Below are 112025 nucleotides of genomic sequence, written 5' to 3' on the forward strand. Positions count from 1 at the left end.
TCCAGAAGTTCTCGGGAGCGCCTGATGCCGTCTCATAGACTGACACTCATGACCGTTGCGGCCGCCGCCGTCGCGCTGGCGGGCCTGCCTGCCGGTTCGGCCGTCGCGCAGTCGACCGGCTCGGCCGGCGCGGGCCAGTTCCAGGCCGGCTACGGCGCCTCACGCTACACCACCGCCCAGGCCAGCCGCGGCACGACCCGCGACGCCAACGGCAACCGCCTGGTCGTCGACGGCCTCATCCAGCAGAACGGCAGCGCCTATTCGCGAAGCGACAGCAATGCGTCGTCTAGCATTTTCAACGGCGGCGTCGGCTCGAGCGGCGGGACCAACATCGGCGGCTCGACCGCCATAGGCAACAACCTGAATGTGGTGGTCCAGGGCAACCGCAACACGGTCGTCGTCAACTCCAACCAGACCAACACCGGCGACATCAACGCCGGCACCACCCTGAACGGGCCGCGTCCATGAAAATCCCAGCCATCCGCCGCTCGCCTGTGCGCGCCCTCGGCTGCGTCGCCGCCGCCGCCGCCCTGCTGGGCGGTTGCGTCAGCACCTCCGCCGGGCCGTCGGGCCACTACGCCAAGCCGATCGGCAACGCCCCGGTGACGTCGAACCCGACGCCCTATTCGACCGCGCTCTACTGCCTGGCCGACTATGCGCGCCGCTACAACCTGCCCTCGCCGCGCATGGCCGTGGGTCGGATCAGCGACTACACCGGCTCCATCTCTTCGGACGGCGGCCGCCAGATCACCCAGGGCGCGTCCCTGATGGCCAACACCGCCCTGGCCAAGGCCGGCGCCCGCATCGTCGAGCGCTACGACACCTCGGTGTCCGAGCTTGAGCTGCGCTACGCCAACAACAAGCTGATCGGCGACGACGTGCCGAACGGCGGACCGCAGGACGCCGCCTTCCGCCGCATCCTGGCCGGTCAGGTGCCGGGCTCGGACTTCTATGTGGTCGGCGGCATCACCGAGGTGAACTACAACATCCGCTCGGGCGGCTTCGACGTCGCCGGCGGCGAAGTGAAACAGAACGGCAGCTCGGGCCTGATCACCGGCAAGGTGTTCGTGATGAACGTCGCGATCGACCTTCGTCTGGTGCAGACCACCACCCTCGAAGTCGTGGATGTCGTCTCCTATCAGAAGCAAATCGTCGGCCGCGAAGTGTCGGCCGGCGTGTTCGACTTCCTGAACGGCAACGTCTTCGACATTTCCGCCGGGTCCAGCGGCCTGGAGCCGGTTCAACTGGCCGTCCGCGCCCTGGTCGAACGCGCCACGGTCGAGTTCATGGCCAATCTGTACGGCGCCCCCGGCCCGGAAATCTGCCTCAACCCCGCCAACGACCCGCTGGCCGACAGCCCTGTCGGCCCGACGGGCGGCTATTATCCCGCTTACGCAAACACGGACACGAACAATGGCCAGACTCGCGCCGACCCGTCTCGCTGGCACGATCGCCGCGACAGCGCTGTGCGTGGCGGCGGCCGCTGAGGCTTCCGGTCAAGATCGCGGGCTGGTCCTGAATGAGCAGCTCAACCTTGGCGACGTCATCAGCGGTCAGCGCCTGAACGTCGTGAACGTCAGCGACAACGTCGCCGTGTCGAACGCCGCCATGGGCAACGCCCTGTCCGGCGGCGCCGAAGGCCGCGCCGCCGACATCCGCTCGACCCAGGACATGCAAGGCGCCGCGGTCGCGGACACCTCCCTGACCCTGCGCGGCGACACCGGCTACGTGAACAGCGTCACCCAGGCGCGCGGGAACTATCTGGCCGCCACCGCCGTCAACACCGGCATTGACGTCGAGGCTGGCCAGAACCTGAACGGCGACGTCACGGCGCGGACTCGGATCGAAGAAACCGGCGCCCGCCTGAACTACGGCGGCCACGTCTCAGCTGACGCTATCGGCAACACCGTCGCCCTGGGCGCCAGCGGCACGGGCGACCAGCGCGGCGCCATCACCGGCCGCGCCGATCAGAACTCGACCGGCCAGATCTACGCCGAGAACGAGGCCCGCTTCACCTACGCCCCGGCCCCGGCCGTCTTCTCCAGCCACGCTTCGGCCAACGCCGTGCAGGCGACTTCGACCCCGAACTCGCACCAGAACCTGTCAGTCAGCCAGAACGCCTCGGGCGACGGCGTCACCGCCTGGACCGGCGTGTGGGCGGGCAACGCCTGGGACATCGCCGGACGCAGCCGCGCCGCCTCCAACCAGGCCGCCTTCTACAATCTGGGCGGGTCGCTGGTCGTGGACGTGGACCAGCAGAACTCGGCCGAGGTGCTGTCGCGCACCGAGGTCAGCTCCTACGACTTCGGCGCCGCCTATTCGACCGCCGAGGCCGTCGGCAACGAGGTTCATGCCGGCAACAACGACATCTATGTCAGCATCGACAACACCCAGATGAACACCGGCGGCGTCACCGCCAGCGCCGGGTTCACCGGCCAGAACGGCTACGACGCCTATGTCGGGGCCAATGCGGCGGGCAACGCCGTCACCGGCTTCGCCTGCTCGACCTGCGGCGGCGACCTGAACGTGCGCAACAGCCAGACCAACGTCGGCGACGTGCGCGCCACGGCGACCGCCACCGTCAACGGTTGGGGCCGCAATGTCGTCGCCGGCGCCAACGGCGTCGGCAACACGGCGACCTTCTATGTCGCCCGACCGGGAAATTAACTTTCGGTAACTTGAGCTAGTCAAGCTCGTTTGTCACCGTAAACAGGCGCGAGGCTGAAGACGCTTCGCGCCTGTCTTACGTGCAGGGCCGCAATCAGTCCCGGGGGCCGCCCGCTCGCACGTCGCGGAGACCACCGAATGCGATCCCCTCGCCGCCTGCTCCTGCTCGCCGCGTCCAGCCTCGCCCTGATGGGCGGCGCGGCCCTCCCTGCCGTCGCTTTGACGCCGCCTTCGGCCGTCGCGACGCAGAACGCCCAACCCTCCAAGCCCTGGGCCCAGGCGGCCAGCGACATCCCGGCCGACGCGGCCGTGCGCTTCGGCGTCCTGCCCAACGGCATGCGCTACGCCATCATGAAGAACGCCACCCCGCCGGGTCAGGCGTCGCTGCGCCTGCGGATCGCGGCCGGTTCGCTGATGGAGAACGACGACCAGCTGGGTCTGGCCCACTTCAAGGAGCATATGGCCTTCAACGGCACGACGAACGTGCCCGAGAACGAGCTGCTGCGGATTCTGGAGCGTCTCGGCCTGGCCTTCGGCGCAGACACCAACGCCTTCACCAGCTTTGACCAGACCGCCTATACGCTGGAGCTGCCGCGCACCAACGACGAGACCGTCGACACCTCGCTGCGCATCATGCGCGAGCAGGTCTCCGAAGCCCTGATGAAGGCCGAAGACATCGATTCCGAACGCGGCGTGATCGAGGGTGAAGAGCGCCTGCGCAACACCCCGGCCCTACGCTCCCTGAAAGCCCAGATCGCCTTGCTGGCGCCGGGCCAGCGCCTGTCGAACCGCCTGCCGATCGGCGACCTCAGCATCATCCGCAGCGCCCCGCGCGAACGCTTCGTCGAGTTCTACGAGGCCTATTACCGCCCCGAGCGCGCCACCATGATCGCGGTCGGCGACTTCGACGTCGATCAGATGGAAGCCAAGATCAAGGCGACCTTCGGCGACTGGACGCCCAAGGCCGCCGACGGCCCCGAGCCCGATCTAGGACAGGTCGCTCCGCGTCAGCCCGAGACCCGCATCCTGGTCGAGCCGGGCGTGCAGTCGTCGGTTCAGCTGAACTGGATCCGCAACCCCGACCTCGATCCCGATACAGCGTCTGAACGCCGCGACGCCATGCTGCAAGGCCTGGGCATGGCCGTGCTGAACCGCCGTCTGGGCGAACTGGCCCGCGCGGACAACCCGCCCTTCATCGGCGCCGGCGGCGGACAGGGCACCCTGTTCAAGACCCTGGACCTCGCCAGCGTCTCGGCTGCCTTCAATCCCGGCGGCATCCAGCGCGCGCTGGAAACCATCGAGCAGGAACAGCGCCGCCTGGTTCAGTTCGGCGTGTCCCAGATCGAACTGGATCGCGAGATCGCCAACAGCCGCGCCGCGCTCGAAACGGCGGTCCAGGCCGCCGCCACGCGCAGCACACCGGCCCTGGCCAACGCCCTGCTGGGCGCCGCCAACGACGACAAGGTCTTCTCCTCCCCCGCCACCAACCTGGCGCTCTTTGAAGCTACGGTGAAAGACCTTCAAGCGGCTCAGGTCAGCGAAGCCGTCAAGCGCGCCTTCGAAGGCCAGGGTCCGTTGGCTCTGGTGGTCACGCCGGAGCCGATCGAAGGCGGCGAGGCCGGCGTCACGGCCCTGCTGGAAGCCAGCCGCGCCACGCCGGTCGCCGCCCCGGCGGAACAGGCCGCTCTGGACTGGCCCTACGCCGACTTCGGCGCCGCCGCCACGCCCGTCTCGACCACCGAAGTCGCCGCCGTCGGCGCCACCATCGTCACCTTCCCCAACGGCGTGCGCCTGACCGTCAAGCCGACGACCTTCAAGGACCAGCAGATCCTGATCTCGGTCCGCACCGGCATCGGCGAGATGGGCCTGCCGGCCGATCGTTTCACCGCTCAGTCCCTGGCCCCGATGGTCTTCACGGCCGGCGGTCTCGGCAAGCTGACGGCCGACGAGTTGAACCGCGTCCTGACCGGCAAGATCTACGGCGCCGGTTTCAGCATCGACAGCGACGCCTATCAGTTGTCAGGCGCCACCCGTCCGGCCGATCTGCAACTGCAGATGCAGGTGTTGGCCGCCTATCTGACCGATCCGGGCCTGCGCCCGGCGCCGTTCGAGCAGATCAAGGCCGTGCTGCCGCAGGTGATCATGCAGCAGATGGCGACCCCCGGCGGCGCCTTCGGCCTTCAGGCCTCGGGTCTGCTGGCCAGCGGCGACAAGCGCGAATCCATGCCTTCGCCCGCGGAAATCGCCGCCTTCACCCTGGATGAACTGAAGCAGGGCGTGGTTCAGGGTCTGGCGACGGGCCCGATCGACATCGTCATGGTCGGCGACGTCAAGATCGAGGACGCGGTGGCTTCGGTCGCCTCGACCTTCGCCGCCCTGCCCGCCCGCGCCCCGGCCGCCCAGCCTCTTTCCGGGTCGGACCAGCGCCGCTTCCCGGCGCCGACGGCCCAGCCGATCCGCCTGACCCACGCCGGTCCGGCCGAGCAGGGCCTGGCCTACATCGCCTGGCCGACCACAGACGCCGTCAACGACCGCACCGAAGCGCGCAAGGCCTCAATCCTGGCCGAGGTGCTGAAGCTGCGCGTCCTGGACGAGATCCGCGAAAAGCAGGCCTTGGCCTACTCGCCGGGCGTCCGCGCCTCGTCGTCCGACGTGTTCGCGGGCTACGGCTCCATTTCGATCACCGCCGACACGGCTCCGGAAAAGTTCGACGCCTTCTTCGCCGCCGTGGACGCCATCATCGCCGACCTGCGCGACAAGCCGGTCAGCGAGGACGAACTGAACCGCGCGCGCCTGCCGGTGATCGAAAGCCTGCGCCGCAGCCAGGCGGGCAATGAATACTGGCTGGGTCAACTGGAGGATCTGGCCGCCAAGCCCGCCTCTCTGGAACAGATCCAGACGCATATCAGCGATCTGGAATCCTTCACCGCCGCCGACCTTCAGGCGGCCGCGCGCCAGTATCTGAAACCGGATGCGGCGTGGAAGGCCGAAGTCGTCTCGGTCAACGCCCAGTAACAAAGAAGGGGCCCCGTTCCGAAAGGAACGGGGCCCAGTCGTTTGGCCTATCGACGGAGAGTCGATGCCTGACCCTAGACGATCGCGTCTGTCGCCAGGCTGAACAGCGGGTTCAGAAAACCCGGCCGCCGACCCCGCCATCCATCATGATCATGCCGGTGGAGGCGGCGCCCTCGACCATCTCCTCGCGATACTCGGTGTAGGTCTCTTCGCGGATCATGGTCAGAACCTTCACGCCGGCGCCGTAACGGCGCAGCAGCGAACGCTCATTACACTGACGCGCCTGCTTTTCAGGACGGCATTCCAGACGGCCGCCGGCGCCGTGCCACAGGGCGTCGCCCTTGTTGCAGGCCGTGGTTTCGCCGGCCGCGCCTTCCGCTTCGCTGACGGTCCACTGCAGCTTGGTCCCCGCCAGGCAGCGGTAGAGTTCGCCGTCGTAGCTGTCCGCGACGTCGCGGCCGGGAACGACCTGGGACGCCGGGTGCGGGACATTGCGGTCATCGATGCAGACAGCCTGAAGCACGACCTGCTTCTCGATGCGACGCGATGCGGTGAAGGGCACCCGCACCATCTGCATCCCGCCCTGGACGTTCAGGCCCTGAATGGTGGTGGGATAGGGCTGGTCGACGTTGAAATAGGCTCCGCCGCCGCCCGCCACGATCACCGTGGACGCCGCGCGGGATCCGGCCCAGGCGCGCGCCGAGGCGTTGGCGCTGGCGTTCGCATTGACGTTGACGTTGACGTTCACATTGCCCCCGCCCGAGCCGCAGCACGGAGGCGGCGCAGGCGGCAGGCATCCGCCGCCGCCGCAAGGCGGGGTCACCGGCGGGCGCGGCGGCAGACAGCCGCTGGGGCCGCAGCCGCCGCCGGGCGGCGTCACCGGCGGGGTGATCGGCGTCGGCGGAGGCAAGATCGGCGTGGGCGGCGGCGGCGGCAGGCAACTGGACGGCCCGCACTGCGCCGCAGCCGCATCAGCAACCGCCATCAGCCCCACAAAGGCCACAGCGCCGGCCAGCATTTTCGTAATCCCTATCCGCATGGGATCGGACTCCTGCATTGATCGTCGGCAGGACCAATGCAAGCGCCGGGCCGTTTCGACTGTCCGCCAATGGGCTGTTTCGTCCCCTCATGCGCGAGTTTGCGCCGTTCCGGCCCGTCTGTCTCAGCCCCTGTCCCATTGTGACCCGTGCCATTGTGGGGCGACGGATCAGTCGATCCGCTTCAGCTGCGCCACATAGCGCCGCCAGTTCGCGACATAGTGCTGTGCCGACATGCGCAGGCCTTCGATCTGACCCTCTTCCAACTCCCGCACCACCTTGCCCGGCTGGCCCATGACCAGACTGTTGTCGGGAATGACCTTGCCCTCGGTGATCAGGGCGTTGGCGCCGATCAGGCAGTTCTTCCCGATGCGCGCGCCGTTCAGGACGACCGCGCCGATGCCGATCAGGCTGTTGTCGCCGATCTCGCAGCCGTGCAGCATCACCTTGTGCCCCACCGTGACGCCCGCGCCGATCGTCAGGGGCGCGCCCACGTCGGTGTGCAGGATGCTGCCGTCCTGAATATTGCTGTCGGCCCCGATGACGATGGGGTCGTTGTCGCCGCGCACCACGGCGTTGAACCAGACGCTGGCGCCCGGATGCAGAATCACATTTCCTAGGACCGTCGCACTGGGCGCAATCCAGTATTCGCCTTCCGGGGGAAGCTGAGGCTTGCTGTCGCCCAGACTGTAAAAACTCATCCGCACACCGCCTATTCTTATCAAAATGAAGGCTTTAACCCTTCAGAAACCACGTTAGCATCAATCTGTTGATGCGATTCGGTCGGCCCCATTCGCCCCCGGATCCGAAGCCGGATCAAGCCCGGTCCGGTCAGACGCTGGAGAATACGCTTGGCGTGTTCGCGACCAGTTCGGGGACGGCGACGCACCTGCTGCGGCGAAGACCCTGCGACCGTTCGGGACGGCTGCGCGACTTCGGCCCCTACCTCCCCCACCGACGACCAAGGCGAGACCCAGCCGGGCTCGCCTTTTTTCATGCCCTGGAGGCGTCCATGAGCAAACGATCGGCCATCAAGCGTCAGCTGCGCGAAGGCGTGCTGGATTCGCCCGAATTCCTTCAGGACGCCAAAGTCCGGCGATTGCCCGCCCGGGTCGGTGGCTGGTCGCCCCTGCCCTCGAACGACGAGCGCGACCAGGCCTATCTCAAGACGCTGAAGCCCAAGTCGGACGGCCAGGCCGCACTGATGAAGGCCGTCGACCACGCCAACCTGGTGCTGGCGCTGGGCCCGGCGGGCACCGGCAAGACCTATCTGGCCGTCGCCAAGGCGGTCGAGGCGCTGGAGGCGGGCAAGGTCGGCCGCATCGTCCTGAGCCGGCCGGCGGTCGAGGCCGGGGAATCGATCGGCTTCCTGCCTGGCGACATGGAGGACAAGCTGGCCCCCTATCTGCGGCCGCTCTACGACGCCCTGTCGGACCGGCTCAGCATGAAGCGGGTCAAGGCGCTGATGGCCGAGGGTCTGATCGAGATCGCCCCCATCGGCTATATGCGCGGCCGCACGCTGAACAACGCCTTCATCGTCGTGGATGAGGCGCAGAACTGCACCTACGTCCAGTTGAAGATGCTGCTGACCCGGCTGGGCTGGCACTCGACCATGGTGGTGACGGGCGACCCGCACCAGTCGGACCTTCTGCCCGGCGTGTCCGGCCTGTCGGACATCGCCGAGCGGCTGGAGGCCGTGCCCGAGATCGCCGTGGTGCGCCTGGCCGAACGCGACATCGTGCGCCACCCGCTGGTCGCCAGCATGATCGGGGTGCTGTGACCCCTTTCCGCCTCTGGTGAGAGAAGGAAAAAAGAGAGTCCAATTCGTCTGAATCGTCTGAAATCTCCCCTCGGCCCGCGCGCAGTTTAGCACAGGCGCCGAGGGGGGATGGTCGATTGCGTTGCGATCCCTGCCCTTCTCCCCTTGTGGGAGAAGGTGGGCGCCGGAGGCGCTCGGATGAGGGGTGCTTCCGCCCTCATCCACTGTTCGAGCTCCAGTGAAAACGGCAAGTCGCCGCGGCGACACCCCTCATCCGGTCCTGGCGGACCACCTTCTCCCACAAGGGGAGAAGAAAAATCGGTTTACGCCCGCACGGCCCGGCTGGCGTCGACGCCCAACGCCGTAGAGGCGGCGGCGGCGATGTGCTCGGCGTTCAGACCGGCCTGGGCGTACATGATCTCGGGCTTGTCCTGATCCTGGAAGATGTCCGGCAGGTGCAAGGTGCGGACCTTGAGCCCGGCGTCCAGCGCGCCCTTCTCGGCCAGCAGTTGCAACACGAAGGCGCCGAAGCCGCCCATGGCGCCCTCTTCGACTGTGATCAGGGCCTCGTGCTCGCGCGCCAGACCCAGGATCAGGTCGGCGTCCAGCGGCTTGGCGAAGCGGGCGTCGGCGACGGTGGCCGAGACGCCCTTGGCCGCCAGCAGATCGGCCGCCTTCAGCGATTCCTGCAGGCGGGTGCCCAGCGACAGGATGGCGACCGACGTACCTTCGCGGACGATGCGGCCCTTGCCGATCTCCAGCGGGGCGGCCAGTTCGGGGATGTCGACGCCGACGCCCTCGCCGCGCGGATAGCGGAAGGCGCTGGGGCGGTCGTCAATGGCGAGCGAGGTCGAGATCATGGCCGCCAGTTCGGCCTCGTCCGCCGCCGCCATCAGCACCATGCCCGGCAGGGCGCCCATATAGCCGATGTCGAACGACCCGGCGTGGGTCGCGCCGTCCGCGCCCACCAGACCGGCGCGGTCCATGGCGAAGCGCACCGGCAGGGACTGGATCGCCACGTCGTGGACGACCTGGTCGTAGCCGCGCTGCAGGAAGGTCGAATAAATGGCGCAGACCGGCTTCATCCCGTCGGCGGCCAGACCGGCGGCGAAGGTGACGGCGTGCTGCTCGGCGATGCCGACGTCGAAGGTGCGGTCGGGGAAGGCCTGACCGAACAGGTCCAGCCCGGTGCCGGTCGGCATGGCGGCGGTGATGGCCACGATGCTGGGGTCGGTCCGGGCGTGCTTGATCAGCTCGGTCCCGAACACCTTGGTGTAGCTGGGGGCGTTGGAGACGGCCTTGGCCTGCTTGCCCGACACCACGTCGAACTTGACCACGGCATGCAGCTTGTCGGCGCTGCTCTCGGCCGGGGCGTAGCCCTTGCCCTTCTGGGTGACGACGTGGACCAGCACCGGGCGGTCGGTGATGGCGGCGGCGTTCTTCAGGATGGGGACCAGGTTCTCCATGTCGTGGCCGTCGATCGGCCCGATGTAGTAGAAGCCCAGCTCCTCGAAGAAGGTGCCGCCCACGATCATGCCGCGAGCGTATTCCTCGGCCTTGCGCGCGGCGTCGCGGAAGGGGCGCGGCATGTGGTCGACGAACTTCTTCCCGACCTTGCGGATGTTCTGATAGGTCCCGCCCGAGACCTGTTTGGCCAGATAGGCGCTCATGCCGCCGACGGGCGGGGCGATCGACATGTCGTTGTCGTTCAGGATGACCATCAGCTGGCCGCTGGTGGCCTCGGCCGCGTTGTTCATCGCCTCATAGGCCATGCCCGCAGACATGGAGCCGTCGCCGATCACGGCCACGACGCGGTTGTTCCCGCCCTTGGCGTCCCGCGCGGCGGCGAAGCCGAGCGCCGCCGAGATGGAGGTCGAGGCGTGGGCCGCGCCGAAGGGATCGTATTCGCTCTCGGACCGCTTGGTGAAGCCCGACAGGCCGCCGCCCTGTCTCAATGTGCGAATCCGGTCGCGCCGCCCGGTCAGGATCTTGTGGGGATAGCACTGGTGGCCGACGTCCCAGATCAAAATGTCCTGCGGCGTCTCGAAGACGTGGTGCAGGGCGACCGTCAGCTCGACCACGCCCAGACCGGCGCCCAGGTGCCCGCCGGTCACGGACACGGCGTCGATGGTTTCCGCGCGCACCTCGTCCGCCAGCTGTTCCAGCTGGGGAATGTCGAAGCCCCGCGTGTCGGCAGGAAACTTGACGGTGTCGAGAAGCGGGGTGTTGGACATGGGAATCGGGGGCCTTCAGACGACGAGGCGTCAAACAGTAACCCGCTGAGGGCGGGCGCGTTTCCTATCAGGACCGGCGCTTGAGCACAAAGTCCACGCTGGCCTTGAGGATTTCGGCGTCATGGCCGAACAGGTCAAGGTGCGAGCGGGCCTGATCGGCCAGGTGCGCGACCCTCTGTCGCGCCGCCTCGACCCCCAGCAGGGTGACGAAGTTGGTCTTGCCCAAGGCCGCGTCCTTACCGCCCGCGGCCTTGCCCATCTCTTCGGCCGAACCTTCCGCATCCAGAACGTCGTCGACGATCTGATAGGCCAGGCCGATGTCGTGGGCGAAACTGGTCAGGGCGTGCCAGGCGGCTTCATTGGCGTCGGCGACGATCAGCGGGATTTCGAAGGCGTAGGCGAACAGGGCGCCGGTCTTCAGCCGCTGCATCCGGACGACGCCGCCCAGATCGTCGCGGACGCCCATCAGGTCGATCATCTGACCGCCCGCCATGCCGCGCGCGCCAGACGCAAAAGACAGACGACGCGCCAGTTCGCAGCGCACGGCCGCCTCGTCGTGGGTGTCCTCGTCCAGAATGATGTCGAAGGCGGCGGTCTGCAGCGCGTCGCCCGCCAGGATGGCGGTCGCCTCGTCATAGGCGATGTGCAGGGTCGGGCGCCCGCGCCGCACGTCGTCGTCGTCCATCGCCGGCAGATCGTCATGCACCAGCGAATAGGCGTGGACGCACTCCAGCGCGCAGGCGGCGCGCAGGACGGCGCGGTCGTCCGCCTCCAGCATCCGGCCCGCCTCGATGGCGAAGAAGGGACGCAGCCGCTTGCCCGGCCCCAGGGCGGCGTAACGCATGGCCTCGGTCAGGCGCACTTCCGGTCCATCGGCGCGCGGCAACAGTTCATCCAGCGCCACGGTGACGACGTCAGCGACCTCGGCGACGCGGTCGATGACGGCCTGCTCGGGCGAGTTGGCGGCCAGCACCTTCAAAACAGCCTCCCGCCCAGCGGCAGGTCGCGATCGACGCCGACCAGGACGACGTTCCCCTCAGCGTCCGGGAAACCGAGCGTCAGCACTTCGGACATCACCGGGCCGATCTGGCGCGGCGGGAAGTTGACGACGGCGGCGACCTTGCGGCCGTCCAGCTGGTCCAGGGTGTAATGATGGGTGATCTGGGCCGAGGACTTCTTGACGCCGATGGCGTCGCCGAAGTCGATGGTCAGCTTATAGGCGGGCTTGCGGGCCTCGGGAAACGGCTCGGCCTTGATGATCCGGCCGATGCGCACATCGACCTTCATGAAGTCGTCGAAGCCGATCTGCGGCGCCAGGTCGGACGCGGACATCAGCCGAACTCGGCCGGTTCGACGCCCTTGGCCTGGCCGTCGGCGCCGACGACGATCTTCTCGACCCGCAGCTGGGCGGCCTTCAGCCGCGCCTCACAGTGGGCCTTCAGCCGCGCGCCCTCTTCGTACAGGGCGATGGACTCTTCGAGCGGCGCCTGACCCGATTCCAGGCGCGAAACGATGCCCTCCAGACGCGACAGGGCGTCCTCGAAGCTGAGATCGGCGGGCACGGCGGGGGAAACGGATGCGTCGGTCATGATGGGCGCAACCTAGAGAGGCGCGCGCGCCGCTTCAACGGCCTTCCTCAGACCGCGACCTCAGCGCCTCTCGAAACGGCGCTGGGACCAGTATTTGAAGCCCTGATTATGCACCAGGCGCCAGCCGTGCGCCTTCAGCCGCCGGCCGACCATGTGGTTGAAATAGCCGTGCGCCAGAACCAGCACGTCGTGGCCTTCCGAGGCGCGGGCGATCAGCACGCGCGCGGCCTGATCGGCGCGGACCTCGGCCTCGGCGCGGGTTTCCTGGCCTTCGTGGTGATTGAAGGCGTGCCACCAGATGCGCGAGATCACGCCCCAATAGCGCGGCGACAGCTTGATCCAGCTTGGGAAGCGCGGCGGCGGCAGCGGGGCCTCGATGAACAGGGCGTCGACCAGCACGTCGCGATCCGGCGCCACCGCGCGCGCGGTTTCCTGTGCGCGGGGTCGGGTCGAGGCGTAGATGGCCCCGGCGCCCTCGGCGGCCGTCAGAAGGGCCTGAGGCGGCGTCTGGCCCGCGCGCAGGCCGCCGATCTCATAGCGGCCCCACCAGTCGCGATACTGGTCCGAGGTGATCATGCATTTGCGCGACAGGGCCGGCTCGCCGTGGCGCGCCAGCGTAATGGCCCCATAGGCGGCTTCAGCCCCCGCGGAGCGGGCGGCCAAGACCGGCGTCTGAGTTGCAGATTCGGAATGAGTCATGAGTGCAGGAGAAGTCATAGCACGGGGATCGGCCTGTGAAACCAAGGCCTTGGCGTCCCTTAACCTCCCCATCCGAGCATTGACGGGCGCCGCGGGCGGCGCACCTTGGACAAAGGTGGTAGCCCCCGTCGCGCGCCCCTGCAACCACACAAAGATGACGAGGCTGCGATGATGTCGCCACGCCGGTCTCGACACGCCTTCACCCGACGCCCGCCCGGCGCTATGCGTCGGCCATGAGCGCCCCCGTGATCCGCCCCGCCCGTCCTGACGACGCCGCCGCCCTGGCCGTACTGGGGCGCCAGACCTTTATCGACACTTTCGTCACTGGCTTCGGCATTCCTTACCCGGTCGCCGATCTGACGGCCTTCCTGGACGCCAGCTTCAACGCCGAGGCCATCACCACCAAACTGGCCGAGCCGGGCGCCGCCTGGTGGGTGGCCGAGCGCGACGGCGAACTGCTGGCCTTCGCCAACGCCGGGCCGAACACCCTGCCCCACCCCGACGGCCGCGCCAGCCACGCCGAGCTGCGCCGCCTCTATGTCGGCAAGCCAGCGCAGGGCCTGGGACTGGGCACGCAACTGCTGAAGATCGCGCTGGAGTGGATGGAGGCTTACACCGACGGCCCCCTGTGGATCGGCGTCTGGAGCGGCAACGAAAAGGCCCAGAAGCTGTACGCCGCCTATGGGTTCGAGAAGGCTGGCGAGTATCAGTACCCGGTCGGCGCCTGGATGGATGACGAGTTCATCTTGCGGCGGGGATAGCCTATAATCGCGCCATGACCCGCGCTGAACTTCTTCAGAAGCTGCGAGACCTCAAGCCTTGGCTGGCTGAGCAGGGCATCGTCAACGTGCGCCTGTTCGGCAGCTATGCTCGCGACGAAGCCGGGCCGGACAGCGACGTGGACCTGCTGGTGGACATCGCCAAGCCCTTGGGCTTCCGCTTCTTCGGCATCGAGCGCGAACTGGCCGAAAAGCTGGGCGCGAGGGTGGAGATGGGGACGGACGACTCGATGCACCGTCTGGTCCGACGCTCTGCGGCGCAGGACGTCGTCGTTGTCTGAACCGAGAGACCGCCTGTATCTGGAGGAAATGATCGGCGCCGTCGATCAACTGGCCGTAGAGATCGACGACCGACCGATGGACGAGTGGATCGAGGATCGCTCTCGCGTCGCCGCCGCTTCCATGTATCTGATCGTGCTCGGCGAAGGGGCGCAGAACCTGTCCGAGCCCCTCAAACAAGCCGCCGAAGCCGTGCCCTGGGCCGACATCGCCGGTCTTAGGCATCGCCTCGCCCACGGCTATTTTCGAGCGGACCGCCGTATCGTCTGGCAGGCCGCGGCGCTGCATGCGCCTCTGTTGCTGCCACAGCTAAAAGCCCTGCTGGCGTCCTTAGGGCCTGAATCCTGATGCTCCTGCCCTTCTTCACCGCCCTGCGCGAGGCCAAGGTGCCTGTGTCGCTCAAGGAATGGCTCCATCTGATGGAGGCCATGGACAAGGGCGTGGCGGGGCGCGACGTCGAGGCCTTCTACCACCTGTCGCGCGCCGTCCTGGTCAAGGACGAGAAGCATTACGACCGCTTCGATCAGGTCTTCGGCAAGGTGTTCAAAGGGCTGGAGGGCGTCGGCCCCGGCGATGAGATCACCGCCGACATCCCTGAGGACTGGCTGCGGCTGCTGACCGAAAAATACCTGACCGACGAGGAGAAGGCGCAGGTTGAGGCGCTCGGCGGTTTCGACACGCTGATGGAGACGCTGAAGCAGCGTCTGGAGGAGCAGAAGGAGCGCCACCAAGGCGGCAACAAGTGGATCGGCACGGGCGGAACCAGCCCCTTCGGCCACGGCGGCTACAACCCCGAAGGCGTCCGCATTGGCGGCCCCGGCCGTCACGGCCGCGCGGTCAAGGTCTGGGAGAAGCGCGAATACCGCAACCTGGACGACACGGTCGAACTGGGCACGCGCAACATCAAGGTGGCCTTACGCCGCCTGCGCCGCTTCGCCCGCGAAGGCGCGGCCGAGGAGTTGGACATCGACGGCACCATCGACGGCACGGCGCGTCAGGGCTGGCTGGACATCCACATGCGGCCCGAGCGGCGCAACACGATCAAGGTGCTGCTGTTCCTCGACGTCGGCGGCTCGATGGACGGCCATATCCAGCTATGTGAAGAGCTGTTCTCTGCGGCGCGGACCGAGTTCAAGAACCTGGAGTTCTTCTACTTCCACAACTGCCTCTACGAAGGGGTGTGGAAGGACAACCGGCGCCGCCACAGCGAACGCATCCCGACCTGGGACCTGATCCACAAATACCCCGGCGACTGGCGCGCCATCTTCGTCGGCGACGCGACCATGTCGCCCTATGAAGTGACCATGCCCGGCGGCTCGGTCGAGCACTGGAACGAGGAGGCGGGCGCCGTCTGGCTGAAACGCGCCCGCGAACAGTGGGACAAGTCGGTCTGGCTAAACCCCGTGCCCGAACGCCACTGGTCCTACACCCCCTCGGTCAGCCTGATCGGCGAGATGATGGAGCACCGCATGTTCCCCCTGACGCTGGAGGGACTTGAACGGGCGATGCGAACGCTGGCGCGCTAATCTACCCTGAGCGCGCCGAAGGCGGGCTGAATGCCCGCCACCGTCTCCTGGCGGAAGAAGTAACGGCCGGGGTGGAGGAAGAAGGTCGCCTCCGACGCGCCGGGCGGCAGCAGATAATGATCCGAGGGCGGCCCGGCCGTGGTTTCAGCCATCGACAGGGCCTGGATCAGCACCTGCTCGTCCAGCGGCGGAACCTTAATCGTCACGCGCCGCCGCTCGGGATCCGCCGCCAGCCACCCGGGGCGGCCCGCCACGGGCGTCATGCGCGGATGGAAGACCGACAGATCCATCTTTCCGGCATAGTTGGGCGTGGCGATGCTCTCGCCATCCTTTGACACCACGAACGGGGCCTCGGGCGCAAAACGGGCCAGGACGGCCGCCACGTGCGGGGCATCGTTCTCAGGCGCGAGCGCTGGCCAGTTCCTCGACTGCTCAATGGTCAAGGGGTCGATGCCCATCTTAGCCTTGAGACGCGCGGCAAACCATAGCCCGCCCCGTCCCTCAACCTCCATCGCGTGACTGTAGCCGACGTAGATGAAGACGCGCGCCTCGGGGTGGGTCGACAGGATGTTGGCGATCAGGTTGTCGGCCTGCGCCTCTTCACGCGCGGCGATCTGCGCGGCGCTGTCCGCGCCCTCGGGCGTCCTCTGGTCGAAACGCTGCTCATAGTCCGAGAAGCGGTAATCCAGCCGGGCCGCCTCGCGCACCATTTCGGCGAAGACCGGATCGTGGGTGTAGTAGCCGTAGCTGGCTAGGAAGGGCGCGCCCTTCGTATAGGCGCCGATCCGGACAAGCGGCACAGGCTGGGGCTGGGTGAAGGTCTCGGCGGCGAACCAATCGTAGCCCAGTGGGCGCAGCGCCCGCATGACCCGCGCGGCGAACGCCCTGTGCGCGGAAACATTGTGCGCTTCGTTCAGGATTACGATGCGGGTGTCGCGGGCGGCCTCGGTGATGGCCTCGATCGCATCACGGGCCACGGCGCCTTCAAGGTCCGGCGGAACGACGGATGGCCGAGGCGGTCGTTCGTCCAGACCGACAGCGGTCTCCTCATCGCCCAGAAAGGACGCGAATTGGCTCAGCATCTGGCGCGCGGCCTCGTCGCCCGCTTCGGACTTGGCTTTCAGGTCCAGATAGGTCGGTAGATAGCGGCCTTCGCTAAAGAGAAGTTCGTCATTCGACAGCGCCTCCTGCGGCCAAACAGGAGTCGCACGCGCCACGCCCGCCCCGGCGGCCCCTAACAAGATCGAACGACGCGACCACATCCGCTTGCTCCCCCAGCAGCGATTGACATGACGACGATACTTAAAACAGATTTCGGCAGGACTGTGGCCGCGACCGCCGCCTGGGAAGGGCGGCTGTCGTTTGGATGAGGGTAGCCTCCGTCCTTACTTGCCCTTTAGGGCGTCCTTGACGCCGCCAACGGCGTTCTGGACCTTGCCTTCGACCTGATCGGCGCGGCCTTCGGCTTTCAGTTTTTCGTCGCCAGTGACCTTGCCGGCGGCTTCCTTGATCTTGCCGCCCATGTTCTTAGCGGCGCCTTCAATGCGGTCGTGATCGGCCATGTTGGACTCCCTGTACAGCGACCGCCGGAAATGGCGGTCTCTCAGGGAAAACAACCCGCTATCGTCGCTGCGGTTCCGAAGCTGCAGCATGACGGTCCCGCAGCCAGCGGGCGACGGCCCAGCTGTGGGCCTCGTGGCGAAGGCTGAACAAGACGCGCAGCGGCTCCATCCAGACCAGCTCGTGGTCGGCTTCCTGCTTGGTCGAAGGGTCAGCGCCGGTCACGCTGACCACCCAGACGCCGCCGACGTTGTTCACCGCGGCGCCGTCCGATTTGAGGAAATATTGTCCGGCCTCGGTCAGGCGGTCGACCGGCTGGATGATCAGGCCGGTTTCCTCGGCGAACTCGCGGACCAGAGCCTGCTGTTCGGTCTCGTCGCCGTCCAGGGCGCCGCCGGGCAGGTCGTAATAGACGCCGCCTTCGCCGCGATCCACGCGGACGCAGGCCAGACGGCCGTCGCGCTCAGCGATGCCGAAAACAGCAGGGCGGTGGATATAGTCGAGGCCGGGACGCGCCGTGCCGAACTGAAGCTTCATTTCACCGAGCTTAAACCCGCCGGGACGCCCGACGGAAGCCCAAAACGGTCAGAGATCAAAGGCGAGACGGGCGCGCACGCCGTGGTGGGCGGAATCCAGCTCGATCGCCGAGCGCAGGCCGCTGGCCATGGCCGAGATGATCTTGGAGCCCAGGCCGGTGCCTTTGGGCGCGCCGTCGCCCAGACCGGGGCCGTCATCCTCGACCGTCAAGAGGGCCCGACTGCCGTCTTCGGCCTTCTGCAGAAGGATGCGGATCTCGCCGGCGGCGCCGGGTTCATAGGCGTATTTCACGGCGTTGGTGACCAGTTCGGTCACGATCACCCCCAGGGACACGGCCTGATCGGTGGTCACCTGAAGAGGTTCAGCGCACAGGGTCAGGCGCGAGCCGTCGCCATTGGGACCGATCGACTTGCTCAGCTCCTCGACCAAGCCGGCCAGATATTCGTCCATCTGAACCCGTTCGACGTTCGCCGAGGTGTAGAGGCGGCGATGGACATGGGCGACGGCCTCGATGCGGACCTGGGCCTCTCGCAGGGCGGCGCGCGCGCCTTCGTCGGCGAGCTGGCGCAGCTGCAGGGAGATGAAGCTGGAGACCAGTTGCAGCGAGTTTCCGACGCGATGGTTCACCTCGCGCAGCAGGGCCTCGGCGCGGTCGCGCTCTTGACGGACTTCGTCATGCGCGCGCTCGTTCTCGCGCTCCAGCCGGCGACGCAGCAGGGCGTCCTCGATGGCCGAGCGCAACAAGGCGGTGAAGTCCTCGGACACGTCCTTGATGACATAGTCGGCCGCGCCGGCCCTCAGGGCGGCCACGGCGATGCGCCCGTCCTGCGCGCCCGTCACATAGACCACCGGCGGCGGTTCCGGCAGCGCCAAGATGTCGGGCAGAACGTCCAGACCCTCGCGACCCGGCATATAGTGATCCAGGGCGCAGACATCGAAGGTTTCAGCCTTCAGCGCTTCATAGCCCGCATCGGCGTCGGGCGCGCAGACCACCTGATAGCCGTGGCGCTCCAGCTCCTTCTGAACCAGGCGCGACAGGCCGCGATCATCGTCGATGTATAAAAGCCGTATGGGGGGCCGGGCCTGATCCACGCGTCAGATCTCGGGGGCTTGCATGACGGAGAGGAAGAGACCCAGCTGCCGGATCGCGCCTGCGAAGGCTTCATAGTCGACGGGCTTGGTGATGTAGACGTTGCAGCCCAGGTCGTAGCAGCGCTGGATCTCGCCCTTGTCGTCCGTCGTGGTCAGCACCACCACCGGGGCGCGGCGCAGACGCTCGTCCGCCTTGACCCGTTCCAGGATGTCCGTGCCCGACATGTCCGGCAGATTGAGGTCCAGCAGGATCAGCAGCGGCCCGCTGCGGCGAACCTCTTCCTGAAAGAGATAATCCAGCGCCGCATCGCCATGGTCGAAATGGACGATGTCATTGGCGATATTCGCCCGCCGGATGTTCTTCTCAATGAGCTTGGCGTGGCCGTGGTCGTCCTCGACCATGACGATCTTCACCGAGTGGCTCACAGGCGGTCTCCTTGATGGTCACCCAGCATAACGAGACGCTTCGGAAATTTTAGGTAAAAAGTCGAGCCTTCTCCCAATTCGGACTCAACCTCGATCGTGCCACCCATGCGGCGAACGATGTTGCGCACGAACGCCAGCCCCAGCCCCTCGCCGGGCGTGTCCTGTTTGCCAGAGCGCCGGAACAGTTCGAAAATACGCTCGTGATCGCGAGGCGAGACGCCCCGGCCGTTGTCTTGCACCGCATAGGAGACCCAGCCATCCGGCTCCTGCCGGCCGCTGACCTCAATATGGATCGGTCGGCCCGGCTGCTGATACTTGACGGCGTTGTCGATCAGATTGCTGAAGACCTGCTCGATCGACAGACGGTCGTTCTCCATCGCAGGCAGGTCGCTGATCGTGATCTCGCCGCCCGTCTCGGCGACCTGGTGACTGACGGTGTCGGCGATGGCGCGGACCATGGCCGTCATATCGAGCGTCTCGGGCTGCAGGGCGCGGCGCCCCTCGCGCGACAGGCGCAGGATGGCGTTGATCAGCCGGTCCATCTTGGCCGTCGAGGTGCGGATAAAGCCCACCGCTTCGGGCGCATCCTCGCGCACCGAACGCAGCGCCTCGGCGTCCACAAGCTCCGGGTGGGTCGCCTCCAGCGCGGTGAGCTGCTGCTCCAGGGCCTTGCTGACCTGCTCAAGCTCGGAGGTGTAGCCCATGACATTGACAAGGGGCGCGCGCAGATCGTGGCTGACGATATAGGCGAACCGCTGGATTTCCTCATTGGCGCGGGTCAGTTCGGCGGTGCGGTCGCGCACCTCGTTTTCTAGCCCGGCGTTGACGCGGTCGAGCTCGAAATGCGCCTCCTCGATCTCGGCCACATAGCGCCGAACCATCCAGACGCTGATGCCGGCGAGGATCAGCACCAGGATCGCCGCAAGGGCGTTGACCGCGACCGTGACCGTCTGGGCCCGCTCGGACTGACGCGTCCTTTCCGTCAGACGCTGCGCCTCGACCACATCCACTGCAGACAGCTCGACGCGGATCTGGTCCATCAGAGACTTGCCGCGACCGTTGCGGATCAAGGACACCGCTTCGCCGATGCGCCCCGTTCGCGTCAGCTCGATCGTGTCCGCCATCAGTTTCAGGCGCTCGCGATAGAGCCCCTTCACCTTGGCCACCCGGCGGGCCTGATCCTCATCGCCGACGGCCAGTTGCTCCATCCGCTCGACCACGCCCGGCAGCTTGGCCACGGCGTTCTCGTGCAACCCCAGATATTCGGTCCTGGCCGTCAGCATGAAGCCCCTCTGACCCGTCTCGGCCTCGGTCAGCAGCATCAGCATGTCCTTGGCCGCCAGACGCACCTGCTGGCTGTGATCGACGGTGTCGTTATAGGCCGCCGTCCGCTGGATCATGACGAAGGTCGCGGCGTTGACCGCCATCAGCAGCAGAATGGCCAGGGCCAGAAGCGCGATGATGGAGCGACTGAGGGTCGGGGTGCGCAGGAAGGTTCCGAAGGTGCGCAGGGCCGGCCGAATGCGTTTCATGGCCGGAACCATATTCGCCGCCTGCGCGGTGTCCAGCGATTAACCGTGAAGTCGTCTAAACCGAGCCGACGGTGCGCAGGCGGGCCTTGGGGTGAATCTCATTCTGGCTCATCACCACCGTCTGTCCGCGGAAGCGTTCGATGATGGAGCGAACATAGGGGCGCACCTGCGGCCCGGTCAGCAGGACCGGGTTCTCGCCCGTCATGGCGGCGCGCTCGAACACGTCGCGGACGGCGCGGATGAAGTCCTGAAGCTTGCTGGGCGCCATCGCCAGCTGCTTGTCTTCGCCGGGGCCCACCAGGCTGTCGGCGAAGGCCTGCTCCCACTCGGGCGACAGCGTGACGATGGGCAGGGCGCCGTCATCGGCCTTGTGCTGCCAGCACAGCTGACGCGCCAGGCGGCTGCGGACATGCTCGACCAGGGTGGAGACGCTGGTGGTGTGCGGCGCGGCCTCGGCCAGGCCTTCGAGAATGGCGGGCAGGTCGCGGATCGACACCTTCTCGCGCAGCAGGGCCTGCAACACGCGCTGAAGCGTCGTCACGGTGACGACCGAGGGGATCAGCTCCTCGACCAGCTTCTGCTCCTCGCCCTTCAGCTCCTTCAACAGCTTCTGCACCTCGGCGTAGGACAGCAGCTCGGCCATGTTCTCCTTGAGGATTTCGGTCAGGTGCGTGGTCAGCACTGTCGAAGGGTCGACGATGGTGTAGCCGCGGAAGGTCGCCTCTTCCCTCAGCGACTCGTCGATCCAGGTGGCGGGCAGGCCGAAGGCGGGCTCGCGCGTGTGCTCGCCGGGCAGTTCGACCTGACGCCCCGCAGGGTCCATCGCCATCAGGGAGGACAGACGCACCTCGCCCGAGCCGGCGTCCATCTCCTTGATGCGGATGGCGTAGCCCTGATTGGGCAGGCGCATGTTGTCGAGGATGCGCACGCTGGGCATGACGAAGCCGTATTCCTGAGCCAGCGAACGGCGCAGGGCGCGGATCTGGTCCGTCAGGCGCCGCCCCTCCAGGTCGTTGATCAGCGCCAGCAGGGCGTAGCCCAGCTCGATCTTCACCTCGTCGATGGTCAGGGCGGTGGAGATCGGCTCCTCGACATCCTCCCTGGGTTTGAGGTCCACCGGCTCGGCGGGCGGCGGCTTCAGCCGGTCGCGGCCCAGCTTCCACGCCATGAAGCCGGTCCCCAGCGCCAGCGCCGCAAACGGCAGCAGCGGCATGCCGGGGATCAGGCCGATCAGTCCCGCCGTGCCGGACACCACGCCCAGCGACACGGGGTTGGTGGCCAGTTGGCTGACGAACGCTTTGTCGGCCGAACCCTCGACCCCGGCCTTGGTCACGAGGAAGCCGGCCGCCACCGAGATGATGATGGCCGGGATCTGGGTCACCAGACCGTCGCCGACGGTCAGCTGGACATAGGTGTTGGCCGCCTGCATCGCCGGCATGCCATGCTGGACCACCCCGATCAGCAGGCCGCCGATGGCGTTGATGAAGGTGATGATCAGGCCCGCCACGGCGTCGCCGCGCACGAACTTCGAGGCGCCGTCCATGGCCCCGAAGAAGGTCGATTCCTGTTCCAACTCCTTGCGGCGCAGCTTGGCCTGTTCCTCGTTGATCAGCCCGGCCGACAGGTCCGCGTCGATGGCCATCTGCTTGCCCGGCATCGAGTCCAGGGTGAAGCGGGCCGAGACCTCGGCGATGCGGGTCGCGCCCTTGGTGATGACGACGAAGTTCACCACCAGCAGGATGGCGAAGATGATCACCCCGATGATGAAGTTGCCGCCCATCATCAGCTCGCCGAAGGCCTGGATGATCTTGCCGGCGCTGTCGTGACCTTCCTGGCCGTTGCTGAGAATCAACCGCGTCGAGGCCAGATTCAGCCCCAGGCGGAACAGGGTCGAGACCAGCAGCACCGTGGGGAAGATGGCGAAGTCCAGCGGCCGCTTCATCATCACGGCCGTCATCAGGATCAGGACGCTGGAGACGAGCGAGATCGCCAGCAACAGGTCCAGAAGCATCTTCGGGACCGGCAGGATCAGCAGCATGATGACGCCGATGACGCCGACCGCCATGCCGACTTCGCCGCGCATCAACCAGCCGAGCGCATCACGCCCCGTGGGGCGCGCCATGCCGTCCTTCATCAGGTACGGCGCGTCAGCCATGACGACGTGCGAAGGTCATGCCGCCTGATGACAGGATTCGCCAGATCTCATCCATGTCAGCCATGCCCCAGCGCCTTGAGCGCCAGTCGGGCGGCGTCAGCGATGACCGCCTCGCGCTGGGCGTCGGTCGAGTCCGGCGTTGCATGGAAATAGACGGCCATAATGATCGGAGCGCCTTCGATGGGATAGACGACGCCGATGTCGTTCACCGGCCCGCCGCCGCCCGTGCCGGTCTTGTGCGCGACGGTCCAGCCGGAAGGGACGCCCGCCTTCAGGCGCGCCTGCCCGGTCGGCGACGCCACCATCCACTCCAGAAGCAACCGCTTGGAAGCCGACTCGAGCGGCGAGGCCTCTGACAGGATCAGCCGCTCGATGTTGCGGGCCGACTGCGCGGGCTGGATGGTGTCCTTGTCGCCGTCCGCCCGGTTCAGGTCCGGCTCCAGCCGATCCACGCGGGTCGTCTCATCGCCGATGCCGCGATAGAAGGCGCGCAAGGCGTCCAGTCCGCCCATTTCGCGGATCAGGATGTTGGCGGCGGGGTTGTCGCTGACTTCGACCGCGCCCTTCATCAACTGCTCGATGGTCAGGATCGAACCAACCGCCGGCGCCGTCACCGGGGCGTGGGCGATCATGTCGACCTGCGTCACCGGGATCGCCCGGTCCAGCCGCTCCTGCCCCGCCTGAACGCGCAGCAGGGTCGCGGCGGCCAGATACATCTTGAACGTCGAGCAATAAAGGAACCGCTCGTCGCCGCGCCAATCGGCGCGCTTGCCCTCGGTCAGGACCGAGACGCCCAGGCGCCCGCCGTGCCGGGCCTCCAGCGCCGACAGGTCCAGGTCGATGCCGACGGGCTCGGGCGCCGCTGGCGCCGTCGCGCGCGTGCAGGCGCCTAGAGCCATGCCGCCGGACATCAGGGCGCCGGCGCCGATCAGCAGGCTGCGACGATCGGCGCGCACCGGCTCAGCCCGCCGCGCCGTAGGCGGCCGCCACGCCCGACTGGGGCGCCGGGATCGGCGTGCCCTGGTCGGCGTATTCGTTCAGCTTGTTGCGCAGGGTGCGGATGGAGATGCCCAGGATGGTCGCCGCATGGGTGCGGTTGCCCAGACAGTGGCTGAGCGTGTCCAGGATCAGGGTCTTCTCCATCTCGGCTACGGTCTGACCGACGAAGCTGCGGGTCACGGCGTCGGCGGCCTGGGCCGCCTGTCCGGCGACCCCGGCGTCATAGGTCGAGGCGGCGGGCGTCGAGGCTCCGTCCCCGCCCAGCAACGGGCGGCCGTCCGGCAGGCGGATGGCGTCGACGTCGATCTCGGATCCGGACGCCAGCAACACCGCGCGGTGCATGGCGTTTTCCAGCTCGCGCACGTTGCCCGGCCAGCGGTGGGCGACCAGGGCGCGCCGGGCCTCAGGGCCGATGGCGCGGGGCGGCACGCCGTTGGCGGCGGCGTATTTCTTGACGAAGTGGTCGGCCAGGACGGCGATGTCGCCGGGGCGCTCGCGCAAAGACGGCAGGCGCAGGTTCACCACGTTGAGGCGATACAGCAGGTCTTCGCGGAAGGTCCCCTCGGCCACGGCCTTGGCCAGGTCGCGGTTGGAGGTGGCGATGATGCGGATGTTGACCGGCACGGGCTTGGAGCCGCCGACGCGGTCGATGACCCGCTCCTGAATGGCGCGCAACAGCTTGGCCTGAAGCCGGGCGTCCATCTCGCTGATTTCGTCCAGCAGAAGCGTGCCGCCGTCGGCCTCCTCGAACTTGCCGATGCGGCGGGCGACCGCGCCGGTGAAGGCCCCCTTCTCGTGACCGAACAGCTCGGATTCCAGCAGGTTGTCCGGGATGGCGGCGCAGTTGACGCTGATGAAGGCCTTGTCCGCGCGGCGCGAGCTGCTGTGCAGATAGCGCGCCATCACCTCCTTGCCGACGCCGCTTTCGCCGGTGATCAGGATGGAGGCTTCCGAGCGCGCCACCTGATCGGCCAGCTGGATCACCGATTTCATCGCCGGATCCGCCGAGATCATCGGCCGCTCATCGTCGGCCACGGCCGACAGCACCGCGGCGATCAACTCCGCATCGGGCGGCAGGGGGATGAACTCCTTGGCCCCGGCGCGGATGGCGTCCGCCGCTTCCTTGGCGTCAGCATCGACGCCGCAGGCCACGACCGGCACATGGATGCGTTCGGCGTCGTTGGCGGCGATCAGGGCCGCGATGTCGATGCGGTAGTCGACCATCAGCAGGTCGGCGCCCTGCCCCCGGCGCAGTTGCTCGGTCGCCTGATCGGCGCGCTCGACGTGCTGGACCTTGGCGCCGTGCGCCATGGCCATCTTCACCGCCGTCGCCAGCTGGCCGCTTAAACGACCCACCACCAGAAGACGCATCGCCCTACTCCTTCAAATCCTGTCCGTGACGGGGCGGCCGATCAGGCGCCCTTGTCCTCGGTCTTGATGATTTCCGTCATGGTCACGCCCAGGCGGTCCTCGACGACGACGACCTCGCCGCGCGCCACGAGGCGGTTGTTGACGAAGATGTCGATGGCCTCGCCGACCTTGCGGTCCAGCTCCAGCACCGAGCCCTTGTTCAGCTTCAGCAGTTGGGCGACCGACATGTGCGCCTTGCCCAGCACGGCCGAGATGTTGACCGGCACGTCGAAGACCGGGGCCAGGTCGACGGCGGACTTCTCGCCGCCGTCGTCGGCCAGGTTGAGGGCGGTGGACTCGCCGAATTCCTCAAGCGAGAGATCGTCGGTGGCCATCAGAAGCCCCTCCTGTCATGGACGCCGCCTTCGAGGGGCGGCTCAGCGTGGCCGGCTTCAGCGGCCAATGCGGCGTTAAGGGCGGCGGCGACGCGCGCCTCGGCTTCGGCCGGATCGAACTCGGCGCGCCCGTCGGCCCATTCCAGGGCGAAAGCGGCGGCGGGCAGATGCGGTTCGTCGCGGAACACCACCAGCCCGGAGAAGCCGGCCTGGGCGCACAGGGCCTCGATCTGGGCGCGGCCGTCTTCGTCCAGACCCGAGGCGCGGACGACGAGGCGCGGGGTGGCGTCCATTTCCTGCCCGAGGGACTCGAGGGCGGCCTCCAGCGGACGGCGCGGGAAGCGTTCGAAGGCGGCCGAACCGATCACACGCGCGGCGGCCAAGGCCAGTTCGGCGGATTCGCGCCGGTGCGCCTCGGCCACGCCGCGCAGGGCGGTCGCCGCCTGAGACACCGTCTGCGCCACGATGGACAGGGCTTCGGCGCGCAGGGCCTCGACCTCGTTCAACGCCTGCTGGCGGGCCTCAAGCCGCGCCTGGGCGACCAGGGCCTCGACCTCGGCCGGGGCGAAGGCGCGCTTGGTCGGCTGCCAGGTCGAGGCGCGCAGCACGGCGCCGTCGGCCCCGAACTCGGTGTCGAAGGCGAAGGGGACGGCGTTTAAAGGAAGGGCGCTCATGTCAGTAGATCAACTCGTCGTCGCCGCCCTGGCCGGCCAGCATGATGTCGCCGCGCGCCGCCAAATCCTTGGCCACCTGGACCATCGCCATCTGGGCGTTGTCGACGTCCTTGAGGCGGACAGGCCCCATGGATTCCATGTCCTCGCGCATGATCTTCGAGGCGCGCTCGGACATGTTGGAGAAGAACATTTCGCGCAAGGAATCCGACGCGCCCTTCAGCGCCAGCCCCAACTGATCCTTCTCGACCGAGCGCAGCAGGGTCTGCACCCCGCCTGGATCGAGGCGCGACAGATCCTCGAACACGAACATCAGGGCGCGGATGCGCTCAGCCGCGTCGCGGTTACGTTCCTCCAGCGCGCCGATGAAGCGGGCCTCGGTCTGGCGGTCGAAGCTGTTGAAGATGTCGGCCATCAGCTCATGGCTGTCGCGCTTGGACGTGCGCGCCAGGTTGGACATGAACTCGCTGCGCAGGGTCTGTTCGATCTTGTCGAGGATGTCGCGCTGCACCGGCTCCATGCGCAGCATCCGCTGGACGCATTCCAGGGCGAAGTCCTCGGGCAGGGCCGTGAGCACGCGCGAGGCGTGGTCCGGCTTGATCTTGGACAGGACCACCGCGACCGTCTGCGGGTATTCGTTCTTCAGATAGTTGGCGAGCACGGCCTCGTTCACATTGCCGAGCTTGTCCCACATGGTGCGGCCGGCGGGGCCGCGGATTTCCTCCATCAGGGCTTCGACCCGATCGCCGGGCATGAAGGAGGCCAGCAGACGCTGGGTCTGCTCGTAGGAGCCCATCAGCGAGCCCGACCCGCCGATGCCGGAGACGAACTCGACCAGCACCTCCTCAACCACGGCGGCGGTGACGGTGCCCAGGCCGGCCATGGCCTGAGAGACTTCCTTGATCTCTTCGTCGTCGAGCTGCTGCCACAGAGCCGTGTGCTCTTCGCCCAGAGACAGAAGAACGACGGCCGCCTTTTCAGGCCCCGTCAGCTTCTTGGCGTCGTCGACCGCCGCGCCTTTTGACATCAACCGCGCCGCCATCAGGTTTCATGCATCCAGGCGCGCAGGATCGCCGTGGACTCCTCGGGGTGGCTGTCGACGAAATCGGCGACCTTCTTGATGGAGGAGGCCTTCACCTGGCCCTCGATGCGGGCGATGTCGATGCGCTGCTCCATGTCGCTGGGGCCGGCCAGCATGGGCGCGCCGCCCGGCAGGGTCCCGCCGACGAGCTGGGTGTCCAGCGCGGTGACGGGGATTCCATTGGCCCCGACCAGGGCGGGAACGCCTGCGCGCCCCTGTCCAGAGGCGGTCTTCAGCAGCGGGCGCAAGACGAAGAAGATCAGCAGCAGGCCCGTGACCAGCAGGACCAAAAGCTCGACCCCGCGCATGATGTCGTTCTTGTCGAAGGCGAACAGCGACGATCCCTTTTCCTCGCCCGGGGCGACGGAGGGTTCGCGGTTAAAGCGGACATTGACGACTTCCAGCTTGTCGCCGCGCGCCTCGTCGATGCCGACGGCGGCGGCGACCAGGGCCTTGATCTGCTGCACTTCCTCGGCGGTGCGGGCGCCGTAGGTCGGCTCGCCCTTGCCGTCGGCGGCCGGGGTGTATTTGCCGTCGACCGCGACCGAGACGGACAGCTTCTTGACCTCGCCCGGCTCCTTCACCGTCGTCGTGGTGGTGTTGGAGATCTCGTAGTTGGTCGTCTCGGTGTTCTCGGCGCGGGTCGAGCCGATGGGATTGGCGGGCGGGGCCTCGCCGCCGGGAATATTGGCGGTGGCGGTGGCGCCTTCCTGCTGTCCGGTCGTGTCCTGCGACTGGCTGCCGTTGGTCGAGGTCGAGCGGACGACCTGACCATCAGGGTCGAACTTCTGCTCCTGAGTGGTCGAGCGGCTGTGGTCGATGTCGGCCGTGACCTGGACGCGCGCCGCACCGGCGCCGACGACGCCCTCGACGATGTCCTTGATGCGGGCCTGCATCTGCGCCTCGGTCGAGGCCTTGGCGGCGTCGGCGGTGGCCGATGTGAAGCCGGTCTCCTCGGAGCCCGCCGCCAGGGTGCGGTTGGCCTGATCCGTCACGGTGACCTTGTCCGGCTTCAGGTTCGGGACGGATGAGGCGACCACGTTGCGGATCGCGCGCACCTGGTCGGACGTCAGATCACGGCCCGAAAGGCCCACGACCACGGCGGCGGTCGGATCGACGGCGGCCGCCTGGAACATCTCGCGCCGAGGCATGGTGATGTGGACGCGGGCCGAGGCGATGCCGCGCATCGACATGATGGTGCGGGCCAGTTCGCCCTGCAGCGCGCGCTGTTCGTTCAGGTTCTGCTGGAACTCGGTCTGGCCCAGCACCGACTGGTTGTCGAAGATCTCGTAGCCGACGCTGCCCGAGGTCACGAGCCCCTTGCCCGCCAGCATCAGACGCGCCGTGCCGACCTCGTCGCGGCTGACGAACAGGGTCGAGCCGTCGCCCTTGGACGAGTATTTAATGCCCGCCTGGCTCAGGGCGGCGCTGATCTCGGAGGCTTCGCGCAGGTCCAGGTTGGAATAGAGCAAGGCGTCCGGGGCCTGGCCCACGCGCAGCATGACGGCGACCAGAACGGCGGCCACGCCCGCGGCCACGCCCAGGATGGCGGCCAGGCGTCCGATGCCGAACTTCTTCAAAGCTTCTGTGAAGCCGCCCACGCGCAACCGCCCCTGCACACGCGGGACGAACCGAACCCGCTAGGCAGAAACTGCCGCCTGGATGGTAAATGCGGCGTTAAGAGGCGTTAAAGAGCTGGGGATCTGCAGCCCCCGCTCCCGATGCGAGCGGGATAACTCGCGCACAAAAGAAAAAGGGGCTGCGGGACCATGACGCCCCACACCCCCTTCGGCGCCCCCCGGCGCCCGCCCGCTTCCGCAAGGGAGGCAGGCTATCTGGTCGAAAGCCTTAGACCTTCTGAGCCTCGGCCTTCTTGTCGGCGGCGGCCTTGATGCGGGCCTCGGCGATAGCGTCGGCGATCAGGTGGGTCGGCTTGTTCTCGGCGACCGAGCGCTCGAGGATTTCCTCGAAGGTCTCCATCAGGCGCGACAGCTTGCCCTCGACCCACGACGGGTCATAGGCGCCGCCGGTCTGACGCGCGTTCATTTCCGAGGCGACGTTGATGATGCCGCCGCCGTTGATGACGTAGTCGGGCGCATACAGCACGCCGCGCTTGAACAGCTCGTCGCCGATGTCGGCCGTGGCCAGCTGGTTGTTGGCGGCGCCGCAGACGGCCTTGACCTTGAGGCGGTCCAGCGTCTGCGGGTTCAGCGTGGCGCCCAGGGCGCACGGGGCGTAGATGTCGGCGGCGACGTCATAGATGGCGTCCGGGGCGACGATCTCGGCGCCGGTCTTGGCGGCGACGGCTTCCAAGTTGGCCTGGTTGACGTCGGTGATGATCAGCTTGGCGCCGGCCTTGTGCAGCTTCTCGGCCAGATAGGCGCCGACGTGGCCCACGCCCTGGATGGCGACGGTCAGGCCCGTCATGTCGTTCTGGTTGAACAGGCGGCGCGCGACGACCAGGTTCGAGCGGAAGACGCCCTCGGCGGTGACCGGGCTGGGGTCGCCCGAGGCTTCCGGGCCGTCCTTCAGGCCCAGAACGTATTCGGTGACCTTGCGGGCTTCGGCGATGTCCTCGACCGAGGTGCCGACGTCTTCGGCGGCGTAGTAGTGGCCGCCCAGGCCGTTCAGATATCGGCCGAAGGCGTGGAACAGCTCAGGCGTCTTCTGGGTGCGGCTGTCGCCGATGATGACCGACTTGCCGCCGCCCATCTCCAGATCGGCCACGGCGTTCTTGTAGCTCATGCCCTTGGAAAGGCGCAGCACGTCTTCCAGCGCTTCTGCCGACGAGGCGTAGTTCCACATACGGGTGCCGCCGACAGCCGGGCCGCGCGCGGTGGAGTGCACCGCAACAATAGCCTTCAGGCCGGTTTTCTCGTCGTAGAAGGCGTGGACGCCTTCATGGTTCGCGAAAGAAGGAGATTCAAACAGCGTCTTGCCCATGACAGGCCTTTCCTGGGGTATTTTTTGTGCGCATGGACATACGCGCCCCCTGACCAAACGGCAAGCATCACCGTGATCGTCGGATCAGTTCTGGCTACGATGCGGCTTAGGGTCTGATTTTCCGCAGACTTTTCGTTCAGCGCGCCTTGGGATCGGCCCGCAGCGCCGGGAGGACCGGCGGCGCACCGGACGGCAGCGGCTGAGCCGGGTCCCGCAGCCAGGCCTCGATGTCCGCGAACACGACCTCGGCCTGAAGATCCCGGTTCAGGATGTGCCAGCCGTCCGCATAATAGGCCGTCTTCAGGTTGGGCCGCTCGCCCGCCTGCTCCAGAGCGCGGCGCATCGGCCTCGGGGTGATGATCTGGTCGTGAGCGCCATACAGCAGCAGCGTCGGCTTCTCGACGCGGCCGAGCCGCAGGGTCGCCGTCTCCATCAGATCGACCAGGCGATAAAGAGAATCAAACCGCGTCGACAGGATCGACAGGGGATCGCGGCCGTTGCGGATCAGCTCTAGCGTATTGTCCGAAGCGCGGATGTCGCGCACGGCGAACGATGGCGGCTCGACTCGCTTGGCCCCCATCAGGCGGGCGGCGGCCCAGAGCCCCGCGCGGTTGAAGGCGCTCTGGCTGGACCAGCCCCAGACGCCCGGCGCCAGCAGGACCACGCGGTCGGCGTCGGGCGGCGCGTCGGAGCCGAAGGCGGCGATGGTCGAGGAGCCGCCCATGCTCTCGCCGGCCACCACGATCAAGGCGCCCGGCCGTTCGGCCCGGACCAGGGCGACGATGGTGCGCAGGTCGGCGCTGGTCAGGCTCTCGGCCGCGAACTCGCCCCGTCCGGGCGCCAGGCCGAAGCCGCGCTGGTCATAGGCCCAGGTCTCGATGCCCCGCTGCGCCCACCACGGGCCGGCGAGGCGAAAGGAGGCGTAGTGGTCGTTGAACCCGTGCAGGGCGATGACGACGGCCCACGGCGCCTGATCTTCGGGGCTCCAGCGCAGATAGGGCAGCCGCGCCCCGTCCTGCACCACGAAGGCGCCGCGCCCCAGGGTGCCTTCCTCGACGCGAGGGCCGGTGAAGCCTGCGGGCGGCGTCAGGGACGGCTGGGCGTAGGGGGTGGCGCAGGCGGACAGGGCGAGGGAGAGAAGCACGGCGGCGATCCATCGTCCTTCTCCCCTCGGGGTAGAAGGTGGCTTGCGAAGCGAGACGGATGAGGGGGCTGTCGGCTGCACCCGGACCATCAACCGTCTGAAGCGCCGATAGAGCCCCCTCGTCCGAGCGCCTCCGGCGCCCACCTTCTCCCCCGAGGGGAGAAGGGAAAAGCGATGTGTCACGCCAATATCTCCGCTGTCCGCTGGCGAAGGTAGGGCAGAACCTCCGCCTCGAACCAGGGGTTCTTCTTCAGCCAGCCCGTATTGCGCCAGGACGGGTGCGGCAGGGGCAGGATACCGGGCGCATAATCGCGCCAGGCGCGCACGGTCTCGGTCATATTGGCCTTGGCGCGGTCGCCCAGCGCCCAGACCTGCGCATAGCCGCCGACCAGCAGGGTCAGCTCGACCTTGGGCAGTTCAGCCAGAAGGCGCGGCCGCCACAACTCGGCGCAGCGGCGCGGCGGGGGATAGTCGCCGCCTTTCGGATCGGTGCCGGGAAAGCAGAAGGCCTGGGCGGCGACGCCGAGGCGCGCGTCGCCGTAGAAGGTCGTCTCGTCCACGCCCATCCAGTCGCGCAGGCGAACGCCCGACGGGTCGGTGAACGGCAGGCCGCTCTCGTGCACCCGTCGCCCCGGCGCCTGCCCGCAGATCAGCAGCCGGGTTTCCGGCGTGACCATGACCACCGGCCGCGGCGTGTGCGGCAACTGGCCCAGACACGCCCGGCAGGCGCGGATTTCGGCCAGGATTTCGTCCAGGCCGGATTCTGGGCCGTTTTCCGGATCAGTCGAAGTCGTCATCCGAGGATTCGACCGGCGGCAAGGCCGCAAGGGCGGCGGCCGTCTCGGCCTCGGTCGGCAGGCGCAGGCGGATCACCCCGCGGAAGTTGTTGGGATCGACGACCTTGCCCTTCTTGGTGATGGTCAGCTTGCCCTGACGCATCAGGCCCAGCGCCGTGGCCTTCACCTTGGGCAGCATCCGCTGCCACTGCTCGGGCTGCAGTTCCTTGGCCACATCGGCCGGTTCAATGCTCTTGCCGCCGACGTTTTTCGGATCGGCCTTGGCCAGTTTTTCAAAAATGGCTGCTTCGATTGGATCGCTCATAGGCGCTATATGCTGCACCGCGAGATCGGAAAGAAGGCAAAACCGACATGGCCGAGATAATCACCGTCACCGAAGGCGAGTTCGCCGGCTGGAAGACCTATAATCTGCGCGACACCTTCGACGTGGTCGTCGGCCCCTTCTATGGCAAGCCTGACCCCGACGGCCACATGCGCTGCGCCTTCCGCGCCGAGCAGAAGCATATGAACGCGGGCGGGCGGATGCACGGCGGCTGCCTGATGACCTTCGCCGACATCGCTATGTTCCAGATCGCCTATCAGGAGATGGAAGGCGCCTCGGGCGTGACGGTGCAGCTGGATTCCACCTTTATCGACGGCGCCTATGTCGGCGAACTGATCGAGGCGACGGGCCAGGTGACCAAGGCGGGCAAGAGCCTGATCTTCGTGCGCGGCCAGATCGTCACCGGCGAACGACTGCTGATGACCTTCTCGGGCGTGATCCGGAAGTTCACGCCGCGCGAATGAACCGCACGCAAAGCGCCAGCCCCATCGCGGCGGCCGCCGCCGGCCACAGGGCGTCCAGTCCCAGGCGGCCATAGACCACGGCGCCCAGCAGCGCACCCCCGACCAGCCCGGCCCACAGCGCCATATACGGCCGGAACGCCCACGGATCGCCGCCTCGCACCGCCGCCGCCAGGGCGTGGCCGGTCTTGACGAGCGTTCCCGTCATATAGGTCAGGCTGACCCCGACCTCGCCGTCGCGCAGGAAGACGGAATTCTCCACGGCCATCGCCATGACCATCAGGCCGATAGCTACAGGCGCGATGCCCGCCCCCGCCGCCACGGCGGCGCCGGCCAGCAGGAAGGCCTCGACCGCCAGCACCCGGCTGCGCGAGCGCGCGCCCTCGCCGCCCGCGACCAGGGCGCCGAGCATGGCGCCCAGCACGAACAGCGCCAGCACACCGGCCACCGCCCCCGCCGCCTGCCAGCGCCCCTCAGCCAGGCTGACGGCCAGCCGGGTGCTGTTGCCGCTCATGAAGGAGACGAACACCCCGCCCAGATGCAGGAAGCCCAGACTATCGACATAGCCCGCCAGGGCGGCCAGCAGCAGGGCCAGCCAGCGGTCCGGCGCGGTCAGGCTGCGCAAGGTCGGATCACATCCCCGCCGAGGCCGCCGGACGGGCCCGGCACGTCGCCAGCCATCGCGCCAAATGCGTCAACTCCTGGGGCGGGCGGTATTTGACCAGACGGGCGAAATCCAGACCCACGACCCCGACGATGTCGGCGATGGTGAAGCGGTCGGCGGCGATGAACTCATGATCCGCCAGATGCCGGTCCAGGGTCTTCATGAAGCGCTCGGCGCCCAGGCGGTTGTATTCGGCGACCTGGGGCTGGGGCGCCTCAAGCGCGGCCAGGGCCGGATGGGTGAAGCGTACGTTCAGCATCATCGGATTGGCCAGATACATCTCGCACCGACGCATCCACATTTCGATGATGGCCTGCTCCTTGGCGTCGCGGCCGAACAGGTTCGGCTCGGGGTGCAGCGCCTCCAGATAGCGGCAGATGGCGATGGATTCGGTCAGGCAGGTCCCGTCGTCCAGCTCCAGCGCCGGAACGTGCGGCACGCCGAACTTGGTCCGATAGGCGGGGGTGCGGTGCTCGCCCGCCAGAAGCTCGATCTCGACCCGTTCGACATCGGTCACGCCCTTCTCGGCCATGACCCAGCGGACGCGGCGCGGATTGGGCGCGCGGCGGCTTTCATAGAGCTTCATCAGAGGGTCCCTTCCGGCTGCCCTCGGCGACGCTACTAGGCGAAGACGGCGGCGGGCAAGGCCCCGACGATGCAGGCGGTCATCAGGGTCGCCAGGAAGCCGGCGAACAGCGCCTTCCACACCAGGCCCAGCACCTCCTCGCGGCGTTCGGGCATCAGCACCGACAGGCCGGTGACGGTGATCCCGACCGAGCCGATGTTGGCGAACCCGCACAGCGCATAGGTCATCAGCATCCGGGTGCGCTCGCTCATCTCGGCGGCGGGCACCTTGCCCAGTTCGATGAAGGCGACGAACTCGGTCAAGGTCAGCTTGACCCCCAGCAGCCAGCCCGCCTTCTGGGCGTCGGCCCACTCCACGCCGGTCAGCCAGGCCACCGGAGCGAACAGCCAGCCCAGGATGCGCTCGACCGTCAGCGGCTCTCCGGCGATGACGAAGCCCCCCAGGATGATGTTGGCCAGCGCCACCAGGGCCACGAAGACGATCAGCACGGCCGAGATGTTCAGCACCACCATCAGGCCGTCGGACGTGCCCTTGACGATGGCGTCGACGGAGCTGTCGTACTTCAGCGCCGAGTTGTAGTCGGCCACCGCCCCGCCCTCGCCCGGCTTTTCAGGGATGATGACGCGGGCCAGCAGGATGCCTGCAGGCGCCGAGACGATGGAGGCCACCAGAACGTGGCCCGCCGCATTGGTCAGCACCGGCGACAGGATGGTCGCATAGGCCACCATGGTCGAACCGGCGACGGTGGCCAGGCCCACCACCATCATCAGGAAGACTTCCGAACGGGTCAGCTTGTCCAGATAGGCGCGGATGACGATGGGGCTCTCGATCATCCCCAGAAAGACGTTGGCCGCCACCGCCAGCGCCGAGGCCCCGCCCAGACCCATGGTCCGCTGGAACAGGAAACCGAAGCCCAGGGTGATCCACTTCAGGATCTTCCAGTGCCACAGCAGAGCCGACAGGGCTGAGATCACCAGGATCAGCGGCAGCACCTTGAAGGCGAAGGTGAACAGGGCGCCCTCGTTGGCCACGGCGTAGGGCTGCTCCCCGCCCGCCAGGAAGCCGAAGATGAAGCGCGTCCCTTCTTCGGTCGCCGCCTCAAGGCCGCTGACGGCGTTATTGATGCCGTCCAGCACCACCTGCGAGCCGGGGATGGCGAAGGTCGCCAGCACCAGCGCGGCCTGAACCAGCACCGCCCCGATCGCCAGCCGCCACGGAAAGGCGCGGCGGTTCTCGGAAATCGCCCAGCAGACGACGACGATGACGAACAGCCCGACCAGGCTCTGGAGGTTCAGAAGGCTGAACATGAAACAAGCGGCTCCGCGACCGGCGCTATCGGAGCCGGCTTCTCAAATGCGCATCAACGCCAGCGGGCGGCCGCTGGCAAGGGGCAATGGAAAAACCCTCTCCCGATGGGAGAGGGCGACTAGAGCTGCCCGCGCACCAGCTTGCCGTAGTCGTCCATCAGGCTCAGCGACAGTTCGCCGGGCGTGAAGCGATGGTCGCCGACCTGGCCCACCGGCGTCACCTCGGCGGCCGAACCGGTCAGGAAACATTCGGAAAAATCGCCCAGTTCTTCCGGCAGGATGTCGCGCACGACGACTTCGACGCCGCGCGCCTTGGCCATCTCAATCACCGTCTGGCGGGTGATGCCGTCCAGGATGTGGTCCACGCGCGGGGCGTGCAGGACGCCGTCCCTGACGAAGAAGACGTTGGCGCCGGTCGCCTCGGCCACATAGCCGCGCCAGTCCAGCATCAGGGCGTCGTTGAAGCCGCGCTTCTCGGCCGCCGTCTTGGACATGGTGCAGATCATGTACAGGCCCGCCGCCTTGGCTGTCGACGGCGCCGTGGCGGGGTCGGGGCGGCGCCACTTGGCCCACTCCAGGGCGATGCCCTTCTTCTTGACCTCAGGGTCGAAATAGCTGGGCCATTCCCAGGCGGCGATGGCCAGGTGGACCTTGCTGTTCAGCGACGAGACGCTGAGCTGTTCGGCGCCCAGATAGGCGACAGGCCGGATATAGCAGTCGGTCAGGCCGTTGCGGGCGCAGGTTTCCTTGCAGGCGGCGTCGATCTCGGCCACGCTATAGGGAATCTCGAAGTCGAGCAGTTCGGCGGAGCGCTTCAGGCGCTGGCTGTGGGCTGTGAGCTTGAAGATTTCACCGCCATACATACGCTCACCCTCGAACACCGACGAGCCGTAGTGAAGGCCATGGGTCAGGATGTGCGTTTTCGCTTCCCGCCAGGGGACGAAGTCGCCGTCAAACCAGATCCAGCCGTCACGATCGTCGAAAGGAACGAAGGCCATTGAAGTACGTCTCCTGCGCAACGATCTCGGTTAGACGCCTGCCGCAACCCAGCGTCAACGGCGCCTCGCAGGGAGAATGGCGATGAGCATGGTCGAGCCGCGCGCCAACGGCCGTTCCGGCCCCGTCGCCCCCGCCGGCAGCGGACGGCACATCCTGGTCGTCGACGACGACGACCGCATCCGCGAACTGCTCAAGGAGTTCCTGAGCCGCGAGGGCTATCGCGTCACCGGCGCCGCCCACGCGGGCGCCGCGCGCCGCATGGTCGAGCTGATCGAGTTCGACCTGATCGTGCTGGACGTGATGATGCCCGGCGAGAGCGGCTTTGACCTGACGACCTGGATCCGCAGCCAGGCGGCGCTGTCCAAGACGCCGGTGCTGCTGCTGACGGCCAAGGGCGACCCGGACGACCGCATCGAGGGCCTGTCGCGCGGGGCCGACGACTATATGTCCAAGCCCTTCGATCCGCGCGAACTGGCCCTGCGGATCGAGGCCATCCTGCGCCGCACCGGCGGCAAGCTGATGACGCCCAAGGAGATTCACATGGGCCCCGCCGTCTTCGACATGGAGCGGCTGGAGCTGACGCGCGACGGCGCCCTGCAGCGCCTGACCGAAGCCGAGGCGCAACTGCTCAAGACCCTGGCCATCCACGCCCATTCGCCGGTGGAGCGCATGACCCTGTCGCCCGACACCGCCGATGTGACGGGGCGCGCTGTCGACGTGCAGGTCACCCGCCTGCGCCGCAAGCTGGAGGCGGACCCCAAGAACCCGCGTTACCTGCAGACCGTGCGCGGCATCGGCTATATGCTGGCCCCGGACTGAGGCGACGCCGATGCGGCTGATGCCGTTCAACGTCTGGACGCGCTGGATCAAGCGCCGGGTGCCGACCTCCTTGTGGGGCCGCTCGCTGCTGATCATCGTCCTGCCTGTCCTGATCATGCAGGCGGCGGTGACCTGGGCCTTCTTCGACGCCCACTGGCAGGCGGTGACGGCGCGCCTGTCCGAAGGCCTGGCGGGCGACGTGGCCTGGGCCGCCGAGAGCTATCGCGACGACCCCTCGGCCCGCAATCTGGCGCTGATCTCGGAACGCGCCGAGCGGTCGATGCAGTTGTCCATCGCCTTCCAGCCCGAAGCCTCCCTGCCCGCCGAAGAGCGGCGCGGCGCCCTGGGACTGGTCGACCGCACGCTGGAGAAGGCGCTGGCCTCGCGGCTGGACCAGCCCTTCTGGTTCGACACCACCCGCTACCCCGCCTACGTCGACATCCGGGTGCAGGAGGCGGACGGCGTCCTGCGCGTCATCGCCCCGCGCGAGCGGGCCGTGGCGACGCAGGCCCACATCTTCGTCCTGTGGCTGATGATCGCCACGGTGCTGCTGCTGGCCGTGGCGGTGCTGTTCATCCGCAATCAGGTGCGCGCCATCGAACGTCTGGCCCATGCGGCCGAGGCCTTCGGCCGGGGCGAAAGCGTGCCGCGCTTCAAGCCGCACGGCGCGCGCGAAGTGCGGGCCGCCGCCAGCGCCTTCCTGGACATGCGCTCGCGTATCCAGCGCCACATCGACCAGCGCACGGCCCTGCTGGCCTCGGTCAGCCACGACCTGCGCACGCCCCTGACCCGTCTGCGCCTCGAACTGGCCCTGGCGCCGCCCTTCAAGCGCGCCGAGGCGATGAAGGGCGATCTGGACGAGATGGAGCATATGATCGACGAATACCTGGCCTTCGCGCGCGGCGAGGCCGGGGAAGCCGCCCAGACCATCTCCGTGCCTGAAATGCTGCGCCGCGCCGCCGAGGACGCCCGCCGCGCCGGGGCCGCCGCCCAGGTGGAGACGCCCGACGATCTGAACATGCTGGCCCGACCGCTGGCCTTCCGCCGGGCGATCAACAACCTGGTCGGCAACGCCGCCTCGCATGGCGAGCATGTGCGGCTGTCGGCGCGTCCCCTGCCCTCCGGCGGGCTGGAGATCACCGTCGAGGACGACGGCCCCGGCATCCCCGAGGACATGCACGAGGAGGCCTTCCGCCCCTTCTCGCGGCTGGACGCCTCGCGCAACCAGAACCGCAAGGGCGTGGGCCTGGGCCTGGCGGTGGCGCGCGACGTGGCGCGCAGCCACGGCGGCGACATCACCCTGGGCCGCAGCGAACTGGGCGGCCTGAAGGCTGCGATCCGACTGCCGGCGGACCGTCGCGCCCCCTAGATCCTTGCCGGGCGCCCCTAGCGGAACCGTAAAATCATCGCCATCTTGTCCAGTGTTCCAGGGGGGCCTGGAATTCAGGAGCCTGACTATGCGTTCTATTGCTTTTCTTGCACCGATCGCCGCCGTTCTCGCCCTCTCCGGCGCGGCTGCGGCTCAACCTTCAGCCGTCGTCGTGACGGTCAGCCCCGATTTCGCCAAGACCGCTGCGGAACTGGGCGAGCGTGATGTTCAACAGCAGGTCAGCGACCTGACCCGCACGGTCGAGCGCGTGCTGACGGAACGCCACGCCCTGGACGGCGCCCGGCTTGAACTGGTCATCACCGACCTGAAGCCCAACCGTCCGACCATGCAGCAGCTGTCCGACAAGCCGGGCCTGGACGCCATGCGCAGCCTGTCGATCGGCGGCGCCGCGGTCGAAGGCACGGTGACGACGGCTTCGGGCGAGGTTCAGCCGGTCAAGTTCAACTACTACACCCCGACCCTGGCCGAGGCGCGCGGTTCTACGACCTGGAGCGACGCCCAGCGCGCCTATGACCGCCTGGCCCGCAACCTGGCCGACGGGCGTTTCGTCACGCGGTGAGGCGGCTCTTTCCTCCCCATGCAATGGGGAGGGGGACCACGAAGTGGTGGAAGGGCTTACGCCAGCGGAGCCAAGCGGCCCCTCCGTCTCGTCGGCTTCGCCGCCGATCCATCTCCCCATTGCATGGGGAGGAAAAACGGATCAGCCGCTGAGTTCAGTGGACTTGGCGACCGCCGCCTTCACGGCGCTTTCGACCGATCGGTCGAGGGCGCCGTTTTCATTGAGGGCGATCAGGCCGGCTTCGGTCACGCCGCCTGGCGAGGCCACGCGGTCGATCAGGGCGTTCAGCGCCTCGTCGCCCTCAGCGCCCGCTGCGGCTGAACGCAGGGTGGCGCGCGCCAGACGGGCGGCGGCCTCGGGCGACAGGCCTTCGGCCTCTCCCGCCTCGGCCAGAGCCCGCGTGAAGGCGAAGAAATAGGCTGGGCCGCAGCCGGACACCGCCGTCGCCGCGTGCATCAGCGCCTCGTCATCCAGCAGGACGGTTTCCGCGATCGGCTCGAACAGGGTCTGTCCGACCTTCAAGGCATCCGCATCAGACGACCACAGCGTCGCCACGCCCCGCGCCTGCGCCACGCCGGTCGTCGGCATGACGCGCACGACCGGGCGGCCGTGATAACCCTCAGAGATCGTCTCGCCGCGCACCCCCGCCATGACCGAGACGATCACGGCGTCTGAGGCCAGATGCGGCAGCACCGCATGCGCGGCTTCCAGCCATTTGGCGGGCTTGACGCCGATGACGAAGGCGCGGGCGTCCGCCAGCTCTTCCAGCGGCGGATTGATCCGCGCGCCCTTCGCCCGCGCCGCCTCGGCGACCGGCTTTTCCGACGGCGTCAGAATGATCAGATCGGCCGGGTCGACGGCGCCCGTCGCCAGCCAGCCTTCCAGAATGGCCGAGCCCAGGCGCCCCACGCCCTGAAGCACGACCGGACGTCCGGAACCGCTCATCAGGCGTTGCCCACCGTCTCGAACAAGCAGGCGTCGATCGCCTCCTGCGGCTTCTTGGAGCCGCGTACCATGAAGTCGAAGGCCGGATAGTAACGATCCGCCGCCTCGACCGCCGCGTCGATCATGGACGCGGCCTGGGCCAGGGTCGGCCGTTCGGTGTGCGGCAGGGCCAGGGCGTGGCGGAAGACGATCTCGCCCTCGTCCGGCCAGATCTCGAAATGGCCCAGCCAGGTGCGCTGGTTGATCATGGAGACAAGCTCATAAGCCGCCGCGCGGCGCGTCTTCACCACCCGCAGGTCCAGCGCCAGGCACAGTTGCAGGCAGTCGCCCTCGGGCCGCCAGGCGAACCACAGCTCATAATCCTTCCAGTCGCCGGCCAGGGCGAAGGCCAGATCGCCCTCGTCCGTGCGGTCGAACGGCAGGTTCTCCGCCGTCAGGACGTGCTCGACCACATCCAGCGGATCAAAGGGCAGGTCGACCTCTTCGGGTCTCACAGCATCCATCAGGCGTTCAACTTCTTCAGCAGCGACAGCGACTCAAAGGGTCGCTTTCGAGGACGGTAGGCGTGTTCGCAGATTCGGCTCAACCGGCTGAATCCGGGGTCGAGGCGGCGTCTGTGGACGATCCCGCGCCGGCCTTCGCGGGGGCCGACGCAGCCGCCTTCAGCGCGGCGATCTCCGCCCGCAGGACGGCGATTTCGTCTTTCAGCACGTCGAACTCGTCGCGGCGCACCAGGTCCATTTCGGCGACGAAGCGGTCGGCCTGGGCGCGCCAGGCGGCCTTGGCCTCTTCGCCCGCAGCCTGGGCCAGGCCCATGGCGCCGGTGGTCAGCTTGGCGAACTCATCAAGGAGGGGATTGCGCGTCTGCATGGCGGCCTCTTGAGAACTCCCGGGCCTGCCGGCCCGATGATGGTTAACGGTGCATTGATTTGGGTAAACCAAACCTTACCCGCCAACGGCCTATAGACTGCTTCGCGGGAAAAGCGCGCGACGAATGCAGTCCCGCTTGCTAGACCATGGGCGACCCCTGAAAGCGCAGACGGAGGCCCCGTGCCCTTTCCCGAATTCGACCCTGTCCTGATCCATCTCGGCCCCCTGCCCATCCGCTGGTACGCCCTGGCCTATGTCGCCGGCATCGTGCTGGGATGGTGGTACGCCTCGCGTCTGGCCAAGACCGAGCGGCTGTGGGCGCCCGGCAAGCCGCCGGTGACGGGACCGCAACTGGACGACCTGGTGCTGTGGATCACCCTGGGCGTCATTCTCGGCGGCCGCTTGGGCTATGCGCTCTTCTACAAGCCGGCGATGTTCGCCCAACTGTTCACCGGCGACAGCTGGGGCGAGCGGCTGGAGCTGCTGCAGCTGTGGACCGGAGGCATGAGCTTCCACGGCGGCTTCCTGGGCGTGGTCGTCGCCCTGGCCCTCTACGCTCGTCGCCAGAAGGTGAACCCGCTCAGCCTGGGCGACCTGATCGCCCCGGTCGCGCCGCTGGGTCTGTTCTTCGGCCGCATCGCCAACTTCATCAACGGCGAGCTGTGGGGCCGCGAGACGACCGTCCCCTGGGCCATCCGCTTCTGCAACGAGCGCATCCAGCAGATGTACGGCTTCTGCCCCGCCGGCAACGAACCGCGCCACCCCAGCCAGCTTTATGAGGCCGGGCTTGAGGGCCTGCTGCTGTTGGTCATCCTGTCGCTGGCGATCTGGAAGTGGCGGATGCTGAAACGCCCCGGCTTCGTCACCGGCCTGTTCCTGCTGGGCTACGGCGTCTGCCGCGCCGCGCTGGAGAACGTGCGCCAGCCCGACGCCGGGCTGGAGAACCTGCCGCTGGGCCTGACCATGGGCATGATCCTGTCGATCCCGATGATGCTGGTCGGCGCCTGGCTGATCTGGCGGGCGCTGAAGAAGCCGCAAGTCGCGGAGGCGTAAGACCACTATGGCGGAGACGCTCAAGGACCGGCTGGTCCGCGAGATCGTGCTGACCGGGCCGATGACGGTGGCGGACTACGTCACCCGCTGCCTGCACGACCCCAAGGGCGGCTATTACGCCACCCGTCCGGCGCTGGGCGAAGGCGGCGACTTCATCACCGCCCCGCTGATCAGCCAGATGTTCGGCGAACTGATCGGCCTTTGGGCCATCGAGACCTGGAGCCGCCTGGGCGCCCCCGAGCGGGTCCGCCTGGTCGAGGTCGGCCCCGGCGACGGGACGCTGATGTCGGACGTGCTGCGCGCGGCGCGGCTGGTACCGGCCTTCCTGCAGGCGGTCGATCTGATCCTGATCGAGCCCAGCACCCCCTTACGCGCCGAACAGGCCCGGCGCCTGGCCGACGCCGACGTGCACCCGCGCTGGCTCAGCGCCCTGCATCAGGTCGAAACGGACGCCCCCGTCATCCTGATCGCCAATGAGGTGCTGGACTGCCTGCCCGCGCGCCAGTTCATCAAGACCGAAGGCGGCTGGGCCGAGCGCCGCATCGGCGTGACCGACGACAATGACCTGACCTTCGGCCTGACCGCCATCGCCGACGGCTTCGAGGCGCCCGGCTTCGACGTCGAACCGGGCCAGGTGATCGAGATTTCGGAGCAGCAGGCCGCCTTCGGCCGCGACCTGGCGACGATGATCCGAGCGGCGTCGGGGGCGGCGCTGCTGATCGACTATGGCCGCAGCAAGCCCGAGGCGGGCGACACCCTGCAGGCGCTGCGGCGGCATCAGAAGGTCGATCCCCTGTCGACGCCGGGCGAGGCCGACCTGACGCAGTGGGCCGACTTCCCCCTGGTGCTGGAGGCCGCCGTGCGCGGCGGCGCCGACGTGACCGGCTGCGTCGCCCAAGGCGCCTTCCTTAAGGCGCTGGGGATCGAAGCCCGCGCCCAGCGGTTGATGCAGGGACGCCCCGAGGCCGCCCCGGTCATCCAGCGCCAGCTGGACCGCCTGACCGCGCCGGATCAGATGGGCGAACTGTTCAAGGCGGCGGCGATCTTCTCGCCGCGCTCGCTGGCCCTGCCGGGCTTCTGACGCGGCCCGCCCGACGATGGAGGCTGATACGGCCATGACCTTCACCGACCACGAGCGCCAGATCCTGCTGGCGACCAAGGGCGTGGGCCCCAAGGTGATCGAACGGCTGGAGGAACTGGGCGTCAGCGGCTTCGCCCGTCTGGCCCAGGCGGACGCAGCCGTCGTTTGCGCGGGCGCCGCCGCCAGCGTCGGCTCCACTTGCTGGAAGAACAGCCCTCAGGCCCGCAAGGCTGTTCAGGCCGCCATCGACGCCGCCCGTTTCGACCTGGAGGGCGCTGCATGAGCCTGAACCCCGTCACCCACCCGTTGCTCCACAAGGCCGGGGTGCGCCACGGCTTCTTCACCCGCGAGGGCGGCGTGTCCGAGGGGATCTACGCCGGGCTGAACGCCGGGGTGGGGTCCAAGGACGACCCGGCGCGCGTCGCCGAGAACCGCCGCCGCGTGGCCGAATGGATGGGCGGCGCCGCCGATGACCTGTGCGGCTGCTATCAGGTCCACTCCGCCGTCGCCCGCGTGGCCGAAAGCGGCTGGGGCGGAGAGCGTCCCGAAGGCGACGCCGTGGTCGCGGGCGTAAAGGGTCCGGTGCTGACCGTATTGACCGCCGACTGCGCGCCCGTCCTGTTCGCCGACGCCGAAGCAGGCGTCATCGGCGCCGCCCACGCCGGCTGGAAGGGCGCCCTTGGCGGCATCATCCACTCGACCGTAAAGGCCATGACGGCCCTGGGCGCCGAACCGTCGCGCATGGTCGCCGTCGTCGGCCCCTGCATCGCGCAGGGCTCCTACGAAGTCGGCGCCGATTATCAGGAGCGCTTCGCCCACCACGACCCCGGCAGCGAACGCTTCTTCCGCCCGGGCGCGGCCGAAGACAAACGACAGTTCGACCTGCCCGGCTTCGTTCTGTGGCGACTGGAACAGGCCGGCGTCGGAGAGGGCGCCTGGACCGGCGACGACACGCGGGCGGACGAACGGCGCTTCTATTCCAACCGCCGGGCGTTTCTGGCGAGCGAGCCGGATTTCGGGCGGTTGATCAGCGCGATCACGCTCACCTGACCCTTCTCCCCTTGTGGGAGAAGGTGGGCGCCGCAGGCGCTCGGATGAGGGGTGTCAGCGCGACGTTCGGAAATTATTTACGGCAAGCGACGCGCCCGTCCGGACACCGGGGCGTCTTCACCCCTCATCCGTCAGGCTCCGCCTGCCACCTTCTCCCACAAGGGGAGAAGGACACGGTCAGCCCGCCATCGCCATATCAGGCACGCGCGTCGTCTCGCGCCAGGCGTTCGGCTGGGCCAGCAAGGCGCGGACCAGCTTGTTGTTCAGGGCGTGCCCCGCCTTGACGCCTTCGTAGCGACCCAGCAGGGGGGCGCCGAGGACATAAAGGTCGCCGATGGCGTCCAGCGCCTTGTGACGCACGAACTCGCGTTCCATGCGCAGGCCGCCGGGGTTCAGGATCTGATCGCCGTCGATGACCACGGCGTTCTCCAGCGAACCACCCCGGGCCAGACCGGCTTGGCGCAGGGCTTCGACCTCATGAGCGAAGCCGAAGGTGCGGGCGGCCATGATGTCCGAGCGGAAGGTCGCCTCGTCCACGACGAAATCCACCACCTGATTGCCGATGACCGGCGTGGGGAAGTCGATCTCGAAGCGCATCTCATAGCGGTCGCAGGGCTTAAGGACGGCGGACTTGTCGCCCTCCTCCACCCGGATGGGCTTCAGGATTTCGATATAAGTCTGCGGCGCTTCCTGACGGCGGAAGCCGGCGCGGTCCAGCAGTTGCACGAACGGCAGCGCCGAGCCGTCCAGGATCGGCAGCTCCGGCCCGTCCACCTCGATCACGGCGTTGGAGACGCCAAGAGCGGCCAGGGCGGCCATCAGGTGTTCGATCGTCGACAGGCGCACGCCCGCCGCATTCTCGATCATGGTGTTCAGGCGCGCGTCCACGACGGCTTCGCCCGAGACGGGGATGCGGTTGTCGCGATCGGTCACATCAGTGCGCACGAAGACGATGCCGTGGCCGGGCGCGGCCGGGCGCACGACCAGACGCACGCGGCGGCCGGTGTGCACGCCGACGCCGGCGCAGATGGCCGGGGCGACGATGGTCTGTTCGTACTGGTCGTTGCGGACCGTCACTCGGATACTCTCTTTTGCGCGACCCGCCCCCATCAGGACGGTCTTCGCCTCACCCGTCGTTTACGCCTGGGAGCTCAAGCCCGAAATGAAAGTCGGGTTTCGGATTGTTTCGCTTTGGTTACGATCGAGGGACCGGCCGGCGCGCCCGCTGCGGGGCCGCTCGCCCAAGCAAAACGCCCCGGAGACCAGCTCCGGGGCGCTTCTAGACTTTAGGGCCGCTTAAGGCGGTCAGTTCGCGAGGCGGCGAAGAAAGGAGGGAATCTCCAGGTCGTCGTCTTCGCTCTGGCCCAGTTGCGGGTCCTGATGCTGCGGCTGGATCGACTGGGTCTGACGCAGCTGCTGGGTCGTGCGGTTCGACGACGGCGGCGGCGCGTAGGAGGGCTGCTGCTGCGGCTGCTGGCGCTTGCGACCGAACAGGCTCCAGCCGCTGCGGCGGTGGTCGCGCTCGTCATAGAAGGGCTCTTCGGCCGGCTCTTCGTGACGGGCGGCCGGACGCTGGGTCGAGTGCTGGGCCGGTTGCTGCGGCGCAGGCTGCTGACGCTGGGGGGCGCGGTCGAAATAGAGGTCGCCCTGTTCCGACGAGGCTGCGGTCTGGCCGCGGCCGCCGCCCTGCTCGTATTCCTCGACCCACGGATCGACGATCGGCTCCAGGTTGCGCGGCGCGTCGTGGATCACGGGCTCGGGCTTGGCTTCGATCCGAGGCTCAGGCGCGCGTGCGGCCGGGGCTTCATAGGTCGGAGCCGGCGCGGGTTGCGGCGCGGCGTCGCGCACCGGGTCGATGCGGACCTCCGGCTGACGCGGCGCAGCCGCCGACGGCGCGCCCGTACGGCTGAACGTCTGGCCCTGCGGCTCGATCTGCTGGATGACGGCCTCGTCCATGCCGGTCGCCACGACCGAAACGCGGATCTTGCCGTCCAAGGCCGGGTCGAAGGCGGCGCCGAAGATGATGTTGGCGTCGCCGTCCACTTCGCCGGCGATGGCGTTGGCGGCCTCGTCGACTTCCAGCAGGGTCATGTCCATCCCGCCGGTGATGTTCACCAGCACGGCCTTGGCGCCCTTCAAGCTGGTTTCGTCCAGCAGGGGGTTGGCGATGGCGTTCTGGGCCGCCAGCAGGGCGCGGTCGTCGCCCGTGGCCTCGCCCGTGCCCATCATCGCCTTGCCCATCTCGCTCATCACGGCGCGGACGTCGGCGAAGTCGAGGTTGATCAGGCCCGGCAGGATCATCAGGTCGGTGATCGAACGCACGCCCGAGTGCAGGACCTGGTCGGCCATGCCGAAGGCGTCGGAGAAGGTGGTGCGCTCGTTGGCGACCCGGAACAGGTTCTGGTTCGGGATGACGATCAGGGTGTCGACGTAGCGCTGCAGCTCGGCCACGCCAGCGTCCGCCAAGCGCATCCGGTGACGGCCTTCGAAGGTGAAGGGCTTGGTCACCACGCCTACGGTCAGGATGCCGCGATCGCGCGCGCATTTGGCGATGACCGGCGCCGCGCCGGTGCCGGTGCCGCCGCCCATGCCGCAGGTGATGAAGACCATGTGCGCGCCTTCCAGGTGCGCGTGGATCTCGTCGGCGCTTTCCTCGGCGGCGTTCATGCCGACCTCGGGGTGGGCGCCCGCGCCCAGGCCTTGGGTGATGGTCTCGCCCAGCTGGATGCGACGGTCGGTCTTGGCGAAACTCAGATGTTGGGCGTCAGTATTGGCGACGACGAACTCCACCCCCTCGAGGCCGGAGTCGATCATGTTGTTGACGGCGTTGCCGCCGGCTCCGCCCACGCCGAACACGACGATGCGGGGCTTCAATTCCGTGGCTTCCGGCCTGACCAGCGAGAGAGACATTATGTAATTCCGACCTAAGGACCCTGCCCTTCGTCCCCAACGCGAATTCCCCGCCGAATCGCATTGGTTATGAGCGCGTTAAGGAAAACCCTGTCTGAGTTAACGAAGAGTTACCCTCGGTAGCGTGAGTCGGCCAGTTTGGAAGCCAGGCGCCCTAGCGTAGCTGCAAATATTTCCAGGATCGGCGGCTCTTGAGCCTCGGACATGAAAAAAGGGCGGCTCCGAAAAGCCGCCCTTTCATCTTAGCTCATCAGCCTAGTCTTACCACGGACGGTAGTTCAGGCCGATATTGAAGCGACGACCATAGGGGTCGAAGTTCGAGTAGAGGGTAGTGCCCAGCCACGGAGCCTGCTCGGCGTCGAAGATGTTGGTGACGCCAGCACGCAGGGTCAGGTCGTCACGAACATTCCAACGGATCGTCAGGTCGTTACGCACGAAGTCACCCGTACGCAGGTACTCGACCGGCTGGTTGTCAGGGTTGTTCACAAAGTCGCGATAATTCACGATGTCCTGCGAGGTCTGCCAGTCAGCCACCCAGGTAACGGTCCAGTCCTGGTTCGGCGACCAGGCCAGGCGAGACGTGAAACGAACGCGCGGATAGAAGGGCCGCGACGCCAGCGGGGTGTAGGCGTTCGGGTTTGCCGTCGACAGGAAGTTATCCTGCTGGATCAGCCACAGACCGCCGATGCTGTAGTCGAAACGACCCCAGTTGCGGCCGATCATTTCTTCCGAGTCGAAGGAATAGCGAGCGGTGAAGTCGAGGCCGCGCGTTTCCATCTTGGCGTAGTTGATCGGCTGCTGACGGAAACCGCCGACCGGATCACCATTCGGAGCGCCGACACGGAAGCCCACCGAGCGGTCGGCCGCCGAGGTGCCAGCCACGGCCGCGACGTTGCGGTAGACCAGCGAACAGGCGTCCGGGTTCAGGTTCGGACCGCTGCTGACGCAGGATTCCGCAAGCCCCTGAGCCGACGGCGTGGCGATGACGTCCTCGATCCGGATCTCATAGTAGTCGAGCACCGTCGAGAAGTTCGGGATGAAGCTCGGCTGCCAGACCACCGAGAAGGTGAAGGATTCCGAAGTTTCCGGGCGCAGGTTGGTATTCCCGCCAGAAACGCCGGCCACGCCCGAAGCGTAGACGCCGGTCGAAGGGGCGCCCGGAACGAAATCGTCGTCCGGATCGGCGGTCGTACCAGCAAAGTCGAAGGTCAGGCCCTTCTGAGCCGCCAACGCCGTACAGTTGGCGATCCGGTACGATTTAATGTCCTGATCGGCCAGACGCGAAATGATGGCCGTGGCGCAGGGATCTGCAAAGCTGTTGCCGAACGTCTCGGTGAAGGGCCTGAAGTTTTCACCCAGGTTCGGAACGCGGATGGACGTGTTGAAGCTGGTCTTGAAAGCGATATCGCGGATCGGACGATAAACGAAGTTGACGCCATAAACGTCCTGCCCGCCGATCGTGGAATAATCCGAGTAGCGATAGCTTCCGCTCAGCTCGGCATATTCGCCCAGGAAGCTGTCACGGAACAACGGCACCGAGAGTTCCGCGAACAGTTCGCGCGACTCGTAGGACGCCCCATCGAAATCCGGCCCCGTATTCAGGAACAACCAACGCCCTGCGGTATCCTTGTCGCGCCCGACGGCCTCAGTGTATTCCTTGCGGTATTCAGCGCCGACCGCGACGCCAATGGCGCCAGCGCCCCACATATCCCACAGTTGGCCCGACACGGACGCGACAGCGTCGTGTTGACGGTTCAGCTCATGGACAGTGATCGACGCGTCGATATATTTCAACGCCTCAGCGCTCTGGTTACCGACCCCGAAAATGTTCAGCGGCGTACATTGGTCCAGAGCAGCCTTCCCGCCCGGCGTGTCACGCAGGTCGCCGCCCACATTCCAGTCTTCAACGAAGCCGCCGTTGGCCTGTATCAGCTTGGCGCGACAGACGATCTCGCCTGCCTTGCCGTTGACGACGCCGGCAGTGTCCACGACCGCATCGGCAGCAAGGTTGAAGCGCAGGACGTCAACACCACGCTCAGTGTTCTGCATCTTCGCCTGGCCGTAGGTGTAGCCGATATCCCAGCTCAGGTTCTTGATCGGGCCGAACGAGTCATGGTCGCCGGTCAGGCCCACGACATAGCGTTGCAGTTCACGATCATTATCCTGACTGCGGTCCGGGCCGAACATGGCATGACGCGCCCACTGGCGGTTGACAGCGGCCAACGGAGCTCCCGGCGCCGTCGCGGTCGGGTTGGCGTAGTTCGTCACCATATTGGTGCGAATAGCATCCTTGATATTCGACGGCAGATAGGCGTTATCCGAGTAGTTCAGGATAAACGACGAGGTACCAAGGATGTAGTTAGTTTCATTCTTTCCAGTGTAGCCATCGGCGAGATACACATCGAAGAACGTCGGCTGAGAAATATCAAACGTGTTTTCTTTGATATACTTCGCTTCAGCGTAAGCCTTCACATTGTCATTCAGATGGAAGGTCGCACCCGTCTGATAGCGTTGCGATTCCGATTCCGGAACACGGCTATCGGTCGAGAACATCGACGGGTTTTCGCCGTCGCCGCCGATGTTATAGGGGCGGTTATTGCCGACCACGCCGACACGCGAACCGAAGTTCGCCAGACGAGCCGTGCCGCCGTCGAACCAATAGGTCTTGGCCGGATCAACCGAATAGCAGTTCGCGACGTTCACATTCGTACAATTCGCGACCGGCACGTTCGGATTGGTCGAAGGACTCGGCTGCTGCGCATTGGCGATCGTCAGCGAACCCCAACGCGGGCGATCCAGACGGACCACGCCCGAGAACATCAGGTTGTCGATGATGCCGTCGTAGTTGGGGCCAATGGCGGTCGACGTGGGATCAGCGTCCATGCCAAGCATGACCGGTGCGCGACGCAGCCAGTCGATATCCATCGAGGTGACGGCGTCGGACACTTCATATTCAGCGTGGCCGTAGACGTTCAGGCGATCGCTGAAGAAGTTCTTGCCCACCAACGCCGAAATACGGCGAGCGCTCTGACCGTCTTCGTTGATGCGGGCGTAGTTGGCGTCGATTTCAACGCCTTCGAAGTCCTTACGCAGGACGAAGTTCAGAACGCCCGACACGGCGTCGGCGCCATAGACCGACGAGGCGCCGCCGGTCACGATTTCAACGTTCTGGATCAGCAGGCGCGGAACGGTGTCCACGTCCACCGCCAAAGACCCGCCGTTCGAGCCGACATGGCGACGGCCATCGACGAGCGTCAGGGTGCGGTTGGAGCCCAGCGAGCGAAGGTTAGCGAGCGACAGGCCGCCATCGCCCAGACCCGAGCCGGTCGTATCAGAAGGCACCACCGAGTTCGACAGAGCAGGAATAGTGGCCAGGTAGTCGATCATGGTCGACTGACCGCTTTCCAGCAGCTGCTCGCGCTGAACCTGGATCAGCGGAGTCGGCGAGGTGGTCGGGTCACGGCGAATACGCGAACCCGTGACGACAATCTCTTCGACCTGGGAAACCTGCTCATCGGGCTGCGTCGACTGCGCCAGCGCCGGCGCCGAGATCGCCATGACGCCAGCCAGGACCGTCGTCCCAAAAAGATAACTGCGGTTCATTTTCATTGGATGTGCCCCAACTTGTTAAACTCAAAGCGCCCAGGGAATTGAAGGACCCTTGTTAGCTTGGGTCTAACCAATAGCGGCCGGCAAGCAAGCTTTGTGTCGTGAATGGGGCCAATAAACGTCGTTCGTGTAACAATACGGCCACAACCGCGCCGCAGTTAGGGCCTGAACAAGGCAAGCGAAACGAAGCTCAGCGAATAATAATTTTTGAAACTGGGCCAGGCGTCAAGCGGCAGATTCGCGCCTGCAGAACAGCAAGCGCGGGAAACGGCTCAGCGCTGAGCCGTCACTACGAACATAATGATAGGACTGACGCCCGAAGCGTCGGAGCTGCGTAAGCCCCGCGCAACTGCCTACAGATTATCCCGCAACCATCCGGCCGCGCGGGCGACCATGCCGCCGCGATGCACCTTGGGCGCGTCGGCGGCTGTGATCTGGCGGGACATCAGTTTGCGGGCGGAGACAGCCTCGCGCGGGCCGTAGGCGGCGCGCAGCAGGACGCCGGCGGCCGAGCAGAAGGCTGGACCGGCAGCGGCGTCGGCCAGGTGGGGCGCGCGTTGCGGACGGCCCAGGCGCACCGGGCGGTCGAAGACGCGCACGGCCAGTTCACGCACGCCGTTCAACTGGCTGGCGCCGCCGGTCAGGACCAGGCCTGCACCGGGCTCAAGGCCCATGCCTGCGTGCTTCAGGCGGTCGCGCAGCAGCTCCAGCGTCTCTTCCACGCGCGGGGCGATGACGGTCTTGAGCATGGCGCGCGGGACGATGACGGGGCCAGCCGAGGCGTCCTCGCCGCGCGGCGGGGCTTCGAGCATTTCGCGGTCTTCATTGGCCGATGCCATGGCCGAGCCGTGCAGGGTCTTCAGCCGCTCGGCGCCCACGCGCGAGGTCGACAGGCCGCGGGCGATGTCGGCGGTCACATGGTCGCCGCCAACGTTCAGGCTTTCGATATGCAGCAGGGAGCGCCCGCCCCAGACCGCCGCCGAGGTCGAGCCGCCGCCCATGTCGATGCAAAGGGCGCCCAGCTCCATCTCATCCTCTTCCAATGCGGCGAGGGAAGAGACGACGGGCGCGGCGGCCACGCCCTGCAGGTCCAGGTGGGCCAGTTCGAGGCAGTGGCTGAGGGCGTTGAACGAGCCCTCGGACATGGAGACGACCAGCAGGTCGAGCCCGAGCGAGCCGCCGCGCATGGCGCGCGGATCGTGCACGCCCCTCGCCCCGTCCACCGACCAGGCGATGGGCAGGACGTGGATCGGGCGCCGGTTCGGCAGGCGGATCTGGGCCAGGGCCATGCCGATGGCGCGGGCCAGGTCGGCGTCGCTGATCGGGTGCGAGCCGAGGGAGACGCGCGCCTGCACCCGGTGGCTGGCCATCTGGCCGATAGCCGTGGTGACGACGACGCCGGAGACCGGGGCCCCCGCCGCGCGCTCGGCGCGTTCGACGGCGTGGCCGATGGCCTGCGCCGTCTCGTCCATGTTGACGATGGCCCCGCCCTTGACGCCGCGCGACTGGACGTGGCCGGCGCCGGCGACGCGGATGGTGCGGTCGGCGTGGCGCACGCCGTCCGGCTTCATGATGAAGCAGGCGACCTTGGACTGGCCGAGATCGAGCGCGGCCACGACCGGCGCGCGCGGCGCGCCCCTGCCCTGTTCCGGCTTCATGTCTCGGCTGCGTCCAACCATGGGTCGTGTCCTAAGAGGTCAGAAAGTCAAACGGCGCCTTCGGAAGGGCGGACGGCCACTTCTTCGGGCGTGCGAAGGTCGATGCGGGCGAAGCCCAGGTCCAGCAGGCGTTCGCGCTGGTCCAGGGCGTCGAGGCGGATGAGGGCGGATTCCTGATCCACGGCAGGCAGCTGGATCAGGGCGCCGTCCTTGAGGCGCAGATCCCAGCGGCGCTCGTCCACGCGGACAAGGGCGTCGATTTTCGCCATCAGGCGCGGACGCTGGGCCAGCAGGGGCAGAACGTCGGAGGCGGCCTGATCGGCGCCCTTGCCCACCACCAGCGGCAGGCGCGGATAGCGGCCCGCGTCGGCGCCGTTGATCACCAGACCCTGCGCATCGATGACGTGAGCCTTGCCGCCGACCTGCCAGACGGCGAGGCGGTCGTGTTCCTTGACGTCCACGATCAGGGTGTCGGGCAACAGGCGCACCACGCGCGCCTCCTTGACCCAGCCGACGGTCTGCACCCGGTCGCGCACGGCGGCCAGGTCCAGGCTGACGATAGGCTGCTCGGCATGGACGCCGACGGCGGCGCGCACGGCGGCGGCGGCCTCGGGCGAGGCGCCGGTGACGTGAACCTGGCGCACCTTCAGACCCATGCCGGTCGTGACGGCGTCAAAGCGCTCGGTGGCGGCCGTCGAGATGCGCTCGGCGCGCGCGCCGGTGGCCAGCACGGCCGCGACGATGCCGACGCCCACCACCAGGGTCGCCGCCACCACGCGAGGCGACATGTCCAGCCGGCCGATCGCGGCCGCGCGGCTAGGGGGAGCGCCGCGCGCGCCGCCCTTGCCCGAAGACTGTCGCCGACCGCCGCGCACTACCGCGGGCATAAGGCGTCCTCCACCATCCAACGAACCAGTTCGCGATAATCCATCCCGACATAGGCCGCCTGCTCGGGAGCGAGCGAGGTCGAGGTCATGCCGGGCTGGGTGTTGATCTCCAACAGAACGAGAACGTCGTTAACATCGTCATAACGGAAGTCGGCGCGGGAAACCCCTCGGCAACCCATGGCTGCGTGAGCCAGCTCGGCCTGGCGTAAAGCCTTGTCAAAGACGTGCGGCGGCAGCTCGGCCGGCAGGACGTGCGTGGAGCCCCCCTCGGCGTATTTGGCCTCGTAATCGTAAAAGCCCTTGGTCGGGGTGATGTCGGTGATGGTCAGGGCGCGCGGACCGGTCGCCTCGCCCAGGACCGTGACCGCCAGCTCCTTGCCGGCGATGAAAGGCTCGACCATCACCTGGTCGCCATAGGCCCAGTCGGCGGCGCCGACCTCGGCCACCGGACGGTTGGCGCCCTCGCGCACCAGGAAGACCCCGACCGAGGAGCCTTCGGCGTTCGGCTTGACCACATAGGGCGGGTCGATGACGTGGCGGCTGGCGACCTCGTGCCGATCGAACAGGCCGCCGCCGGGCACGATGACGCCCGCGGCGCGCAGCACGGCCTTGGACTTGTCCTTGTCCATCGCCAGGGCCGAGGCCAGAACGCCGGAGTGGGTGTAGGGAATTTTCAGCGTCTCAAGGATGCCCTGGACGCAGCCGTCCTCGCCCCATTTGCCGTGCAGGGCGTTGAAGACGACGTCGGGCTTCAGCGCTGTCAGCACCTGGGCCAGATCGCGCCCGGCGTCGACGCGCGTGACCTTGGCCGCCTGCCCTTCCAGGGCGTCCGCGCAGCCGCGACCCGAGGACAGCGAGACCTCGCGTTCCGACGACAGGCCGCCCATCAGGACAGCGACATGGAGGGTGTTCAGGGGCGCACGCATGGCAACATCCGAAGACTAGCCCGCCCCTATGCCCTGAATACGGTTAACCGGTTGGAAACGATACGGGGTCGTGGAAGGAAATTCGTCACCATTTTCCTTCTCCCCTTGTGGGAGAAGGTGGCAGGCGGAGCCTGACGGATGAGGGGTGCGACGGCGCTGGGTGAGCGGCTGGAAATCAGGAACTGTCGCGCCGACACCCCTCATCCGGCCCTGAAGGGCCACCTTCTCCTACAAGGGGAGAAGGATTACGGACGCCCGATCCGCCTGATTTCCCAGTTCAGCTGCACGCCGGTCTTTTCCAGCACGTCGGCGCGGACGGCTTCGCCCAGCCCCTCGATGTCGGCGGCGGTCGCCTCGCCGGGGTTGATCATAAAGTTGGAGTGCAACTCGCTGAACTTAGCGCCGCCTCCGGTGACGGCATGCAGCTTGCCGCGCCAGCCCGCGTCGTCGACCAGCTTCCACGAGGAATGGCCGTCCGGGTTCTTGAAGGTCGATCCGCCGGTCTTTTCGCGGATCGGCTGGGTCTTCTCGCGGCGCTCGGTGATCTCGCTGATGCGGGCGGCGACGGCCTCCGGCGCGTCGGGCGCGCCGCGATAGGTTGCCTCAATCCAGATGATGTCGGCCGGGGCGTTGGAATGGCGGTAGGTGTAGCCGAAGTCGGCCAGGGACAGTTCGACCCGCTCGCCCCTGCGGTTCAGCCCCCAGGCGGACACCAGCACGTCCTTGGTTTCCGAGCCGTAGCAGCCCGCATTCATGGTCAGGGCGCCGCCGATGGAGCCGGGGATGCCCGCATAGAACTCCAGCCCGGCGATGCCCGCCTTGGCCGAGGCGCGCGCCACCATGCTGTCCAGCGCGCCTGCGCCCGCCGTGACGGTGTCGCCGTCGGCCGTCACCTGGCCCCAGGCGCGGCCCGCCAGACGGATCACCACGCCCTCGACGCCCCCGTCGCGCACGATCAGGTTGGAGCCGACGCCGATCGCCGTGACGGGCACGCTTTCGGGCAGGGCCTTCAGGAAATCGGCCAGATCGTCGGCGTCGGCCGGGATGAACAGGGCGTCCGCCGCGCCGCCCACACGGAACCAGGTGTAAGGCCCCAGCGGCTCGTTCAGCAGCAGCTTGCCGCGCACGGCGGGGAGATTATCGCGCCAAGGCATCATTATTTCCGCTCATCCCCGCGGAGGCGGGGACCCAAGTAAGAGCTGCTGCGATGCCCGCTCATGACAACCCGCGCAAGACCCCGAGCGTCGCCGCCTGAGGCCAAAGCACTGGGTCCCCGCCTCCGCGGGGATGAGCGGATGGTGGGGAGGTTCAGCCTAGCGCCTCTAGCTGCGCCGGCAGGGCGTAGGCCCAGCTGGTGATGTCGCCCGCGCCCAGCAGGACGACCAGATCGCCCGGCTTCGCCTCTTCGCGGATCACGCGCGGCAGGGCGGCGGCGTTCTCCAGCGCAGCGACGTGGAGATGGCCGTAGCGGCGCACGCCCTCGACCAAGGCGTGCTTGTCGACGCCCTCGATCGGTTGCTCGCCCGCCGGATAGACGTCGGCCACCAGAACGCTGTCCGCGTCCGAGAAGCAGGTGGAGAACTCCTCCATCAGGTCGCGCAGGCGGGTGTAGCGGTGCGGCTGGACCACGGCGATGACGCGACCCGGATTATCGGCGTTGTGGACCACCTGGCGCGCGGCCTTCAGCACGGCGGCGATCTCGACCGGGTGGTGGCCGTAGTCGTCGATCACCCGCACCCCGTGGGCGACGCCCGTGGTGGTGAAGCGCCGTTTGACCCCGCCGAAGCCCGCCAGACCCGCGCGGATGGAATCGTCGTCCACCCCGATCTCGCGCGCCACGGCGATGGCGGCCAGGGCGTTGGATACATTGTGCCAGCCCGCCATCGGCAGGTGCAGGTTCTCGATGCGCGCCGGTTCGTCCAGAGCCGCCATGCCCTGCCCCTGAATGACCACATCGAAGCGCGAGCCGTCCGGGTCCATCCGCACATTGTCAGCGCGCACCATGGCCTGCGGATTGAGGCCATAGGTGACCAGACGGCGGTTATCGATCCGGGCCGCCAGCTTCTGCACCTCGGGGTGATCGAGGCAGACCACGCCGAAGCCGTAGAAGGGAATGTCCTCGATGAAGTCGCAGAAGGCCTTCTTCACCGCGTCGAAGTCGCCGTAGTGGTCCAGGTGCTCCGGGTCGATGTTGGTGATGATCGCCACGGTGCATTTCAGGCGCAGGAAGGAGCCGTCGCTCTCGTCCGCCTCAACCACCATCCAGTCGCCGTCGCCGACCTTGGCGTTGGTGCCGTAGGCGTTGATGATGCCGCCGTTGACCACCGTCGGGTCCAGCGCACCCGCGTCCAGCAGGGCCGCGACCATGGAGGTCGTCGTCGTCTTGCCGTGGGTGCCGCCGACGCCGATAGAGAATTGCAGCCGCATCAGTTCGGCCAGCATCTCGGCCCGACGGACCAGAGGAATGCGGCGTTCGCGCGCCACGACCAGTTCGGGGTTCGCCGCCTTGACCGCCGTGGAATAGACCACCGCCGAGACGCCCTCGCTCACATGGGCGGCGTCGTGGCCGATGTAGATGCGGGCGCCCAGCTTCTCCAGCCGCTCGGTGTTGGCGCTGGCCTTGGCGTCCGAGCCCTGCACCTGATAGCCGATCTTCAGCATGATTTCGGCGATGCCGCTCATGCCGATGCCGCCGATGCCGACGAAGTGGACAGGCCCAAGGGCGAACGGAACGGGGCGAAGACGACGGATCATGCACGCCTCATAGCCGCACCGTCGCCGACTGCGAAGACGCCCCAGGCGCCTGCGCGGCATTATATGTAAAATCGGCTGAACCCCGCACCCAATTGCGCAGACCGAACGTTCGTTGCTCGCCATGACGGCCAGGAGGAGCGACGCGGTGCCCGAGAATTCGACAAACCAAGACATCATCGGCCAAGGCGGGGAGTTGCACCAGCAGGCCTCGACCCCCGAGACGCGGCTGACCACCAACCATGGGACGCCGATCAGCGACAATCAGAACTCGCTGAAGGCGGGGCCGCGCGGACCGACGCTGCTCGAAGACTTCATCCTGCGCGAGAAGATCCAGCATTTCGACCACGAGCGCATTCCCGAGCGCATCGTCCACGCGCGCGGCTCGGCCGCGCACGGCGTGTTCGAGCTGACCGAGAGCCTCGAACAATACACCACGGCCAAGATCCTGACGGAGGTCGGCGAGAAAACCGAACTGTTCGCCCGCTTCTCGACCGTGGCTGGCGGCGCCGGTTCGATCGACACCCCGCGCGACGTGCGCGGCTTTGCGGTCAAGTTCTACACCAAGGAGGGGAACTGGGACCTGGTGGGCAACAACATCCCGGTCTTCTTCATCCAGGACGCCATCAAGTTCCCCGACCTGATCCACGCCGTGAAGATGGAGGCGGATCGCGGCTATCCGCAGGCCGCGTCCGCCCACGACACCTTCTGGGACTTCGTCGGCCTGATGCCCGAGACCACCCACACGGTGATGTGGGCCATGTCGGATAGAGCCATCCCGCGCTCCCTGCGCATGATGGAAGGGTTCGGGGTCAACACCTTCCGCCTGGTCAACGCCAAGGGCGAATCGCACTTCGTCAAATTCCACTGGCGGCCCAAGCTGGGGACGCAGGCCACCTGCTGGGACGAGGCGGTGAAGATCGCCGGGGCGGATCCCGACTTCCACCGCCGCGACCTGTTCGACGCCATCGACCAGGGCGACTTCCCTCAGTGGGACTTCGCGGTGCAGGTGCTGACCCAGGCCGAAGCCGACGCCCTGCCCTTCGACATCCTGGATGCGACCAAGATCATCCCCGAGGAAGTCCATCCGCTTAAGGTCATCGGCCGCATGACGTTGAACCGGAACCCCGACAACTTCTTCGCCGAAACGGAACAGGCCGCCTTCCTGCCGACCAACATCGTGCCGGGCATCGACTTCTCGGACGACCCGCTGCTGCAGGGCCGGCTGTTCTCCTATCAGGACACCCAGTTGTCGCGCCTGGGGACGGTGAACTTCCACCAGATTCCGATCAACCAGGCCAAGGGCTGCCCCTTCCAGAACTTCCAGCGCGACGGCCATATGCAGACGCAGGTCCCGACCGGTCGCGCCAACTACGAGCCCAACAGCCTGGCTCAGGCCGGAGAGGACGGCGGCCCCCGCGCCGACGCCAAGGGCGGCTTCACCAGCTTCCGCGAGCCGGTGGAGAAGGAGAAGGTGCGGCTGCGCTCCGAGACCTTCGCCGACCACTACAGCCAGCCGCGGCTGTTCTTCGCCAGTCTGGCGGCGCCCGAACAGGCTCACCTGGCCTCGGCCATCGTGTTCGAACTGTCGAAGGTCTCGCTGGAACACGTCCGCAATCGCGTGATGGGCAATCTGCGCAACGTCGATGAAGACCTCGCTAAACGGGTCGCCGACGGCCTGGGCATGGCCCTGCCCGAAAAGACCCCGGCGGCGGCCGAGCCGATCGACCTGGCCCCGTCGCCCGCCGTGCGTCTGATCGGCAAATACCCGGACAGCCTGAAAGGGCGGAAGGTCGGCGTGCTGGTCACCGACGGGGCCGACGGGGCCGTGGTCAAGGCGGTGCAGAACGCGGCCAAGGCGGCCGGCGCGGCGGTCGAGATGATCGCGCCCAAGCGCGGAGGGGCCAAGCTGAAGGACGGCTCGACGCTGAAGGCGGATCATCAGCTGGCGGGCGCGCCCTCGGTGCTGTTCGACGCGGTCGCCCTGGTGCTGTCGGCCGACGGCTGCGAGCAGTTGCTGACCGAAGGCGCGGCCGTCGACTTCGCCAAGGACGCCTTTGGGCACCTGAAGGCCATCGGTCATACGCCCGAAGCCCAACCCCTGCTCGACAAGGCGGGGATCGAGGCGGACGCCGGCGTGGTCGATCTGTCGAACGGGGCCGACGCCTTCATCAAGCCCGCAGCCACCCGCCAGTGGGACCGCGAACCCAAGGTACGCACCCTGGCCTGACGACGAGAGGTGGGGCGGCCGCCGAGCGCCGCCCCATTTCCTTCGCCTGTTCTGAATCTTGGTTACTCCGCCTTAACCGTAAGGATTCACCATAAGCGCCTCATCTGTCCGGGGCCGCTTTTCCATGTCCGAGTTGAAGACCGACGTCATCCTGCGTGGCGACTGCATCGAGGTGCTGAAAGGCCTGCCGGACAAGTCGGTGGACATGGTCTTCGCCGACCCGCCCTATAACCTGCAACTGGGCGGCGACCTGCTGCGTCCCGACAACTCCAAGGTCGATGCGGTCGACGACGACTGGGACAAGTTCGAAAGCTTCGCCGCCTATGACGCCTTCACCCGCGCCTGGCTGGGTGAATGCCGGCGGGTGCTGAAGGACGAGGGCTCGCTGTGGGTCATCGGCAGCTATCACAACATCTTCCGCCTGGGCGCGGCGATGCAGGACCTGGGGTTCTGGGTGCTGAACGACATCATCTGGCGCAAGTCCAACCCGATGCCGAACTTCAAGGGCACGCGCTTCACCAACGCCCATGAGACCCTGATCTGGGCCGCCAAGTCGCGCGAGCAGAAGCGCTACACCTTCAACTACGACGCATTGAAGGCCTTCAACGAAGACACCCAGATGCGCTCGGACTGGACACTGGCCCTGTGCACCGGCCACGAGCGGCTGAAGGACGAGGACGGCGCCAAGGCTCACCCGACCCAGAAGCCGGAGGCCCTGCTGCACCGGGTGCTGCTGTCGGCCAGCCGCGTCGGCGACGTGGTGCTGGACCCCTTCTTCGGCACCGGCACGACGGGCGCGGCGGCCAAGCGCCTGGGCCGTCATTTCATCGGCATCGAGCGAGACGAGACCTACGCCAAACTGGCCGAGAAGCGCATCAAGGCCGTCATCCCGGCCGCGCCGGAAGACCTGGTCGTCACCGGATCCAAGAAGGCCGAGCCCAAGGTGCCGTTCGGCGCCCTGGTCGAGGCGGGCCTGCTGGCGCCCGGCGACAAGCTCTACTGCCCCAAGGGCGAGCGCGAGGCGCGGGTGCGGGCCGACGGCTCCCTGGTGTCCGGGGCCCTGACCGGCTCGATCCACAAGCTGGGCGCCCTGCTGGAAAACGCCCCGGCGTGCAACGGCTGGACCTACTGGCGCTTTAAGACGGACACGGGCCTGCGCCCCATCGACGCCCTGCGCGCCGAGATCCGGGCCGGGATGCAGTAGGGCGCGAATCTCGCTCTTCGCCTAACTCACAGGCGCGATTGAATAATATCGTTCCGGCAACGCTGGAACCCGGCTTGGCCGGGCGGATTGAGGTTTCGGCGCCGCGTATCGCGCGGGCGCAGGAGCCTGTCATGAAAATTGCTCAAGTCACGCCTTTGTATGAGGCCGTGCCGCCCCGGCTTTACGGCGGCACGGAGCGCGTGGTCGCGCATCTGACCGACGCCCTTGTCGATCTCGGCCACGACGTCACCCTGTTCGCCAGCGCCGACGCCCGCACCCGCGCACGGCTGGTGCCGGTCCGCGACCAGGCCATCCGCCTGGACCCCGCGCCGCTGAAATCAGATCTCGCCGCGCACATGAGCCAGTTGGCCGAGGTGCTGGACAGCGCCGACCAGTTCGACGTCATTCATTTCCACACCGACATGATCCACTTCCCCTTTTTCCAGGGGTGGGCCGACAAGACGGTGACGACGCTTCACGGCCGGCTTGATGTCAAGGATCTGGCGCCCGTCTATGCGCGCTGGCCCGAGTTCGGCCTGGTGTCGATCTCGGACGATCAGCGTCGCCCCCTGCCCCACGCGAACTGGCGCGCCACCGTGCATCACGGCATGCCGGGCGATCTCTACCGGTTCTCCCCCCAGTCGCAGGGCTATCTGGCCTTCCTGGGCCGCATCTCGCCCGAGAAGCGTCCGGACCGGGCCATTGAGATCGCGACCAGGCTGAACAAGCCCCTGAAGATCGCCGCCAAGGTAGACGCCGCCGACCGCGTCTACTGGGAGACCGTCATCGAGCCGCTGGTGCGAAACAACTCTCTGGTCGAGTTCGTCGGCGAGATCGGCGATGCGGACAAATCAGCCTTCCTGGGCGGCGCGGAGGCCCTGCTGTTCCCCATCGACTGGCCCGAGCCCTTCGGCCTGGTGATGATCGAGGCCATGGCCTGCGGCACGCCGGTCGTGGCCTTCGCCTGCGGGTCCACGCCGGAAATCATTGAGGAGGGAGCCACCGGCTTCCTCGTGTCCACGATGGAAGAGGCGGTCGCCGCCGCCGCCCATGCGCACCGGCTGGACAGGGAAGCCATCCGGGCCCGCTTCGATCTGCGCTTTTCGGCGACCGCCATGGCGCGGCGCTATCTGGACGTCTACGCCGACCTGCTGGCGCGGCGTCCGTTTGCAGCGCCGATGCGGCCGATCGAGGAAGAGCGCAGCTTCGCCGCTCTGGCCTAGAGGCCCCGGCCGAAGGCGAACGCTGTTTTCGTCTGAACTGAACCCCGTTCCCGACCGTTCGCCTATCAGCTGCGCAGGGGAGCCAGCCGCAAGCGGAGACGCTGATGGACGACGCCTATTCGACCCAGGTCACGGCCGCCGACACCAACGATCAGGACGGCCTTGAGACCTTGATGGCCCTCAAGGACGGCGACACCTTCCTGGTGGCCGATCATTGGGGGGATGTGAAGGCGGGCGCCGACGGCCTGTTCGACAAGGATACCCGGCTGCTGTCGCGCTTTGCCCTCACCGTCGGGCGGGCGCGGCCGTCCCGCCTCAGCTCGGGCGTGACCAAGGACAATGTCTTCTTCACCTGCCACTCCACCAATCGGCCCTTGCCGCCGATGGGCGGGCGATCAGCGCCGGCCGGCGTGCTGCATCTGGAACGGCGGCGCTTCATCTGGGACCGGCGGCTGTTCGAGCGGGTGCGGATGGTCAACCACGGCGTCGAGGACATCCTGCTGCCGCTGACGTTCGAGTTTGACGCCGACTTCGCGGACATCTTCCAGGTGCGCGGCACGGTGCGGCCCCAGCAGGGCGAAATCCATCCGCCGGTGATCGACGGGCGGCGCGTGACCTTCAGCTACACCGGCCTGGACGGGGTGAAGCGCACCAGTTGCCTGGCCTTTTCGGAGCCGCCCGCCCGCCTCAGCGCCACGCGCGCCGAGTTCATGTTCAGCCTGCCGCGCGGCCGCAGCCTGGACCTGTTCGTCGAATGCGGCCTGGACGCCTGCGACCAGCCGGATGAGGAGCGCTGGCGCTGGCACTCCATCCTGGCGCGGCTGGCCATGCGGCGGCGGCTGCGGCGCGGCGCCATCGTCGAGGGCGGACGCAACCAGGGCTTCAACGACTGGCTGCGGCAGTCGCGGGCCGATATCGCCTTGCTGGTCACCGACCTGCCGACCGGCCCCTATCCCTATGCGGGGACGCCGTGGTTCTCGACCCCGTTCGGGCGCGACGGCATCATCACCGCCTGGCAGATGCTGTGGATCGACCCCGGCCTGGCCAAGGGGGTGCTGACCTATCTGGCCGCGCGCCAGGCGACCGAGACCAACGCCTTCATGGACTCCGCCCCCGGCAAGATCATGCACGAGACGCGCGGCGGCGAGATGAGCGTGCTGGGAGAGGTCCCCTTCGGCCTCTACTACGGCGGGGTCGACACCACCTGCCTGTTCATCGCCCTGGCCGGCGCCTACGCCAAGCGCACCAACGACTATGAGACGATCCGCGCCCTGTGGCCCAATCTGATCGCGGCGGCGGGCTGGATGAAGGACTATGGCGACAGCAACGGCGACGGTCTGATCGACTACGCCCGCGCGGCCGACACCGGGCTGTCGAACCAGGGCTGGAAGGATTCCGAGGACTCCATCTTCCACGCCGACGGCCGCTTTCCCAAGGGGCCGATCGCCCTGCTGGAGGTCCAGGGCTACGCCTTCGCCGCCTGGAAGGCGCTGGCCGAAATGGGCGCCGTCCTGGGCGACGGCCGCGCCGACGAATGGGCGAACCGCGCAGAGACGCTGCGCGCCCTGGTCGAAGAGCGCTACTGGATGGAGGACGAGGGCTTCTACGCCATCGCCCTGGACGGCGACGGCGAGCAGTGCCGGGCAATCGGCTCCAACGCCGGGCACCTGCTGTTCACCGGCCTGCCTTCGCATGAGCGGGCGCGTCGGGTGACGCGGCGGATGCTGACGGCCGAGTTCCGCTCCGGCTGGGGCCTGCGGACACTGGCCAAGGGGCAGGCCCGCTTCAACCCGATGAGCTATCACAACGGCTCGGTCTGGCCGCACGATACCGCCTTGGCGGCAGCCGGCATGGCCCGCTACGGCGAGCGGCATGCGGTGGCCATGCTGCTGGGCGAGATCTACGGCTCGGCCGCCCATTTCCAGATGCGCCTGCCCGAACTGTTCTGCGGCTTCGTGCGCGAGACGGGCGAGCCGCCGATCGCCTATCCGGTCGCCTGCCTGCCGCAGGCCTGGGCGGCGGGGTCGGTCTTCCTGATGATGCAGGCGGTGCTGGGCCTGAACATCGACGCCGCCGAGGGTCTGGTCGAGGTCAACAATCCCGCCCTGCCCGCCGGGCTGGATCGACTGTCGATCACCCGGCTGAAGGTCGGCGACGGCGTGATCGACCTGCACTTCCAGCGCCTGAACGGCCACGTGGTGGTCATGCCGCGCGAACGCAGCGGGACGGTGAATTTACGAGCGACGGGCTAGGGTCTGGATCCGCTTTTCCTTCTCCCCGTGTGGGAGAAGGTGGGCGCCGCAAGGCGCTCGGATGAGGGGTGTCGGCGCTAGGCTTGAACTTTGTGACTTCGGCAGGTGTGCAGCTAGACGCCGGAGCGGACACACCCCTCATCCGTCTCGCTGCGCGAGCCACCTTCTCCCACAAGGGGAGAAGGGTTGGTTGCGTCGACGGCTCTGCGCCTCAAACCCTCAAGCAGATCCAAGCCCGCGCTCCAGCGCCTTCCTGAACACGGTCGGCAGGGCTTTGGCCGCCTCGTCCGCCGGGGTCCATGAGAAATCGCCCTCGCCCGTCGCCACATGCACCTCCAGCGTCAGGCTGAAGTGGGTGAAGACATGCTCGATCGATCCAGCCGCGCGCCAGTCCGCATCGACCGGCGGGGCGAACGCCGGCGCCGCGCTCCAGTCCGAGGTCGGCAGGCCGGCCATCCCCCCCAGCAGCCCCCTGTCCGGCCGTCGCACCAGGGCGACGCGCCCCTCGCCATCCGTCAGCACATAGGCGTGGCCGCGCCGATGCGGTCGTTCAGCCTTCTTCGTCTTCAACGGGTAGCGTTCCGGCGTTCCCGTCTTCAGCGCCTCGCAGCCAAAGGCCAGCGGGCACTGCTCGCACAACGGCGACCGGGGCCGACAGACGCCCGAGCCCAGGTCCATCAGCGCCTGCGCCCAGTCGCCCGGCCGGTGCTCGTCCACGAACAGGGCCGCCAGCCGCCGCAGTTCGGGCCGGGCGGCGGGCAAGGGCGTCTCCAGCGCGAACAGGCGGCTCATCACCCGCTCGACATTGCCGTCGACGACGTTGGCGGGCTGGTCGAAGGCGATGGCGGCCACGGCGGCGGCGGTGTAGGCGCCCACCCCCGGCAGGGCCAGAAGCTCGGCCTCGGTCCGCGGAAAGACGCCGCCGTGTTCGGCCGTCACGGCGCGGGCGCAGGCCAGAAGGTTTCGCGCCCGGGCGTAGTAGCCCAGCCCCGCCCAGGCGGCCATCAGCTCGGCGTCCTCGACGGCCGCCAGGTCGGCCACCGTCGGCCAGCGGGTGGTGAAGCGCTCGAAATAGGGCGCGGCGTGCGGGACTGTCGTCTGCTGCAGCATCACCTCGGACAGCCAGACGCGATAGGGGTCGGTCTTGGCCGGCGCCCCCGGCGGCGCGCGCCACGGCAGGCTGCGCGCATGGGCGTCGTACCAATCGAGCAGGGCGGCGCGGAGAGAGGGGACGTCGGTCATCGCTCAGGTTATATAGGACGAATGCGTCGTCCCCTGCCCACCGAAAGCGAAGCCCGCGAAATCCTGGCTCGGCGCCGGACGCGCCCGGCCTTGCGACCGCCGCCTCCGGCAGGGCGCTCGCTGGCGCCGCTGATCAAGAAGCTGGACGCCCAGTTCGGGCGCGGCGCCTCGGCCCTGGAGCCGCGCTGGGTCGAAATCGTGGGCGAGCGGCTGGCCCGCGTCACCCGCCCGCAGAAGCTGACCAAGGGGCGCGGCAACGCCGGCGGCACGCTGGAGCTGCGCGTGGCCGGGCCCGCCGCCCTGCTGGTCCAGCACCAGTCGGCCGATATCATCCAGCGCGTGAACCTGTTTCTGGGCGCAGGTTCGGTCGAAAAACTGCGCATCGCCCAAGGCCCGGTGAAGCCCTTGCCAGCCTCTGGCGCCAAGCCCCGTCCGCGGGGCCGCGCCGTCCTGCCGCCCCTGCCCGCCGCGACGGAAGCGGAACTGAACGCCTCGGTCGAGGGGGCCCCCGACGGGCTGAAGGCGGCGCTGGGAAAGCTGGGCCGCGCCGTGCTGTCGCAGCCTCCGCGCGAAGAGTGACGTTGACAAATCCTCCCTGCCGGCGTTCTCGACATGCAGACGTTTTCGCTCGCGCGCGAGAATCGCGCGACGGTTCCGCCTCTCATTTCTGACAAGGACCTCCAATGGCCCCGACCTTCAAATACGCCGCCATGAGCCGCCGCGCCGCCCTGTCCGCCGCCGCCCTGGCCTCGATGGCCGTGCTGGCCGGGTGTTCGGGCGGCGGCGCCGGGGGCGAAGTCGCAGGCGACATGGCCCAGGGCGCGCCCGAAGGCGCCAAGGTCACCGTGGTGGAGTACGCCTCGATCACCTGCGGCCACTGCGCCGTCTGGAATGAGGAAGTCTATCCCGAGTTCAAGAAGAAATACGTCGACAACAACAAGGTTCGCTTCGTCTTCCGCGAATTCCCGACGCCGCCGCAGGACATCGCCGTCGCCGGTTTCCTGATCGCTCGCTGCGCTGGTCCGGACAAGTATTTCGACGTCGTTCACGACATCATGGCCAGCCAGAAGGAATGGCTGGCGGGCGTGGCGCCGCGCACCACCCTGTTCCGCGCCGGCCAGGCGGCGGGCCTCAGCGAGCAGCAGATCAACGACTGCATTCGCGACAAGGCCGCCATCGAAGCGATGGAGAAACGCATTCAGGCCGGTATCAGCGCCGGCGTGAACGGCACGCCCTACTTCACCGTCAACGGCGTGAATGTGGCCGACAGTTCCCTGTCCGGCCTGTCCGAAGCCATCGACGCGGCGCTGGCGAAGTAAACGTCCAAACGGAGGGGGGGGGCGGACACGATGAAGCGTTCAACGGTCGTCGGCATGGCGGTCATGGCCCTGATCCTGTCCGCCTGCGGCCAGGGGGGCGGCGGGAGGGCGGCGGCCGAGGGCGACATGGCGATCGGCGCCGCCGAGGGCGCCAAGGTCACGGTGATCGAATACGCCTCGACCACCTGCGCCGGGTGCGCCGCCTGGAACGAGCAGGTCTGGCCTGATTTCAAGGCCAAATACGTCGACACCCAAAAGGTCCGCTTCGTCTTCCGCGAATTCCCGACGCACCCTCAGGACGTGGCCGTCGCGGGATTTCTGATCGCCCGCTGCGCCGGTGAGGACAAATATTTCGAGGTGATCGACCATCTGATGCGGTCACAGGCCGAAATGCACGGCGGCGCCGCCCCGCGCGACGTCCTGCTGCGCACAGCGCAGGCCGCAGGGCTCAGCGAGGCGCAGTTCAAGACCTGCACCTCGGACAAGGCCGCCATCGCCGCCTTGGAACAGCGGATCGGGCAGGCCTCGGCGGCGGGCGTGACCGGCACGCCGACCTTCATGGTCAACGGCCAGATCGTGAACGACAAATCGCTGGCAGGCCTGTCAGCCCACATCGATCCCCTGTTATAAAGCGCCTCATGACCCGTCGCATCCTGACCCTTATTTCGGCCTTGGCGATTGTCGGCCTGAGCGCCGCTCCGGCCGCCGCACTGGACCTGGTCCGCAAGTCCGCCGCATCCTCGTCTTCCGCGCAGGCGGCGGTTCCGGCCGTGACGGCGGCGGACCGGATCATGGGCCGCGGCGACGCCCCCGTGACGGTGATCGAATACGCTTCCTTCACCTGCAATCACTGCGCCGACTGGACCAATGAGGTCCTGCCCCAGTTCAAGGCTCGCTATATCGACACCGGCAAGGTTAGGCTGGTGTTCCGCGACATGCCGACGGCCCCGGCCCAGATCGCCTCGACGGCGGCGGGCATCGGGCGATGCGCCGCGCCGGGCCGCTTTTTCGACGTGGCCCGCGCCTTCATGAGCGGTCAGGCCGCCGCCTTCGAAAAGGGCGACGCGCGCGACTGGTTCGCGGCCGCCATCGCCGCCAGCGGCCGCACTCAGGAGCAGATCGAGGCCTGCCTCAAGGACCCCGCCGTCGGCCAGGCCCTGCAGGCCGAGGTCGAGGGCGCCGTGGCCGCCGGCGTGACCGGGACCCCCTCCTTCTTCCTCAACGGCAAGCGGGTCGATGACCATTCGCTTCAGGCCCTGTCGGCGGCCATCGACCCGTTGATCCGGGCGCGCTGATCGCGACGCGATGCAGTTCCAGCGCCTCCGGCTCGTCGGCTTCAAATCCTTCGTCGACCCGGCCGAGGTGCACATCGAGGCCGGTCTGACCGGCATCGTCGGGCCGAACGGCTGCGGCAAGTCGAACGTTCTGGAGAGCCTGCGCTGGGTCATGGGCGCCAACTCGGCCAAGGCCATGCGCGGCCAGGGCATGGAGGACGTGATCTTCGCGGGCGCTGCGGGTCGTCCGCCGCGCAACCACGCCGAAGTCCAGCTGACCATCGACAACGCCAGCAAGCGCGCGCCCCAGCCCTTTACCGACAGCCCCCTGCTGGAAGTCTCGCGCCGGATCGAGCGCGGGCGCGGCTCGACCTATCGCATCAACGGCAAGGAGGTGCGGGCGCGCGACGTGCAGCTGCTGTTCGCCGACGCCTCGACCGGAGCCAACAGCCCAGCTCTGGTGCGTCAGGGCCAGATCAGCGAACTGATCGCCGCCAAGCCCCAGAACCGCCGCCGTATCCTCGAAGAAGCCGGGGGCGTGGCGGGCCTGCACACCCGCCGCCATGAGGCGGAGCTGCGGCTGCGGGCGGCCGAGACCAACCTCGACCGGCTGGACGACATCGGCAAGGAACTGGAGTCGACGCTGAACCGGCTGAAGCGCGAGGCGCGTCAGGCCGAGAAATACAAGAAGATTTCGGCCGAGATCCGCGCCCTGCAGGCGGCCCTGCTCCACGTCCGCTGGACCGACGCCAAGGCGGCGGCCGAGACGGCGGCGGCCGAACTGCGCGAGGCGGACCGGCTGGTGGCCGAAACGACCACGGCGGCGGCGGCGGCCCAGACGGCGGCCCTGAACGCGCAGGAAGGGCTGAAGCCCGCGCGTGAGGAAGACGCGGTCGCCACCGCCCTGCTGAACCGCGCCATCATCGAGCGCGACCGGCTGGACATGGCCGAACAGGCCGCCCGTGCCGAGGTCGACCGCCTGAAGGCCGAGGTCGCCCGCATCGAGGCCGACCGCGCGCGCGAGGACGGCATGGCCGCCGACGCGGCGCGCGAACTGGAGCGGCTGGACCGCGAGCTGGAGAAGCTGAAGGCCGAGATCGCCGCCGCCCCCGAGCGCGGGCCGGAACTGGAACGCGCCCTGCTGGAGGCCGAAGACGCGCGCAAGGCCGCCGACGCCGAGGTCGAACGGCTGGCCGGCACCCTGGCCGCCGTCGAGGCCCGCGCGAACGCAGAAAGCGCCAGGAAGCGCGACGCCGAGGCCCGGCTGGCGCGGGTTAAGGGCCAGCACGAACAGGCCCGCCGCGAACGCGAGGCGCTCGGCCCGCTGGAGACGCCCGAAATCGAAACGGCCAAGGCGGCGCTGGAGACAGCACAGGCTGAACTGACCGCCGCGCGCGAGGCCGTCGAGGCCGCCGAGGCCAAGCGCAGCGACATCGCCCGCGCCGAGCAGGAGGCGCGCACGGCCGCCCGCGCCGCCGAGGACCGGCTGGGCCGCCTGCAGACCGAGGCGCGCGGGCTGGCGCAACTGCTGGTCACGGGCAAGCGCGAGCACCCTCCGGCGCTGGATCAGGTGTCGGCGGCCAAGGGCCATGAGGCCGCGCTGGCGGCGGCGCTGGGCGATGACCTGGACGCGGCGGTGGACGCCCGCGCCCCGGCGCACTGGGCGGGCGCCGATGCGTCTGCGCCGGACTGGCCGCAGGGCGTCGCGCCCCTGTCCGCCCATGTGACAGCGCCGGATCAGCTGGCGGCGCGTCTGGCCTTCTGCGGCGTGGCCCCGCGCGAGCGGATCGCCGAACTGGCCCGCGCCCTGCCGCGCGGCGCGCGCCTGACGACGGTTGAGGGCGACCTCTATCGCTGGGACGGCTTCGTCAGCCGCGCCGAGGCGCCCCGCCCCGCCGCGGTGCGTCTGGCCCAGCGTACGCGCCTGTCGGAACTGGAAGCCGAGATCGACCTCGGCAAGCCCGCGCTGGAGACGGCGCAAGCCGCGCTGAAGGCGGCGGGCGAAGCCTTCCGCGTCGCCGAAGAAGAGGTCAAGGCCGCGCGCCTGCGCCCCTTCACGCTGGACAAGCAGGTCGTCTCGGCCCGCGACCGGCTGGAATCCCTGATGCGCGATCAGGCCCGCAAGGAAGCCCGCGCCCAGTCGCTGGACGAAAGCGTGGCCCGGCTGGACGGCGAGGTGCAGGAGGCCGAAGCCGCCTTCGCCGAGGCCAGTTCGGTGGAGTCGTCCTCCGATGTCGTCGTCGGCCTGCGTCAGGAACTGACGCAGGCGCGAGGCGGGGCCGAGCGCGCCCGGCTGGCCGCGCAGGCCGCTCGCTCGACCCGCGACGAGGAGGCCCGCGACCGCGCCATGCGCGAGCAGCGTCTGGGCAGCCTGACCCGCGCCCGCGAGGGCTGGGTCACGCGATCCAGCGACAGCGCCGCCCGCCTCAAGGCGCTGGAGCGCGATGCCGAAAAGGCGCAAGCCTCGCTGACTAAGGCCGAGGCGGCGCCCGCCGGTTTCGCCGAGCAACGCAACGCCCTGATGGACTCTCTGGCCGAGGCCGAGAAGCGCAAGCAGGCGGCGACCGACGCCGTCGCCGTCGCCGAAGCGGGAGCGCAGGAGGCCGACCGCGCCGCGCGCGCCGCCGAAACCGCCACTTCCCAGGCCCGCGAGAGCCGGGCGGGCCTGTCCGCCCGCGCCGAGGCCGCCGCCGAGAAGCTGGCCGAGAGCGCCGCCAACATCCGCGAGACGGCGCAGATGTCGCCCGAGGAACTGGGCCGGAAGCTGACCGACGACGCCATCGCCCGCCCGCCGGACGCGGCGGGGGCCGAGAGCCTGCTTTACGGCCTGGAGCGCGAGCGCGAGGCGCTGGGCGCCGTCAACCTGCGCGCGGAGGAAGAGGCGGCCGAATACGGCGACCGGCTCAGCGCCATGAAGACCGAGCGCATCGACCTGACGCAGGCGATCGCCAAACTCAGGGACGGCATCGACGAACTGAACGCCGAGGGGCGCGAGCGGCTGATCGCCGCCTTCGACGTCATCAACACCAACTTCAAGACCCTGTTCGAGGCCCTGTTCGGCGGCGGCCAGGCTGAGCTGAAGCTGGTCGAGAGCGACGATCCGCTGGAGGCGGGGCTGGAAATCTACGCCTGCCCGCCCGGCAAGCGGCTGTCGGTCATGAGCCTGATGAGCGGCGGCGAGCAGGCGCTGACGGCGGCGGCGCTGATCTTCGGCGTCTTCCTGGCCAATCCGGCGCCGGTCTGCGTGCTGGACGAGGTCGACGCGCCGTTGGACGACGCCAACGTCGACCGCTTCTGCCGGATGCTGCACGAGATGCGCAGCCGCACCGACACCCGCTTCATCGTCATCACCCACAACCCGGTGACCATGAGCCGGATGGACCGCCTCTACGGCGTCACCATGCCCGAGCGCGGCATGAGCCAGTTGGTCAGCGTCGACCTGCAACAGGCCGAAGAGATCGTCACGGCGTAGAGGTCGCCTCTCCTCCCCATGCAATGGGGAGGTGGCTCGGCGGCGCAGCCGACGAGACGGAGGGGCTGCTTGGTTCCGCTGTCGCAGAGCCCCTCCACCGCTACGCGGTCCCCCTCCCCATTTCATGGGGAGGAAAAGCTCAGCGTTTCCGGCGTCGCATGGCTGAGCGCACGTCGCTCAAGACGGGTCCTATCAGGAACCACGGCTCGATGCAGTAGCGCGTAAACAACCGCTTCGGATCGGCGAACAGGCGGAACAGCCATTCGACGCCCAGCCGCCCCATCCAGCGCGGCGCAGCCCTCTGCACCCCGGCCTCATAGTCAAAGGCGGCGCCCACGGGCAGGATCGGAACCGTCGGCAGAGCGGCCAGATTGTCCGCGATCCAAAGCTCTTGACGCGGCATCCCCATGCCGACGAACAGCACGTGCGGGGCGAAATCGTTGATCGCCGCCAGAACCGCCATATTGCCCAGAGATCCCGGCGTGGCGTCGAAATAGCCGCTGAGCCCCTTCACCGTCGCGCGCGGGTAGCGAGCCGTCAGGCGACCTGCCGCCTCTTCGGCCACACCGTCGGCGCCGCCGATATAGAGGACGCGCCAGGCCCTGCGGTCGGCCAGGCTCCAGAAATGATCGCGCCAGTCCAGATAGGTGCAGCGGTGCTGCGGCCGCGCCGGATAGCCCAGCAGACGGGCGAAATGGATCAGAGGCGTCGAGTCCAGCTCGATCAGATCGGCCGCCTCGTACAGACGCCGCATCCCCGGCGTGCGCCGGATCAGATAGAGGCTGTGCAGATTGTGGTTGGCGACGATGGACTGCACGCCCGCGTCCACGCTGCGCTCCAGATGCAGCAGAACCTCTTCGGGGCGGACCAGATCGACCGGCTCGCCCAGCAGGGTGATCCGCTCGTCTGGCCGGCGCGTCTGGCGAAATGGCGCGCGCGGCCGCCGACGTCGGTCCGGCGGCGGGCCGGAGGGGTCAAAACCGGGCGGCGCGTAATACATGACGGCTGTCTAGCCTGGCGGTTTCAACATCGGGTATGCGGACAGGGTTAATCCAAACCGAACACCGGCGCACCTCGGAGCCAGCATGCTGACCATCCCCCCGCCGCCGCCGGCCGTCGAAGCCGCGCCGCCGCCGCTGTTGGCCTTTACCAGCAGCAACCGGTTCGCCGTCTTCGCCGATCTGGCGTCGATCAGGCCGGAGCCCGGCGAGCGCGCCACTGTCGTGCGGATGCGGTCGCTGCAGATCAGCCGCGAGGACATGCTGATCGGGGGCATCGCCTATGTCGGCGGCTGGTCGTGGTGGCGATTCGACTGCGCCGCCTGGACGGCCGACCGGCTGGACTTCGCGTCGCTGCGCGCGGACGGGACCGAAGGGCCTGTCACGCCCGAGAACGCGCCACCGGCCCCGATCACGCCGGGTCAGGACGCTGCGGCGCTGGCCGCGGCGGCGTGCGGAAAGGCTGTTCCGGCGGTGGAGGCGACCTCGACAGCGGCGGCGGTTTGGATCGGCCGCGCGCGTCTGGTTCCCTGATCGTCAGGCCGTTTCCGGCTTCAGGCGCAGGCCGCCGCGTTCCTCGCGATCCAGGTCGACGCGGTCGCGCGGCAGGGCCTCGCGGCATTCGTCGCGCATGAAGGCCAGCATCTTCTCGCGCACCTCGGCGCGCAGATCGAAGGCGACCGAGGCGTTGCGCGCGCTGGTCAGGCAGCGGACCTGGGCCGTGCGTTCGGTGATGTCGGTGACCTGCAGGGCCACCACGTCGCCGTCCCAATGCGGCGAGGCGTGGGCGATCTGCTCCAGCTTCACCCGCAGCCGCTCGATGGGGGCCTCATAGTCGACATAGAGGAAGACCACGCCGATCAGGCGCGAATCCTCGCGCGTCCAGTTCTGGAACGGCTTCTGGATGAAGTAGGTCAGCGGCAGCACCATGCGCCGCCAGTCCCACAGCTTGACCACCACATAGGTCGAGGTGATCTCCTCGACCCGGCCCCACTCGCCCTCGACGATGACGGCGTCGTCCAGGCGGATCGGCTGGGCGGTGGCGATCTGGATGCCCGCGATCAGGTTGGTCAGGAAGGGCTGCAGCGCCAGACCGGCGACGATGCCGACCACGCCCGCCGAGGCCAGCAGCGACAGGCCCCACTGCTTGACGCCTGGAATGGTCAGCAGCGCCAGCCCCAGGGTGATCAGGCCGATCAATATGGCGGCGACCCGCTGCAGGATGCGCGTCTGGGTGACGTGCTTGCGGGCGTAGAGGTTGTCCTCCGCCTCCATGTTGAACTTCTTCAGGTGGACGATGGCGCCCATGTCCACCGCGCCGGCCAGCATCCAGCCGGACACCAGGATGAAGCAGAACAGCAGGGTCCGGCGGATGAACAGCGACGGCTCGGGCGCCAGAGGCGACACCGTGACCGCCAGCGCCAGGGCGATGATCATCACCGCCAGCCGCACCTTCAGCCGGGCGCGCTTCAGCATCCCCTTCCAGAAGGCGTCTCGGTTGCGCACCGCCAGCTTCAGCAGGGCGAACACCACCTGGTTGGCCGCCCAGCCGATGAAGACGAAGGCGACCGTGATGATCGAAATCACCGCCCACTTCGGCAGCCAGTGAAACTGACGCCAGAGGGCGAACACGGTGTTGGTCAGGTCGAGCACGAACTGGGGCATGGCTAAACCATAGCCCTTCTCCCCGCCGGGGGAGAAGGTGGCTCGCGCAGCGAGACGGTTGAGGGGGACGCCAAATGACGCAAACCCCCATCAGCCCGTCTCGATGAGGGAAGCGCCCCCTCATCCGAGCGGCTTCGCCGCCCACCTTCTCCCCCGGCGGGGAGAAGGGTCTTATCGAGCCGCCTGCTCCACCAGATCGGCCAGCCGTTGCGCGGCGTCGGGGATGGCGACCGAACGAGCCGCCGCCGACATGGCCGCCAGCGCCGCAGGATCGGACAGGATGGCGGTCAGGGCGGTCGTCAGCGTCTCGACGGTCAGGTCGTCCTCGGCGATCACCTTCGCGGCGCCCGCCTGAGCCAGCGCGCGCGCGTTCAGCGTCTGGTGGTCGTCCATGGCGATCTTCAGCGGGATCAGCACCGACGGCAGGGCCGCCACGGCCAACTCCGAACAGGTGGAAGCGCCCGCCCGCGCGATCACCAGATGCGCCTTGGACAGCCGGTCGGCCATGTCGCGGAAGAAGGGGGCGACCTCGGCCTGGATCCCGGCGTCCAGATAGATCTGGCGCGCGGCCTCCAGCGTCTCGGGCCGCGACTGCTGTTGCACCTTCAGCCGATTGCGGATGGCCTCGGGCAGGGCCGCCAGCGCGCGCGGCGTGGTCTCGGACAGGATGCGGGCGCCCTGACTGCCGCCGGTCACCAGCACATGGATCGGGCCGCCGCCCGCCGGCGCGACATAGGCCCGATCGAACAGGGCGCGGATGTCGGGCCGCACCGGATTGCCGACCAGCTGGACGCGGTCCTTCAGCTTGTCCGGCGCCCGGCCCAGGGTCGGAAAGGCCGCCGCGATCACGCCCACGCTGGGCGCCAGATAGCGGTTGGTGCGGCCCAGCACCGCGTTCTGCTCATGGATCACGGTCGGGCGGCGCGTCGTCACCGCCGCCAGCAGGGCCGGCGCCGACGGATAGCCGCCGAAGCCCACCACCACGTCCGCGCCGGTGCGCTGGAACGCGGCCTTGGCCTGGCCGACGCCCTTCATGATGGCCAGACCGGCCTTCATCAGGCCGATGGGGCCGGAGCCGGTCGCTGCGTCCAGCGCCAGACGCTCTTCGGCCGGAAAGGCGTGGGCGTACTGCTCGCCGCGTTTGTCGGTGGCCAGCACCACGCGCCAGCCGCGCGCCGCCATCTCGCGGGCCAGGGCCTCGGCGGGGAACATATGGCCGCCGGTGCCCCCGGCGGCGACGACGCAGACCTTGGTCATGAGCGATACTCTCTTACGGCAGCAGGCGACGGCGCGGGGCGACGTTCGAGCCGAGTTCATAGGCGCCCGGACGGCGCCGGGTCAGGGCGAGCGCAAACCCCATGGTCAGCCCCATGGCCATCATGGACGAGCCGCCATAGCTGATGAAGGGCAGCGTCATGCCCTTGGTCGGGATCAGGTTCAGGTTCACCGCCACATTGATGCAGGCCTGAAGCCCTATCAGCATGAACAGCCCCGCCGCCGCCGTCTGTTCGAAGGAGTCGTTCAGCTTCATCGCCTTGCGCATCCCGCGAATGACGATGAAGGCGTAGAGGCCGATCATGATCAACGACAGCACCAGGCCGAACTCTTCGGCGCCGACGGAATAGATGAAGTCGGTGTGCAGGTCGGGCACGTGGCGCTTCATCACGCCCTCGCCGATGCCGCGCCCGATCAGCCCCCCGTTGCGAATGGCCTCGGAGGCGCGGTCGATCTGGTGGGTGTCGGTCGTCTCGGGCGACAGGAAGCGGCTGAGACGGTCGCGCATGTGGCCGAACATGAAATACAGCGACACCACCCCGCCCGCTCCCATGGCGGCGATGACGGCGACCCACTTCAGCGGCACCCCGGCCATGAAGAAGACGGCCATGAAGGTGGTGGTGACCAGCAGCGTCTGGCCGATGTCCGGCTGGATCAGCAACAGGCCGACCGTCAGCGCCCAGAGGCCGAAGGCGATGCTGACGCCCGGCACGCCCTCGCCCTTCTGGGCCTCGGCGAACATCCAGGCGGCGAAGACGATCAGGCCCGGCTTGGCGAACTCGGACGGCTGCAGGCTGAACGGCCCCAGATTGATCCAGCGCGCCGCGCCCTTCACCGTGTCGCCGACGATCGGCAGGGCGGCCATGACCAGGATGGAGCAGATCAGGGCCAGCACCGCGATCCGCCGCACGCCGCGCGGCGACAGCAGCGACGCGCCCAGCATCACGAACAGTCCCATGGTCGAGAAGACCATCATCCGCCAGGAGTAGTGGAAGGGATCGGTGATGGATTCGTCCGCCCCGATCGCCGCCGGGCTGGAGGCGAAACTCAGCGCCACGCCCAGCGCCATCAACGTCAGCGCCGCGCCCAGCAGGCCGCGATCCACCGTCCAGAACCAGCGCGCCACCATGCTCTGGTCGTTGCGCGAGAAGGGATGGCTGTAGCTGTTGTGCGTCATGCGGCGGGCTCCGGCCGTGCGCCCAGTCCCAGGACGGCGGCGCGGAACGCCTCGCCCCGGACCTCGAAATCGGGAAACTGATCGAAGCTGGCGCAGGCGGGCGACAGCAGGACGACCTGCTCGCCCCCGGCCATCGCGGCGTCGGCGGCGGCCAGTTCGACGGCGCGCTCCATCGTCTGGGCGACGACGTGCGGGGTATCGGCCAGGGTCACGGCGAAGGCGTCCGCCGCCTCCCCGATCAGATAAGCCTTGGCCACGCGCGCGAAGAGGTCGCGCAAGCTGTCGATCCCGCCCTCCTTGGCCTTGCCACCCGCGATCCAGAAGACGGACGGGTAGGAGGCCAGCGCCTGCCGCGCGGCGTCGGCGTTGGTGGCCTTAGAGTCATTGATGAAGCGCACGGCGCCGAGACGGCCGACGGCCTCCATCCGGTGCGACAGGCCGGGGAAGGTCAGCAGGCCCTCGACCGCCGCCTCATGCGACACGCCCAGCGCCCGCGCCGCGGCATAGGCGAAGGCGGCGTTCTGGGCGTTGTGGCGACCGGGAAGCGAGCGGGCGGCGGTCAGGTCAGCCAGCACTTCGCCGCCCGCCATCAACACGCCCGCGGCCGCCGAAAACCCTTCTCCCCTCGGGGGAGAAGGTGGGCCGCGAAGCGGCTCGGATGAGGGGGACGCCAGATACGACGGCGCCTCTTCGGCAGGGAACGCGGCAGGGGACACGTCCCCCTCATCCGTCTTGCTCCGCAAGCCACCTTCTCCCCCGAGGGGAGAAGGAAGACTCAGAACCGTCTCAACCCGCCGCCCCTGCGCTTGCAGGTCCGCCGCGATCTTCCGCCCCCACTCCTCGTCCAGGCCGACCAGCGCCAGAGCCTTATCATCCTGCGCCTGGAAGATGCGGCGCTTGGCGGCGACATAGCCTTCCATCCCGCCGTGGCGGTCCAGATGGTCCGGCGATACATTGGTCAGGATCGCCACGTCCGGCGCAAAGCCCGTCGTCAGGTCCAGCTGATAGGACGACACCTCGATCACATAGACCGCATCCGCCGTCGGCTCAGGCAGAGCCAGAACCCCGATGCCGATGTTGCCGCCGATGTGGGCGCGGAGGCCCGCCTGCTTCAGCACCCAGCCGATCAGGGCCGTGGTCGTGGACTTGCCGTTGGTGCCGGTGATGGCGACCACGCGCGGCCGATCCCCCGGCGGCAAGGCGGTCAGCGCCCGCGCGAACAGCTCCACATCGCCGATGACCGGCACGCCCGCCTCATGGGCGCGCAGGGCGCTCCAGTGCGGCTTGGGATGGGTCAGCGGCGCGCCCGGCGACAGCACCAGGGCGGCGAACCCGGACCAGTCGGCGCGGGTCAGATCCTCGACCAGGAAGCCTTCGGCCTCGGCCTGCATGCGGCCCGAGACGCCGTCGTCCCACAGCACGGGGACGGCCCCGCCCGCCTGCAGCGCGCGCGCCGCCGTGATCCCCGACCGCCCCAGGCCGAAGACCGCAACGCGACGCCCCTCGAAGCCGGGAACGGGGATCATCGGCTCAACGCAGCTTCAGCGTGGCCAGCCCGGCCAGGGCCAGCATGGCGGCGACGATCCAGAAGCGGATCACCACGGTCGATTCCGGCCAGCCCATCTTCTCGAAATGGTGGTGGATCGGCGCCATCAGGAAGATGCGCTTTCCGGTCAGCTTGAAGTAGCCGACCTGGATCATGACCGAGGCCGCCTCGACCACGAACAGGCCGCCCACGATGCCCAGCACCAGCTCGTGCTTGGTCGCCACGGCCATCGAGCCCAGAGCGCCGCCCAGGGCCAGCGAGCCGGTGTCGCCCATGAAGATCTTGGCCGGCGGGGCGTTGTACCACAGGAAGCCCATGCCCCCGCCGATGATGGCGGCGCAGAAGATCGCCAGCTCGCCCGCGCCGGGCACGTGGTGGACCTGCAGATAGTCGGCGAAGAGGAAGTTGCCGACCAGATATGAGATGATGCCGAAGGCGCCCGCCGCCATCATCACCGGCACGATGGCCAGGCCGTCCAGCCCGTCCGTCAGGTTCACCGCATTGGAAAAGCCGATGATGGTGAAGGCCGCAAAGACCACATAGAACCAGCCGATGTTCAGCAGCACCGCCTTCAGGAAGGGGAAGGCGATCGAGGTCTCAAGCCCCGGCGAGGTCGGCGACTGGGTCATCCACAACACCGTCAGCACGCCAGCGATCACCGCCACGACCGTCTGGGCCGCCAGCTTCTGCTTGGACGTCAGCCCGGCCGACGTCTGTTTCGTCACCTTGGCGTAGTCGTCGATGAAGCCCAGCACGCCGAACGCCGCCGTCACGCCCGAGACGATCCAGATGTAGGGATTGGTCAGGTCGCCCCACAGGAAGACCGCCACGCCGATGCCCGCCAGGATCATCAGACCGCCCATCGTGGGCGTGCCGACCTTGGACAGGTGCGACACCGGGCCGTCGTCGCGGATCGGCTGACCGCGGCCCTGCTTGGCGCGAATCCAGTTGATGAAACGGCTGCCCATGGCGACCGCCACGATCATGGCCGTGGCCATGGCCAGGGCCACGCGCACGGTCTGATACTGGATCAGGTGCAGCAGCGGATATTCCTGGGCGATGTCCGCGTAATAGAGATAGAGCAGATAGAACATTCTTGGGTGACCCTATCGCGTCGCGCGCGGCGCGCCGCTGCTTGAGGGGTTGTTGCCTTGTTCGGTCACGCCGAGATTTGCAAGCGCGGCCGCGACCAGCGAGGCCTTTGATCCGTTCGAGCCCTTGACCATGACGACGTCGCCCGGCCGGACCAGGCTGGCGGCCTCGGCGGCCAGCTCGGCGGCGGTCTCGCGCCACTGCCCGCGCAGCGACGGCGGCAGCGCCTCATGCAGCAGGCGCATCTGCGGCCCGGCCGTATGCACCAGGTCCAGCCCAGCCGCAGCGATGGCAGGGGCCAGGCCTTCGTGCAGGGCGCGGCTGTGCTCGCCCAGCTCCAGCATGTCGCTCAGCACGACGACACGGCGCCCGCCCGGCCCAACCGGCTTGGCGACCAGGCTGGCGAAGCCCGCCTTCATCGACAGCGAATTGGCGTTGTAGCTCTCGTCGATCAGGGTGAAGGCGCCGCCCGGGATGGCGACCGTCCTCATCTGCCCCCTGCCCGCCAGCGGCTGAAAGCCCGCCAGCGCCTGCAAGGCCGTCTCCAGCGACACGTCCAGCGCCTGCAGCATCAGGATGACGCACAGGCTGTTCAGCCCCCAGTGCACGCCGGACTGGGCAAGGCGGTATTCGATGCGCTGTCCATCCAGCTCGGCCGTGACGGTCGCGCCCTCGCTGTCGGCGACGAAGTCCAGCAGGCGCGCGTCGCAGCCAGGCGCATGGCCGAAGCTCCGCACGACGGCCCCGGCCTTTTCCGCGCCCTGACGCACAATGTCGGCGTGGGCGTCGGCGGCGTTGACCACGGCGATGCCGCCCGGAGCCAGCCCCTCGAAGATGGCGGCCTTTTCGCGCGCCACGCCCGCCTCGCCGTCAGCGAAGGCCTCGATATGCACCGGCCCGACCGTGGTGACGCAGGCTGCGTGCGGGCGCACGAAGGCCGACAGCGGCCCGATCTCGCCCGGATGGTTCATGCCGATCTCAAACACGGCGCGATCCGTGCCCTGGGGCATGCGCGCCAGCGTCAGCGGCACGCCGATGTGGTTGTTGTAGCTCTTGATCGAGGCGTGGCTGGACCCCGCCAGATCAAGGCCCGCCTTGATCGCCTGGGTCACGCTGGTCTTGCCGACGCTGCCGGTGACGGCCCCGCGCAGGCGGGCGCGATCGCGCGCGGCGACGCCCATCGCCTCCAGCCCCTTCAGGGTGTCGGGAACCAGGACGTAAGGTCCGCCCTCGACCGGCCGGTCGACCAGGGCCACGGTCGCGCCGGCGGCGAAGGCGGCCTCGGCGAACTCATGCCCGTCGCGCGCGCCGTGCAGGGCCAGGAACAGGTCGCCCGGCTGAATCTCGCGGCTGTTGTAGGTCAGGCCCGAGACAGGAACATCGGGTCCGTGAAGTTGGCCGCCGGTCGCCGAGGCGATCGCTTCGGCGGTCCAGAGCGGCGTGTGAGCGTCAGGCATGATCTTTCAGGGCTTCGGTCGCTTCGGCGGCGTCGTCGAAGGGGTGCACGACCCCGCCGACGATCTGACCCTGTTCATGCCCTTTTCCGGCGATCACGACCACATCTCCTTCACGCATCAGGGATATGGCGTGGCGGATGGCCTCGCGACGGTCGCCGACTTCCAGCGCGTCCGGGCAGCCCGCACGCACCTGAGCGCGGATGGCGGCGGGGTCTTCCGAGCGCGGATTGTCGTCGGTGACGATGGCCACGTCGGCCAGACGCCCGGCGATCTCGCCCATCAGCGGACGCTTGGCCCGATCCCTGTCGCCGCCCGCGCCGAAGACGACGATGAGGCGGCCCGTCGCGTGCGGGCGCAGGGCGTTCAGCACCGTCTCCAGCCCGTCGGGCGTGTGGGCGTAGTCGACATAGACCTCGCCCCCGCGCGCGCCGCCCGGGATGCGTTGCAGGCGGCCCTGCGCGCCCTGAATCAGCTCCAGCGCCGGGATCACCTGGTCGGGATCTTCGCCGCCCGCGATGCACAGGCCCGCCGCCACCAGGGCGTTGGACGCCTGAAACGCGCCCGCGAGAGGCAGCAGAATGTCATGCACCCGGCCGCGCGCATCAAGGGTCAGGCGCTGGCCCTCCGGCGTCGCCCGGCGCGCTAGCAGCGTCAGGTCGCGCCCGCGCTCGCCCACGCCCATCACGCCCAGACCGGCCATGATCGAGGCCGAGGCGAAGGCCGAATAGGCGTCCGAGTCCGCATTCAGAACGGCCGTGCGCCCGCGCGGCAGCAGGGCCTCGAACAGGCGCAGCTTGGCGGCGCGGTACTCGTCCATCGTGCCGTGATAGTCGAGGTGGTCCTGGGTCAGATTGGTGAAGCCCGCGGCCTTGATCGCCACCCCGTCCAGGCGCCGCTGGTCGATGCCGTGGGACGAGGCTTCGAGCGCCAGGTGCGTCACCTCCTTGCGGGCCAGTTCGGCCAGCAGACGCGCGGCCTCGGCGGCGTCGGGGCTGGTCAGGCCGGGGCCGGTCAGGGCGTAGGTCTTGTCGCCCTTCTGGCCGACGACGCCCAGGGTGCCCATGCTGGCCGACTTCAAGCCCAGGCCGGCCCAGATCTGGCGGCAGAAGTTGGCGACCGAGGTCTTGCCGTTGGTGCCGGTCACCGCGACGCAGGTGCGCGGCTGGGCGCCGTAGAAGGCGCGTGCGGCGATGGCGTAGGCCCGATGCACGTCGCCCGACCCGACCAGGACCGGCGCCGCGCCCGCAGGCGTGTCCGACGGCGCCAGCACGGCGGCGGCGCCTTTCGCCAGGGCTTGCGGAATGAAGGCGCGGCCGTCGGCCTGCGTCCCCGGCAGGGCGACGAACAGGGCGCCGGGCACGACCTGACGGCTGTCGGCGGTGACGGCGGTGATCTCCGGGTCGGAAGCCACATCGCGGCGCAGCAGTTCGGAGAGACGCACGTGGGCGCTGGGAAGGCTCATCGGCCGTCGCCCTCCACGTCCTGGAACTCGGGGATCTTTTCGCCGAGCGCGGTGGACCAGCGGTCGGCCTTGCGCTCGACGCCCAGGAAGCCGGCGATGCGGTTGGCGATGCGGCCCACGGCGGGCGCGGCGACATAGCCGCCGGTGCGCGGATAGACGCCCGGCTCGTCCATCAAGACGAAGACGGTGTAGCGCTTGGCGTCCACAGGCCCGTCGGCGGGGAAGACCCCGGCGAAGGAGCCGACGGCCACCGCCGGATTATAGCGGCCGTTGACCAGCTTGTTGGCCGAGCCGGTCTTGCCGCCCATGCGCAGGCCCGGCGCATCGGCGAACCGGCCCGAACCGCGCGTGACGTTGCGGCGCATCAGGTCCAGCATGGTCGCCGAGGTCTCGGGCGAGACGACCTGATGCGTCTGGGCGTTCGGACGGCCGCCCTTGCGCAGGGTCGGGGCCACATAGCGCCCGCCGTTGCTCAGCGCGCCATAGGCCGCCACATACTGGATCGGCGTGACCATGACGCCATAGCCGAAGGACAGCGACGCCAGGGTGCTGTCGTCCCACTTGCGCACCTTGGGCGGGGCGGCCGACTCCTTCAACTCGATCGGCGCGGCGTCCAGCAGGCCCAGACGGCGGAAATAGTCGCGCATCACATCGCCGCCCATCTCGACCGCCAGTCGCGAAGTGCCGATGTTGGACGAATGCAGATAGACCTCTTCCAGCGTCAGCACCTTGTTGGTGGCGTGGAAGTCGGTGATGCGGCGCTTGCCGATCTGCAGCGCCTGAGAGGCGTCGAACAGGGTGTTCATGTCGGCCCGGCCGGTATCGATGCCGGCGGCGACGGTGAAGCTCTTGAACACCGAACCCATCTCATAGTGGGCCGAGACGACGCGGTTCAGCGTGGCCTCTTCCGGCGCGGCGTTGCGGCGGTTGGCGTCATAGGTCGGCCACGAGGCCATCGCCAGAATCTCGCCTGTCTGCACGTCGGCGACGACGGCGACGGCGCCCTTGACCTTGTGCTCCTCGGCGGCGATCGCCAGCTCGTTCTCGACCACGCCCTGGACCCGCAGGTCGATCGACAGGGGGAAGTCCTCGCCCGCGACGCCCGCCGCGCGGATTTCCTGGTTGAAGGCCAGTTCGGCGCCCGCGACGCCCTCGCCGCCCGTATCCGAACGACCGATCAGATGCACGGCCGAGCTGCCCAGCGGATAGACGCGGCGGTCTTCGGGCTCGAACGTCACTCCGCCCAGCGCCAGCGCATGAACCGCGCGGCGCTCCGACGGCGTCAGGCCGGTCAGCACGATCAGGCGGCGCTCGCCGCTCATCACCTTGTCCAGGCGCTTGGCCGGGATACGCGGCAAGGCGCGGCGCAGCTGCGCCTTGGCGGCCGGAATGTCCCAGACCTCACGCGGGTCGATATAGAGGCCGTAGTGGGTGATGTTGGTAGCCAGCAGCTGGCCGTTGCGATCCACCAGATCGGCGCGCGTCAGGGCGCCGGGATGAAAGCCCGCCCCCGTCCCTCGCGCCGGCGCCAGCAACGCAGCGTGCGCCGCGCCCAAGGCCAGGCAGGCGAAAACGGCGCAGAAGGCCGCCATGATCAGGAAGATGCGGACGCGGGTGTCTTCTTCGGGCCGGGCGTCGGCGCGGGCGCGCTCGAACGAGTGCTCCAGGTTCCACACCAGGGAGGCGACCCAGCGCCCCCAGGCCGACACCGCGCCGCCGAAGGTCGCCTGCGGACGACCGCGATAGCCCATGCCGTGATGGTCATGCACGCTCATTGCACGGCCTCCACAGCGGCGGCGGGCGCGGCAGGCGCCTGCTCGGCGGGCTTCTCAGCCGGCGGCGGCGCGATTTCGGGCAGGGTCGCCTCGCCTGCCTGCTTCTTCACATCGACCGGGCCCAGACCGATCTCGCGCGACAGGGCCTCCAGGCGCGCGGGCTGCTCCAGGCGCGTGACCTCGGCGCGCAGCAGGCGGACCCGCTGGCGGTTTTCGCGAATGTCGCGCTCAATGCGGCTGATCTCGGCGCTTTCGCGGGCGGCGGCCGCCTTGGCGATATAGACGGAGAACACCAGGGCCAGGACACAGGCCACGCCGATGATCTCGACGCAGCGCACGCCGCGCACCTTCCACTCGAACAGACGCTGGACCGGGGCGGGCACGGCGATCATGCGCCCCTCCCCTTCATCGGGCCCCAGGTCGGCGCGTCCGTGCGGACAGCGGCGCGGATCTTGGCCGAGCGGGCGCGGGGGTTGGCGGCCAGTTCGGCCTCGTCCGCCTCGCGCGCGCCCTTGAACAGCAGGTCGAAGCTGGGCTTGCGCGTCTCCACCGCGACCGGCGCATGGCGCGAGCCGCCCGGCGCATTGCCGGTGCGCTCGGTCAGGAAGGCTTTGACTATGCGGTCTTCCAGCGAATGGAAGGTGACGACAACCAGCCGCCCGCCCGGCGCCAGCGTCGCCTCGGCCGCCTCCAGCCCGCGCTCCAGCTCGCCCAGCTCGTCGTTGACGGCGATGCGCAGGGCCTGGAACACGCGGGTGGCGGGATGGATGGCGGCGCCGCGCCGGCCGCCCAGGGCCTTCTCAACCACCTCGGCCAGATCGAGCGTGCGGGTGAAGGGCTGCTCGACCCGGCGACGCAGGATGGCGGTGGCGACCCGGCCCGACTGACGCTCGTCGCCGTACAGCTTGAAGATATGGGCCAGCGGCCCGTGATCCCAGGTGTTGACGATGTCGGCGGCGGTTTCGCCCCCATGGTCGGAATTGGCGGACATCCGCATATCCAGCGGCCCGTCGCGCATGAAGGAGAAGCCGCGCTCGGCCTGATCCAGCTGCATGGACGAGACGCCGATGTCGAAGACCGCGCCGTCCAGCTTGGCTTTGCCGCTTTCCTCGAACGCCTCGGCCAGGCCCGAGAAGGGGGTGCGGATCAGTTGGAAGCGATCCGGGAAGTCGCGCGCCACGGCCTCGGCGAAAGGCTGCACCGTCGGGTCGCGATCCAGCGCCACGACTTCGGCGCCGCGCTCCAGGATGGCGCGGGTGTAGCCGCCGGCTCCGAAGGTGGCGTCGATGATGACATCACCCGGCTTGGGATCGAGCGCCTCGATCACCTCGGCCAGCAGGACGGGGGCGTGGGGAGAGGTCATGCCGCCCCTCCCGCCTTGGCGGCCATCACCTGACCTTGGGCCTGGCGACGCATCTCGCCGAACTGCTTGAGGCCCTCACGCGCCATGCGGCGCTGCTCGGCGCGGTGCGCGGCCCACTTGTCCTTGTTCCAGATCTGGAAGCGTTCGCCGACGCCGTAGATGACGACCGTGTCGGACAGGTCGACCTCGGCGCACAGATGTTCGGGCAGGGTGATGCGCCCGCCCGAGTCATAGGCCAGCGGCTTCTGCTCGCCGAAGATCGAGGCCTCCAGAGCCGAACGGTAGGGATCGCCGAAGGGCAGGCTTTCGATCACCGCGCGATATTCGGCGAACAGCTTGTCGCCGCCCGCTTCCAGGCAATCGGCTTCGATGGAGGGAAAGCAGAAGACGCCGTGTTCAGCGCCGTTCTCGGCCGTGCGGAATTCCTGAGGGATCAGGAGACGGCGCTTGCCGTCCAGCTGCTTCTCGTAGGTCGAGAGAAACACGCCCTGCCCTATCGAACCCTGCGGCTCGCCCCTGAAGTCCGTTGATGAAAGCCCACGCGTCGGGCGTTCGGCCCCTACTCATGAGCGATTGGGATAGCATGGGACACAATGGGTCTCAATGGGATTAGTTGACACCCTTTAACCTAATTTGCGGTTCGCCGGGCCTCGCAAAGACTGTAAAATCAGAACATACATGGAACAAAGTGAGTATTCACAGCCTGTGGACGGGTTCTAAGGCCTTAATTTCAACGGAATAGTTAATGGCAAAGCCGATGCCGCCGACCCGCGCTCGTCTCCACACCGTCATCCTCGGGCTTGACCCGAGGATTGAGCGGCCCGCGCGTTCCCGCCCTCCGACGACGCGCAGACGGACGGCCGGATCCTCGGGTCAAGCCCGAGGATGACGGCGTCAAAAAGAGCGACTGCCCTCCAGCAGCGCGAACGCGCGGTAGGGCGAATATCAGCCCTCAGGCAGGCCGAACGGCCGTTAGGGCCTCTAAAGAAAACGCCAGACGGCCTGTAAGCCGGGTTCTGTTCCGCTCGAAAGCGGCGACGATCATTCCTCTGGGCCGGCCATTGCTGGACGGCTCTCGCGACCTACCCGGACATCTGGGGCGGTGAACCCTGCAGAGCGAACCCCGCGCGATGTCCCTATTTGGTCTTGCTCCAGGCGGGGCTTGCCATGCCGTCGACGTTGCCGCCGACGCGGTGGGCTCTTACCCCACCCTTTCACCCTTCCCTGAGCCGAAGCCCAGGCGGTTTGCTTTCTGTGGCGCTGTCCCTCGGGTCGCCCCGGGCGGGCGTTACCCGCCGCCTTTTCACCGTGGAGCCCGGACTTTCCTCGACAGGAGCAAGCCCCCGCCGCGACCGCCCGGCCGTCTGGCGAGCGCTAGATGCGCGCGATAGGGCGCCGCGTCAATCCAGAACGCCCGTCACGCTCTCAACCGAGGCCAGTTGCAGCAGGCCGACCAGGCGCGCGCGCGTCTCGCCGTCAGCGACGCCATCGACGCGATCGGGCCGCCAGCGGCGCTGGAAGGCCTCGACAGTCAGGCGGGTTTCCTCGTCATAGGCGCCGCCGGGTTGCAGGCCGTAGCCCAGCCGGTGCAGGCCAGAGCGCAGGACGATGACGCCCAGCCCCTCGTCGCCCGGCGACAGCGGCCCGCCCAGAGCGGCGATGCGTTCGGGCGCCGGGTCGAACCACAGGCCGTGCCCGGCCTCGGCCAAACGCTTCCACGGGAACAGCTCGCCGGGATCCTGCTTGCGCTCGGGCGCCATGTCGGAGTGGCCGATGATGCGGGCGTCGGGGATGGACCAGCGGGTGCGGATGTCGCCGATCAACGCGATCACCGCCTCGATCTGCGGCGCGGGGAACAGGCGATAGCCGAACTCATGGCCAGGATTGACGATTTCGATGCCGATCGAGGCGGCGTTGACGTCGGTCTCGCCCTGCCAGGCGCCGCGTCCGGCGTGCCAGGCGCGGCGCTCCTCCGCCACCAGGCGCAGGATGGAGCCGTCCTCGTCGACGACATAGTGGGCCGAGACCTTGGCCTGCGGGTCGCGCAGGCGGGCCACGGCCTCCTCGGCCGTCGGCATGCCGGTATAGTGCAGCACCAGCATGTCCGGCGGGCCGCGTCGGGCGTCGAAGTTAGGGGACGGCGCGTCTGTGAAGGATATCATGGCCGGGAGATCATGCGGGCCGATCAGCGCCCTTCCTTTTCCCAGCCGTACGTCACCCAGGTGTCGCCGACCTTTTTGGCGTCGATCACGCCCTCATCCCGACGACGACGGGCGGTCATGGCGCGTCGTGCGCGCAGGGCGAAACCCGCGACGAAGACCAGAACTCCGCCTACCACGGCGATCAGAGCCACGGCGGCGGCGGTGAACACCGCCAACAGCGCGCCCACGGCGACAGCCAGGGCGGTGGCGATCAGACCCGCCGCCCAAAAGAAGGGCGCCAGCAGGCCGGAACCCGGCCGACGGCGCGCATTGAAACCCAGCGGGCCCATCGGGTCGGAGTTGATCATGAACTCAAAACCTCTCTCAGCGTCCGGATGAACGCCTGAGGCGCAATGTCGGACCATCGACCTGAACGGTCAATGGACTGCGACATCACGCACCAGTCACTTTTGCGGTCCCGGCCCGGCTCAGAAGGCGGGCTGATCGGCCAGAACAACAGCGCCGCGGCTGCGCATCCGGTCGACTTCGACCCGGTTCAGAACGGCCTGGGCGGCGGGATCGCCCATCACCTGGCCGACCTTGACCATGGCCTCGGCGGCCTGGCCCGAGGCGCCGAAGGCGGTGGCGAGCGCCTCCCACGGCGACTGCGGTTGCGGGAAGCGCTTGAAGCGGACGTTCTCATCAGCCGGGATCTTGGCCAGTTCGCGGGCCTTGGCCACAGCCTCGTTCAGACCGCCCAACTGATCGACCAGACCCAGGCCGTGCGCCTGGGCGCCGGTCCAGACACGGCCCTTGGCGATCTCGCGCACGCGCTCGACCGGCAGCTTGCGGCCCTTAGCGACGCGGGCGACGAACTCTTCGTAGATGCGGTCCATCGAGGCGGCGAAGGCGGCGCGCTGGCCCTGATCAAAGGTCTGCACCGGCGAGAAGGCGTCGGCGTAGTCGCCGCCGACCGACAGACCGCGCATGTCGACGCCGAAGCGGCCCAGGGCGTCGGCCAGCACGAACTTGCCGCCGAAGACGCCGATCGAGCCGGTCAGGGTCGAGGGCTGGGCCACGATCCAGTCGGCCTCAGAGCTGATCCAATAGCCGCCCGACGCGGCGTAGGCGCCCATGGACACCACGACCGGCTTGCCCGCCGCCTTGGCCGCGCGCACGGCGGCCAGCACCTGTTCCGAAGCTTCAGGCGAGCCGCCCGGCGAGGACACGCGGAAGACGATGGCCTTAACGTCCTTGTCCTCGATTGCGTCATAGATGGCCTTGGCGGTGTCGTCCGAACGAATGTTGGAGCCGCCGCCGAAGGGCGAATCGTCGGAGCCGCGACCGGTCATGATGGCGCCCTCGCCGCCGACGATGGCGATGGCCGACTTGGCCGAGCCCGAGCCCGACGTCGTGCGCGTCCCCTTCAGCGAGGCGTAGTCGCCGAACTTGACGATCTTGGCGTCCTTGCCCGCCTTGGTCTTGGCTGCCGCTTCGGCCTCTTCGACCTGACCGATCTTGTCGACCAGCTTCAGCGACAGGGCCTGATCGGCGGTGTAAGGGCCGGCCTCGATGACGGCCTTCAGGGCGTCCGGCGTCGTCTTGCGGTCGCGGGCGATGTTGGCGATGGCGTTGTCGTGGATGGAGCCCATCCAGGCCAGCATGGCTTCGCGGTGCGGCGCGGTGAAGTCGCTCTGGGTGAACTCGTTGACGGCGTTCTTGTATTCGTAGCGCTGCTCGAAGTCGGCCTTGACGCCGTACTTCTGGAAGGCGCGGCCCAGGAAGACGCTGTCCGCCGCCAAACCGACGGCCTGGAAGCCCGCCGTGTTCTGCAGCCACAGCTGATCGGCGCTGGCGGCGACCATATAGCTGGACATCACCGCGCCCACCGGCATGAAGCCCTGGCTGTGGGCGATGACCGTCTTGCCCGCGGCGCGGAAGCGGGCGATCGCCTGACGCACCTCATCGGCCGAGGCGGGCGTCATGCCGGCTTCGGGCGCGCGCACCAGCAGGACCTTGACGTTGTCGTCGGCCGCCGCCTGGGCCAGGACGTCCACAACCTGAACCACCGACATGCTGGGGCCGCTGAAGGCCGCGAAGGGATTGGTCGGCGTCTGGTCCGTCAGCCCGCTGCGCAGGTCGAGCTCCAACACCGTATGGGCGGGCGTCGAAGGCTTGGAGGCGCCAGCCGCCATGGCGAAGAAGATCAGCGCCACGACGGGCAGGACGACGAAAAAGGCCACAAGCCCGGCGAAGACGCCCAGCATGGTGAGGAAGAACTGCTTCATGGGAAGGCGGACGTCCAGGATCGCGGCCAGAAGCGGCCAGGCGTGAGGATAGAGGCCGCTTCCGCTCCGTCAAATGAATGGACGGTAATAAACCCATGAAAAAGGGCTCGCCGTCGCCAGCGAGCCCTCATCATTTCTTTCGGACGGGATCACCGCCCGATGTCATACGTCCCGCTGATGTCGATGCGGACCGACAGCTCGCCAGCCGAGACCGGGGTCGAGGCGCCGGCGTCCATCGAGGCGGCGCGGGCGTACATGGCCTGAGGGCGCACTTCCGGCACGTAGCCGCCGCCCTCGGTCAGGGAGCGCACCTGCCCCAGCTGCACGCCCATGGCGTCGGCGTACAGGCGCGCCTTGTCCTGGAGCGCGCGCACGGCCAGCACGCGGGCCTGATCCTCGGCGGCCTTGGGATCCTTCAGGCCGAAGCTGATGCCGTCGATCTGATTGACCCCGGCCGTGACCACGGCGTCGGCGGTCGCGCCGACCTTGGTCAGGTCGTTGATGGTCACGGTGACGCGGTTCGAAGCCTGATAGCCGCGCAGCTTGGGCGGCTCGTTCTGCTGATAGTCGTACTGCGCCGACAGGTTCAGGCCCGAGGTCTGGATGTCGCGCTCGGCGATCCCGGCGCGGCGCAGGGCGGCAATGACGCGCGTCATCTGCTGGGCGTTCTGGGCCATGGCCTCCTGGGCCGTCGCGGCCTCGGTCACCACGCCGAAGTTGATCGTCGCCTGATCCGGCGCGACCTTGACCTCGCCGTAGGCCGACAGGTTCAGGGCGGGTTGTTGCGCCATCGCGTGCACCTGGATCGGAGAAACGCCGCCGGGCTGGGATTGAGCAGATGCGACGGCCGGCGCCGCCAAAGTCATCAGGGCCGTGCCCATCATCAGGGCGCGTGCGGTGCGGGTCATGGGGGAGGTCTCCGTCGAAATCGTTCGGGCGGGCGCATTCGCCAGCCACGGCCTAACTTGACCGTTTCAAGCTGAACGAACGCGGAAGACCCCCGTGCAGGTTCCATTCATCGGCGTGAAAAGCGCGACAGGTCCAAGGCGGCTTTGCAGCCGACGCGTCCCCTGCTAGGCACGGCCTTCCATGCGCTCGGGGGCCCGTAGCTCAATGGTTAGAGCCGACCGCTCATAACGGTCTGGTTGGGGGTTCGAGTCCCTCCGGGCCTACCATGCGCCGTGAGGCGCCGCCGCGACCTGCCCTCCTCTGTCTTGCAGGCCTTCCGTCCGGCGGGGCTTCGTGGCACTGGGGCGTGATGACGTCGCCTAAAGCCCCTGCCTCGAAAGCTCCCTGCAAGCCTGATCGTGCCTTCCCCACCCTGCTGCTGGAGCTGGAGGCCCGGGCGACGTGGAACGGCCATATCTGCGGGATCGATGAGGCGGGCCGTGGACCGTGGGCCGGGCCGGTGTCGGCGGCGGCGGTGATCCTGAACCTCGACGACCTGCCCAAGGGAATCGATGATTCCAAGGCCCTGACCGAAAAGCGCCGCGCGGTGCTGGAGATCGACATCAAGACCCGCGCCCTGGCCTGGGGCGTCGGCTTCGCCTCGGTCGAGGAGATCGACCAGCTGAACATCCTTCACGCCACTGGCCTAGCCATGCGGCGGGCGGTCGAGGCCCTGGCCCATCCGCCGGTGCACGCCCTGGTGGACGGCAACTACCGCTTTCCCCTGCCCTGCGCGGTGACGCCCGTGGTCAAGGGCGACACCCGCTCCCTGTCCATCGCGGCGGCGTCCATCCTGGCCAAGACGGCCCGGGATCGGCTGATGATCGAGATGGATGCGACTTACCCCGGCTACGGCTTCGCCAGCCACAAGGGCTATAACGCCCCCCTTCATCAGAAGGCGCTGCAGGCGCTCGGCCCCTGCCCGGAGCATCGGCGCAGCTGGGCGCCGATCAGGGCTTTGCTGGAAGCCGCCTAACGGTTCAGACCGACAGGACGCCGCCCAGCATCATGCCCATGATGCCCGCTACGAGGGCGCCCAGCAGGAAGATGGTCCATCCGTCCAACCCGCGCCCCACGCTCTCGCGGTGCGCTGGGCGTTTGACGCTGGCGGAAGTCGTATCGATCGCCAGCCTCCGCCCGAACCGGGAGGCCCCGGCCTGATCGCCCGCCGCGCGGCGCGCGGCGTCGAAATCACTATGGGAACGGGGAGAAGCAAACGAACGCATGTCAGCAAAACGACAGGCCGCCAGCTTCGTTCCTTCGGTCTTCGCCCTAGCGCGTCCGTCAGGTTAGGCGGCCACCGGCAGGACCACGGGCCGATCGGTGACGACGAACAGGTGTTCGACGTTGCGCAGGCGCCCCACCGCACCGACCTTCTCGCCCTTCAGATTGTGGATGCCGATCCGGGCGCCGACGTAGCGGGGATAAGGGATATCGAGCACCTGGACGTGACCGCGCGAGGCCAGCATGACCACCAGATCCTCGCGGCTCAGATAGCCCTCGTCGTTGAAGCTGACGATCAGGTTCGGCGCCTTCAGCCCTTCGATCACAGCCTGCATGGCCGGGCCGATGCCGGGGCGGCTGTTGAAGGCGCTCTTGCGCGTCTTCACGTCGATCCGTTTGCGCGCCACGCCATAGGTCTCAGGCTTGTCCCACAGCACCAGGCTTTCCCAGCAGTGGTAGTTGGCCAGATAGGAGTGCTGATTGTACGGCGGGTCCAGATAGACCAGATCGGCCTCGACCTCGGTCGCGATCTCCACGGCGTCGCCACGCGTCGCCACGCACGGTCCCGAAGCCACGCCGGGCAGCAGGTCGGGCAGGCGCAGCTCCAGCGGTTTCAGCGCGCGCGGCGCCCACTGCTTCATATAGGCCATCTGCAGGCCCGCCGTGGAATCCACGCGGTCGGCCGCCTCCATCAGGGCGACCAGGACGACGGCCTTCAGCTCCGGCTCCAGCCCCATCGTTTCGATGCGTTCGCGCATGGCGTCGATACGGGCGCCGTTGTCGGGGTGGAAGAAGCGGGCCTCTTCGCAGAAGGTGCGGGTGAACCAGCCGGCCTCTGGCTGCACGGTGCGCAGTTCGGCCAGCACGGCCTCGGCGCGCTCGGCCCAGACTTCGCGGTCCGCCTGCACATAGGTCGTGGCCAGGACATGGGCATAGGCGTTGTGATCGTTCGACCAGACGCGGAAGCCGTCGCGCTTCAGCCGGTGACCGACGCGCGCCGTGCCGGAGAACAGGTCGCAGACCATGCCTCCATCAGGCAAGGCCGCCCGCACCGCTCCCGCCACATGGCCCAGAAGCGCCCGCTTTGAGCCGATGTATTTGATCATCCCGTCCCGTCAGGTTCCGCGGGCGCGCCTCGCCCCTTGTCCGCCGCGAGGCGCAGCATGGGCCGGAGCATGGGCCAGACGCAACAGATTCGCCGCGCCCGGCGCGCCAAACGGCGTTCCGGCCAGGATGAGGATGCGCTGGCCCGGCTCGGCGAGGCCGTAAAGCATGGCCGCCTGGACTGCATCGTCGGTCAAACCCTCCAGCGAGGTCGGCTGATCGCCAAGGCGCGGCTCCAGACCCCAGACGAGGGCCAGCCGGCGCGCCGTCTCCGGCTTTGGCGTCAGGGCCAGAACCGGCTGCAGCGGCCGCTCGCGCGACATGCGCCGGGCCGTGCCGCCCAGGGTGGTGAACACCACCATGCAGGCCGTCGAGGACGCCTCGGCCGCCTTCCTCGCCGCCGCGACCAGGGCGTCGACATCGTCGATGTCCATCCCGGCGTGTTCGGCGTCCATCAGGCCTGGCCACAGGGGGTCGCGCTCCACCCGTTCCATGATGCGGTTCATGATGGCCACCGCTTCCAGCGGATAGTCGCCGGCCGCTGTCTCGGCCGACAGCATCAGGGCGTCGGCCCCCTCATAGACGGCGTTGGCCACGTCGGACGCCTCCGCCCGCGTCGGGGCGGGCGAACTGGTCATGGATTCCAGCATCTGAGTGGCGACGATGGCGGGCACCCCGCGCTGGCGGGCGGCGCGCAGGATCTTCTTCTGGGCGACCGGCACCTCTTCCGGCTCCATCTCGACGCCCAGATCGCCGCGCGCGACCATGACGCCGTCGCAATAGTCGAGGATACTATCCAGATCGTTCAGGGCCTGGGGCTTTTCGATCTTGGCCAGACAGGCGGCCTGACCGTTCACGATGCTTTTCAGCTCGGCCATGTCCTCGGCCTTCTGCACGAAGCTGAGGGCCACCCAGTCAACGCCGAGACGAAGCGCAAAGGCCAGGTCCTCGCGATCCTTGGGCGTCAGGGCCGAGACCGGCACCACCGCCTCGGGCACGGCGACCCCCTTGCGGTCCGACAGTTTGGAGCCGCTTTCGACCGTGACGTCGCACCACTCGTCGGTGCGCTCGCCCACGCGCAGGCGCACGCGTCCGTCGTCGATCAGCAGCAGCATGCCCGGGCGCAAGGCGCGGAAAATCTCCGGATGCGGCATCTGCACACGGGTCTCGTCGCCCAGAGCCGGGTCCAGGTCGAAACGCATCTTGTGGCCGGGCTTCACGTCGATCTCGACATCGGCGAAGCGGCCCAGCCGCAGCTTGGGGCCTTGCAGGTCGGCCAGCACGCCCAGCGGCCGCTTCAGCGCCATCTCGGCGCCGCGCACGGCCTTGAAGGCGGCGGCGTGATCGTCGTGCGAGCCGTGGCTGAAGTTCAGGCGAAAGACGTCCACCCCGGCCTGGGCCAGCGCCTTGACGGTTCCCGGCGCGCGGCTGGCGGGTCCGAGTGTCGCGACGATGCGGGCGCGGCGGGCTCTTTGCATAAACGGGTTTCCTCGTGTGGCTCTGACGGCCGACGCCTCCCCTCAGAGGCGTTTCTCAAGCCCTTGTGCCAAGGAAACGGCAGGGGCGTAAGAGCGCCTCAAGCCGCGGAAACACGAGTTTATGAGCGCCAGATCCGCCAGCTCTCTTTGTCTTCAGATGAGTTATGGGGTGGCGAACCGTTCGCGGTACTGTAGTCCTGCACGCTCACAGACCCAGTTTAAAGAGTACCATGCGCGTCACCCGTGAAGGCCTTGACCACCTCTACAATGCAGGCGTGATGCTGTGCCAGAATACCCCGCCTCCATCAAAAACCTATGGTTGGGCGCGAGTGGATACCGATATCCGCGTCATGAGAACCTTTGAGATAGAGGGACCATGTGTACTCTATAAAGGCCCTTACACACCCTCGATCGGCGGCGACGCGTCGTCCGGCCTGTGCGCCATGGGCATGCACAGCTACTCCTATTCGGCGCTTCACGAAGCCATGCGGATAGGACGCTATTGTTCGATATCGACAGGCTTGGCCATATTGGACTCCACCCATCCGATAGACTGGGTGACGACCTCCATCATCGCTTTTCGGCCTCATAACGACATCGTTCGGGGACACGTGGATGAGAACGCCGTAGAAGCGTTCAAATTTTCCCCGATCGGCGTGAAGCCCTATCCGGTCATCGAGCATGATGTCTGGGTCGGACGCGACGTGACCCTGAGCATGGGCGTCACGCTCGGGACAGGCTGCATCGTCGCCGCCGGAAGCGTAGTAACCAAGGACGTGCCGCCCTACGCCATCGCCGGCGGCAATCCCGCGACAATCATCGGCTGGCGCCATCGCCCTGACACGATCCGCCGGCTGCTCAACAGCCAATGGTGGCTCTACAGCGCTCGCGACCTGACCCGTCTCCCTCTAGATCAGCCGGACCGTTTTTTAGACATGCTGGCGCAAGCGGTTGAGAGCGGAAAAATCCGCCCTCATACGCCGCTCGCCGTGCGCGTCAGCCCAGAAGGGATCACTCCTGTCACCTCCGCGACCTATTCCGCCGCGCACCGGCCCTTGGCGAACTGAGGCAGGTCCATGCAGCGGCCGTCGATCGGAGCGCCCGGTTCGATCCCGATGAGATTGGCCAGGGTCGGGGCGATGTCGATGGTGCGCATCGGCAGGAAGCGCTCCCGGCCTTGCGCGCCCGGCCACCAGAAGACGATCGGCACGCGGCGGTCGTATTCCCAGGGCGAACCGTGGCTGGAGATGGCGCCGCCGACGCGGCCCTGGCCGGTCAGGCCCGGCTGCCAGGCGCGCAGGATGTCGGGCGAACGGCCCGCTACGGCTGACAGACGCAGGCGTTCGCGCACGCTGAGGTCTTCGGGATTGAGCGAGGCCGGCGCAGGCTCAGCCAGAAGTTCGTCCCGCGACACGGCCAGGGCCACCTGCGGCTCGGCGTTCAGCAGTTCGACAGCGGCCGCCAGCACCTCCGAGCGCAGCGGCTCGGCCAGCGACCTGCGGTCCTTGTCGACGATGACGAAGCCGCCCGCCGAGGACACGACCGGATCGGCGTTGAGACCGAAACGGGCCTTCAGCGCCGCATTGACGCGCGGTTGCAGGGCGCGGTCGACCCGGCCCGCGTGGGGATAGCCCTCGACCGCCGACCGCTCGGGGAAGTCCGAACCGCCGTGGTCGGCCGTCAACGCCACGATCACTCCGCCGGGGATGGTCGACAGCCGGTCAAGGAAGGCGCCCAGGGCCGCGTCTAGACGCAGCATCTGCTCGCACATTTCAGGGCCCTGAGTGCCGAAGCCGTGGCCGATCCGGTCGGTGGCCGACAGGCTGACGCCCAGCATGTCGGTGACGCCGCGACGGCCCAGTTGCTGCGTCTCCAGCAGTTCGATGGCGCCTTCCAGCGTCAGCTCGTCCAGCACCGGCGAGTTGTCGAAGCGGTCGTTCACCGGCGGCAGTTTGGAGTCGAAGGTCTGGCCCGCGATGGTCCACTGCCCTTCCAGACGGCGGCAGGCTTCGTTGGTATAGGTCCAGCTGGGCGTGGCGGGGCTGAATCGCTCGGCCATGCGGGCGTTGATCGCCGCCACCGGCGCCAGCCGCGCCTGCGCCGACTGACCCGGCTCGACATAGGTGGTGAAGCCGAAGCCGTCGGTCAGCCAGAAGGCGCCGTCGCCCTTGTGGCCCGCCAGGGTGATGGCGCCGCGATCCTTGCCCGACACGCCATAGACGCGGCTCTCAGGGCTGACCGCCTTGAGCCAGTCGCCCAGGGTCGAGGCGCTGAGCTGTTCCGGGCCGACCGGGCCGTTGTCGGTGTTCTTGCCGTGAGCCAGGGTGTTCTGCGGCGCGGCGAGGCAGTAGGTGTCCTGCCCCGTCCGGGTGTCGATCCAGTCGTTGGCCGGAATGCCGCTGCGGGTCGGGTGCACCCCCGTCAGGACGGTGGAGTGACCGGCGCAGGTCACCGTCACGCCGTGGGTCTGATAGCCGTTGATCGAGACCAGGCCCTGATCGGCCAGGGTCTTGAGCCCGCCGGTGAACTGGCTGCGATACTGGTTGAACAGATTGGCGCTGAGCTGGTCCACTACGATGGTGACGATCAGCGAGGGCGAGGCCCGCTCGCCCGCGGGGGTCGCTGTCGCGGCCGCCTTCGGGGACGCCGCCTCGGCCGCCTGTGCAACTCCGCTCATGGCGGCAAGCCCGAGAGTCAGCCCCAGGGCGGAGGCGAGAAGGCGGCTGCGGATCATCAGGAACTCCAGGCGAAGCAGAATGTCTTCCAACCCCTAGCCGTCTGCAATGACGGGTCCAAGACAGTCAGGGCATGAAAAAGGGGGCCGCAGCCCCCTTCGACATCAGATCATCGGCTCGCCGCGCCGGTGCGCGTCCAGCCACTCCTTAAAGAAGGCGCGGGCGATGAAGGCCAGCACGCCCGCAACGATGACGGGCCACATCAGGACATAGGTCGTCAGCCAGAAAGGGGTCATTGCGATCTCCTGTTAGCGAGGTTGGGGGATTTGCGAGCCCGAACAGGCGGGGGCGGCCGCAGAGGCGGCGGCGGGTTCGGCTTCCTCCACATCGAAGTCGCCGGTCATGCGGGCGATGCGCGAGAAGTCGAAGCCGTCCTGATTGGACAGCGACATGGCGGTGCAGACCACGGTGCTGACGGCATAGGCGATCAGCGAGCCGCTGAGCACGGCGTAGTCATGCAGGAAGCCGATGGCGAAGGGCGCCACGGCCACCGCGGCGATGAAGCCCACGATCCGCGCCGCTCTCGCGCCGAAGAAGCCGAAGGTCATCAGGCCCGCGACCACGCCGACGCCGACCACGGCGATCACGTCGAAGACATAGCCGACAGCGCCGTCCATCGGGATCCAGCCGAACCGCACCGGGAAGAAGATCGCCAGCGCCGCCAGCACCGAGACGGTGAAGGCCTTGTTGGTCACCTTCTCCCAATAGAAGCTGGCGATGACGGGGAAGACCAGCGCGCCCCAGATGGCGCCGACCAGGACCAGCAGGTCCAGGATGTTCATCCGCGCCCCGGCGAAATACAGCGCCGCGCCGGTAGCGATGACCATGGTGGCGCGCCCGACGGTCAGCATCAGGCGCGGGTCGGCCTTGCGCTTGCCCGCACGGCCGTAAATGTCGGCCATCATGATCGACGACAGGGCCGACAGATCGGAATCCGCCGTCGAGGCCAGCGAGCCGATGATCATGATGAAGAAGATGCTGAGCAGCACAGGCCCGAAATAGGTCCCGGCCAGTTGCGGGATCAGGTTGTTGAGGTCCCCCTCCATCGGATTGATCCCGGCATAGAGAGCCACCACGCCCAGCATGCCGATGCCGATGATGGTCGCGCCGTAACCGACCGTGGCGGTGATGAAGGTCGGCCGGATCAGATCCTCGCGCACGGCGAACAGGCGCTGGGCGATGGTCTGGTTGCCGATGGCGTAGGCCAGGACGGCGGCGATATAGGGCGCGCCCTGGTTCAGGAAGGCGTCGGACGAGAAGAAGCTGGTCTGCTGCGGCGTCAGATTGGACGCGCCTTCGATGAAGACCGCCGGGCCGCCCATGGCGAAGAAGATGGCCGGGATGATCACCACCACGGCGCCCAGCATGGCGCAGACCTGGATGAAGTCGGTCAGGACCGAGGCGCGGAAGCCCGACCACAGGGTGTAGAGCAGCACCCCGCCGGCGATGACGACGATGCCCTGGCTGAAGCTGAACGGCGACAGCATGGAGATCAGGGCGCCGCCGGCGATGAAGTTGGATGTCAGGCTGATCACGCTGCCCAGAACGTTGGAGCCCGCCAGCATCAGCTGGCTGGAGCGGCCGTGCCGGGCGTACATGACCTCGGCCAGCGTATGGGCGCGCGGCGCCACGGCGCGGATGCGGCGGCCGTAGGGGTAGATGAACAGGATCATCAGCGCCCCCCACAGCCCATAATGGATCGGCCCCGATATGCCGTAGACGTAGCCCGAGGTGGCGGACGCATACATCGACGCCGCCCAGATCCAGGTCGCCGTCATCGAGGCGGCGGAGACGCCCAGACCGATCCCGTTCCCGGCGGTCATATAGGCGTCGGCGTTTTCCTTGCGTCGGCTGATCCGGAAGGAAATCAGCATGGTCAGGCCGAAGAACAGCACCAGCAGGCCGATCGTCAGCGGCCCGCCCAGTTGTTGAAGTTGTAAGTCGTCCACGCGCGCCTGCGCTCCTGTCTGTTCTACTTCCGGCGAGCCCCCGACCCGCCCTACGCGCAGCCGCAAAGACGCCGCCGCGCCCCCAGGCGCAGGCAGACGGGATGTCACGGTTGCGTTCGCACCCGACGAAAACGCCAGGCGTAAGGAAAGGCGCGTCCGGCGCGCCGCGCGGCTCGCTCCCGCAAGCCACGAGAAGACAGCTTAATACATCAACGGCAAAGCCGAGATAAAGTTTTTGTGCAGCGCAAATGGCTTGACAGAAATCGGGCCTTTTCCAGCAAGGCGATAGACAATCAAACCAAGATCATTCAAACTTAACTGTCGGCACGGGAAAATGAACTAAAACCATATTCATCACGCTTTATACTTTACCCGCAACAAATGCTGGTTCAAGGCGAAGAAATCGGCCGACACCGAACACTTCATTCATCGACATTGATTTTCATGCAGCGGGTGAACGCGCCCTGCCAGACCGCTGATCGCCGCCGCCTTGAAGGGGCGCCTCGCACGCGGCCAAAATGCAAAACGCCTGCGTTCGAGAACGCAGGCGCTTGGTTCTGATCCAGCTGTTCCGTCTGGCGCGAAAAGGCTCAGGCGAGCCGCCGCCTCTGGATGGCGACGCCCGCGCCGCCCGCCAGGCCCAAGGCAAGAATGATCAACGCCCATTCGGACATGGTCGGGACCGCCGCCGCCGGCAAAACCAGATGGAGAGTGGTCTCCTTCTGGATATTGTAATCAGCAAGCGTGCGCCCGTCTTCCAACAGCACTCCAGCGAAGACCAGGCGCTGCTGGTGAGGAGGGATGCCTTCCTTGTCCTGAATCTTCGCCTTCACGGCGTCGATCGAATCGCTCGGCTCTACCTCAAGGGCAATGGTCTTGCCGGTCAGAGTCTTGACGAAGATCTGCATCGCACAAGCAGGCTGGGCGAAGCTCATGCTCAGGACGAGCGCAATCAGAAGGGGGAATACTCTTGCCAAGTCACGCCTCCGCCAACGCTGCCGGAAATGCGGCGCAAGGGAGCCCTGTTATCCCAGTTGATCGCTCGGGTCACGCCGGCGCCTGGAGGGCCAGCCCCAAAAGCCGGCCAGGGGGCGCAACTCGATAAAGCCATTCATGGTGCGAGCGGCGGGAATCGAACCCGCACGACCGAGGTCGAGCGATTTTAAGTCGCTTGCGTCTACCAGTTCCGCCACGCTCGCAGGGCGCGTCTCAGCGCTTGGCCTCCTGTGCCGCACGAGCGGCCCGGAAGTCCACATCTGAATCGGCGATCAGGCGCACCAGAGCCGCCCAGGTGGCGACGTTCTGCGTCATCTGGGCCGGGCCGATCTTGTCCAGCGTATCGTCGGCGGTGTGGTGCAGGTCGAAATAGCGCGTGCCGTCCTGGCGCAGGCCGAAGACCGGGACGCCCGCCTTGGCCAGCGGGCCGATGTCGACCCCGCCATACAGTTCCGGCTCGCCCGGCAGGACGCCCAGCGGCCGCAGAACGCGCTCGGCGACCTTGGCGAAGTCGGTGCCTTGCGACCCGGGCGGCAGACCCAGGGCGTAGACGCGGTCAGCGCCGAAGTCGCTTTCGCCGGCGATGACGTGCTTCTCGACGCCTGCGCCGATGTTGCGGACATAGGCGCCGCCGCCGTTGCCGTGATCGGTCGGCTGGGCGACCTCTTCGGAGCCGTACAGGACCACGCGGATCGTGCGGGCCGGCCGGCCCTGTTCGGCGATCAGCTTGGCCGCCGCCAGGGTGATGGCGCCGCCGGCGGCGTCGTCGATGGCGCCGGTGCCCAGATCCCAGCTGTCCATGTGCGAGCCCAGGACGATGATCTCGTCCGGACGCGCGGCGCCGACGATGTCGCCGATGACGTTCTGGCTGACCGTCTCATAGGTATGGGCGGTGGATTTCAGGCGCAGGCGCACCGTCTCGCCCATCCCGACCAGGCGCGCGATCTGATCGGCGTCGGGCGCGCTGAGCGCGAAGGACGGCAGCGGCACCTTGCCGTCGACATAGCGGGTGGTGCCGGTGTGCGGCATCCGGTGCTCGTCCGACCCGGCCGAGCGCATCACGAAGGCGACCGCGCCGCGCTTGGCCGCCTCGGTCGGGCCAACGCTGCGAATGCGCGAGAGAGAGCCGTAGCCCGAGCCGTTCTGCATGCGCACCATCTGGCCGCCGTCGACCACCGCGATCTTGCCGGTCAGCGAGCCGGCGGGCGCGGCCGCCAACGCGTCCAGGCCGTCGAAGAAGACGATGTCCGCCTCGACGCCCTCGGCGGGGGTGGCGATGGAGTGGCCGAGCGCCGCCACGACCAGCTTCTGCGGACGGGCGCCGAGGATCTCGGCGTTCTCCTCGCCCCGCTCCCAACCGATCAGGGGGAAGGTCTCGATGCGGACGTTCTGGAAGCCGTGGGCGCGCATGTAATCGGCCGCCCAGGCCGAGGCGTCCTGCTCGGCGCGCGAACCCGCCGGGCGCGGGCCGAAGCGGGTGGTGATCTGGGTGACGTAGTCGAGGGCGATATTGCCCTTCAGCGCCTGGTCGCGCACCTGTTCGGCGGCGCGGATGGTCCTGGCGTCCTGGGCCAGGACCGGCGTGGCGATCAGGCCGAGCGCCAAAGCGCTGGCGGCCATCAGACGAGCATTGAACGACAAGTGCGCCTCCCCAACTCTACAATGAGGCGCGGACCCTAGCGGGCGAAGGCTGCGACCGAAAGTCTCAGCTTCGCCGCCAGAGCGGAAATCACTCGCCCTTGATGAAGGGTTCGACCGGGCCTTGCAGCTTGACGGTCAGAGCCTTGCCGCGGCGGTCGACGCGGTTGCCGACGGCCAGGCGCACCCAGCCTTCCGAGACGCAGTATTCCTCGACGTTGGTCTTTTCCTCGCCCTTGAAGCGGATGCCCACGCCGCGCGCCAGCAGGTCGGCGTCGTGGAAGGGGCTGTCAGGATCGACCGAAAGGCGGTCAGGCAGGGCGTCGGACATGGCAGGTCTCATGAAAAGGCGAAGCGGGCTGAATAGCCGCGCGGGCGGTTCGCGACAACCATTCTCCCCCCTCCCCTCAATAGCGGAGGAGCTAGGGCGATTACTGCACCGACTGGCGCGCCCCGGCCGGGGCGTCGGCCGCTGCCGCATAGGGGCGCGGACCGGTTTCGGCGGGCGCAGCCGCCGTTCGCGCCGGTTGGGCGGCGGGTCGAGCCGCAGGACGGCGCGGCGTCGTCTGGGCCGCCTGGGCGGGCGCGGGCGCAGGCGCCGCAGGCTGGGCGGCTGGGGTCGGGGTCGGAGCGGTCGCAGCGGGCGCAGCCACGGCGGCGGCGCGGGCGGCGTACTGCTCGGCCTGGAAGCGCTTGGCCAGCTTCTCGGTCAGTTCACGCGCGGCGGCGGGCGGCATCTGGGCCATGATGGCGGCCAGGGTCCGGGGGCGCATGGCCGAGGCGACCGGCAGGCGCACGCTGTCGTCCAGGGTGGCGAAGACCGCCGCCGCCTCCTTGGGCCGCATGGCGGAGTAGACGGCGACCAGACGATCCTCTTCCGCCTTTTCCTTTTCGTCGACCTGGCCGATGAGGGCGCCGATCTCGCTCTTGAGGGCTTCCAGAGCCTGCAGCTTGGCGTCCAGCTTCTGCTCGGCGGCCACCATCAGCGGCAGGGTGGTGGCGAAGTCGGCGTCGCGCGCATCCAGGGCGTCGCGGCGTTTGGACAGGGACTGGATGATGCGCAGCTCGGCCGGAGAAATCCCCGCCTGCTGGGCCAGTTGTTCGGGCGTCAGGGCGCAGACGGCCGGCGCGGGTTTGGGCTCAGGCTTGGCACCCTCGCCTTCCTTCACGACGGCTTCCTGAGCCCAGGCGGTCGCGCCCTGAAACAGATCCGGCGCCACGCCCGCAGCGCGCACGGCCACGACGCCGCCGATGGCGACGGCGATCAGGGGCAGAAGGCGGGGCAGCTTGCTCATCGGTCAAACTCAGGAAAAAAGCGGCGTAACACCAGCGCCCCTCAAGTCGTCCGAGGCCGCGCCTCGGACATAGGGGCCAACATCAAGCAGCGAACAGGTCGTCGTCCAGACTACGGCGGGCGCGGTTTAGGCTCTGTTGCGCAGCATGGTTAGCGGCCAGGGCCTGCATCACCGGCGAGGCGCGCTCAGGCGCGGGCGCAGGCTTGGGTGATGGGGCCTTCATGACCGCGCGAGCGCCTTCGATGCGCTCCATCAGGGCGGCCATGCGGCGGGCGCGGGTCTCGTCATCCAGCAGAGGCGAGACCGCAGAGGCGCGGGCCGGTTCGGCCTCGGCGGTCGCCTCGATCTCGGCCAGAGCCCTGGCGGCGGCGCGGCGTTCGTCCTCGCGCGTTTCGATGCGGCTGTCGACCGGGCGGGCCGGGGCGCGGGCGATCAACACCTCCAGCTCCTGCTTCACCGCGCGGGCCTTGATGATGCGGTCGTGCAGCAGGTCCGTCTCCTGACCCGAGGCGCGCAGGGTGGCCAGGGCCTGTTCGGCGCGTCCGGCGGCGCTGTTCAGCTCGGTCACGGCGGCGGCGAAGGCCAGCTGACCCTCGCGCAGGGTCTTCAGCTTGCGCTCCAGCTTGATGCCGTAGCCGATGGCCGCGACCAGCAGCAGCATGAGGATGGAGTCGAGGATGATGCCGGTCATGTCAGCGGGTCCCTCTGGCGATACGGGCGGCGGCGTCGGTGCTGATGGGGCCTTCGACGCGGACGGCGATGTGCTGGCCCTTGCGGCCCATCTTGCCTGTCGTCAGCGGGATGGATCCCGCCCGCACCGAGACTTCGGACTCAGGCGTGGCGTTCAGCATCAGCGTGTCGCCGACCTTCAGGTCCAACACCTTGGACAGGGGCATCTGCTGCTCGTCCAGAACGCAGCGCACCTCGGTCTCGGTGGTCCAGAGCTCGGTGGCCAGGTGGCCTTCCCAGATGTTGTCGCGGCCGAACTTCTCGCCCATGAACTGCTGCAGCAGCATCTTGCGGATCGGCTCCAGCGTCGAATAGGGCAGCAGCAGTTCGACCCGGCCGCCGCGATCTTCCATGTCGATGCGCAGCTTGACCAGGATGGCGGCGTTGGCGGGGCGTGCGATGGCGGCGAAGCGAGGGTTGGTTTCCAGCCGGTCCAGATTGAAGTGGACAGGGGTCAGGGGCTCGAAGGCCTGCCGCGCGTCATTCAGGATGACCTCGACCATCCGCTGCACCAGCACCCGTTCGATGGTGGTGTAGGGCCGCCCCTCGATCCGCAGGGCCGCCGTGCCGCGACGCCCGCCCAGCAGGACGTCGACGATGGAGTAGATCAGGTTGGAATCGACCGTCAGCAGACCGTAGTTATCCAGCTCCTCGGCGCGGAACACCGCCAGGATGGCCGGCAGCGGGATGGAGTTCAGATAGTCGCCGAAGCGGATGGAGCTGATGGTGTCGAGGCTGACCTCGACGTTGTCGGAGGTGAAGTTGCGAAGGCTGGTCGTCATCAGCCGCACCAGGCGGTCGAAGACGATTTCGAGCATCGGCAGGCGCTCGTAGGAGACCAGGGCCGAGTTGATGATGGCGCGGATGCCGCTGCGCTCATCATCGTCGCCGCCGCCCATGTCGAAGCCCAGCAGGCTGTCGATCTCATCCTGGTTCAGCACGCGCTCGGACAGACCCGCGCCCAGATCGGCGCCCAGGTCGGCGTCGCCGCCGAAGGGATCCAGTTCGTTGTCGGGAGCCAGGGTGTCGCTCATTACTGCACGAGCATTTCTTCGATCAGCACGGCGTCGACCTTGCCGGGCGCCGCGATCAGGTTGACGCGGCGCAAGATCTCGGCGCGCAGCTGATACGACCCGGCCGACCCGGCCAGATCCTCGGGGCGCAGTTCGCGCAGGAAGCCCTGGAACATGTCCTGCATCCGCGGCGCCTCGGCCTGGAGGTGCGAGGCCACCGAGGCGTCCTTCATCTCGAGCGTCAGCCGCAGCTTCAGATAGGTCGGACGCCCGTCCACCGACTGAATGTTCACGATCATGTCCGGCAGGGTGTAGAAGGTCACGCCGTCAGGACCGGCCGCGATCTTGCCTGCGCCGGCGGGCGCCTCGCCCTCCTTGCCGCCGCCGTGACCGCCGCCGTCCTTTTTCTTGTCTTCCTTGGCTGGAGCCGCGTGACCGCCCGCCGCCTCGGCGGACTTGGGCTTCATCAGCATGAAGGCGGTCGCGCCGCCCCCGCCCAGCACCACAAGCGCCGCCGGAATGATGATGAACAGCAGCGGGATCTTCTTCTTGCCCGAGGCCTCGGCGGCGCCGTCTTCGCCCTCAGCGCCGGGCGCGGCCTCGCTTACGGCGGGCAGGTTGGCGTCGTCGCCGACCGGCGCCTCGCTCTTCTTCTTGCCCAGCTTCAGTTTCAGCATGCCCAAGCCGCCCCGATCCTCACATGCCGGGTGTGGCCCTGTTTTGGTTAACGAGGCGTTTACAATCGGCAAATCCTGCCGGGCGCCGCACGGCTCAGAACTGCTCAAACCCCCATTCTACGGGCGTTAACCCTGTTGGCACGGTCGTTGCGACGGGAAAGGGCGAAAGGAGCCCGCTCGTGGAAAACGCCGCCTATATCGGATTGTCACGCCAGATGACGCTTCGCCGCGAGCTGGACATCGTGGCCAACAACGTCGCCAACGCCGACACCACCGGCTTCAAGGTCGAGCAGCTGATGGTCGGGACCGAGATCGGCGAGCGCGCCCGCAACGACGCCATCCGCCCCTCGGCCAGTTTCGTCCTGGACAAGGGCGTCGGCCGCGACTTCGGCCAGGGCGCGCTGAAGCAGACCGGCCGCGACCTGGACTTCGCCATCGAGGGCGAAGGGGCCTTCTTCACGGTGCAGACGCCGACCGGCCCCGCCTATACCCGCGACGGCTCCTTCGTCACCGATCCCGAAGGGCGGCTGACGACCAAACAGGGCCTGCTGGTCATGGCCGACGGCGCCGAACTGGATCTGGACCCGCAACGCGGCCCCGTCAGCGTCGCCCACGACGGCACGGTCAGCCAGCAGGGCCAGCCGATCGGCCGCCTGACCGTGGTGCGTTTCGACGACCTGTCGGTGCTGCAGAAGTCCGGCGACGGCCTGTACCGGAACACGTCCGGCGCCGAGCCGATGGAGGCGACCGACGCCCAGGTGCGTCAAGGGACGCTGGAAGGGTCGAACGTCAACACCCTGATGGAAATCACCAACCTCATCGAGATCAACCGCGCCTATGAGCGCGTGACCAAGATGATCGAAAACACCAACGACCTGTCGCGCCGCTCGATCGAGCGGCTGGGCCGGGTTTCGTAAGGGAGAGCTGAGACATGCGCGCGCTTCGCACCGCCGCCACCGGCATGGCCGCCCAACAGCTGAACGTGGAGGTCATCTCCAACAACATCGCCAACATGAACACGGTCGGCTTCAAGCGTCAGCGGGCCGAGTTCCAGGACTTGCTGTATCAGAACGTCGAGCGCATGGGGGCCCAGTCCTCGTCGCAGGGCACCGTGGTGCCGACCGGCATCCAGATCGGTTCGGGCGTCAAGGCGGGCAGCGTCTACCGCATCACCGAACAGGGCAGCCCCAACCGCACCGGCAACACCTATGACGTCGCCATTCAGGGCAAGGGCTATTTCCAGATCACCCTGCCCTCGGGCGAGCTGGCCTATACGCGGGCAGGCAACTTCACCATCAACGGCGAAGGCCAGCTGGTGACCGACGACGGCTATGCGGTCGAGCCCGCCATCGCCATCCCACAGGACGCGCTGGACGTCACCATCTCCAAGTCGGGCCAGGTCCAGGTGACCACCCAGGGCGAGCCGGAGCCGCAGGTCGTGGGCCAGCTGGAGCTGGCGACCTTCTTCAACGAAGCAGGCCTGGAAGCCATCGGCGACAACCTGCTGCTGGAGACGGCGGCTTCGGGCCCCGCCACGGTCGGCGTGCCCGGCGAGGTCGGCTACGGTAATCTGTTGCAGCACTATACCGAGTCTTCCAACGTCGACGCGGTCAGCGAAATTACCGCCCTGATCGTGGCCCAGCGGGCCTATGAGATGAACTCCAAGGTCATCACCACCGCCGACGACATGCTGGCCGTCACGGCCCAGGTGAAGAGCTAAGTCATGAAGCGCGCCCTGATCCTCGCCCCCGTCCTGGCCGTCGCCGTCGCCGCACTGGCTGCCCCCGCATGGGCCGGGCCGGTCAGCCTGCTGCCCGATCCGGTCGACGATGATGGCCGCATCACCCTGGGCGAGTTGTTCGACAACGCGGGCGAGGCGGCTGATGTCGTGGTCGGCCGCCGCGTCGGCCCCACCGCCGTGCTGGAAGCCTCTCAGGTACAGATCGCGGCGCGCCGCGCCGGGCTGGAATGGAGCAACCCCAACGGCCTGCGTCGCATCGTGGTGCGTGAAGGCGGCCCCGCTGCGGCCGAAACCTCGGCCCGGCCCGCCATCGCCAGCGTCGGCGCGTCCTCGCGAGCGAGCGCCAGCGTCGAGGTCCTGACCTACGCCCGCAGTCTGGCCGCCGGCGAGGTGGTGCAGCCTGAAGACGTGATCTGGGCCTCGGTCCAGTCGCACCTGGCCCCGGCAGGCGCGCCCCAGGACGCCGAAGTCGTGATCGGGCTTCAGACCAAACGCGCCCTGCGCGCCGGTTCGCCCGTGGCCCAGCGCGACCTGGCCTCGCCCCAGGTCATCGCGCGCAACGACATGGTCGAAGTGGCCTATCTGAGCGACGGCGTCGAACTGACCGTCACCGGCAAGGCGACGCGCAACGCCTCGGCGGGCGAGGCCGTGCCGATCCTGAACGTCCAGTCCAACCGCACCATCGACGCCGTGGCCGTAGCGCCCGGCCGGGCCGTCGCCGGTCCCGCCGCCCAGATGGCTCGCCGCAACCCGCAACAGTTCGCCTCCCGTTGAGCGAGAGAGACATCATGCGCACCCTGCCCCTCATCGCCCTGTCCGTGTCGGCCCTTTCGCTGGCCGCCTGCTCCACCGCCATCGAGGCGGTGAAGGGCCCGGAACTGGCGCCCATCGGCTATCCGGCCGCCCTGGTCCCGGTCGAGCAGGCCTATCTGCCCGAGCCGACCTCGGCCAGCGCCAACAGCCTGTGGCGCACCGGCGCGCGCAGCTTCTTCGGCGACCAGCGCGCGCGCCGCGTCGGCGACATCCTGACCGTCGCCATCGACATCAACGACCGCGCCCAGACCCAGAACTCGACCCAGCGCAATCGCACCAACAGCGCCTCGGGCGGGGTGACCAACTTCTTCGGGCTGGAGAACAGCCTGGGCCGCGCCTTCCCCGGCGGTTTCGACGCCGCCAACATGATCGGCACGCAAGGCGCCGTGAACGCCAACGGCTCGGGCAGCGTCAACCGCTCGGAGCGGGTCAACCTGACGGTGGCAGCTGTCGTCACCGCCGTCATGCCCAACGGCAACCTGGTCATCCAGGGTCGGCAAGAAGTGCGCACCAACCGCGAGGTGCGCGAGCTGACCGTCGCCGGCATCGTCCGGCCCGAGGACATCTCCAGCGCCAACACCATCCGCCACAGCCAGATCGCCGAAGCGCGCATCAGCTACGGCGGGCGCGGCGACATCAGCCGGATGCAGGCGACGCCTGCCGCCCAATCCCTGGTCGAGCGGTTCAGCCCCTTCTGATCCGCGTTCACCGAAACGTGTGATTCCAGCCGCACCCGATCACTGAATCGCGCGCGGCCCAGCGGAGCCGTGAACTCTTAACAAGCGACCCGCGTTTGCTCTGTCGAACGCGGGTGAACTTGTGATGCGTAAGAGCCTTTTTCCAATCCTGAGCGCCGTGGGCCTGGCCGCCTTTGCAGCCCATGCGGCGACCCAAGCGCCTTCGGCGCCGCGAGGCGAAACCGAGCCGGTCGCGGGCTGGCATGTGCTGCGCGAGGGCGCGATGGCGAAACTGGCCTATGGCCTGCCGGACTCGGACCAGCTGGCCCTGATGCTGACCTGCGCGCCGGGCGAAGGCTCGGCCGTGGTCTATGGCGACGTTCAGCCGCGCAGCGCAGGCTTGGTCCTGGCTTCGCACGGGCCGCAGCCCATCGACCCCCTGTCGAACGGCGAGGCCTTTGAAGCGCGCCTGCCGCTGGGCGATGCGGCCCTCACGGGACTGGCGCGCGGCGGACGGATGACCGTCCAGACCGAGGCCGGCGATCGTCAGCTGACCGCCACCCGCGCCGAGCGGCGCATGGTCCAGGGCTTCCTTAGCTATTGCGCTTCGGGACATGCGTGACCACAGTCCCCCGGTTTTCCTCAGCGGGGGCTGAAACATGACCTCACTGCTCGGCCTGTCCCAGGCCATGCTCTTCGCCCTGGCCGTGCAGACGGCGTCTCAGAGCGGAGCCCAGCCGCCGACTGAACGGCCTCAGGCCGCGACGCCCGCGCGAACGCCGCGCCCATCCGAAGGCTGGACCTGGACCCTCTACAGCGGCGACGGGCCGCTGGTCCTGGCCAATGAAATCCCCGACACGCCGCGCCTGCGCACCACACTGGAATGCGCGCCGGGCTCAAGCATCGTGCGCCTGGCCTTCCATGACGCGCCGGGCGCCGACGGTTTCGCGGTCATCCGCTCCCGCGCCGCTTCGGCCGAGGTCGAGGCCCGCGCGCGACGCGGCCGACTGGAGGCGGTGCTGCGCGCCGATCACCCGGTCTTCGCCGCCTTCCTTGCCTCCGGGCGGCTGTCGCTCTCGCTGGGCGAACAGGCCCAAACCATAGAGATCGACCGGGCGAATCTGCCCAAACTGCGCCGCTTCGCCGAACTGTGCACCGGATAGGGATCAGGATGCGCCTCTCTTTCCGGCTGACCGCCGCCGTCGTCGCCGCCCTGTCCGCCCTCGGCGCCTGCGCGCCCACGGTCGCGCCTATGGCGACCAGCGCCGCCCCCCTGCCTGTCGCCGGTTACGACTGGTTCCTGAACGAGGATCCGGACGAACCTCGCCTGTCCTATGGACTGGCCCAGTCCGACGACGTGCCGCTCAGCCTCATGTGCACGCCCGGATCGGGCAAGATCGGCCTGTCGCTGGCCGCCGACCGGGCGCCGCAGCGCCGCTCCCTGACAGTCGAATCGGGCGGCGACACCGAGACCTTCCCCGCCCGCGTCGAAGCCGCGGACATGCACGACGGCGTTCATCTGGTCGCTACGGCGCCCGCATCCCATCCGGTGTTTCAACGCTTTTATCGCCTCGGATGGCTGGCCGTGTGGAACGGCGACCAGCGATCGATGATGGCCGCCCAGCCGGGATCGGAAGGACGCGCCGCCCGCTTTCTGGAACAGTGCCGCTAAAGACTTGACCGCAGCGGCGTCCTCCGCTCCCTTCCCCGCCTGCTCGTGGGAGGGCTTAAAGTCATGCGTCATCTTCTTCTCGTCGCCGGTATCGGCCTGTCCGGCCTTGCAGCCGCAACCGCCCTGCCTGCGCAGGCGGCCGTTGTTCAAAGCCAGTCCAGCGCCGCCGCGCTCGACGCCCTGCTGGTCGATTACGAGGCCTATCTGCGCCGGAACGACCCGATCGGCTCGGGCATGGACGGCGACCGCGCCGCCCTGTCGCGCCTGCCCGACGCCAGCCGCGCGGGCGAACTGGCCCGCCGCGCTCCGCTGAACGCCCTGAAGGCGCGGCTGGACGCCATCGATCCCGTCTCGCTGGATGAAGCCCACCGTCTGAACCACGCCTTCGTCGGCTATCTGATCGGCCGCGAACTGGAACGGATCGAACTGGACCCGTCGCGTCTGGCCTTTGATTCTGAAGGCGGCCCCGGCCAGCTTCTGGCCTATCTGGCCCCCGCTGCGCGCATCGCCACGGCGGCCGACGCCGAGGCCTGGCTGAAGCGGCTGGAGGCCGCGCCCGCCTATTACGACGCCGGGATCGCCAACACCCGGCGCGGGCTGGACACCGGTCTGATCCAGGCCCGCTCGGTCGTCGACAGCGCCCTGGCCCAGGCCGAGCGCGACCTGACGCCGGGCGAGGCGGGCGATGTGCTGCTGCGCCCGTTCAACGCCCTGCCCGCCACCATCCCCGCCGCCCAGCAAGAGCAGTTCCGCGCCCGCGCCCGCGCCCTTGTCGAGGGACCGATCACCGCCCGCCGCATCGCCTGGCGCGACCTGCTGCGCGACGAATATGCGCCCAAGGCCCCGCAGGAGCCGGGTCTGGTCCATCGCCCCGGCGGCCGCGACCTGTACGGCTTCCTGGTTCGCAGCAATACGACCACCGACCTGACGCCCGATCAGGTGCACCAGATCGGCGTTGAGGAAGTCGCCCGCATCCGCGCCCGCATGGAGACGGAAATGCGCGCTGCGGGCTGGACCGGCGACTTCGCCGGCTTCTTGGCCTTCCTGCGCACCGACCCGCAATTCTACGCCCAGTCGCGCGAGGAGTTGCTGGAGAAGGCGTCGGAGATCGCCAAACGCTCGGATGACCGCCTGCCGTCGCTGTTCGCCACCCTGCCGCGCCTGCCGTATGGCGTGCGCCCGGTGCCGGTCGAGATGGAAGAGACCTACACCACCGGCCGCTACAACGCCGGGTCGATGAAGACGGGCGTCGCAGGCGGCTACATCGTCAACACCGGCAAACTGGACCAGCGGCCCCTGTATGAACTGCCCGCCCTGACGGTGCACGAGGCCGTGCCGGGCCACCATCTGCAGATCGCCCTGCAGCAGGAAGCCGCCGACCAGCCCTATTACCGCCGCCGCGCGTCGGTGACGGCCTTCAGCGAGGGCTGGGGCCTGTATTCCGAATTCCTGGGCGAGGAAATGGGCATCTACCGCACCCCCTATGAGCGGTTCGGCCGCCTCAGCTATGAGATGTGGCGCGCCTGTCGTCTGGTGGCCGACACCGGCCTGCACTGGCTGGGCTGGAGCGAGGAACAGGCCCGCGCCTGCTTCCGCGACAACTCCGCCCTGTCGCCGCACAACATCGAGACCGAACTGCAGCGCTACATCGGCGATCCCGGTCAGGCCACAGCCTATAAGATCGGCGAAATCCGCCTGCGCGAGATCCGCAGCCGGGCCGAGCGCGAGTTGGGCGACCGTTTCGACGTGCGGACCTTCCACGACGCCC

General features: G+C 68.1%; 105 protein-coding genes, 2 tRNA genes, 1 other RNA gene and 1 pseudogene (1 of these 109 only partly in view). 38 read left to right on the forward strand and 71 right to left on the reverse strand.

The window, feature by feature from the left end; translation table 11 throughout:
- The first annotated feature begins 48 nt into the window (after positions 1 to 48).
- The 4 genes from hfaA to PIB44_RS11940 all read left to right on the forward strand — a co-directional run bounded on the left by hfaA (position 49) and on the right by PIB44_RS11940 (position 5682).
- Positions 49 to 468, forward strand: a complete 420-nt coding sequence (hfaA, locus tag PIB44_RS11925) for a holdfast anchoring protein HfaA (protein WP_278069546.1) — start codon at positions 49 to 51, stop codon at positions 466 to 468.
- On the forward strand, positions 465 to 1487 hold the full coding sequence (gene hfaB / locus PIB44_RS11930; protein ID WP_278069547.1) for a holdfast anchoring protein HfaB: 1023 nt from the start codon (positions 465 to 467) through the stop codon (positions 1485 to 1487). The genes hfaA and hfaB overlap by 4 nt, the downstream gene beginning before the upstream one ends.
- Positions 1414 to 2667: a holdfast anchor protein HfaD gene (hfaD, locus tag PIB44_RS11935; protein ID WP_278069548.1), complete on the forward strand. Its 1254-nt coding sequence runs from the start codon at positions 1414 to 1416 to the stop codon at positions 2665 to 2667. The genes hfaB and hfaD overlap by 74 nt, the downstream gene beginning before the upstream one ends.
- Before the next feature lie 138 nt (positions 2668 to 2805).
- Positions 2806 to 5682 (forward strand): M16 family metallopeptidase, encoded by a 2877-nt coding sequence (locus PIB44_RS11940; protein WP_278069549.1) that lies wholly within the window; start codon positions 2806 to 2808, stop codon positions 5680 to 5682.
- Positions 5683 to 5794: 112 nt separating this feature from the next.
- On the opposite strand, the gene PIB44_RS11945 is transcribed toward PIB44_RS11940, so the two are convergent.
- The gene (locus PIB44_RS11945; RefSeq protein WP_278069550.1) at positions 5795 to 6700 is read right to left on the reverse strand and encodes a hypothetical protein; all 906 of its coding nucleotides are present in this window, start codon (positions 6698 to 6700) and stop codon (positions 5795 to 5797) included.
- A gap of 189 nt (positions 6701 to 6889) precedes the next feature.
- The gene (locus PIB44_RS11950) at positions 6890 to 7420 is read right to left on the reverse strand and encodes a gamma carbonic anhydrase family protein (RefSeq protein ID WP_278069551.1); all 531 of its coding nucleotides are present in this window, start codon (positions 7418 to 7420) and stop codon (positions 6890 to 6892) included.
- 299 nt (positions 7421 to 7719) lie between these two features.
- Between PIB44_RS11950 and PIB44_RS11955 the strand changes: the two genes are divergently transcribed.
- Entirely contained in the window at positions 7720 to 8499 is a 780-nt protein-coding gene (locus PIB44_RS11955) for a PhoH family protein (RefSeq protein ID WP_278070988.1), read from the forward strand.
- A gap of 302 nt (positions 8500 to 8801) precedes the next feature.
- Here the strand turns inward: PIB44_RS11955 and dxs are convergent, their stop codons facing one another.
- The 5 genes from dxs to PIB44_RS11980 all read right to left on the reverse strand — a co-directional run bounded on the left by dxs (position 8802) and on the right by PIB44_RS11980 (position 13000).
- On the reverse strand, positions 8802 to 10712 hold the full coding sequence (dxs, locus tag PIB44_RS11960; RefSeq protein ID WP_278069552.1) for a 1-deoxy-D-xylulose-5-phosphate synthase: 1911 nt from the start codon (positions 10710 to 10712) through the stop codon (positions 8802 to 8804).
- 67 nt (positions 10713 to 10779) lie between these two features.
- Entirely contained in the window at positions 10780 to 11652 is an 873-nt protein-coding gene (locus PIB44_RS11965; protein WP_376787743.1) for a polyprenyl synthetase family protein, read from the reverse strand.
- A 35-nt stretch (positions 11653 to 11687) separates the two neighbouring features.
- Positions 11688 to 12044, reverse strand: a complete 357-nt coding sequence (locus tag PIB44_RS11970; protein ID WP_278069554.1) for a tRNA-binding protein — start codon at positions 12042 to 12044, stop codon at positions 11688 to 11690.
- Positions 12044 to 12301: an exodeoxyribonuclease VII small subunit gene (locus PIB44_RS11975; RefSeq protein ID WP_004370819.1), complete on the reverse strand. Its 258-nt coding sequence runs from the start codon at positions 12299 to 12301 to the stop codon at positions 12044 to 12046. The genes PIB44_RS11970 and PIB44_RS11975 overlap by 1 nt, the downstream gene beginning before the upstream one ends.
- A 60-nt stretch (positions 12302 to 12361) precedes the next feature.
- Positions 12362 to 13000, reverse strand: coding sequence for a histidine phosphatase family protein (locus PIB44_RS11980; protein ID WP_134581417.1), 639 nt, complete (start codon positions 12998 to 13000; stop codon positions 12362 to 12364).
- A gap of 233 nt (positions 13001 to 13233) precedes the next feature.
- Between PIB44_RS11980 and PIB44_RS11985 the strand changes: the two genes are divergently transcribed.
- The 4 genes from PIB44_RS11985 to PIB44_RS12000 are packed head-to-tail and all read left to right on the forward strand — an operon-like array spanning position 13234 to position 15584.
- Positions 13234 to 13761 (forward strand): GNAT family N-acetyltransferase, encoded by a 528-nt coding sequence (locus PIB44_RS11985; RefSeq protein ID WP_278069555.1) that lies wholly within the window; start codon positions 13234 to 13236, stop codon positions 13759 to 13761.
- Between the two features lie 14 nt (positions 13762 to 13775).
- Positions 13776 to 14060, forward strand: a complete 285-nt coding sequence (locus PIB44_RS11990; protein ID WP_253118935.1) for a nucleotidyltransferase family protein — start codon at positions 13776 to 13778, stop codon at positions 14058 to 14060.
- Positions 14053 to 14406 (forward strand): HepT-like ribonuclease domain-containing protein, encoded by a 354-nt coding sequence (locus PIB44_RS11995; RefSeq protein ID WP_278069556.1) that lies wholly within the window; start codon positions 14053 to 14055, stop codon positions 14404 to 14406. The genes PIB44_RS11990 and PIB44_RS11995 overlap by 8 nt, the downstream gene beginning before the upstream one ends.
- Positions 14406 to 15584, forward strand: coding sequence for a vWA domain-containing protein (locus PIB44_RS12000; RefSeq protein WP_278069557.1), 1179 nt, complete (start codon positions 14406 to 14408; stop codon positions 15582 to 15584). The genes PIB44_RS11995 and PIB44_RS12000 overlap by 1 nt, the downstream gene beginning before the upstream one ends.
- Here PIB44_RS12000 and PIB44_RS12005 read toward each other — a convergent pair.
- The 17 genes from PIB44_RS12005 to PIB44_RS12085 form a co-directional block, all read right to left on the reverse strand.
- A complete protein-coding gene (locus PIB44_RS12005) occupies positions 15581 to 16846 on the reverse strand; it encodes a hypothetical protein (protein WP_278069558.1) in 1266 nt (421 codons plus the stop codon). The genes PIB44_RS12000 and PIB44_RS12005 overlap by 4 nt on opposite strands.
- A 123-nt stretch (positions 16847 to 16969) precedes the next feature.
- On the reverse strand, positions 16970 to 17146 hold the full coding sequence (locus PIB44_RS12010) for a CsbD family protein (RefSeq protein WP_134581420.1): 177 nt from the start codon (positions 17144 to 17146) through the stop codon (positions 16970 to 16972).
- A 58-nt stretch (positions 17147 to 17204) separates the two neighbouring features.
- On the reverse strand, positions 17205 to 17681 hold the full coding sequence (locus PIB44_RS12015; RefSeq protein ID WP_278069559.1) for an NUDIX domain-containing protein: 477 nt from the start codon (positions 17679 to 17681) through the stop codon (positions 17205 to 17207).
- A 48-nt stretch (positions 17682 to 17729) separates the two neighbouring features.
- Positions 17730 to 18773: a sensor histidine kinase gene (locus tag PIB44_RS12020; RefSeq protein ID WP_025976591.1), complete on the reverse strand. Its 1044-nt coding sequence runs from the start codon at positions 18771 to 18773 to the stop codon at positions 17730 to 17732.
- Between the two features lie 3 nt (positions 18774 to 18776).
- Positions 18777 to 19199, reverse strand: coding sequence for a response regulator (locus PIB44_RS12025; protein WP_004370806.1), 423 nt, complete (start codon positions 19197 to 19199; stop codon positions 18777 to 18779).
- The gene (locus PIB44_RS12030; protein WP_278069560.1) at positions 19196 to 20731 is read right to left on the reverse strand and encodes a sensor histidine kinase; all 1536 of its coding nucleotides are present in this window, start codon (positions 20729 to 20731) and stop codon (positions 19196 to 19198) included. Before PIB44_RS12030 ends, PIB44_RS12025 begins: the two co-directional genes overlap by 4 nt.
- 55 nt (positions 20732 to 20786) lie before the next feature.
- Positions 20787 to 22886 (reverse strand): flagellar biosynthesis protein FlhA, encoded by a 2100-nt coding sequence (flhA, locus tag PIB44_RS12035; protein ID WP_025976593.1) that lies wholly within the window; start codon positions 22884 to 22886, stop codon positions 20787 to 20789.
- A gap of 56 nt (positions 22887 to 22942) precedes the next feature.
- A complete protein-coding gene (bla, locus tag PIB44_RS12040; protein WP_278069561.1) occupies positions 22943 to 23842 on the reverse strand; it encodes a class A beta-lactamase in 900 nt (299 codons plus the stop codon).
- A 4-nt stretch (positions 23843 to 23846) separates the two neighbouring features.
- Positions 23847 to 25256 (reverse strand): sigma-54-dependent transcriptional regulator FlbD, encoded by a 1410-nt coding sequence (flbD, locus tag PIB44_RS12045; protein WP_025976595.1) that lies wholly within the window; start codon positions 25254 to 25256, stop codon positions 23847 to 23849.
- A 41-nt stretch (positions 25257 to 25297) separates the two neighbouring features.
- On the reverse strand, positions 25298 to 25630 hold the full coding sequence (gene fliN / locus PIB44_RS12050; RefSeq protein WP_004370801.1) for a flagellar motor switch protein FliN: 333 nt from the start codon (positions 25628 to 25630) through the stop codon (positions 25298 to 25300).
- Entirely contained in the window at positions 25630 to 26304 is a 675-nt protein-coding gene (locus PIB44_RS12055) for a FliH/SctL family protein (RefSeq protein ID WP_278069562.1), read from the reverse strand. Before PIB44_RS12055 ends, fliN begins: the two co-directional genes overlap by 1 nt.
- 1 nt (position 26305) lies before the next feature.
- On the reverse strand, positions 26306 to 27343 hold the full coding sequence (gene fliG / locus PIB44_RS12060) for a flagellar motor switch protein FliG (RefSeq protein ID WP_025976597.1): 1038 nt from the start codon (positions 27341 to 27343) through the stop codon (positions 26306 to 26308).
- On the reverse strand, positions 27343 to 28983 hold the full coding sequence (gene fliF, locus PIB44_RS12065) for a flagellar basal-body MS-ring/collar protein FliF (RefSeq protein WP_278069563.1): 1641 nt from the start codon (positions 28981 to 28983) through the stop codon (positions 27343 to 27345). The genes fliG and fliF overlap by 1 nt, the downstream gene beginning before the upstream one ends.
- Positions 28984 to 29230: 247 nt before the next feature.
- On the reverse strand, positions 29231 to 30325 hold the full coding sequence (locus tag PIB44_RS12070; RefSeq protein ID WP_278069564.1) for a Glu/Leu/Phe/Val family dehydrogenase: 1095 nt from the start codon (positions 30323 to 30325) through the stop codon (positions 29231 to 29233).
- A gap of 136 nt (positions 30326 to 30461) precedes the next feature.
- On the reverse strand, positions 30462 to 31469 hold the full coding sequence (locus tag PIB44_RS12075) for an alpha/beta fold hydrolase (RefSeq protein ID WP_278069565.1): 1008 nt from the start codon (positions 31467 to 31469) through the stop codon (positions 30462 to 30464).
- A 179-nt stretch (positions 31470 to 31648) separates the two neighbouring features.
- Positions 31649 to 32266 (reverse strand): uracil-DNA glycosylase family protein, encoded by a 618-nt coding sequence (locus tag PIB44_RS12080; protein WP_278069566.1) that lies wholly within the window; start codon positions 32264 to 32266, stop codon positions 31649 to 31651.
- The gene (locus PIB44_RS12085) at positions 32250 to 32570 is read right to left on the reverse strand and encodes a DUF3253 domain-containing protein (protein WP_025976602.1); all 321 of its coding nucleotides are present in this window, start codon (positions 32568 to 32570) and stop codon (positions 32250 to 32252) included. Before PIB44_RS12085 ends, PIB44_RS12080 begins: the two co-directional genes overlap by 17 nt.
- A gap of 47 nt (positions 32571 to 32617) precedes the next feature.
- Between PIB44_RS12085 and PIB44_RS12090 the strand changes: the two genes are divergently transcribed.
- A complete protein-coding gene (locus PIB44_RS12090; protein WP_025976603.1) occupies positions 32618 to 33052 on the forward strand; it encodes a PaaI family thioesterase in 435 nt (144 codons plus the stop codon).
- On the opposite strand, the gene PIB44_RS12095 is transcribed toward PIB44_RS12090, so the two are convergent.
- The 4 genes from PIB44_RS12095 to PIB44_RS12110 all read right to left on the reverse strand — a co-directional run bounded on the left by PIB44_RS12095 (position 33036) and on the right by PIB44_RS12110 (position 36604).
- Positions 33036 to 33674 carry a YoaK family protein gene (locus PIB44_RS12095; RefSeq protein WP_278069567.1) on the reverse strand — a complete coding sequence of 213 codons (639 nt, stop codon included), beginning with the start codon at positions 33672 to 33674 and terminating at the stop codon, positions 33036 to 33038. The genes PIB44_RS12090 and PIB44_RS12095 overlap by 17 nt on opposite strands.
- Before the next feature lie 7 nt (positions 33675 to 33681).
- A complete protein-coding gene (locus PIB44_RS12100) occupies positions 33682 to 34299 on the reverse strand; it encodes a glutathione S-transferase family protein (protein WP_227157584.1) in 618 nt (205 codons plus the stop codon).
- A gap of 35 nt (positions 34300 to 34334) precedes the next feature.
- Positions 34335 to 35606, reverse strand: coding sequence for a NupC/NupG family nucleoside CNT transporter (locus PIB44_RS12105; RefSeq protein ID WP_278069568.1), 1272 nt, complete (start codon positions 35604 to 35606; stop codon positions 34335 to 34337).
- A 119-nt stretch (positions 35607 to 35725) separates the two neighbouring features.
- Positions 35726 to 36604: a branched-chain amino acid aminotransferase gene (locus tag PIB44_RS12110; protein WP_278069569.1), complete on the reverse strand. Its 879-nt coding sequence runs from the start codon at positions 36602 to 36604 to the stop codon at positions 35726 to 35728.
- An 88-nt stretch (positions 36605 to 36692) separates the two neighbouring features.
- Between PIB44_RS12110 and PIB44_RS12115 the strand changes: the two genes are divergently transcribed.
- The 3 genes from PIB44_RS12115 to PIB44_RS12125 all read left to right on the forward strand — a co-directional run bounded on the left by PIB44_RS12115 (position 36693) and on the right by PIB44_RS12125 (position 39373).
- Entirely contained in the window at positions 36693 to 37424 is a 732-nt protein-coding gene (locus tag PIB44_RS12115; RefSeq protein ID WP_201105654.1) for a response regulator, read from the forward strand.
- A gap of 10 nt (positions 37425 to 37434) precedes the next feature.
- Entirely contained in the window at positions 37435 to 38793 is a 1359-nt protein-coding gene (locus tag PIB44_RS12120; protein ID WP_025976250.1) for an ATP-binding protein, read from the forward strand.
- 88 nt (positions 38794 to 38881) lie between these two features.
- Positions 38882 to 39373 carry a hypothetical protein gene (locus tag PIB44_RS12125; protein WP_278069570.1) on the forward strand — a complete coding sequence of 164 codons (492 nt, stop codon included), beginning with the start codon at positions 38882 to 38884 and terminating at the stop codon, positions 39371 to 39373.
- 141 nt (positions 39374 to 39514) lie between these two features.
- On the opposite strand, the gene PIB44_RS12130 is transcribed toward PIB44_RS12125, so the two are convergent.
- The 3 genes from PIB44_RS12130 to PIB44_RS12140 all read right to left on the reverse strand — a co-directional run bounded on the left by PIB44_RS12130 (position 39515) and on the right by PIB44_RS12140 (position 41188).
- Complete coding sequence (locus tag PIB44_RS12130) at positions 39515 to 40318, reverse strand: pyrroline-5-carboxylate reductase family protein (protein ID WP_278069571.1); 804 nt, start codon at positions 40316 to 40318, stop codon at positions 39515 to 39517.
- Entirely contained in the window at positions 40318 to 40821 is a 504-nt protein-coding gene (locus PIB44_RS12135) for a type III secretion system chaperone family protein (protein WP_025976247.1), read from the reverse strand. The genes PIB44_RS12130 and PIB44_RS12135 overlap by 1 nt, the downstream gene beginning before the upstream one ends.
- Positions 40822 to 40900: 79 nt before the next feature.
- Entirely contained in the window at positions 40901 to 41188 is a 288-nt protein-coding gene (locus PIB44_RS12140; RefSeq protein ID WP_253118973.1) for an accessory factor UbiK family protein, read from the reverse strand.
- A gap of 180 nt (positions 41189 to 41368) precedes the next feature.
- Here PIB44_RS12140 and lgt point away from each other — a divergent pair, with 180 nt between their 5' ends.
- From lgt to pgeF, 4 genes are read left to right on the forward strand one after another with little or no spacing between them, the layout of a single operon-like run.
- Positions 41369 to 42241: a prolipoprotein diacylglyceryl transferase gene (lgt, locus tag PIB44_RS12145; RefSeq protein WP_278069572.1), complete on the forward strand. Its 873-nt coding sequence runs from the start codon at positions 41369 to 41371 to the stop codon at positions 42239 to 42241.
- A gap of 7 nt (positions 42242 to 42248) precedes the next feature.
- Positions 42249 to 43322 (forward strand): class I SAM-dependent methyltransferase, encoded by a 1074-nt coding sequence (locus PIB44_RS12150; RefSeq protein WP_278069573.1) that lies wholly within the window; start codon positions 42249 to 42251, stop codon positions 43320 to 43322.
- Positions 43323 to 43356: 34 nt separating this feature from the next.
- A complete protein-coding gene (locus PIB44_RS12155; RefSeq protein ID WP_278069574.1) occupies positions 43357 to 43605 on the forward strand; it encodes a helix-hairpin-helix domain-containing protein in 249 nt (82 codons plus the stop codon).
- Complete coding sequence (gene pgeF, locus PIB44_RS12160) at positions 43602 to 44372, forward strand: peptidoglycan editing factor PgeF (RefSeq protein ID WP_278069575.1); 771 nt, start codon at positions 43602 to 43604, stop codon at positions 44370 to 44372. Before PIB44_RS12155 ends, pgeF begins: the two co-directional genes overlap by 4 nt.
- 177 nt (positions 44373 to 44549) lie before the next feature.
- Here the strand turns inward: pgeF and lpxC are convergent, their stop codons facing one another.
- From lpxC to murC, 8 genes and pseudogenes are all read right to left on the reverse strand, one after another.
- A complete protein-coding gene (gene lpxC / locus PIB44_RS12165; protein ID WP_278069576.1) occupies positions 44550 to 45449 on the reverse strand; it encodes a UDP-3-O-acyl-N-acetylglucosamine deacetylase in 900 nt (299 codons plus the stop codon).
- 228 nt (positions 45450 to 45677) lie between these two features.
- The gene (gene ftsZ / locus PIB44_RS12170) at positions 45678 to 47282 is read right to left on the reverse strand and encodes a cell division protein FtsZ (RefSeq protein ID WP_278069577.1); all 1605 of its coding nucleotides are present in this window, start codon (positions 47280 to 47282) and stop codon (positions 45678 to 45680) included.
- A 261-nt stretch (positions 47283 to 47543) separates the two neighbouring features.
- Complete coding sequence (locus PIB44_RS12175; protein WP_278069578.1) at positions 47544 to 50891, reverse strand: TonB-dependent receptor domain-containing protein; 3348 nt, start codon at positions 50889 to 50891, stop codon at positions 47544 to 47546.
- A gap of 353 nt (positions 50892 to 51244) precedes the next feature.
- On the reverse strand, positions 51245 to 52570 hold the full coding sequence (gene ftsA / locus PIB44_RS12180; RefSeq protein WP_025976238.1) for a cell division protein FtsA: 1326 nt from the start codon (positions 52568 to 52570) through the stop codon (positions 51245 to 51247).
- Positions 52571 to 52596: 26 nt separating this feature from the next.
- Positions 52597 to 53436, reverse strand: a complete 840-nt coding sequence (locus PIB44_RS12185; RefSeq protein WP_278069579.1) for a cell division protein FtsQ/DivIB — start codon at positions 53434 to 53436, stop codon at positions 52597 to 52599.
- A pseudogene (locus tag PIB44_RS12190) lies at positions 53366 to 54362 on the reverse strand (D-alanine--D-alanine ligase). Before PIB44_RS12190 ends, PIB44_RS12185 begins: the two are co-directional and overlap by 71 nt.
- Positions 54363 to 54607: 245 nt before the next feature.
- Entirely contained in the window at positions 54608 to 55516 is a 909-nt protein-coding gene (gene murB / locus PIB44_RS12195; protein ID WP_278070990.1) for a UDP-N-acetylmuramate dehydrogenase, read from the reverse strand.
- A 154-nt stretch (positions 55517 to 55670) separates the two neighbouring features.
- Complete coding sequence (gene murC, locus PIB44_RS12200; protein WP_134581454.1) at positions 55671 to 57116, reverse strand: UDP-N-acetylmuramate--L-alanine ligase; 1446 nt, start codon at positions 57114 to 57116, stop codon at positions 55671 to 55673.
- 121 nt (positions 57117 to 57237) lie between these two features.
- Between murC and PIB44_RS12205 the strand changes: the two genes are divergently transcribed.
- The 4 genes from PIB44_RS12205 to PIB44_RS12220 all read left to right on the forward strand — a co-directional run bounded on the left by PIB44_RS12205 (position 57238) and on the right by PIB44_RS12220 (position 64022).
- Positions 57238 to 59343 (forward strand): catalase, encoded by a 2106-nt coding sequence (locus PIB44_RS12205; protein WP_376787714.1) that lies wholly within the window; start codon positions 57238 to 57240, stop codon positions 59341 to 59343.
- Positions 59344 to 59467: 124 nt separating this feature from the next.
- Positions 59468 to 60547 (forward strand): site-specific DNA-methyltransferase, encoded by a 1080-nt coding sequence (locus PIB44_RS12210; protein WP_278069581.1) that lies wholly within the window; start codon positions 59468 to 59470, stop codon positions 60545 to 60547.
- Positions 60548 to 60678: 131 nt separating this feature from the next.
- Positions 60679 to 61770: a glycosyltransferase family 4 protein gene (locus PIB44_RS12215; protein WP_278069582.1), complete on the forward strand. Its 1092-nt coding sequence runs from the start codon at positions 60679 to 60681 to the stop codon at positions 61768 to 61770.
- A 104-nt stretch (positions 61771 to 61874) separates the two neighbouring features.
- Complete coding sequence (locus tag PIB44_RS12220; RefSeq protein WP_278069583.1) at positions 61875 to 64022, forward strand: amylo-alpha-1,6-glucosidase; 2148 nt, start codon at positions 61875 to 61877, stop codon at positions 64020 to 64022.
- Positions 64023 to 64241: 219 nt separating this feature from the next.
- Here PIB44_RS12220 and mutY read toward each other — a convergent pair whose 3' ends face one another.
- Positions 64242 to 65264 carry an A/G-specific adenine glycosylase gene (mutY, locus tag PIB44_RS12225; protein WP_278069584.1) on the reverse strand — a complete coding sequence of 341 codons (1023 nt, stop codon included), beginning with the start codon at positions 65262 to 65264 and terminating at the stop codon, positions 64242 to 64244.
- A 21-nt stretch (positions 65265 to 65285) separates the two neighbouring features.
- Here mutY and PIB44_RS12230 point away from each other — a divergent pair, with 21 nt between their 5' ends.
- The 5 genes from PIB44_RS12230 (at position 65286) to smc (ending at position 71329) form a co-directional block, all read left to right on the forward strand.
- Positions 65286 to 65843, forward strand: a complete 558-nt coding sequence (locus tag PIB44_RS12230) for a DUF721 domain-containing protein (protein ID WP_278069585.1) — start codon at positions 65286 to 65288, stop codon at positions 65841 to 65843.
- 104 nt (positions 65844 to 65947) lie between these two features.
- The gene (locus PIB44_RS12235; RefSeq protein WP_134581458.1) at positions 65948 to 66583 is read left to right on the forward strand and encodes a thioredoxin domain-containing protein; all 636 of its coding nucleotides are present in this window, start codon (positions 65948 to 65950) and stop codon (positions 66581 to 66583) included.
- 30 nt (positions 66584 to 66613) lie between these two features.
- Entirely contained in the window at positions 66614 to 67213 is a 600-nt protein-coding gene (locus PIB44_RS12240) for a DsbA family protein (protein ID WP_278069586.1), read from the forward strand.
- A gap of 8 nt (positions 67214 to 67221) precedes the next feature.
- The gene (locus PIB44_RS12245; protein ID WP_278069587.1) at positions 67222 to 67878 is read left to right on the forward strand and encodes a thioredoxin domain-containing protein; all 657 of its coding nucleotides are present in this window, start codon (positions 67222 to 67224) and stop codon (positions 67876 to 67878) included.
- 10 nt (positions 67879 to 67888) lie between these two features.
- A complete protein-coding gene (gene smc, locus PIB44_RS12250; RefSeq protein ID WP_278069588.1) occupies positions 67889 to 71329 on the forward strand; it encodes a chromosome segregation protein SMC in 3441 nt (1146 codons plus the stop codon).
- Positions 71330 to 71468: 139 nt separating this feature from the next.
- On the opposite strand, the gene PIB44_RS12255 is transcribed toward smc, so the two are convergent.
- Complete coding sequence (locus tag PIB44_RS12255; protein ID WP_278069589.1) at positions 71469 to 72329, reverse strand: WecB/TagA/CpsF family glycosyltransferase; 861 nt, start codon at positions 72327 to 72329, stop codon at positions 71469 to 71471.
- Between the two features lie 85 nt (positions 72330 to 72414).
- Here PIB44_RS12255 and PIB44_RS12260 point away from each other — a divergent pair, with 85 nt between their 5' ends.
- Positions 72415 to 72861, forward strand: coding sequence for a hypothetical protein (locus PIB44_RS12260; RefSeq protein WP_278069590.1), 447 nt, complete (start codon positions 72415 to 72417; stop codon positions 72859 to 72861).
- Positions 72862 to 72864: 3 nt separating this feature from the next.
- Here the strand turns inward: PIB44_RS12260 and PIB44_RS12265 are convergent, their stop codons facing one another.
- From PIB44_RS12265 to PIB44_RS12340, 16 genes are all read right to left on the reverse strand, one after another.
- Positions 72865 to 73992, reverse strand: a complete 1128-nt coding sequence (locus tag PIB44_RS12265) for a mechanosensitive ion channel family protein (RefSeq protein ID WP_278069591.1) — start codon at positions 73990 to 73992, stop codon at positions 72865 to 72867.
- Positions 73993 to 74163: 171 nt separating this feature from the next.
- Positions 74164 to 75249 (reverse strand): undecaprenyldiphospho-muramoylpentapeptide beta-N-acetylglucosaminyltransferase, encoded by a 1086-nt coding sequence (gene murG / locus PIB44_RS12270; protein WP_278069592.1) that lies wholly within the window; start codon positions 75247 to 75249, stop codon positions 74164 to 74166.
- A gap of 13 nt (positions 75250 to 75262) precedes the next feature.
- Positions 75263 to 76444 (reverse strand): putative lipid II flippase FtsW, encoded by a 1182-nt coding sequence (gene ftsW, locus PIB44_RS12275; protein WP_025976219.1) that lies wholly within the window; start codon positions 76442 to 76444, stop codon positions 75263 to 75265.
- Positions 76441 to 77970 carry a Mur ligase family protein gene (locus PIB44_RS12280; protein WP_278069593.1) on the reverse strand — a complete coding sequence of 510 codons (1530 nt, stop codon included), beginning with the start codon at positions 77968 to 77970 and terminating at the stop codon, positions 76441 to 76443. Before PIB44_RS12280 ends, ftsW begins: the two co-directional genes overlap by 4 nt.
- 4 nt (positions 77971 to 77974) lie before the next feature.
- Positions 77975 to 79084, reverse strand: a complete 1110-nt coding sequence (gene mraY, locus PIB44_RS12285; protein ID WP_278069594.1) for a phospho-N-acetylmuramoyl-pentapeptide-transferase — start codon at positions 79082 to 79084, stop codon at positions 77975 to 77977.
- Positions 79085 to 79096: 12 nt separating this feature from the next.
- Positions 79097 to 80539: a UDP-N-acetylmuramoyl-tripeptide--D-alanyl-D-alanine ligase gene (locus PIB44_RS12290; protein ID WP_278069595.1), complete on the reverse strand. Its 1443-nt coding sequence runs from the start codon at positions 80537 to 80539 to the stop codon at positions 79097 to 79099.
- Complete coding sequence (locus PIB44_RS12295; protein ID WP_278069596.1) at positions 80532 to 82001, reverse strand: UDP-N-acetylmuramoyl-L-alanyl-D-glutamate--2,6-diaminopimelate ligase; 1470 nt, start codon at positions 81999 to 82001, stop codon at positions 80532 to 80534. Before PIB44_RS12295 ends, PIB44_RS12290 begins: the two co-directional genes overlap by 8 nt.
- Positions 81998 to 83776: a peptidoglycan D,D-transpeptidase FtsI family protein gene (locus PIB44_RS12300; protein WP_025977772.1), complete on the reverse strand. Its 1779-nt coding sequence runs from the start codon at positions 83774 to 83776 to the stop codon at positions 81998 to 82000. The genes PIB44_RS12295 and PIB44_RS12300 overlap by 4 nt, the downstream gene beginning before the upstream one ends.
- On the reverse strand, positions 83773 to 84168 hold the full coding sequence (gene ftsL, locus PIB44_RS12305) for a cell division protein FtsL (RefSeq protein WP_278069597.1): 396 nt from the start codon (positions 84166 to 84168) through the stop codon (positions 83773 to 83775). The genes PIB44_RS12300 and ftsL overlap by 4 nt, the downstream gene beginning before the upstream one ends.
- Positions 84165 to 85139 (reverse strand): 16S rRNA (cytosine(1402)-N(4))-methyltransferase RsmH, encoded by a 975-nt coding sequence (gene rsmH, locus PIB44_RS12310; RefSeq protein WP_278069598.1) that lies wholly within the window; start codon positions 85137 to 85139, stop codon positions 84165 to 84167. The genes ftsL and rsmH overlap by 4 nt, the downstream gene beginning before the upstream one ends.
- Entirely contained in the window at positions 85136 to 85624 is a 489-nt protein-coding gene (locus PIB44_RS12315; protein WP_025977775.1) for a division/cell wall cluster transcriptional repressor MraZ, read from the reverse strand. The genes rsmH and PIB44_RS12315 overlap by 4 nt, the downstream gene beginning before the upstream one ends.
- Positions 85625 to 86128: 504 nt before the next feature.
- An RNA gene (gene rnpB / locus PIB44_RS12320) (RNase P RNA component class A) lies at positions 86129 to 86507 on the reverse strand.
- A gap of 32 nt (positions 86508 to 86539) precedes the next feature.
- Positions 86540 to 87301, reverse strand: a complete 762-nt coding sequence (locus PIB44_RS12325; protein ID WP_278069599.1) for an N-acetylmuramoyl-L-alanine amidase — start codon at positions 87299 to 87301, stop codon at positions 86540 to 86542.
- 23 nt (positions 87302 to 87324) lie between these two features.
- A complete protein-coding gene (locus tag PIB44_RS12330; protein ID WP_025977777.1) occupies positions 87325 to 87648 on the reverse strand; it encodes a hypothetical protein in 324 nt (107 codons plus the stop codon).
- A gap of 120 nt (positions 87649 to 87768) precedes the next feature.
- On the reverse strand, positions 87769 to 89568 hold the full coding sequence (sppA, locus tag PIB44_RS12335) for a signal peptide peptidase SppA (RefSeq protein WP_278069600.1): 1800 nt from the start codon (positions 89566 to 89568) through the stop codon (positions 87769 to 87771).
- 149 nt (positions 89569 to 89717) lie between these two features.
- Complete coding sequence (locus tag PIB44_RS12340; protein ID WP_134581472.1) at positions 89718 to 90476, reverse strand: SIMPL domain-containing protein; 759 nt, start codon at positions 90474 to 90476, stop codon at positions 89718 to 89720.
- Positions 90477 to 90667: 191 nt separating this feature from the next.
- On the opposite strand from PIB44_RS12340, the gene PIB44_RS12345 reads away from it, so the two are divergent.
- Positions 90668 to 90743, forward strand: a tRNA-Ile gene (locus PIB44_RS12345).
- A gap of 83 nt (positions 90744 to 90826) precedes the next feature.
- Positions 90827 to 91492, forward strand: coding sequence for a ribonuclease HII (rnhB, locus tag PIB44_RS12350; RefSeq protein WP_278069601.1), 666 nt, complete (start codon positions 90827 to 90829; stop codon positions 91490 to 91492).
- Positions 91493 to 91496: 4 nt separating this feature from the next.
- Here the strand turns inward: rnhB and PIB44_RS12355 are convergent, their stop codons facing one another.
- From PIB44_RS12355 to pyk, 3 genes are all read right to left on the reverse strand, one after another.
- Positions 91497 to 91742 (reverse strand): hypothetical protein, encoded by a 246-nt coding sequence (locus PIB44_RS12355; protein ID WP_278069602.1) that lies wholly within the window; start codon positions 91740 to 91742, stop codon positions 91497 to 91499.
- 63 nt (positions 91743 to 91805) lie between these two features.
- Positions 91806 to 92846, reverse strand: a complete 1041-nt coding sequence (locus PIB44_RS12360; RefSeq protein WP_278069603.1) for a DNA adenine methylase — start codon at positions 92844 to 92846, stop codon at positions 91806 to 91808.
- A 9-nt stretch (positions 92847 to 92855) separates the two neighbouring features.
- Positions 92856 to 94322 (reverse strand): pyruvate kinase, encoded by a 1467-nt coding sequence (gene pyk / locus PIB44_RS12365; RefSeq protein WP_025977783.1) that lies wholly within the window; start codon positions 94320 to 94322, stop codon positions 92856 to 92858.
- A gap of 230 nt (positions 94323 to 94552) precedes the next feature.
- Here pyk and PIB44_RS12370 point away from each other — a divergent pair, with 230 nt between their 5' ends.
- On the forward strand, positions 94553 to 95389 hold the full coding sequence (locus PIB44_RS12370) for a CatB-related O-acetyltransferase (protein WP_278069604.1): 837 nt from the start codon (positions 94553 to 94555) through the stop codon (positions 95387 to 95389).
- Here PIB44_RS12370 and PIB44_RS12375 read toward each other — a convergent pair.
- The 11 genes from PIB44_RS12375 to PIB44_RS12425 all read right to left on the reverse strand — a co-directional run bounded on the left by PIB44_RS12375 (position 95356) and on the right by PIB44_RS12425 (position 105354).
- Entirely contained in the window at positions 95356 to 97056 is a 1701-nt protein-coding gene (locus PIB44_RS12375; protein ID WP_278069605.1) for an alkaline phosphatase family protein, read from the reverse strand. The two genes, PIB44_RS12370 and PIB44_RS12375, sit on opposite strands and share 34 nt — an antisense overlap.
- A gap of 105 nt (positions 97057 to 97161) precedes the next feature.
- Positions 97162 to 97293, reverse strand: coding sequence for a putative transporter small subunit (locus PIB44_RS12380; RefSeq protein WP_025977786.1), 132 nt, complete (start codon positions 97291 to 97293; stop codon positions 97162 to 97164).
- Positions 97294 to 97305: 12 nt separating this feature from the next.
- Entirely contained in the window at positions 97306 to 99006 is a 1701-nt protein-coding gene (locus PIB44_RS12385) for a sodium:solute symporter family protein (RefSeq protein ID WP_278069606.1), read from the reverse strand.
- 590 nt (positions 99007 to 99596) lie between these two features.
- Positions 99597 to 99941, reverse strand: coding sequence for a ubiquitin family protein (locus PIB44_RS12390; protein ID WP_278069607.1), 345 nt, complete (start codon positions 99939 to 99941; stop codon positions 99597 to 99599).
- A gap of 179 nt (positions 99942 to 100120) precedes the next feature.
- Positions 100121 to 100205, reverse strand: a tRNA-Leu gene (locus tag PIB44_RS12395).
- Positions 100206 to 100215: 10 nt separating this feature from the next.
- Positions 100216 to 101622 (reverse strand): M20/M25/M40 family metallo-hydrolase, encoded by a 1407-nt coding sequence (locus PIB44_RS12400; RefSeq protein ID WP_278070992.1) that lies wholly within the window; start codon positions 101620 to 101622, stop codon positions 100216 to 100218.
- A gap of 109 nt (positions 101623 to 101731) precedes the next feature.
- Entirely contained in the window at positions 101732 to 101971 is a 240-nt protein-coding gene (locus tag PIB44_RS12405; RefSeq protein WP_003169732.1) for a DUF3297 family protein, read from the reverse strand.
- A gap of 100 nt (positions 101972 to 102071) precedes the next feature.
- Positions 102072 to 102935, reverse strand: coding sequence for a MotE family protein (locus tag PIB44_RS12410; RefSeq protein WP_278069608.1), 864 nt, complete (start codon positions 102933 to 102935; stop codon positions 102072 to 102074).
- Positions 102936 to 103017: 82 nt separating this feature from the next.
- Positions 103018 to 103626, reverse strand: coding sequence for a DUF6468 domain-containing protein (locus PIB44_RS12415; protein ID WP_253119054.1), 609 nt, complete (start codon positions 103624 to 103626; stop codon positions 103018 to 103020).
- 1 nt (position 103627) lies between these two features.
- Positions 103628 to 104698, reverse strand: coding sequence for a flagellar motor switch protein FliM (gene fliM, locus PIB44_RS12420; RefSeq protein WP_278069609.1), 1071 nt, complete (start codon positions 104696 to 104698; stop codon positions 103628 to 103630).
- Positions 104698 to 105354 carry a flagellar basal body-associated FliL family protein gene (locus PIB44_RS12425; protein WP_278069610.1) on the reverse strand — a complete coding sequence of 219 codons (657 nt, stop codon included), beginning with the start codon at positions 105352 to 105354 and terminating at the stop codon, positions 104698 to 104700. The genes fliM and PIB44_RS12425 overlap by 1 nt, the downstream gene beginning before the upstream one ends.
- A gap of 179 nt (positions 105355 to 105533) precedes the next feature.
- Between PIB44_RS12425 and flgF the strand changes: the two genes are divergently transcribed.
- The 8 genes from flgF to PIB44_RS12465 form a co-directional block, all read left to right on the forward strand.
- Positions 105534 to 106271 carry a flagellar basal-body rod protein FlgF gene (flgF, locus tag PIB44_RS12430; protein ID WP_024354813.1) on the forward strand — a complete coding sequence of 246 codons (738 nt, stop codon included), beginning with the start codon at positions 105534 to 105536 and terminating at the stop codon, positions 106269 to 106271.
- A gap of 14 nt (positions 106272 to 106285) precedes the next feature.
- Positions 106286 to 107074, forward strand: coding sequence for a flagellar basal-body rod protein FlgG (flgG, locus tag PIB44_RS12435; protein WP_025977794.1), 789 nt, complete (start codon positions 106286 to 106288; stop codon positions 107072 to 107074).
- A 3-nt stretch (positions 107075 to 107077) separates the two neighbouring features.
- Positions 107078 to 107869 (forward strand): flagellar basal body P-ring formation chaperone FlgA, encoded by a 792-nt coding sequence (flgA, locus tag PIB44_RS12440; protein WP_278069611.1) that lies wholly within the window; start codon positions 107078 to 107080, stop codon positions 107867 to 107869.
- 14 nt (positions 107870 to 107883) lie between these two features.
- Positions 107884 to 108606, forward strand: coding sequence for a flagellar basal body L-ring protein FlgH (gene flgH / locus PIB44_RS12445; protein WP_278069612.1), 723 nt, complete (start codon positions 107884 to 107886; stop codon positions 108604 to 108606).
- Between the two features lie 124 nt (positions 108607 to 108730).
- Entirely contained in the window at positions 108731 to 109207 is a 477-nt protein-coding gene (locus PIB44_RS12450; protein WP_278069613.1) for a hypothetical protein, read from the forward strand.
- A 37-nt stretch (positions 109208 to 109244) separates the two neighbouring features.
- Complete coding sequence (locus PIB44_RS12455; protein ID WP_278069614.1) at positions 109245 to 109748, forward strand: hypothetical protein; 504 nt, start codon at positions 109245 to 109247, stop codon at positions 109746 to 109748.
- Between the two features lie 8 nt (positions 109749 to 109756).
- Positions 109757 to 110257 carry a hypothetical protein gene (locus PIB44_RS12460; protein ID WP_278069615.1) on the forward strand — a complete coding sequence of 167 codons (501 nt, stop codon included), beginning with the start codon at positions 109757 to 109759 and terminating at the stop codon, positions 110255 to 110257.
- A gap of 63 nt (positions 110258 to 110320) precedes the next feature.
- A protein-coding gene (locus PIB44_RS12465) for a DUF885 domain-containing protein (protein ID WP_278069616.1) crosses the window boundary here: on the forward strand, positions 110321 to 112025 show its 5' portion. The gene runs 86 nt beyond the window's last position; 1705 of the gene's 1791 nt are visible here — the first part of the coding sequence; the start codon lies at positions 110321 to 110323; its stop codon lies off the right edge, out of view.

Origin of the sequence: Brevundimonas sanguinis (assembly GCF_029636725.1) — a bacterium.
Taxonomy (GTDB): domain Bacteria; phylum Pseudomonadota; class Alphaproteobacteria; order Caulobacterales; family Caulobacteraceae; genus Brevundimonas; species Brevundimonas sanguinis.

What these genes read in the sequence shown, in the direction of transcription:
- PIB44_RS12100 (WP_227157584.1), bottom strand. Translation starts at nt 34,299, where the DNA reads ATGAAGCTCTATGAAAGCCGCCGCGCGCCCAATCCGCGCCGCGTCCGC.
- flbD (WP_025976595.1), bottom strand. Translation starts at nt 25,256, where the DNA reads ATGCGTCTTCTGGTGGTGGGTCGTTTAAGCGGCCAGCTGGCGACGGCG.
- fliG (WP_025976597.1), bottom strand. Translation starts at nt 27,343, where the DNA reads ATGGCGGCGCGGTTGATGTCAAAAGGCGCGGCGGTCGACGACGCCAAG.
- PIB44_RS12230 (WP_278069585.1), top strand. Translation starts at nt 65,286, where the DNA reads ATGCGTCGTCCCCTGCCCACCGAAAGCGAAGCCCGCGAAATCCTGGCT.
- PIB44_RS12220 (WP_278069583.1), top strand. Translation starts at nt 61,875, where the DNA reads ATGGACGACGCCTATTCGACCCAGGTCACGGCCGCCGACACCAACGAT.
- PIB44_RS12455 (WP_278069614.1), top strand. Translation starts at nt 109,245, where the DNA reads ATGACCTCACTGCTCGGCCTGTCCCAGGCCATGCTCTTCGCCCTGGCC.
- PIB44_RS12240 (WP_278069586.1), top strand. Translation starts at nt 66,614, where the DNA reads ATGAAGCGTTCAACGGTCGTCGGCATGGCGGTCATGGCCCTGATCCTG.
- PIB44_RS12340 (WP_134581472.1), bottom strand. Translation starts at nt 90,476, where the DNA reads ATGACCCGCACCGCACGCGCCCTGATGATGGGCACGGCCCTGATGACT.
- PIB44_RS12015 (WP_278069559.1), bottom strand. Translation starts at nt 17,681, where the DNA reads ATGAAGCTTCAGTTCGGCACGGCGCGTCCCGGCCTCGACTATATCCAC.
- PIB44_RS12070 (WP_278069564.1), bottom strand. Translation starts at nt 30,325, where the DNA reads ATGGGCAAGACGCTGTTTGAATCTCCTTCTTTCGCGAACCATGAAGGC.
- flhA (WP_025976593.1), bottom strand. Translation starts at nt 22,886, where the DNA reads ATGGCTGACGCGCCGTACCTGATGAAGGACGGCATGGCGCGCCCCACG.
- PIB44_RS12175 (WP_278069578.1), bottom strand. Translation starts at nt 50,891, where the DNA reads ATGAAAATGAACCGCAGTTATCTTTTTGGGACGACGGTCCTGGCTGGC.
- flgA (WP_278069611.1), top strand. Translation starts at nt 107,078, where the DNA reads ATGAAGCGCGCCCTGATCCTCGCCCCCGTCCTGGCCGTCGCCGTCGCC.
- PIB44_RS11945 (WP_278069550.1), bottom strand. Translation starts at nt 6,700, where the DNA reads ATGCTGGCCGGCGCTGTGGCCTTTGTGGGGCTGATGGCGGTTGCTGAT.
- PIB44_RS12030 (WP_278069560.1), bottom strand. Translation starts at nt 20,731, where the DNA reads ATGAAACGCATTCGGCCGGCCCTGCGCACCTTCGGAACCTTCCTGCGC.
- pgeF (WP_278069575.1), top strand. Translation starts at nt 43,602, where the DNA reads ATGAGCCTGAACCCCGTCACCCACCCGTTGCTCCACAAGGCCGGGGTG.
- PIB44_RS12000 (WP_278069557.1), top strand. Translation starts at nt 14,406, where the DNA reads ATGCTCCTGCCCTTCTTCACCGCCCTGCGCGAGGCCAAGGTGCCTGTG.
- PIB44_RS12450 (WP_278069613.1), top strand. Translation starts at nt 108,731, where the DNA reads ATGCGTAAGAGCCTTTTTCCAATCCTGAGCGCCGTGGGCCTGGCCGCC.
- PIB44_RS12140 (WP_253118973.1), bottom strand. Translation starts at nt 41,188, where the DNA reads ATGCAGACGCGCAATCCCCTCCTTGATGAGTTCGCCAAGCTGACCACC.
- rnhB (WP_278069601.1), top strand. Translation starts at nt 90,827, where the DNA reads ATGACGTCGCCTAAAGCCCCTGCCTCGAAAGCTCCCTGCAAGCCTGAT.
- PIB44_RS12415 (WP_253119054.1), bottom strand. Translation starts at nt 103,626, where the DNA reads ATGACCGGCATCATCCTCGACTCCATCCTCATGCTGCTGCTGGTCGCG.
- PIB44_RS12265 (WP_278069591.1), bottom strand. Translation starts at nt 73,992, where the DNA reads ATGCCCCAGTTCGTGCTCGACCTGACCAACACCGTGTTCGCCCTCTGG.
- PIB44_RS12110 (WP_278069569.1), bottom strand. Translation starts at nt 36,604, where the DNA reads ATGGCCTTCGTTCCTTTCGACGATCGTGACGGCTGGATCTGGTTTGAC.
- PIB44_RS12245 (WP_278069587.1), top strand. Translation starts at nt 67,222, where the DNA reads ATGACCCGTCGCATCCTGACCCTTATTTCGGCCTTGGCGATTGTCGGC.
- PIB44_RS12375 (WP_278069605.1), bottom strand. Translation starts at nt 97,056, where the DNA reads ATGATCCGCAGCCGCCTTCTCGCCTCCGCCCTGGGGCTGACTCTCGGG.
- ftsW (WP_025976219.1), bottom strand. Translation starts at nt 76,444, where the DNA reads ATGACGCACAACAGCTACAGCCATCCCTTCTCGCGCAACGACCAGAGC.
- rsmH (WP_278069598.1), bottom strand. Translation starts at nt 85,139, where the DNA reads ATGACCTCTCCCCACGCCCCCGTCCTGCTGGCCGAGGTGATCGAGGCG.
- PIB44_RS12120 (WP_025976250.1), top strand. Translation starts at nt 37,435, where the DNA reads ATGCGGCTGATGCCGTTCAACGTCTGGACGCGCTGGATCAAGCGCCGG.
- PIB44_RS12235 (WP_134581458.1), top strand. Translation starts at nt 65,948, where the DNA reads ATGGCCCCGACCTTCAAATACGCCGCCATGAGCCGCCGCGCCGCCCTG.
- ftsL (WP_278069597.1), bottom strand. Translation starts at nt 84,168, where the DNA reads ATGATCGCCGTGCCCGCCCCGGTCCAGCGTCTGTTCGAGTGGAAGGTG.
- ftsZ (WP_278069577.1), bottom strand. Translation starts at nt 47,282, where the DNA reads ATGTCTCTCTCGCTGGTCAGGCCGGAAGCCACGGAATTGAAGCCCCGC.
- PIB44_RS12260 (WP_278069590.1), top strand. Translation starts at nt 72,415, where the DNA reads ATGCTGACCATCCCCCCGCCGCCGCCGGCCGTCGAAGCCGCGCCGCCG.
- PIB44_RS12105 (WP_278069568.1), bottom strand. Translation starts at nt 35,606, where the DNA reads ATGTTCAGCCTTCTGAACCTCCAGAGCCTGGTCGGGCTGTTCGTCATC.
- PIB44_RS12390 (WP_278069607.1), bottom strand. Translation starts at nt 99,941, where the DNA reads ATGAGCTTCGCCCAGCCTGCTTGTGCGATGCAGATCTTCGTCAAGACT.
- PIB44_RS12330 (WP_025977777.1), bottom strand. Translation starts at nt 87,648, where the DNA reads ATGATCAACTCCGACCCGATGGGCCCGCTGGGTTTCAATGCGCGCCGT.
- PIB44_RS12010 (WP_134581420.1), bottom strand. Translation starts at nt 17,146, where the DNA reads ATGGCCGATCACGACCGCATTGAAGGCGCCGCTAAGAACATGGGCGGC.
- flgG (WP_025977794.1), top strand. Translation starts at nt 106,286, where the DNA reads ATGCGCGCGCTTCGCACCGCCGCCACCGGCATGGCCGCCCAACAGCTG.
- PIB44_RS11940 (WP_278069549.1), top strand. Translation starts at nt 2,806, where the DNA reads ATGCGATCCCCTCGCCGCCTGCTCCTGCTCGCCGCGTCCAGCCTCGCC.
- fliN (WP_004370801.1), bottom strand. Translation starts at nt 25,630, where the DNA reads ATGGCCACCGACGATCTCTCGCTTGAGGAATTCGGCGAGTCCACCGCC.
- PIB44_RS12185 (WP_278069579.1), bottom strand. Translation starts at nt 53,436, where the DNA reads ATGCCCGCGGTAGTGCGCGGCGGTCGGCGACAGTCTTCGGGCAAGGGC.
- smc (WP_278069588.1), top strand. Translation starts at nt 67,889, where the DNA reads ATGCAGTTCCAGCGCCTCCGGCTCGTCGGCTTCAAATCCTTCGTCGAC.
- murC (WP_134581454.1), bottom strand. Translation starts at nt 57,116, where the DNA reads ATGATCCGTCGTCTTCGCCCCGTTCCGTTCGCCCTTGGGCCTGTCCAC.
- PIB44_RS12155 (WP_278069574.1), top strand. Translation starts at nt 43,357, where the DNA reads ATGACCTTCACCGACCACGAGCGCCAGATCCTGCTGGCGACCAAGGGC.
- PIB44_RS12215 (WP_278069582.1), top strand. Translation starts at nt 60,679, where the DNA reads ATGAAAATTGCTCAAGTCACGCCTTTGTATGAGGCCGTGCCGCCCCGG.
- PIB44_RS12150 (WP_278069573.1), top strand. Translation starts at nt 42,249, where the DNA reads ATGGCGGAGACGCTCAAGGACCGGCTGGTCCGCGAGATCGTGCTGACC.
- PIB44_RS12360 (WP_278069603.1), bottom strand. Translation starts at nt 92,846, where the DNA reads ATGATCAAATACATCGGCTCAAAGCGGGCGCTTCTGGGCCATGTGGCG.
- PIB44_RS12295 (WP_278069596.1), bottom strand. Translation starts at nt 82,001, where the DNA reads ATGAGCCTTCCCAGCGCCCACGTGCGTCTCTCCGAACTGCTGCGCCGC.
- PIB44_RS12325 (WP_278069599.1), bottom strand. Translation starts at nt 87,301, where the DNA reads ATGATATCCTTCACAGACGCGCCGTCCCCTAACTTCGACGCCCGACGC.
- PIB44_RS12005 (WP_278069558.1), bottom strand. Translation starts at nt 16,846, where the DNA reads ATGTGGTCGCGTCGTTCGATCTTGTTAGGGGCCGCCGGGGCGGGCGTG.
- PIB44_RS12280 (WP_278069593.1), bottom strand. Translation starts at nt 77,970, where the DNA reads ATGATCCCCGTTCCCGGCTTCGAGGGGCGTCGCGTTGCGGTCTTCGGC.
- PIB44_RS12085 (WP_025976602.1), bottom strand. Translation starts at nt 32,570, where the DNA reads ATGAGCGATCCAATCGAAGCAGCCATTTTTGAAAAACTGGCCAAGGCC.
- PIB44_RS11980 (WP_134581417.1), bottom strand. Translation starts at nt 13,000, where the DNA reads ATGACTCATTCCGAATCTGCAACTCAGACGCCGGTCTTGGCCGCCCGC.
- PIB44_RS12130 (WP_278069571.1), bottom strand. Translation starts at nt 40,318, where the DNA reads ATGAGCGGTTCCGGACGTCCGGTCGTGCTTCAGGGCGTGGGGCGCCTG.
- ftsA (WP_025976238.1), bottom strand. Translation starts at nt 52,570, where the DNA reads ATGGTTGGACGCAGCCGAGACATGAAGCCGGAACAGGGCAGGGGCGCG.
- PIB44_RS11970 (WP_278069554.1), bottom strand. Translation starts at nt 12,044, where the DNA reads ATGTCCGCGTCCGACCTGGCGCCGCAGATCGGCTTCGACGACTTCATG.
- PIB44_RS12055 (WP_278069562.1), bottom strand. Translation starts at nt 26,304, where the DNA reads ATGAGCGCCCTTCCTTTAAACGCCGTCCCCTTCGCCTTCGACACCGAG.
- hfaB (WP_278069547.1), top strand. Translation starts at nt 465, where the DNA reads ATGAAAATCCCAGCCATCCGCCGCTCGCCTGTGCGCGCCCTCGGCTGC.
- PIB44_RS12425 (WP_278069610.1), bottom strand. Translation starts at nt 105,354, where the DNA reads ATGCTGAAACTGAAGCTGGGCAAGAAGAAGAGCGAGGCGCCGGTCGGC.
- PIB44_RS12080 (WP_278069566.1), bottom strand. Translation starts at nt 32,266, where the DNA reads ATGACGACTTCGACTGATCCGGAAAACGGCCCAGAATCCGGCCTGGAC.
- PIB44_RS12300 (WP_025977772.1), bottom strand. Translation starts at nt 83,776, where the DNA reads ATGAGCGTGCATGACCATCACGGCATGGGCTATCGCGGTCGTCCGCAG.
- hfaA (WP_278069546.1), top strand. Translation starts at nt 49, where the DNA reads ATGACCGTTGCGGCCGCCGCCGTCGCGCTGGCGGGCCTGCCTGCCGGT.
- PIB44_RS12355 (WP_278069602.1), bottom strand. Translation starts at nt 91,742, where the DNA reads ATGCGTTCGTTTGCTTCTCCCCGTTCCCATAGTGATTTCGACGCCGCG.
- pyk (WP_025977783.1), bottom strand. Translation starts at nt 94,322, where the DNA reads ATGCAAAGAGCCCGCCGCGCCCGCATCGTCGCGACACTCGGACCCGCC.
- mraY (WP_278069594.1), bottom strand. Translation starts at nt 79,084, where the DNA reads ATGTTCTATCTGCTCTATCTCTATTACGCGGACATCGCCCAGGAATAT.
- PIB44_RS12400 (WP_278070992.1), bottom strand. Translation starts at nt 101,622, where the DNA reads ATGGCCGCCAGCGCTTTGGCGCTCGGCCTGATCGCCACGCCGGTCCTG.
- mutY (WP_278069584.1), bottom strand. Translation starts at nt 65,264, where the DNA reads ATGACCGACGTCCCCTCTCTCCGCGCCGCCCTGCTCGATTGGTACGAC.
- fliM (WP_278069609.1), bottom strand. Translation starts at nt 104,698, where the DNA reads ATGAGCGACACCCTGGCTCCCGACAACGAACTGGATCCCTTCGGCGGC.
- PIB44_RS12290 (WP_278069595.1), bottom strand. Translation starts at nt 80,539, where the DNA reads ATGCCTGACGCTCACACGCCGCTCTGGACCGCCGAAGCGATCGCCTCG.
- flgH (WP_278069612.1), top strand. Translation starts at nt 107,884, where the DNA reads ATGCGCACCCTGCCCCTCATCGCCCTGTCCGTGTCGGCCCTTTCGCTG.
- PIB44_RS11985 (WP_278069555.1), top strand. Translation starts at nt 13,234, where the DNA reads ATGAGCGCCCCCGTGATCCGCCCCGCCCGTCCTGACGACGCCGCCGCC.
- PIB44_RS12205 (WP_376787714.1), top strand. Translation starts at nt 57,238, where the DNA reads ATGACGGCCAGGAGGAGCGACGCGGTGCCCGAGAATTCGACAAACCAA.
- murG (WP_278069592.1), bottom strand. Translation starts at nt 75,249, where the DNA reads ATGACCAAGGTCTGCGTCGTCGCCGCCGGGGGCACCGGCGGCCATATG.
- PIB44_RS12370 (WP_278069604.1), top strand. Translation starts at nt 94,553, where the DNA reads ATGCGCGTCACCCGTGAAGGCCTTGACCACCTCTACAATGCAGGCGTG.
- sppA (WP_278069600.1), bottom strand. Translation starts at nt 89,568, where the DNA reads ATGAAGCAGTTCTTCCTCACCATGCTGGGCGTCTTCGCCGGGCTTGTG.
- PIB44_RS11990 (WP_253118935.1), top strand. Translation starts at nt 13,776, where the DNA reads ATGACCCGCGCTGAACTTCTTCAGAAGCTGCGAGACCTCAAGCCTTGG.
- PIB44_RS12115 (WP_201105654.1), top strand. Translation starts at nt 36,693, where the DNA reads ATGGTCGAGCCGCGCGCCAACGGCCGTTCCGGCCCCGTCGCCCCCGCC.
- PIB44_RS12090 (WP_025976603.1), top strand. Translation starts at nt 32,618, where the DNA reads ATGGCCGAGATAATCACCGTCACCGAAGGCGAGTTCGCCGGCTGGAAG.
- PIB44_RS12135 (WP_025976247.1), bottom strand. Translation starts at nt 40,821, where the DNA reads ATGGATGCTGTGAGACCCGAAGAGGTCGACCTGCCCTTTGATCCGCTG.
- PIB44_RS12210 (WP_278069581.1), top strand. Translation starts at nt 59,468, where the DNA reads ATGTCCGAGTTGAAGACCGACGTCATCCTGCGTGGCGACTGCATCGAG.
- hfaD (WP_278069548.1), top strand. Translation starts at nt 1,414, where the DNA reads ATGGCCAGACTCGCGCCGACCCGTCTCGCTGGCACGATCGCCGCGACA.
- PIB44_RS12460 (WP_278069615.1), top strand. Translation starts at nt 109,757, where the DNA reads ATGCGCCTCTCTTTCCGGCTGACCGCCGCCGTCGTCGCCGCCCTGTCC.
- PIB44_RS12380 (WP_025977786.1), bottom strand. Translation starts at nt 97,293, where the DNA reads ATGACCCCTTTCTGGCTGACGACCTATGTCCTGATGTGGCCCGTCATC.
- murB (WP_278070990.1), bottom strand. Translation starts at nt 55,516, where the DNA reads ATGCCTTGGCGCGATAATCTCCCCGCCGTGCGCGGCAAGCTGCTGCTG.
- PIB44_RS11975 (WP_004370819.1), bottom strand. Translation starts at nt 12,301, where the DNA reads ATGACCGACGCATCCGTTTCCCCCGCCGTGCCCGCCGATCTCAGCTTC.
- PIB44_RS11950 (WP_278069551.1), bottom strand. Translation starts at nt 7,420, where the DNA reads ATGAGTTTTTACAGTCTGGGCGACAGCAAGCCTCAGCTTCCCCCGGAA.
- PIB44_RS12410 (WP_278069608.1), bottom strand. Translation starts at nt 102,935, where the DNA reads ATGAGCAAGCTGCCCCGCCTTCTGCCCCTGATCGCCGTCGCCATCGGC.
- dxs (WP_278069552.1), bottom strand. Translation starts at nt 10,712, where the DNA reads ATGTCCAACACCCCGCTTCTCGACACCGTCAAGTTTCCTGCCGACACG.
- PIB44_RS12125 (WP_278069570.1), top strand. Translation starts at nt 38,882, where the DNA reads ATGCGTTCTATTGCTTTTCTTGCACCGATCGCCGCCGTTCTCGCCCTC.
- PIB44_RS12255 (WP_278069589.1), bottom strand. Translation starts at nt 72,329, where the DNA reads ATGTATTACGCGCCGCCCGGTTTTGACCCCTCCGGCCCGCCGCCGGAC.
- PIB44_RS12405 (WP_003169732.1), bottom strand. Translation starts at nt 101,971, where the DNA reads ATGTCCGACGCCCTGCCTGACCGCCTTTCGGTCGATCCTGACAGCCCC.